The 115,343-nt window shown below is 65.8% G+C and carries 66 protein-coding genes (1 of these 66 running past the window's edge); 35 read left to right on the forward strand and 31 right to left on the reverse strand.

The window, feature by feature from the left end; genetic code table 11:
• Positions 1 to 234 precede the first annotated feature (234 nt).
• Genes A5785_RS18090 through A5785_RS18100 form a run of 3 tightly spaced genes read left to right on the forward strand, consistent with a single transcriptional unit; the run spans position 235 to position 3,117 of the window.
• Positions 235 to 762: a hypothetical protein gene (locus tag A5785_RS18090; protein WP_141630949.1), complete on the forward strand. Its 528-nt coding sequence runs from the start codon at positions 235 to 237 to the stop codon at positions 760 to 762.
• Positions 759 to 1,403 carry a SipW-dependent-type signal peptide-containing protein gene (locus A5785_RS18095; RefSeq protein WP_005208406.1) on the forward strand — a complete coding sequence of 215 codons (645 nt, stop codon included), beginning with the start codon at positions 759 to 761 and terminating at the stop codon, positions 1,401 to 1,403. Before A5785_RS18090 ends, A5785_RS18095 begins: the two co-directional genes overlap by 4 nt.
• Positions 1,404 to 1,428: 25 nt before the next feature.
• Complete coding sequence (locus A5785_RS18100; RefSeq protein ID WP_051994089.1) at positions 1,429 to 3,117, forward strand: signal peptidase I; 1,689 nt, start codon at positions 1,429 to 1,431, stop codon at positions 3,115 to 3,117.
• 210 nt (positions 3,118 to 3,327) lie between these two features.
• Here the strand turns inward: A5785_RS18100 and A5785_RS18105 are convergent, their stop codons facing one another.
• Genes A5785_RS18105 through rplN form a run of 4 tightly spaced genes read right to left on the reverse strand, consistent with a single transcriptional unit; the run spans position 3,328 to position 4,780 of the window.
• Positions 3,328 to 3,513, reverse strand: coding sequence for a type Z 30S ribosomal protein S14 (locus A5785_RS18105; RefSeq protein ID WP_005170384.1), 186 nt, complete (start codon positions 3,511 to 3,513; stop codon positions 3,328 to 3,330).
• Positions 3,513 to 4,091, reverse strand: coding sequence for a 50S ribosomal protein L5 (gene rplE, locus A5785_RS18110; protein WP_005208408.1), 579 nt, complete (start codon positions 4,089 to 4,091; stop codon positions 3,513 to 3,515). The genes A5785_RS18105 and rplE overlap by 1 nt, the downstream gene beginning before the upstream one ends.
• Before the next feature lies 1 nt (position 4,092).
• Complete coding sequence (gene rplX, locus A5785_RS18115; protein ID WP_005208409.1) at positions 4,093 to 4,410, reverse strand: 50S ribosomal protein L24; 318 nt, start codon at positions 4,408 to 4,410, stop codon at positions 4,093 to 4,095.
• A 1-nt stretch (position 4,411) separates the two neighbouring features.
• Positions 4,412 to 4,780: a 50S ribosomal protein L14 gene (rplN, locus tag A5785_RS18120; RefSeq protein ID WP_005208410.1), complete on the reverse strand. Its 369-nt coding sequence runs from the start codon at positions 4,778 to 4,780 to the stop codon at positions 4,412 to 4,414.
• Between the two features lie 442 nt (positions 4,781 to 5,222).
• On the opposite strand from rplN, the gene A5785_RS18125 reads away from it, so the two are divergent.
• The 7 genes from A5785_RS18125 to A5785_RS18155 all read left to right on the forward strand — a co-directional run bounded on the left by A5785_RS18125 (position 5,223) and on the right by A5785_RS18155 (position 23,696).
• Positions 5,223 to 18,971 (forward strand): non-ribosomal peptide synthetase, encoded by a 13,749-nt coding sequence (locus A5785_RS18125; protein ID WP_064868187.1) that lies wholly within the window; start codon positions 5,223 to 5,225, stop codon positions 18,969 to 18,971.
• 13 nt (positions 18,972 to 18,984) lie between these two features.
• Positions 18,985 to 19,230 (forward strand): MbtH family protein, encoded by a 246-nt coding sequence (locus A5785_RS18130; protein WP_005208412.1) that lies wholly within the window; start codon positions 18,985 to 18,987, stop codon positions 19,228 to 19,230.
• On the forward strand, positions 19,223 to 20,326 hold the full coding sequence (locus A5785_RS18135; RefSeq protein WP_064868189.1) for an ABC transporter ATP-binding protein: 1,104 nt from the start codon (positions 19,223 to 19,225) through the stop codon (positions 20,324 to 20,326). Before A5785_RS18130 ends, A5785_RS18135 begins: the two co-directional genes overlap by 8 nt.
• Positions 20,316 to 21,098 carry an ABC transporter permease gene (locus A5785_RS18140; protein ID WP_005208414.1) on the forward strand — a complete coding sequence of 261 codons (783 nt, stop codon included), beginning with the start codon at positions 20,316 to 20,318 and terminating at the stop codon, positions 21,096 to 21,098. Before A5785_RS18135 ends, A5785_RS18140 begins: the two co-directional genes overlap by 11 nt.
• A gap of 47 nt (positions 21,099 to 21,145) precedes the next feature.
• On the forward strand, positions 21,146 to 21,805 hold the full coding sequence (gene sigK, locus A5785_RS18145) for an ECF RNA polymerase sigma factor SigK (protein ID WP_197500840.1): 660 nt from the start codon (positions 21,146 to 21,148) through the stop codon (positions 21,803 to 21,805).
• Positions 21,798 to 22,625 carry an anti-sigma factor gene (locus A5785_RS18150; RefSeq protein WP_064868191.1) on the forward strand — a complete coding sequence of 276 codons (828 nt, stop codon included), beginning with the start codon at positions 21,798 to 21,800 and terminating at the stop codon, positions 22,623 to 22,625. Before sigK ends, A5785_RS18150 begins: the two co-directional genes overlap by 8 nt.
• Before the next feature lie 78 nt (positions 22,626 to 22,703).
• Positions 22,704 to 23,696 carry an alpha/beta hydrolase gene (locus A5785_RS18155; RefSeq protein WP_064868193.1) on the forward strand — a complete coding sequence of 331 codons (993 nt, stop codon included), beginning with the start codon at positions 22,704 to 22,706 and terminating at the stop codon, positions 23,694 to 23,696.
• A 4-nt stretch (positions 23,697 to 23,700) separates the two neighbouring features.
• Here the strand turns inward: A5785_RS18155 and A5785_RS18160 are convergent, their stop codons facing one another.
• The gene (locus A5785_RS18160) at positions 23,701 to 24,033 is read right to left on the reverse strand and encodes a LuxR C-terminal-related transcriptional regulator (RefSeq protein WP_064868276.1); all 333 of its coding nucleotides are present in this window, start codon (positions 24,031 to 24,033) and stop codon (positions 23,701 to 23,703) included.
• Positions 24,034 to 24,447: 414 nt separating this feature from the next.
• On the opposite strand from A5785_RS18160, the gene A5785_RS18165 reads away from it, so the two are divergent.
• Together A5785_RS18165 and A5785_RS18170 are read left to right on the forward strand one after the other, a co-directional pair.
• On the forward strand, positions 24,448 to 25,194 hold the full coding sequence (locus tag A5785_RS18165; RefSeq protein WP_064868195.1) for an acetoacetate decarboxylase family protein: 747 nt from the start codon (positions 24,448 to 24,450) through the stop codon (positions 25,192 to 25,194).
• A gap of 135 nt (positions 25,195 to 25,329) precedes the next feature.
• The gene (locus tag A5785_RS18170) at positions 25,330 to 26,343 is read left to right on the forward strand and encodes a pirin family protein (protein ID WP_064868197.1); all 1,014 of its coding nucleotides are present in this window, start codon (positions 25,330 to 25,332) and stop codon (positions 26,341 to 26,343) included.
• A 44-nt stretch (positions 26,344 to 26,387) separates the two neighbouring features.
• Here the strand turns inward: A5785_RS18170 and A5785_RS18175 are convergent, their stop codons facing one another.
• Together A5785_RS18175 and A5785_RS18180 are read right to left on the reverse strand one after the other, a co-directional pair.
• Entirely contained in the window at positions 26,388 to 27,053 is a 666-nt protein-coding gene (locus A5785_RS18175; RefSeq protein ID WP_064868199.1) for a CE1759 family FMN reductase, read from the reverse strand.
• On the reverse strand, positions 27,050 to 28,153 hold the full coding sequence (locus tag A5785_RS18180) for an LLM class flavin-dependent oxidoreductase (RefSeq protein WP_064868201.1): 1,104 nt from the start codon (positions 28,151 to 28,153) through the stop codon (positions 27,050 to 27,052). The genes A5785_RS18175 and A5785_RS18180 overlap by 4 nt, the downstream gene beginning before the upstream one ends.
• 189 nt (positions 28,154 to 28,342) lie before the next feature.
• On the opposite strand from A5785_RS18180, the gene A5785_RS18185 reads away from it, so the two are divergent.
• Both A5785_RS18185 and A5785_RS18190 read left to right on the forward strand, forming a co-directional pair.
• Positions 28,343 to 28,849 (forward strand): hypothetical protein, encoded by a 507-nt coding sequence (locus A5785_RS18185; RefSeq protein ID WP_064868203.1) that lies wholly within the window; start codon positions 28,343 to 28,345, stop codon positions 28,847 to 28,849.
• A 177-nt stretch (positions 28,850 to 29,026) separates the two neighbouring features.
• Positions 29,027 to 29,659, forward strand: a complete 633-nt coding sequence (locus A5785_RS18190) for a DUF4190 domain-containing protein (protein WP_064868205.1) — start codon at positions 29,027 to 29,029, stop codon at positions 29,657 to 29,659.
• 98 nt (positions 29,660 to 29,757) lie between these two features.
• Here A5785_RS18190 and A5785_RS18195 read toward each other — a convergent pair whose 3' ends face one another.
• The 4 genes from A5785_RS18195 to A5785_RS18210 form a co-directional block, all read right to left on the reverse strand.
• Positions 29,758 to 30,063 (reverse strand): hypothetical protein, encoded by a 306-nt coding sequence (locus A5785_RS18195; RefSeq protein ID WP_064868206.1) that lies wholly within the window; start codon positions 30,061 to 30,063, stop codon positions 29,758 to 29,760.
• Positions 30,064 to 30,305: 242 nt separating this feature from the next.
• On the reverse strand, positions 30,306 to 30,563 hold the full coding sequence (locus A5785_RS18200; protein ID WP_064868209.1) for an MbtH family protein: 258 nt from the start codon (positions 30,561 to 30,563) through the stop codon (positions 30,306 to 30,308).
• A gap of 276 nt (positions 30,564 to 30,839) precedes the next feature.
• Positions 30,840 to 65,885, reverse strand: coding sequence for a non-ribosomal peptide synthase/polyketide synthase (locus A5785_RS18205; protein ID WP_064868212.1), 35,046 nt, complete (start codon positions 65,883 to 65,885; stop codon positions 30,840 to 30,842).
• Entirely contained in the window at positions 65,882 to 73,996 is an 8,115-nt protein-coding gene (locus A5785_RS18210; protein WP_082946608.1) for an amino acid adenylation domain-containing protein, read from the reverse strand. Before A5785_RS18210 ends, A5785_RS18205 begins: the two co-directional genes overlap by 4 nt.
• 379 nt (positions 73,997 to 74,375) lie before the next feature.
• On the opposite strand from A5785_RS18210, the gene A5785_RS18215 reads away from it, so the two are divergent.
• From A5785_RS18215 to A5785_RS18230, 4 genes are all read left to right on the forward strand, one after another.
• Positions 74,376 to 75,836 carry an ATP-binding cassette domain-containing protein gene (locus A5785_RS18215; protein WP_156528139.1) on the forward strand — a complete coding sequence of 487 codons (1,461 nt, stop codon included), beginning with the start codon at positions 74,376 to 74,378 and terminating at the stop codon, positions 75,834 to 75,836.
• An 86-nt stretch (positions 75,837 to 75,922) separates the two neighbouring features.
• Positions 75,923 to 76,702, forward strand: a complete 780-nt coding sequence (locus tag A5785_RS18220; protein ID WP_156528141.1) for an ABC transporter permease — start codon at positions 75,923 to 75,925, stop codon at positions 76,700 to 76,702.
• The gene (locus A5785_RS18225) at positions 76,699 to 77,550 is read left to right on the forward strand and encodes an ABC transporter permease (protein ID WP_156528143.1); all 852 of its coding nucleotides are present in this window, start codon (positions 76,699 to 76,701) and stop codon (positions 77,548 to 77,550) included. Before A5785_RS18220 ends, A5785_RS18225 begins: the two co-directional genes overlap by 4 nt.
• A 41-nt stretch (positions 77,551 to 77,591) precedes the next feature.
• Complete coding sequence (locus A5785_RS18230) at positions 77,592 to 77,948, forward strand: GNAT family N-acetyltransferase (protein ID WP_064868218.1); 357 nt, start codon at positions 77,592 to 77,594, stop codon at positions 77,946 to 77,948.
• A gap of 360 nt (positions 77,949 to 78,308) precedes the next feature.
• Here the strand turns inward: A5785_RS18230 and rpsQ are convergent, their stop codons facing one another.
• Genes rpsQ through rpsJ form a run of 11 tightly spaced genes read right to left on the reverse strand, consistent with a single transcriptional unit; the run spans position 78,309 to position 83,615 of the window.
• Positions 78,309 to 78,599 (reverse strand): 30S ribosomal protein S17, encoded by a 291-nt coding sequence (gene rpsQ, locus A5785_RS18235; RefSeq protein WP_005170322.1) that lies wholly within the window; start codon positions 78,597 to 78,599, stop codon positions 78,309 to 78,311.
• Positions 78,596 to 78,829: a 50S ribosomal protein L29 gene (gene rpmC / locus A5785_RS18240; protein ID WP_005170321.1), complete on the reverse strand. Its 234-nt coding sequence runs from the start codon at positions 78,827 to 78,829 to the stop codon at positions 78,596 to 78,598. Before rpmC ends, rpsQ begins: the two co-directional genes overlap by 4 nt.
• The gene (gene rplP, locus A5785_RS18245; RefSeq protein ID WP_005170319.1) at positions 78,829 to 79,245 is read right to left on the reverse strand and encodes a 50S ribosomal protein L16; all 417 of its coding nucleotides are present in this window, start codon (positions 79,243 to 79,245) and stop codon (positions 78,829 to 78,831) included. The genes rpmC and rplP overlap by 1 nt, the downstream gene beginning before the upstream one ends.
• A gap of 3 nt (positions 79,246 to 79,248) precedes the next feature.
• A complete protein-coding gene (gene rpsC, locus A5785_RS18250) occupies positions 79,249 to 80,061 on the reverse strand; it encodes a 30S ribosomal protein S3 (RefSeq protein ID WP_005170317.1) in 813 nt (270 codons plus the stop codon).
• A gap of 2 nt (positions 80,062 to 80,063) precedes the next feature.
• On the reverse strand, positions 80,064 to 80,474 hold the full coding sequence (gene rplV, locus A5785_RS18255; RefSeq protein WP_005170314.1) for a 50S ribosomal protein L22: 411 nt from the start codon (positions 80,472 to 80,474) through the stop codon (positions 80,064 to 80,066).
• Entirely contained in the window at positions 80,474 to 80,755 is a 282-nt protein-coding gene (gene rpsS / locus A5785_RS18260) for a 30S ribosomal protein S19 (RefSeq protein ID WP_005203946.1), read from the reverse strand. The genes rplV and rpsS overlap by 1 nt, the downstream gene beginning before the upstream one ends.
• A gap of 18 nt (positions 80,756 to 80,773) precedes the next feature.
• Positions 80,774 to 81,610, reverse strand: a complete 837-nt coding sequence (rplB, locus tag A5785_RS18265; RefSeq protein ID WP_064868221.1) for a 50S ribosomal protein L2 — start codon at positions 81,608 to 81,610, stop codon at positions 80,774 to 80,776.
• 29 nt (positions 81,611 to 81,639) lie between these two features.
• Positions 81,640 to 81,945 (reverse strand): 50S ribosomal protein L23, encoded by a 306-nt coding sequence (rplW, locus tag A5785_RS18270; RefSeq protein ID WP_005170305.1) that lies wholly within the window; start codon positions 81,943 to 81,945, stop codon positions 81,640 to 81,642.
• 2 nt (positions 81,946 to 81,947) lie between these two features.
• Positions 81,948 to 82,634, reverse strand: coding sequence for a 50S ribosomal protein L4 (gene rplD / locus A5785_RS18275; protein ID WP_064868224.1), 687 nt, complete (start codon positions 82,632 to 82,634; stop codon positions 81,948 to 81,950).
• Positions 82,631 to 83,290: a 50S ribosomal protein L3 gene (gene rplC / locus A5785_RS18280; RefSeq protein WP_064868227.1), complete on the reverse strand. Its 660-nt coding sequence runs from the start codon at positions 83,288 to 83,290 to the stop codon at positions 82,631 to 82,633. Before rplC ends, rplD begins: the two co-directional genes overlap by 4 nt.
• A 19-nt stretch (positions 83,291 to 83,309) precedes the next feature.
• Positions 83,310 to 83,615: a 30S ribosomal protein S10 gene (gene rpsJ / locus A5785_RS18285; protein ID WP_003938093.1), complete on the reverse strand. Its 306-nt coding sequence runs from the start codon at positions 83,613 to 83,615 to the stop codon at positions 83,310 to 83,312.
• Positions 83,616 to 84,107: 492 nt separating this feature from the next.
• Between rpsJ and A5785_RS18290 the strand changes: the two genes are divergently transcribed.
• From A5785_RS18290 to A5785_RS18300, 3 genes are read left to right on the forward strand one after another with little or no spacing between them, the layout of a single operon-like run.
• Entirely contained in the window at positions 84,108 to 84,875 is a 768-nt protein-coding gene (locus tag A5785_RS18290) for a succinate dehydrogenase cytochrome b subunit (RefSeq protein ID WP_064868230.1), read from the forward strand.
• Position 84,876: 1 nt separating this feature from the next.
• A complete protein-coding gene (locus A5785_RS18295) occupies positions 84,877 to 86,892 on the forward strand; it encodes a fumarate reductase/succinate dehydrogenase flavoprotein subunit (protein WP_387316304.1) in 2,016 nt (671 codons plus the stop codon).
• A gap of 18 nt (positions 86,893 to 86,910) precedes the next feature.
• Entirely contained in the window at positions 86,911 to 87,660 is a 750-nt protein-coding gene (locus tag A5785_RS18300) for a succinate dehydrogenase/fumarate reductase iron-sulfur subunit (RefSeq protein WP_007236688.1), read from the forward strand.
• A gap of 96 nt (positions 87,661 to 87,756) precedes the next feature.
• Here the strand turns inward: A5785_RS18300 and A5785_RS18305 are convergent, their stop codons facing one another.
• Positions 87,757 to 89,295: an anion permease gene (locus A5785_RS18305; protein WP_064868233.1), complete on the reverse strand. Its 1,539-nt coding sequence runs from the start codon at positions 89,293 to 89,295 to the stop codon at positions 87,757 to 87,759.
• A 36-nt stretch (positions 89,296 to 89,331) separates the two neighbouring features.
• On the opposite strand from A5785_RS18305, the gene A5785_RS18310 reads away from it, so the two are divergent.
• The 4 genes from A5785_RS18310 to A5785_RS18325 all read left to right on the forward strand — a co-directional run bounded on the left by A5785_RS18310 (position 89,332) and on the right by A5785_RS18325 (position 94,497).
• Positions 89,332 to 89,841 carry a hotdog fold domain-containing protein gene (locus A5785_RS18310; protein WP_064868236.1) on the forward strand — a complete coding sequence of 170 codons (510 nt, stop codon included), beginning with the start codon at positions 89,332 to 89,334 and terminating at the stop codon, positions 89,839 to 89,841.
• 81 nt (positions 89,842 to 89,922) lie between these two features.
• Entirely contained in the window at positions 89,923 to 91,725 is a 1,803-nt protein-coding gene (locus A5785_RS18315; protein WP_064868240.1) for an N-acetylglutaminylglutamine amidotransferase, read from the forward strand.
• An 11-nt stretch (positions 91,726 to 91,736) separates the two neighbouring features.
• Positions 91,737 to 93,794 (forward strand): S9 family peptidase, encoded by a 2,058-nt coding sequence (locus tag A5785_RS18320; RefSeq protein WP_064868294.1) that lies wholly within the window; start codon positions 91,737 to 91,739, stop codon positions 93,792 to 93,794.
• Positions 93,787 to 94,497, forward strand: a complete 711-nt coding sequence (locus tag A5785_RS18325) for a GntR family transcriptional regulator (protein WP_197500842.1) — start codon at positions 93,787 to 93,789, stop codon at positions 94,495 to 94,497. Before A5785_RS18320 ends, A5785_RS18325 begins: the two co-directional genes overlap by 8 nt.
• Here the strand turns inward: A5785_RS18325 and A5785_RS18330 are convergent.
• Together A5785_RS18330 and A5785_RS18335 are read right to left on the reverse strand one after the other, a co-directional pair.
• Positions 94,468 to 95,100: a DUF1097 domain-containing protein gene (locus A5785_RS18330; protein ID WP_005203917.1), complete on the reverse strand. Its 633-nt coding sequence runs from the start codon at positions 95,098 to 95,100 to the stop codon at positions 94,468 to 94,470. The two genes, A5785_RS18325 and A5785_RS18330, sit on opposite strands and share 30 nt — an antisense overlap.
• Positions 95,093 to 96,349: an amidohydrolase family protein gene (locus A5785_RS18335; RefSeq protein WP_005203915.1), complete on the reverse strand. Its 1,257-nt coding sequence runs from the start codon at positions 96,347 to 96,349 to the stop codon at positions 95,093 to 95,095. The genes A5785_RS18330 and A5785_RS18335 overlap by 8 nt, the downstream gene beginning before the upstream one ends.
• Before the next feature lie 158 nt (positions 96,350 to 96,507).
• Between A5785_RS18335 and A5785_RS18340 the strand changes: the two genes are divergently transcribed.
• The 10 genes from A5785_RS18340 (at position 96,508) to A5785_RS18385 (ending at position 107,926) form a co-directional block, all read left to right on the forward strand.
• Entirely contained in the window at positions 96,508 to 97,179 is a 672-nt protein-coding gene (locus A5785_RS18340) for a FadR/GntR family transcriptional regulator (protein ID WP_064868243.1), read from the forward strand.
• Complete coding sequence (locus tag A5785_RS18345) at positions 97,176 to 98,315, forward strand: acetamidase/formamidase family protein (protein ID WP_082946609.1); 1,140 nt, start codon at positions 97,176 to 97,178, stop codon at positions 98,313 to 98,315. Before A5785_RS18340 ends, A5785_RS18345 begins: the two co-directional genes overlap by 4 nt.
• The gene (locus A5785_RS18350; protein ID WP_064868246.1) at positions 98,312 to 99,775 is read left to right on the forward strand and encodes an amidase family protein; all 1,464 of its coding nucleotides are present in this window, start codon (positions 98,312 to 98,314) and stop codon (positions 99,773 to 99,775) included. The genes A5785_RS18345 and A5785_RS18350 overlap by 4 nt, the downstream gene beginning before the upstream one ends.
• Positions 99,769 to 100,497, forward strand: coding sequence for a DUF1275 family protein (locus A5785_RS18355; protein WP_005203911.1), 729 nt, complete (start codon positions 99,769 to 99,771; stop codon positions 100,495 to 100,497). Before A5785_RS18350 ends, A5785_RS18355 begins: the two co-directional genes overlap by 7 nt.
• A gap of 126 nt (positions 100,498 to 100,623) precedes the next feature.
• On the forward strand, positions 100,624 to 102,294 hold the full coding sequence (locus A5785_RS18360) for an NCS1 family nucleobase:cation symporter-1 (protein WP_005203910.1): 1,671 nt from the start codon (positions 100,624 to 100,626) through the stop codon (positions 102,292 to 102,294).
• Between the two features lie 138 nt (positions 102,295 to 102,432).
• Positions 102,433 to 103,161 (forward strand): aspartate/glutamate racemase family protein, encoded by a 729-nt coding sequence (locus A5785_RS18365; protein WP_005203908.1) that lies wholly within the window; start codon positions 102,433 to 102,435, stop codon positions 103,159 to 103,161.
• 24 nt (positions 103,162 to 103,185) lie between these two features.
• Positions 103,186 to 103,770, forward strand: a complete 585-nt coding sequence (locus tag A5785_RS18370; protein ID WP_039854871.1) for a sigma-70 family RNA polymerase sigma factor — start codon at positions 103,186 to 103,188, stop codon at positions 103,768 to 103,770.
• 170 nt (positions 103,771 to 103,940) lie between these two features.
• Positions 103,941 to 104,675 (forward strand): DsbA family protein, encoded by a 735-nt coding sequence (locus tag A5785_RS18375; RefSeq protein WP_005203903.1) that lies wholly within the window; start codon positions 103,941 to 103,943, stop codon positions 104,673 to 104,675.
• Between the two features lie 43 nt (positions 104,676 to 104,718).
• Complete coding sequence (locus A5785_RS18380; protein ID WP_005203902.1) at positions 104,719 to 105,420, forward strand: vitamin K epoxide reductase family protein; 702 nt, start codon at positions 104,719 to 104,721, stop codon at positions 105,418 to 105,420.
• Between the two features lie 190 nt (positions 105,421 to 105,610).
• Entirely contained in the window at positions 105,611 to 107,926 is a 2,316-nt protein-coding gene (locus A5785_RS18385) for a heavy metal translocating P-type ATPase (protein WP_064868300.1), read from the forward strand.
• Between the two features lie 23 nt (positions 107,927 to 107,949).
• Here the strand turns inward: A5785_RS18385 and A5785_RS18390 are convergent, their stop codons facing one another.
• The 6 genes from A5785_RS18390 to mftF form a co-directional block, all read right to left on the reverse strand.
• Positions 107,950 to 108,495, reverse strand: a complete 546-nt coding sequence (locus A5785_RS18390) for a zf-HC2 domain-containing protein (protein WP_005203900.1) — start codon at positions 108,493 to 108,495, stop codon at positions 107,950 to 107,952.
• 66 nt (positions 108,496 to 108,561) lie between these two features.
• The gene (locus tag A5785_RS18395; protein ID WP_005203899.1) at positions 108,562 to 110,634 is read right to left on the reverse strand and encodes a cytochrome c oxidase assembly protein; all 2,073 of its coding nucleotides are present in this window, start codon (positions 110,632 to 110,634) and stop codon (positions 108,562 to 108,564) included.
• Between the two features lie 166 nt (positions 110,635 to 110,800).
• Positions 110,801 to 112,048: a CynX/NimT family MFS transporter gene (locus A5785_RS18400; protein ID WP_082946610.1), complete on the reverse strand. Its 1,248-nt coding sequence runs from the start codon at positions 112,046 to 112,048 to the stop codon at positions 110,801 to 110,803.
• Positions 112,045 to 112,722, reverse strand: a complete 678-nt coding sequence (locus A5785_RS18405) for a FadR/GntR family transcriptional regulator (RefSeq protein ID WP_064868306.1) — start codon at positions 112,720 to 112,722, stop codon at positions 112,045 to 112,047. Before A5785_RS18405 ends, A5785_RS18400 begins: the two co-directional genes overlap by 4 nt.
• Positions 112,723 to 112,752: 30 nt before the next feature.
• The gene (gene mftG, locus A5785_RS18410; protein WP_064868249.1) at positions 112,753 to 114,060 is read right to left on the reverse strand and encodes a mycofactocin system GMC family oxidoreductase MftG; all 1,308 of its coding nucleotides are present in this window, start codon (positions 114,058 to 114,060) and stop codon (positions 112,753 to 112,755) included.
• A 22-nt stretch (positions 114,061 to 114,082) separates the two neighbouring features.
• Positions 114,083 to 115,343: the 3' portion of a mycofactocin biosynthesis glycosyltransferase MftF gene (mftF, locus tag A5785_RS18415; protein WP_064868252.1), read on the reverse strand. 188 nt of this gene lie beyond the right edge of the window; 1,261 of the gene's 1,449 nt are visible here — the last part of the coding sequence; the start codon falls outside the window, past its right edge; its stop codon occupies positions 114,083 to 114,085.

Below are 115,343 nucleotides of genomic sequence, written 5' to 3' on the forward strand. Positions count from 1 at the left end.
CCCGCCTACTCTGGCGGTGCCACACGGGTGGGGAATTCAGATGAGCATCACTGGGGAATTTCGATGAGCGCCGTCAGTCTACGTGGTGGCAGGGCTGCTGTTCGCCTATGCGGCACTAATGATGCTATCGGCGGCACGTGACCGGCGACGGTCTCGCAGACATCTCGGGTGTGAGACATCTTGACACACAGTGCAACCCGGGCCTCGGCGCGCCCCACACACAGACGCACTAGCGTGTCCACGCAGCGTCGGCTGCTGTGTGGATGTCTCGTCACGATGATCGTGCTCGCGTTGATGTCACTCTCGATCCGAGAATCCGGCGCCTACTGGACCACGGGCGCCGCAGCATCGGCGTCGACCATCTCTTCGGGAGCCCTGGTCCTGACCGCGGGCGGCAGCCACAACCTCGCACTGGCGGCGCTCGGCGGAACATCGCTGAGCCCCGGGAGCATGAAGACCGTCAGCGTCACCGTCGCCAACGGCGGCGACACCGCGCTGGGCTACAAACTCACCAACGTCGCGACCTCCGATGGTCATCTGACGCTGACCGCGTCCGTGATGCCCGGAACCGACGCGACGAGCTGCGACGGCTCGACCGCGACGACGCTGCCGGGTACCGCACTCACCACGGCGGGAAGCTACGTGACACTGTCAAGCGGACAGACTCAAGTGCTCTGTCTTCGTGGCACTTTGGATGCCACTGCGGTCGCGGGTTCCACCTATACCGGCTCCTACACGTTCGGGGCGATCCAACAGCAATGATCAGGACTCTTCTCTTCTCGCGTCTGCGCGCACTGTGTTCACTGGGCATGGTGCTCGGCATCTGCTCGATCTCGACGATGGCGTCGTGGAGCGATTCGGCAAGCGTGACGACCGCGGCGTTCACCGTGGGTTCCGTCGATCTTAAACTCAATGGACAGGACTCGCTGACGTGGACCGCGATGAACCAGTCCGACATGCAGCCGGGTAGTTCACGAGCTGCGAACCTCACTGTCAAGAATGCGGGAGGGTACAACCTCACCTACAGCGCCATCATTGGCCCCGTGCCCACCGGCGCAATGTACGACCACGGCGTCTTCCGTGTCTACTCGGGGGCGACCCCTGTCAATGGAAACGGCGTCGGAAAGTGTTCGGGCGGAACAGCAATCGGCACTCTCGAACCAGGCTTGAGTTCTACCGTATCGAGCACGATCCCCACGCTGCCGACACACACGGGCTACGTTCCGTGGCCGAACTGGGTGACCGGAAAGACATACCCCTGGATCGGTACGCGTGCGCTTGCCGCAGGCCAGTCGGAGACGCTGTGCGTCTGGTTCGCCGTCGACCCGGATGTGCTCTACACGGCCGACGAGAACGAAGGTGTCACCTCCACCTTCACGTTCACAGCGACGCAGGCGAACTGAGATGCGCACAATAGCAAGAGAACTCGTGCTTACCATCGGTGCAGCCCTCGGCCTCCTGTGCATCGGGTTCGCAATCGCAGCGCACGCGTTCGGGATTACACCACTGATCGTCCGCTCGGGGTCGATGGCTCCGACCCTGCCGGTCGGTTCACTGGCACTCGCCGCTCCCGTACACGGCACCGACGTGCGTCCGGGCGACGTCGTATCGATCTCTCGGCCGGACGGAAGCCGGATCACACACCGCGTGATCAGCACCGCCGCAGCGTCGCAGGTAGCGGTGACCGCCTATCTGAAGGGCGACGCCAATCAGTTCCCCGACCCGGCACCCTATGTCATCGGAGATGCACATCGGGTCGTCGTGACGATTCCGCTCGCCGGCTACGCTGCGTCGTGGATGCAGACACCTGCGGGCCGCATTCTGCTCGGCACAGCCTCGATCGCTTTGGTGTATCTGACTTTTCGACGCCGCCGGGGGTCCAGGACGGATGACCGTGGAACTACGAGAGACGGGGCCGAACCCGCGCCCGGGAACCGGGGTCCAGAGCCGCGCGTACCAGCAGCGGGTCATCGCGCACGACACACCACCGCCACGGCAGGTGTCGCGACCGCGGTGACACTGGCGCTTGCCACGCAGCAGGTCGGAGCCGCACACGCGGCGTCGCTCACCGACGTTGCGGTGATGTCCAGTTCGATCAGCATGGGCACGTTCGGCAACTCGATCCCGAATGATCGCGGCGCTGTCATCATCGCCACCGCGGGGAGCGCGTCTGGCTGCAAGATCAGTTGGACCGCACCGTCATCCGGCTTCTCGGTGCGGGTGTCGTTCCTACCGAAAGGTGTTGCAGTCCCGGCCGATCACGACCCGACACCGACGACCTACCAATCGGAATACACGCTGACCGCAGGCACCCTCAGCTACGTCGCGACCGCGCCGACAGATGTGGTCGGCACCGACACGACGGCCGCCAGCGGGCAGATCTTCACCGTCCGCACGGTGCGCACGGCGGATCAGATGGTCTCGGCGAACTTCGCGTACGGTTACGTGTACCGCGCCTCGTCAACGAGCAACTACAACTGCGGAGTGCGCTCGGTCGACGGCAACGTGAACTACACCTGGCCCGCAACGTCGTCGGGCGTGCAGAGTCTCGCGCTCAAAGCCGATGTCGCAGCGTCGACCTCGAGCACGACCAGCAGCTCCGCCGCGAGTTCGACGTCCAGCAGCGCGGCATCGAGTTCGTCGGCCGCACAGTCGAGTTCGTCGACGGCAGCACAGTCGAGCAGCAGTGGGACGTCGAGCTCGACGTCGGCTGCAGGCTCGTCGACTTCACCGTCGAGCTCATCCCTTTCGACCACCACGGTCACTTCGACGGCCATCGCCACCGGGCCAGGCGCCACGTCACCGTCGAAATCTGTGAGCGCATCGCTCACCGGAACGACACTCACTCTGACCGATACAGCCTCGGGCGCAACTGTATTCACCGACACGGTGCAGTCGGGTTCGACACTCACCTGGGACGCCACCGACGACATCCTGACCGTCCACCAGCCCGACGGCAGCAGCGTCCTGGTCAAGAAGGCCGGCGACGCGTGGCAGTCCTACGACATCGCCACCACAACTGTCGCGCCAACCACGACGCCCCCGGTCGCCACGACGTCGAGCAACCAGCCCAGCGCCGCATCGTCGACCGGAGTCACAGCTCCGTCAGCGGGCTGACTGGACGATCCGTGCGGGTTTTGTGTCGGAAACCGGCTCAAAACCCATACGGATCGCTGACACCTCTACGACGACGACCCCGTCTCCCATGGAGGGAGACGGGGTCGTGGTTTCGACCAGCTCAACCAGCGGTCACAGCTCGACGAGCGCTCACAGCTCAACCTGCAGTCTCAGCTCGACCAGCGGTCACAGCTCGTCAGCGGAGCTGGGTCACCAGCTCGACTTCTGCACGCCCGGGAGTTCGCCGGCGTGTGCCATCTCGCGCAGGCACACACGGCACAGGCCGAACTTGCGGAACACCGAGTGCGGACGACCGCAACGGTTGCACCGGGTGTAGGCCCGCACGGCGAACTTGGGCTTCTTGTTGGCCTTGTTGACCAGAGCCTTCTTTGCCATCAGTTGTCCTTCACGGAGTTGTCTTTGAACGGGAAGCCCAGCTGGCGCAGCAGCGCGCGGCCTTCCTCGTCGGTGGTGGCCGAGGTGACGACGGTGATGTCCATACCGCGCGGCCGGTCGATGTTGTCGATGTTGATCTCGTGGAACATCGACTGCTCGTTCAGGCCGAAGGTGTAGTTACCGTTGCCGTCGAACTGGCGGTCCGAGAGTCCGCGGAAGTCGCGGATACGGGGAAGCGCGATGGACACGAGGCGGTCCAGGAACTCCCACATACGGTCGCCACGAAGCGTGACGCGTGCGCCGATCGGCATGCCCTCGCGCAGCTTGAACTGGGCGATCGACTTGCGTGCGCGACGAATTTCCGGCTTCTGGCCGGTGATCAGTGCGAGGTCGGTGACCGCGCCGTTGATCAGCTTCGAGTCGCGTGCGGCGTCGCCGACACCCATGTTCACGACGACCTTGACGACGCCCGGGATCTGCATCACGTTGGCGTAGTCGAACTCGGTGTTCAGCGCGTCCTTGATCTCGGCGCGGTAGCGCTGCTTGAGACGCGGCTGGGTCTTTTCGGTGGTGGTCATATCAGATGTCCTTCCCGGTCTTGCGGGAAATCCGGACCTTCTTGCCGGTCTCCTCGTCGACGCGGTAGCCGACGCGGGTGGGATTGCCCTCGGAGTCGACGACCATCACGTTCGACACGTGGATCTTCGCTTCCTGGGTCACGATGCCGCCCGACGCCGCGCCACGCTCGTTGGCCGACGCAGCGGTGTGCTTCTTGATGCGATTGACGCCCTCGACCAGAACACGCTCTTCCTTCGGGAAGGCCTGAATGACCTTGCCCTTGGCGCCCTTGTCCTTGCCCGAGACGACGATCACGGTGTCACCCTTGTGCACCTTCATGTCAGATCACCTCCGGTGCCAGCGACACGATCTTCATGAACTTCTTCTCACGCAGCTCTCGGCCGACCGGGCCGAAGATGCGGGTACCGCGGGGGTCGCTCTCACCCTTGAGGATGACGGCGGCGTTCTCGTCGAAACGGATGTAGCTTCCGTCCTGACGACGGCGCTCCTTGGTGGTGCGCACGATGACAGCCTTGACGACCTCTCCCCGCTTGACGTTGCCGCCGGGGATGGCGTCCTTGACAGTGGCGACGATGACGTCACCAATGCCTGCGTAGCGCCGAGACGAGCCGCCCAGCACGCGGATGCACAAGATTTCCTTGGCTCCGGTGTTGTCGGCGACCCGCAGGCGAGATTCCTGCTGAATCACTCGTTAGTCTCCTTGACCTGGATGTCGTCGACGCGGCGGATCCACCGAGGTGGGCCACCGCATCTGTACGCCGGATTTCCGACCCGACGCACACGGTCTGTTACCACCGGACACACGCCTGCCTGGGGTTTTGTCCCGATCTTGCGATCGCAACGCACCACCGGGTGGGTTCGCGAGCCGATTCGCGACGCGTGGCGCGCCGCAGGCAACCCCACAAGTGTAGGCGAACGCGCAGGTCCGGGCCAAATCGCTGCCGATAGGCATGACCACGACGACCCCTTCGCCATTCTCCACAACCGTCCACGCTTTCGATACTTCTTCAATCCGCACCCATCTGCGGCGCTCAGTCACGCGAAGCACGGTCAGATCCACCGGGCACAGGGCCACCACCACCGACCGATCGCCGCGCTCGACCGCGACGGTCACCTCATGAGGAGGCACAGTGAGCACCGAGGTGAGCACGACTCATTTCACAAGCGGACACGTCACAGGCGGGCAGCCCATGTCTGCCGACGCCCAGAGCCGACCGCTCTCTCTGACCGCGGCGCAGCGCGGCATCTTCTTCGCGCAGCAACTCGACCCCGACACCCCGATGTCGGTCGCGGCCTTCGCCGAGTTCTTCGACGACGTCGACGCCGAGGTGATGGACCGGGCGGTGCAACTGACCGCGAACGAAACCGAATCGGGGCTGCTGCGCGTCGTCGACGACGAGGACGGCGAACCACGCATCGTCGTCGATCGTGACAGGGACATCAGGCTCGGGCTCGTCGACTTCTCCGACGACGATGACCCGCGTGCGCGGGCTCTCGAATGGATCGACGATCACCGGTCGCGCAACGTCGATGTCTACACCGATCCGCTCCTCGAGACGTACCTGCTGCGGATGGGTCCGACACACGCGCTCTGGTACTGCTGGGGCCACCACATCGCGTTCGACGGGTATGCCGCGATGTTCATGATGGTCCGGGTCGCCGCCCACTACACCGCGATCACCGAGGGTCACGCCGCGCCCGCGTCGACCAGCGCGACGATGGCGCAGATCGCCGAGATCGACCGCGCGTACCACTCTTCTGACGCATACGCCCGCGCACACGACCATTGGCAGCAGCGCCTGCGCCCCGATGGAGCCGACGCTCCCGAGCCGACCTCCCTGTCGCCGGCGAGCGCACCGGCTGCGCCGGTTGCCGTCGTCAAGAGCACCGAACTCGACGCCGACCTCGTCGCACGCATCCGTTCACGCGCTGCCGATCACGGGGTGCGGGCCGCGTCGGTGATCACCGCGGCGGTCGCCCTCTGCCTGGCACGCCTCAACGATCGCGACGACGCCCTGCTGAGCCTCCCGGTGGCGTGCCGCGACACCGACCTGCTGCGCACCTCTGCCGGCCTCACGTCGAACGTCCTACCCGTCGGCATCGAATTCGACGCCGCGACGACCATCGCCGACGCGCTGCGAAGCATGAACTCCGACATCAAAACAGCTGTGCGACATCAGCGTTTCCGCCACGAAGAGATCACCTCCGACATCCTCGACGACTCCGACGGTAGGCGCGGATTCTTCGGCCCGATGGTCAACGTCATGCTGTTCTTCGAGCACATCGACTTCGGGTCGCTGCGCGCCGAACTCAACGTGTTGTCCACCGGCCCGGTCGAGGACGCGTCGATCAACGTCTACGACGGCTTCACCGGCGGCATGCGACTCGACCTCGAGGCGAACCCGAACGTCTACACCGCAGACGACGTCTCGCTGCACCACAACCGGATCGTCGACTTCCTGCGACGATTCGTCGACGCCCCCACCGATACGCCCGTCGTCGACATCTCTGCCGCAACGGCGTCGGAGTTGTCGGCCATCGACGACGTGACGCACGGTCGCAGCGTGGCGACAACAGACGCGACGCTCATCTCGCTGCTCGACGCCGCGCTCGAGCAGAGCACCGCCACGCACACCGCGCTGATCGAACCCGGCGTCGAAACACTGGACACCGCGACCTTCACCGCACGCGCACGCAGCGCGGCGGCCGGACTTACCGCGCGTGGGATCGGCCCCGAATCGGTTGTCGGCGTTGCTCTCCCGCGAAGTGCCGACCAGGTGGTCGCACTGCACGCCGTCATCCGTGCGGGCGCGGCGTTCCTGCCCATCGATCCCGCGGAACCCGCGCAGCGCCTCGCGCACATCCTCGACACCGCCAAGCCCGCGGTGATCATCGCAGCACCCGGCTGGGTCGGCGCCGACATCCCGGTGGTCACCGTCGATGAGCTGATCGAGCCATCACCGTCGACAGTGCAGTTCCGCGCCCCCCGCCCCGACAATCCGGCCTACGTGCTGTTCACCTCCGGCTCGACGGGCAGGCCCAAGGGCGTCGTGATCGACCACCGCGCCATCGTGAACCGTCTGCGATGGATGCAGGATCGCTACCAACTCACTTCCGACGACCGGGTGCTGCAGAAGACACCGGCGACCTTCGACGTCTCGGTGTGGGAGTTCTTTTGGCCGTTCGTCGCGGGCGCCACACTCGTCGTTGCGCGACCCGACGGCCACCGCGATCCGTGGTATCTGCGCGACGTGATCGCCGAAGAGTCCATCACGACACTGCATTTCGTGCCGTCGATGCTGTCGGCATTCGCCGACGCGCTCGCCCTCGACGAGTCGTCGAACCCGGATGCACTGACGTCGCTGCGACGCATCTTCACCAGCGGCGAGGCACTCACACCCGCGACGGTTGGTGCGATCGACGAGCTCACCACCGCGCCGGTGCACAATCTCTACGGGCCGACAGAGGCCGCCGTCGACGTGACCTATCACGACGAATGCCGCAGCGACGCAGGCGATATCCCAATCGGCCGACCCGTCGACAACACGTCGACCCACGTGCTCGACCATCACCTCATGCCGCAAGCCATCGGCGCGATCGGTGAGCTCTACCTCGGCGGCATTCAACTCGCCCGCGGTTACGCGAGCCGTCCCGACCTGACAGCAGCACGGTTTGTGTCCGATCCGCGTCAGCCCGGCGCGCGCCTGTATCGCACCGGTGACCTCGTACGCCGACGCGCCGACGGCGAGATCGAATACCTCGGTCGCGCCGACTCACAGATCAAGATTCGCGGCCAGCGCGTCGAGTTGGGAGAGATCGAGTCGGCACTGGCGGCGTTGTCCGGCGTCCGTAGCGCGGCCGTCATCACGTTCGACGACGCGGCCACCGGCAGTACCGAACTGGCTGGCTACGTCGCGGGCACAGATGACCTGGACTCCCGCGACCTCCGCGCCGAGCTCACCGATCAGCTTCCCCCCCATATGATCCCGTCGACGATCACGGTGCTCGCGGATCTTCCGACGACAAGCAACGGCAAGCTCGATCGCTCCGCACTCCCGGCACCCACGCGCACGTCGTCGCAGAGCGAACGCGTCGAGCCGGTGACAGCACTCGAGGTCGCCGTCGTCGAGACGGTCACCGCGGTACTAGGCCTGCCGACTCGGGTGTCGTTGTCCGACAATCTCTTCGATCTGGGTGGCAACTCGCTCTCGGCCACCCGGGTGAGCGCACGCCTCGCGCGCCGAACCGGACACCGACTACCGCTACGCACCGTGTTCGACGCACCCGACCTGGCCGCGCTCAGTGCCGCACTGCGCGCAGCAGGAGTCGACGACGAGCTCACAGCCACCCAGCCCGTCGATGAAATCCCAGCGTCGACCGACGGACAGGTCGCACTGTCGCCCGCGCAGCAGCGGCTCTGGTTGACTGCCCGCCTCGACCCGGATTCTGCTGTCGCCTACCACATTCCGTTCAGCGTCCATCTTGTCGGAACTCTCGACGTCGACGCTCTGCGTGCCGCGGTGAACGACGTCGTCGCGCGGCACGAGCCGCTGCGCAGCACGGTGTCGGAGCACGACGGACAGGCATTCCTCGACATCCACGCCCCCGACGACGCCGCGATAGACATGCCTCACGACGAGGTCGCCGAGGTCAGCGAGATGCAGCAACGCGCCACCGACCTCGCCTCACAGCCGTTCGACCTCACACGCGACTTCCCCATCCGCACACGGCTCCTGCGCACGTCGTCCGGCGATCACACGCTGGTCGTCGTCATTCACCATCTCGCAGCGGACGGGTGGTCGCTGGCGCCCTTCGCCGCCGACCTCGCCACCGCCTACCGCGCACGCGTCGACGCGCATACACCCGAGTGGGCGCCACTACCCGTCGAGTACTCGACGGTTGCCGCAGCCCACCGCGCCGCGTTGACCACCACCGACGGCACAGAACTCGACTTCTGGCGCAGTCGTCTCGCCGATGCTCCCGCCGAAACCGAACTGCCACTTGATCGTCCGCGCTCCGACCGCCCAGGTGTTGCCGGCGGCGTCGTGACGATTACCGTGCCCCGCGAGCGTCACCGGGCATTGACGACGCTGGCCGCCGACAACGACGCGACCCTCTTCATGGTGGTCCACGCCGCGGTCGCCACGCTGCTACGCGGCTTCGCTCGCGCCGACGAGATCGTCGTCGGCACACCGGTATCCGGACGGGGCGACGCCGACCTCGACGCGCTGGTCGGAATGTTCGTCAATACCCTCGCACTGCCGACGCGCGTCGACAAGAACTCGTCGTTCCTCGCTGTGCTCGACAAGATCCGCGACGCCGACCTCGACGCCTTCGACCACGCAGACATACCCTTCGATCACCTTGTGACCGAACTGAATCCGCAGCGGTCAGCCCAGGTGCATCCGTTCTTCCAGGTCTCGCTCGCGGTGGACAACCGCGACGACATCACCATCGACCTACCCGGCGTGACAGCAACGGCCTCGCCGATCGACATCGCGTCAACCAAGTTCGACCTCTCGTTCACCTTCGTCGAACACACCGACGAGCACGGGCAACCGTCCGGCATCGACATCGAGATCGGCTACACCACCGACCTCTTTGACGCCGCCACCGTGAGCGGTATCGGTTCACGACTGAGCAGGATCATCACCACGGTGACCGACGACCCGACACTGGCGGTCGGCGACATCGCCGTCCTCGACCCGAGCGAGCGACTCGGACTGGTGCCGGCCGTCGGCGTGGGAACCCGTCCCGTCGAACACTTCTCGTCGATCCTCGCGGCTGCGGTTCGCTCGGAGCCCGACCGGATCGCCGTGACGGACGGCGACACCTCACTCACCTACCGCGAACTCGACTCCGCCGCCGAGACTCTCGCGCAGTGCCTGCGCGACAACGGAGTCGGGCCAGAGGACTTCGTCGCAATTGCGCTACCCAGGAGCGCGCAGTGGGTGCGCGCGGTCTGGGCGGTCACCCGATGCGGAGCCGCATGGGTACCGATCGATCCCGCCTATCCGCATGCACGTATCGAGTTCATGCTGACCGATTCCCGTGCGCGCCTGCTGCTGACCGACGTCGACTCTCACCCGAAACTCGGCACCGCGGCCGACGGCATCACGACCATCACGCTCGACGAGATCCACCGTTCGGGCGGCGACGCCCCAGCGCCACAACGCGACAACGCACCCGACCTCTCCGTCGACCAACCCGCGTACATGATCTACACCTCGGGTACCACCGGCACACCCAAGGGCGTCGTCGTCAGCCATCGCGGCCTAGCCGACTTTGCCGCACAACAGGTGTCGCAGTTCGGCCTCACCGCCGACAGCCGCACGATGCACATGGCGTCGCCCAGCTTCGACGCCTCGGTCCTCGAACTCCTCATGGCGTTCTCCGGCGCATCGACGATGCGCATCGTCGGACCTGATCCCGTCGCCGGTCGCGAACTGACCGATCTGATGCGGTCCGCAGGCATCACCCACGCATTCCTCACGCCCTCGCTGCTGACCACCATGAATCCCGACGCCGTGCCGGATCTCGAGGTGCTGGTGATCGGCGGCGAGCATCCGAATGCCGAAGCCGTCCGTCGGTGGGCGCAGACCACGACGATCTTCAACGCCTACGGGCCGACGGAGACGACGGTCGTGGCGACGGTCTCGGATCCGATCGTCGAACACCCGACGACGTCGTACTCGCCGCGCGTCACGATCGGCAGACCCATCCGCGGCGTCTCGACCGTCGTCCTCGACGAGCGGCTCCTCCCCGTCGCACCCGGGACCACCGGCGAACTCTACGTCGCAGGCACACACCTGGCACGCGGCTACCACGGAGTGCACGGACTGACGTCGAAACGCTTCGTCGCCAATCCCTTTGGCGATCCCGGCGAGCGGATGTACCGTACCGGCGACCTGGTGCGCTGGACCGCCGATCATCGCCTCGAGTTCCGCGGCCGCGCCGACGACCAGGCCAAGGTACGTGGCCACCGCATCGAACTCGGCGAAGTCGACGCTGCGCTCACCGCACTCGACGACGTACAGGCCTCGGTGAGCATCGTCGACGGCGACGGCGCGACGGCGCGCTTGATCTCGTTCGTCGCGTTCGACGGGGTCGATGCCGACCACCACGCGCGTTCGGCGCTGCTCACCAAGCTGCGAGAACGTCTGCCGCGGCACATGATTCCCTCGGCCATCATCACAGTTCCCGAGATCCCGAGGACCCCCGCGGGCAAGATCGACCTGCGCGCGCTACCCGCCCCCGGCGACGCCGACACCGCACGCGAGTCCGTGCCCGTGGCACCGCGTTCCGACGCCGAGCGGATGATCTGCTCCGTCATCGCCGGGGTACTCGACCGACCAATCACCGACGTCGGCGTCGACGACGACTTCTTCGACCTCGGCGGCAACTCACTTCTGGCGACACAGCTGGTGGATGCACTCGCGCAGCACACCGGCTCACGCCTGGCCGTGCGCGACGTCTTCGATCATCCGACCGCTGCGGAGCTCGCGCCCCTGTGCGCAGAGGCGACACCTGCGCAACACGCTCTCCTGCACCATGATCCGACCACCGAGCTGGTCTGCGGACCTGCTCAGCGGCAGCTCTGGTTCCTCAACACGCTCGGCGCCGACGACGACGCACCCGATGCGTCGTACTCGATCGCCTTCGCACTCGACATGCGCGGCGCACTCGACGTCGACGCGCTCGCGGGTGCGCTCCGGTGGGTGATCGACCGCCACGAGCCACTGCACACCGTCTATCCCGAGCAAGACGGACTGCCGACCATGGTGGCGGCCACGAGCAGCGATCTCACGCTCGACGTGCAGGATATCTCGGCGTCGGACTGGCGTGTGACCGCAGAATCGTTGGCGCAGCGTCCGTTCGACCTCACCCGCGATCTGCCCATCCGCGTTGCGCTGCACCAGCTCAACGACGCCGCGGACCACCACAAGCTGACCGTCGTCGTGCACCACATCGCCGCCGACGGCGCGTCGATGGCGCCACTCGCGCGTGACCTCGCGGGCGCCTACGCGGATCTGTCCGACGGTCGATCACCGTCGGCAGATCCGCTCCCCCTCGACTATCGCGACTACCTGCGGTGGCAGCGTGACACGCTAGATGCCCGCCTACCGGAGCTGACCGCGTGGTGGCACGCAGAACTCGACGGTCTCGATTCCGCCCCGGTTCTGCTACCCGATGTCGCCGCGAAAGATGGAGCGGCACAACGCGGCGCCGATGTCGTCGAGGTGACCCTCGACAGCGCCGTCCGTGCGCGCCTCACCGAACTCGGTAGCTCGACGACCACCGAGTTCATGGCAATGCACGCGGTGCTCGCCGCTCTACTGCGCCACCACAGCGCCGACCAGGACGTGCACACCCGCGGCTCCGACGCCGACATCGTCATCGGAACTCCCGTCGCGGGCCGCGCCGATCCCCGTCTCGCGCAACTTGTCGGAATGTTCGTCAACTCTGTCGCACTCCGCACCCGCGTCGACGGGGCGTGGTCGGCGACCGAACTCGTCGACGAGGTGCGCCGAACTGACCTCGACGCCCTCTCGCACGCGGACATGCCGTTCGACGCCGTCGTGGCAGATCTACGTCCGTCACGGACGGGTCGTCACCCCATCTTCACCATCTCGCTGACCGTCGACGATGATCCGCTCGCCACAACGGATTCCGCGTTGCGCGGAGTGCGCACCGAGATCGAAGAAGTCGACACCGGCGCAGCACGTTTCGATCTGGAGGTGCAGTCGCGCGGCGACACGCTTCGTCTGACGTATGCGACCGACCTGTTCAGCCGTGCCCGAATCGAGGCGCTGGCAGACGATTTCGTCGAACTCGCCCACGCACTGATCGCGCACCCCGACCGCAGCGTCGACGAGCATCTCGTCGCAACCCATCAACTCGCACCACAGGCTGAGCCTGCCATCACGTCACCCGACCCGGTTCATCTCGGCGACCTACTCGAGCTCACGGCCACCCGTCACCGTGATCTCATCGCCGTTGAGGACGGCGACGTCGCGCTGACGTACGCGCGCCTCGACGAGATCTCGGCACGCTGGGCGAACGCTCTCCGGGCCGAGGGTGTCGGTCCGGAAGACGTTGTCGCCGTGGCACTCCCCCGGTCGTGGCGGTTCGTCGCCGCGCTCTGGGCAGTGCTGCGCTCGGGCGGCGTGGTGCTCCCCATCGATCCGCGATACCCCCTCGAACGCATCGAGCACATGCTCCGCGACTCCGACGTGGCAGTCGGAATCACCGACACCGACGGGGTAATCGGAAGCGCTCAGCTCGACGCGTCGTCCGACCTGCACTGGTTCGACACCGGAGCACTCGATCGCGGCAGCGCGGCACCGCCGGCCCCCGCGCCGCGTCGACCCGACGCCGCGGCCTACGTGATCTACACCTCCGGCTCGACCGGCGTGCCCAAGGGCGTCACGGTGACTCACCGGGGCATCGGCGCGTTCAGCCAGAGCCAGCGGGACCGCTACGACGTTCAGTCTGGCGATCGCACACTGCATTTCGCGTCACCCGGCTTCGACGCGACGTTCCTCGAGTTCCTCCTCGCCTTCGATGCGGGTGCGACGATGGTCATCGCGCCGCCGACCATCTTCGGCGGAGACGAACTCGTCGAGTTCCTCGACGAGCACGCCGTGTCGCACGCATTCATCACACCGGCCGCGCTCATGGCCGCGGCACCCAGCCCCCTGCCACTGCTCCGGACCCTCGGCGTCGGCGGTGAGGCGTCGCCCGCGGAACTCGTCGCCGCCTGGGCACCCGGGAGGCGTTACGTCAACTGCTACGGACCCACCGAGACCACAATCGTGGCGACGATGTCGCAGCCATTGAGTCCCGGTGAGGCGATCACAATCGGCGAGCCGGTGATCGGTTGCACTGCACAGATTCTCGACCATCGTCTCAATCCCGTGCGCGACAACGTACCGGGCGAGCTGTACCTCGCGGGGCCGGGAGTCGCGCGCGGCTACCTCGGCCGCCCGGACCTGACCGCCGCACGATTCGTCGCCGATCCACGAGCGCGTGGCGCGATCATGTATCGCACCGGCGACGTGGTGCACCGCACCACAGCTGGGTCGTTGGTGTTCGACGGACGCAGCGACAACCAGGTCAAGGTGCGCGGCTTCCGCATCGAACCGGACGAGGTGAGCAACGCCCTCACGTCACATCCTGACGTCGACGCCGCGCTGACACTCGTGCGCGGCGAAGGCGCGGACGCACGCCTGGTCGCCTACGTCACCTCGACCCCGCCCGACTCACTGTCCGACCGCGAACTCATCGCACATGTTGCTGCGAGCCTCCCGCGACAGATGGTCCCGTCGAGCGTCGTCGTTCTCGATCGATTCCCGTTGACGCCCAACGGAAAGATCGATCGTCGGGCGCTACCTGCGCCGACCGCACCGGCGACGACCGTTGCGCGAGAAGTCGGTTCGACAGCCGAGCAGCGGGTCGCCGACGCGATGGCCGACGTCCTCGGCATCGGTCGCGACAGCGTCGGCGCAGACACCGACTTGTTCGCGGCAGGCGGAACCTCGTTGCAGGCCACCGCTCTCGCGGCGAAACTGCGGACCGACGACCGAACCAGGCTTCGTGTGCGGGAAATCTTCGATCACCCGACTGTCGCCGCGCTGGCAGCACTCGTCAGCCAGGACGAGCACACAAGTGACACAAACGATTCCACCCACCATCCGCTGATTCCACAGCGCGGCAGCGTCGTTCCGGTCGCGCCGATGCAGCGTCGACTACTCTCACTTGCCCGAACGCATCCGGCGTCGACCGACTACCTGATGCCCTTCACACTGCATCTGACGGGAACCCTTGACCGTCAGATGCTCCGCGACGCACTGGTCGATCTCGTGTCGCGGCACGCCGGCCTGCGTACCGTCTACCCCTCCGAAACAGGCGGTACGCAGGTCGGAGGTGTGCTGATCGGAGCAGACCGCGCGATCGGACATATGCAACCGCTCGGCTACAGCGACAACGACGACGCGTCGGCGTTGATCGAGCACCTGTGCACCACCCCGATCGACATCTCGGCGCAGCCGGGGATACGCGCACACCTCCTGACGCGGATCTCGCAGGGCACCACGGGTGAGCACATCCTCGTCCTCCTCATCCACCATGCCGCGGCCGACGGGGCGTCGCTGCCGATTCTGATCGACGACCTCGCCACGGCCTACTCCGAGAGGCTGGGCGGCCGTGACACCATCTGGGAGGCTTCGGCTTTCGACTATCGCGACTATGCGGCGATCGTCACCGGGGCCGACCGTCGAACTGACGCGGAGGACAATCTCGCCTACTGGACAAACCTGCTCGCCGGCGCACCCGCCGACTGCGCACCCAAGCCGACCCGAACCGCACCAACTCGGGCCGACGCACCCGAGGGTTCACCGTCACTGGCCGGTTCGGTATCGATCCCACTCGACGACGCGCTGCGCAACGCTGTGATCGACTGCGCACGAACCTATTCGACCACCCCGTTCACCCTGCTCCACGCCGGGCTCGCCACCCTCCTGCACCGACTCGGAGTGGGCGACGACGTGGTGATCGGCACGCCAGTGGCGAATCGGGACGTCCCCGAACTCGCCGATACCTCCGACACCGACCTCACCCGCGTCGTCGGAATGTTCGTCAACACCCTCGCTCTGCGCACACGGCTCGACGGCACCGAGCCCGTTCGCGATCTTCTCGCGCGGGTACGAGACGACGATCTCGATGCGCTCGACCATCGCGACGTGCCCTTCGACGACGTCGTTGCCGCGGTCAACCCCGACCGGTCGGTCGGCGGGCATCCACTCTTCGAGGTCGCACTCTCTGTCCACGACTACGGGGCAGACGTCGCGCACAGCCAGGTCGAGCTGGCGCCGGGATTACATGGGGAGATCGACGAGATCGGCTCCGCACAGGCAAAATTCGGTCTCCAGTTCACGGTGGCGCACCTGCACTCCCCCGACGCCACCCTCGAGGTGACATTCGCCGCCGACCGGTACGACGACCGCGACGCCCACGATCTCGCTGTCAGATTCCTGCGGGTGGTTCGTGCGATCACCACCGACACCAAGCGGGCTGTCGGCGATATCCGCATCACCGATCCCCTCGAGGTGGCCGACGTCGCCCCCGCGCGCGGACCGCGCAGCGGCGAACCGATGACGTTCGGCGAGATTCTCGATGACGCCGTGTCACGCAACCCCGACGGCATCGCCGCCACCGACGGCGACACCTACATCACCTACCGCGAGCTCGACGCACGAGCGCACCGACTCGCACGACTGCTTCTGGCGAGCGGCGTCAGGGACTCTGATTCCGTGGCAGAACCTGTCGTGGCCATGGCCATTCCGCGGTCGATCGAAGCGCTGGTCGCCATCTGGGCGATCGTGCGAACCGGCGCCGCCTACGTTCCCGTCGATCCGACGTATCCGCCCGAGCGGATCGCGCACATGCTCACCGACAGTGGTGCGCAGCTCGTGGTGACCGACTCGGCAACCCGTGAGCGCATCCCGTCGTCGACCACACCGGTGATCGTCGTCGACGAGCAGCCCGTACTCGACCGGCTCACACAGACGTCGGCAGCGCCGCTCACCGATGCCGAGGCGACCCCCGCAGGCATCGATCAGTTGGCCTACATCATCTACACCTCTGGCTCGACCGGACGCCCGAAAGGCGTTCTGGTACCACACTCCGGGTTGCGCGCGGTGCGAGATGAGTTGCAAGCGCGGATGACACCACACGTAGGCTCACGGGTTCTGCATTTCGCGTCACCGAGCTTCGACGCCTCGGTGCTCGAATTCCTGCTCGCCGCAGCGGGATCGGCGTGCCTGGTCATTGCTCCCACTGATGTCTTCGGCGGTAAACCGTTGGCGCAGTTCCTCACTCGAACCGGGGTCACCCACGCATTCATCACGCCCGCCGCGGTGGCGAGCATGTCGCCGACCGACGCCCCGACGCTGAAGTGCCTGGCAATCGGCGGCGAGGCCTATGGAGCAGATCTCGCGCGACGGTGGTCGGCGGGGCGTCGGATCATGAATGTCTACGGCCCCACCGAGACCACGGTGATCACCACCTCCAGCGACCCGCTGCGCGCACACGACGAATTGACCATGGGCACACCGAACAACGGTGTGAGCGCACTCGTCCTCGATGCGCGGCTGCATCCGGTACCCGCAGGTGTTGTGGGCGAGTTGTATCTGATCGGATCGCAGGTGACTCGCGGCTACCACCGTCGCCCCGCCCTCACGGCCACCCGGTACCTGCCGGTCCCGATGGTCGCAGGCGACGAGTTCGCGGGTCACCGCATGTACCGCACGGGAGACCTCGTCCGGTGGACGCGCGACGGGCGACTGTCCTACGTCGCACGGAGCGACGGTCAGGTACAGATCCGGGGCTTCCGCGTCGAACTCGGCGAAATCGACGACGCCCTGACCGCCGACCCGCGTGTCGATTTCGCGGTCACCGTGGTCGTTGGCCCCGACCAGCGCGACTCCACGTCGACGCAGGGCGGTTCCACGCTGCACAGCTACGTGACGCTCACCGAACGAGCCGCCTTCGTCGACAACTCGCAACGAAGCGCTCTCGGCGACGACCTGCGGGGTCTTCTGCGACAACGTCTTCCGCGCCACATGGTGCCCGCGACGGTCACGATCCTCGACGAGATCCCGCTGACCCCGGTCGGCAAGCTCGACCGCGCGGCACTCCCTGCGCCGGAGATCACACGACGCGGCCGCGCCCCGCTCCCCGGCACCGAGAAGACCATCGCGGCCATCTTCGTCGAGGTGCTCGGATTGCCGGACGATGAGATCGCGGCAGACGCAAGCTTCTTCGACCTCGGCGGAAACTCGCTACAGGCAACGACTCTCACCGATCGTCTGTCGAGCGCTCTCGGAGTCGAAATCCGCGCACATCAGGTGTTCGCGGCACCCACCGTCGCAGAACTCGCGGCCCAGATCGACCCCGCGTCACACGAGCTGGACAGCACCGAAGGCTCCCGCTCCGCCTGGGAGGTACTCATCCCGCTGCGGTCGACACCGCGCGAGTCCGCATCGGCGACTGCGCCGCTGTTCGTCGTACATCCGGCGATCGGACTCTCGTGGGCATTCGCGTCGCTTCTCCCCCACCTGGAACCCGACCGTCCCGTCTACGGACTCCAACACCCCTCGCTGTCCGGGCAACCTGCCCCGTCGTCCCTTGGCGAGCTCGCCGCCTACTACGCGGAGCAGATCCAGTCGGTTGCGCCCACCGGGCCGTACCACCTGCTCGGTTGGTCACTCGGCGGGATCATCGCCCAGGAGATCGCGGTGATCCTCCAGGGAAGCGGAGAAGAGGTCGGCGATCTGACGATCCTCGACTCGTACGTCCTCTCCGACCGCCCCGACCTCGTCACCGAACCCTCCATCGGTGAGCTCATGATCGAATTCGGCATCACCGCAACCGATTCCGTCACCGCCGATCCCACCGCATCGCCCGATGTCGACGACGCCTGGCACGCGGTGCGGGCGGCGGGCGGGATGCTCGCGGGGCTGTCGAGAGCCGAATTCGGCACGGTGCACCGCGTTTTCGAGCAGGCAGGCTCCCTCGCCAATCCGTGGCGCCCGCGAGTGTTCCACGGAGACATCACCTTCGTCTCCGCCACCAGGGCATCACAGCCGGGAGCGCGAGCCGTCGACGGATGGCGTCCCTACGTCGACGGGTACATCCGCAACATCGACGTCGACTGCACGCACGCACGAATGCTGCTGCCGGACAACGTGGCCGATTTCGCTTACGCCCTCTCGCCACCACCGCGTCGATCAGCGCGGCATCGCAGAGACGACGCCGCAACGACGTCCCATCGATGGCGCTACACCAGTCGCGTCACGCCAACCGAAGACATCAACTGAGGAGGAATCACTCATGACCAATCCGTTCGACGACGTCAATGGCGTCTTCCTGGTGCTGGTCAACCACGAGAACCAACACTCGCTGTGGCCCCAGTTCGCGCCTGTCCCCGCAGGCTGGCGTCGGGTGCACGGGCCGTCCGACCACGACGACTGCCTGCGCTACGTCGACGAGAACTGGACCGACCTACGGCCGAAGAGCCTCATCGAAGCAATGGAAGGGAGTACGCGTGCCGACCACAGGACGACACAGGATGACTGAACCCATCAACATGGCTGAACCCATCAACATGACTGGGCCCATCGACGCGGATACGCCAGACACGGCCACACGCAACGCACTCGAGATCCGCGGTGTACGAAAGGTATTCACCTCCGGCCTGCTGCGCCGCGGGCGCGCCGTGATCGCCGTGGAGGATCTCGACCTCACCATCCCGGCAGGCACCGTGCACGCGCTGCTCGGGCCCAACGGTGCGGGCAAGACCACCACCGTTCGCATGGTGGCGACCCTGCTGCGCCCCGATGCCGGCACGGTGACCGTCTCCGGGATCGACGCGCTGCGCGAACCCGACCGGGCGCGTGAAATCATCGGTGTCTCAGGGCAGTACGCCGCCGTGGACGGCACGCTCACCGGCTTCGAGAACCTGCGCATGGTGGCCCAGCTCTACGGCCATCGTCGACGCGACGCGTCGGCCCTTGCGCGCGACATGATCGCCGAACTCGGACTCGACGATGCCGCCGACCGACCGATGCGCACCTACTCGGGCGGCATGCGGCGGCGACTCGACCTCGCGGGAGCACTCATCAACCACCCGCGACTCGTCATCCTCGACGAACCGACCACCGGACTCGACCCACGCGGTCGACGCCAGATCTGGGACCTGATCGCCGCGCAGGTGGATGCGGGAACCACCGTCTTGCTGACCACCCAGTACCTCGAGGAAGCCGACACGCTTGCCGACGAGATCACCGTCATCGACCACGGACGAATCCGCGCGCAGGGTAGTGCAGACGAGCTCAAGAACTCGATCACCCCGGAAATCCTCAGTGTCGAGTTCGAAGGTGAGCACACCGTCTCCGAATCCGCTGTCGTCGCACGAACATTGGCGGCGATCGGCGTCGGAAACCCGCATCGGTCGGAAACAGGGACATGGACGGTGCCGGTCGCCGACGGCGCCGCCGACATCCCGGATGCCATCCGCGCGCTCGACGCGGGAGGCACACCTGCACGCAGCGTCTCCGTCGCCGGACCGACACTCGACGACGTGTTCCTTCAGCTGACCGAGCACGCAGTCGACGACGACACGAGCGCTACGACGACGCGCCTCGACACACGGGAGCCCGCCGATGTTCACTGACACCGCAGTCCTCGTCGAGCGCAATCTGCTCACTGTGCGACGTATCCCCACCCTGCTCGTCAGCGCGACCATTCAGCCGCTGATGTTCGTGTTCCTCTTCGCCTATGTCTTCGGCGCGACCTTCGGAGGACACTCCTACCGCGAGTACCTGATGGCCGGGATCTTCACGCAGACTGTTGTTTTCAACGCGGCGTTCACCACCGTGGGACTCGCCAACGACATGTCCGACGGAATCATCGACCGGCTGCGCTCGCTGCCCATGTCACGACTGGCAGTCATCGCAGGCCGAGTGGGCTCCGACATGCTGCTCGGCCTCGTCGGACTCACGGTCATGGTAATCAGCGGCCTCGTCATCGGCTGGCGGGTCCACGGCTCGCTCGCCGACGCGGCAATCGCATTCGGGGTGATCATCGTGTTCGCGCTCGCGATGGCATGGGTCGGTGCGGTCACCGGACTGATCGCACCCAATGTCGAAGTGGCGCAAAGCATCGGATTCTTGTGGATGTTTCCGGTGACCTTCCTGTCGTCGGCCTTCATCTCCGCGGCAAGCCTGCCGGGGCCGCTTCGGACGATCGCCGAGTGGAATCCGGTGACAGCCGTCGCCACCACGAGTCGCGATCACCTCGGCAACGGCGCGCCGTCGAACTTCGTGCCACCGTCCGGGTGGGTCGCCGACCACGCGCTCGCCTACTCGATCGGCTGGAGCGTGGCGATCCTGGCGGTGTGCATGCCGTTGTCGCTGATGCTCTATCGGCGCGCGGCAAGCAGATGAGTCATCGGCCCGATGGGCGCGCCGATGTCGATCCGACACGACGCCGTATGGACCGAACCGCCACACCCGAGCTCGGGCGTGGCTACGGTGGTGGAGTGACATCGGGCCACGCAGCGACGGGAGACGACGACCGCCCCGCAGGCTCGACGTCGGAAGCCAGCACCCTTCGTGATCTGTTGACCGCCTCTTCCGGCGGCGACCGCGCTGCATTTTCTCAGCTCTACGACCTCACCAGCGCGCGCATCTACGGCCTCGCCCTGCGGGTGATCCGTGACGTGCACTACGCCGAGGAGATCGTACAGGAGTCGTACCTGCAGTACTGGCAGAAGGCCGACCAGTATCAGCCGTCGCGCGGCTCGGTGATCACGTGGATGATGACGATCGCGCACCGGCGCGCCGTCGACCGTGTCCGCACCGAAGAACTCCAGCAGCGCAAAGCCGCCGAGTACGGCGCAGGCAACGCGAGCACCCCGCACCCGATCCCGCTCGAGGTGGTCGTCGACCGCGAGGAGACCCGCACCCTGCACACGTGCCTCGATCGGCTGACAGAGCTTCAGCGCGCCAGCATCGAGATGTCGTACTTCAACGGCATGACCTACCCCGAGGTCGCCGCGGTCATGTCCACTCCGCTGCCGACCATCAAATCCCGCATCCGCGACGGCCTCCGACGGCTCAAGAAATGTCTGCACGGAGAAGCCGATGGCTGACACCGACTGGCTCGACGACCACGTCGAGCTGTACGCCATCGACGCGCTGACGCCCGCCGAGACCGAACGCGTGCGCCGCGAACTCGACGACCTCAGCGCCGTCGAACTCCGGATCTACCTCGCACGCATCACCGACATCCAGTCGGCCATCACCGACCTCGCGAGTGGATTCGCGCTCGCCGCGCCCGCCGAACTGCGCGCGACGGTCCTCGACCGCGCATTCAGCGCCGACACCGAAACCACAGGCGTCTCCGACACAGATCAGCGGGGCGTCTCCGACACCGAACAACAGCGCGCCTCCGAGAGTGACTCAGAGCCGTCGACCGTCGTCCCGATCGACCGTGCGCGCAGCAGGCGCGGGCGCGTGGCGCTCGCGGTCGGCGCCGCGGCGGTCGCGCTGGCCGTCGCACTGGGTGCGGGTGTACTCATCGGGCGCACCACAGCGCCGGAGCAGACACCGTCGTCGACCACCGCCCAACAGGTGTCCGACATTCTCGCCGCACCGGACGCGCGGTCGACGGTGTCGTCGCTCGCCGACAATCGCGGCACCATCACCGTCGTGAGTTCGAAGTCGGCGAACCGCGCCGTCGCCGTGGTGCGTGACCAGCGCAATCCCATCGCCGCGGACCAGACGTTCCAGTTGTGGCTGATCGGCAAAGCAGCCACGCCGGTGTCGGCGGGCCTCGTCGCGGGTACCGGCTCCGCTGCCCCGCACGTGATCGATTCGCTCGACGACTCGAGCGTGCTCGCGGTGACCATCGAGCCACAGGGTGGATCGCCTCAACCGACGACAGATATCCTGACGCAGGTCGCGCTGTAGCCGCGACGCACGGCTACGGGGTCGAGATCGCCGAGAGGGCGGCCTCGCAGAAGTCCCGAGTGATCGCAGGAGTGAACAATGCGTCGACAACACCTGATCTGGCTGACCCTTGGGCTCATGCTGGCCGCGTTCCTCGGGGCGACAGCACCCGCACAGGCGGCGCCGACGTCGAGCATCGTCAGTTCCACCGACGATTCACCCCAGCAGGTGACGCTGATGGTGCACTCGGCGTCGATGGATCGCATCGTCCCGGTCACGGTGTTGACACCGAAAAACCGCATCCGTCCCGCACCGACGCTGTACCTGCTCAACGGAGCAGGCGGTGGCGAGGATTCGGCCACCTGGGACGCCCGCACCGACTACAAGAAGTTCTTCGCCGACAAGAACGTGTACGTCGTGACCCCGATCGGCGGAGCCTTCTCGTACTACACCGATTGGCAACGCGACGACCCGGTCCTCGGCCGCAACAAGTGGCAGACATTCCTCACCAAGGAGCTGCCACCACTGATCGACAAGCGCTTCCCGACCACGGGAAAGGTTGCCGCAGCGGGCATCTCGATGGCCGGGACAACGGTGTTCAACCTCGCGCTCGCGGCCCCCGGTCTGTACCGCTCGATTGCCGCGTTCAGCGGCTGTGCGCGCACCAGCGACCCGGTCGGGCAGCAATACATCCGCTTCGTCGTCGAGAACCGCGGCGGAGGCAACATGGTCAATATGTGGGGACCGCTGAATGGACCCGGCTGGCGGGCCAACGATCCCTATCTCAACGCGGCGAAGCTGCGCGGCACCAAGGTCTATATGACCGCAGGCACCGGGCTTCCCGGCAAGCACGAACAACTGTCCGACCCGTCGATCGACGGCGACGGGCTGGTGCTGGCGAACCAGGCTCTGCTCGGCGGCGCGATCGAGTTCGGCATCGATCAGTGCACACGCCAGATGGCGACGCGCCTCGCTCAGCTCGGCATTCCCGCCAAGGTCAATCTGCGTCCCACCGGAAGCCACTCATGGGGCTACTGGCAGGACGACCTGCACCAGACCTGGCCGTCTCTCGCCCGCGACATCGGGGCGTGAGACCTCACCAGCGGTCGAGGCTGGTGTAGCCGTCCTGCAGAGCGCGAGCCAGCAGGTGCGTCTTCGTCGGGGCGGGGCGACCCGCGGCCGTGTACTTCGTGCGGATGCGCGCGAGGTGGGTGCTCACGGTCGACGCTGAAATGAACAGCGTCGCCGCGGCGTCCTCTTTTGACTCTGCACGCAGCCAGGTCAACAACACCTCGACTTCGCGGCGCGACAGCATCGGCCGACGTGCCACGGCGGCGTCGTGGCCGTGGCGGTAGTCGTCCATCCGGGTGATCTCGGCGGAGGCGAATGAATTCGACGCCGCGCCGCGATCTGCGACAACAGGGGACACAGGCACGCGCGATGGCACCCCGAGGGCACCCCCGGTCTCTGTTACTACGGTCACCGTTACGTCCTTACATCATGTCGTTTCGACAGCGATCCCCAACACTCAGCAAATAGTAAGGATTGGGTCTGACATGTCGGTAGTCCCCTAAATGGGGCCTTTGTTGCATTCGCAAGAATCGGCGCCGGAAAGCCGCACGCTAAATGTGTGTCCAATCGAAAGATATGGGTGCTGCAGCAACCACATCTATCGATAAGACACACATTCAGGCCGGGAGAGCAGACGGTATGCCAAACTAGAACACGTTCTTGTTTGTCCGTCCCGGCACGCTCGGGCGGCCACGTCACCAGAAGGCCGTCGCCGAGTGTCGCCGCCCGAATACGTCGCCGCCCGAATACATCACTGTCAGAAAGGGGCCTCATGCCCTCCCCGTCGACCCACACCGTCGCAGGTACCACGCTCACGATGCCCGTCGAGGTCAGAGATGCGCGGTGCATCGCTGCGGGATTCACCGCCGACGCCGACGCGATGGCGAGAACCATAGCGGCGTCGGGTGCCTCTCCGCTTCGTCCGCTGCGGATACGCCCGGGCCGCGGCATGGTGATGCTGGTGTTCGTCGACTACGTCGACGGAGATCTCGGCCCGTACAACGAGTTCGGGGTATGCCTGCTCGTCGAGAATCCGGCTGCGCCCGCGTCGCCGCTCAGCGCGCTCGGCTCTGTGGTGCGCGGCGATGCGCACGCGCTGATCCATCGACTCCCCGTCGACGGTGAGTTCACCCGACAGGCTGGACGTGGGATTTGGGGCTTTCCCAAGTTTCTCGCCGATTTCGACGTCGACCACGATGGCTCGCGTAAGCGCGGCAGTGTGTCGGAGGACGGACGGCTCATCGCTGCCCTCGAGACCGCACCGGGCCTGCCGGTCCCCGCGGCTCCGGGAGATGCGGGACTCACCGCCTACTCGTGCCTCGACGGAAAGCTGCGCTCGATACCGTGGCGACTCGGATCGCTGAGCGGCGTCCGGGCCCGGATCGGCGGCGCAACCCTCACGCTCGGCGGACACCCGATCGCGGACGAACTACGCGGCCTGAAGTTGGCCCGGCACGCCGCCATGACGATGTCGGTGGGACACCTGGCCATGACGTTCGACGACGCCACCGATCTCTGAGATCGCGCCGCGGACCGCTCGCCGATCGCACCGCGCACGCGTCGTCGACCCGACTGTTCCTAGACTGGCGTCATCAGCCCCAGAAGCCGAATAGCACAAGAGCCGATTAGCACAGAAGCCGAAAGGCGTGACGCCATGAGCAACCTCGAAGCACATCCGGCCGAAATCGACTGTCAGACCGAGGTCGAGAACGCCGACCCCGATCACAACGGATCGCTGCGGGTCGAGGTGCTCACCGCGCGCGACGTACCGCTCGGCGGCCCGCGTGCCATGACCGTGCACCGCACCCTGCCGCAGCGGGAGCGATCGCTGATCGGAGCGTGGTGTTTCGCCGACCATTACGGACCCGACGACGTCTCGGCCACCGGCGGCATGGATGTGCCTCCGCATCCGCACATCGGATTGCAAACGGTCAGTTGGCTTTTCACCGGTGAGATCGAGCATCGGGACACGATGGGCAATCATGCGATGGTGCGTCCGGGCGAACTGAACCTGATGACCTCGGGCCATGGCATCGCCCATACCGAGGTCTCCACCCCCGACACCTCGGTCCTACACGGCGTGCAGCTGTGGGTCGCGCTCCCTGCAGACGCGGCGAACACCGCGCGCGACTTCGCCCATTACGCACCACCGGCGATCACCGTCGGCGACGTGACGGCACTCGTCTTTCTCGGAACGTTGCTCGGCAGCACGTCGCCGGTCGAGACGTTCACGCCGCTGCTGGGCGCTGAACTGCGCATCCCGCCGGGAGCCGACGGCACCCTCGACGTCAACCCCGGATTCGAACACGGATTCCTCGTCGACTCGGGGCGGGTGGAGATCGTCGATTCGACGGCCGCCGCGCTCGAACGAACCGAACTCGGCTACGTCGGGATCGGCACCGACTCGATCACCCTGGCCAACCGCGGAGACGACGACGCCCGCGTCATCGTGCTCGGAGGCGCCCCGTTCGACGACGACATCATCATGTGGTGGAACTTCGTCGGCCGTAGCCACGAGGAGATCGTCGCCGCGCGCGAGGAGTGGATGGCGCACAGCGAGCGTTTCGGCCAGGTGCAGGGCTATACCGGCGAGGTACAGCACCTGCCCGCCCCCACCCTCCCCGGCACACGACTGCGCGCCCGGGAGAACACTCCCGGGCGCGCATAGGTACTCGTCGCGTCGGATATCGCAACGTCCGACGCACCTACCGGTCAGTCGCCGGCCAGCAGGCGTGCGAAGTTGGCGATCCCCGCCTCCTCGCCCGCATGGGCGCGCCGGTCACCATGATCGGAGTCCGGCGCCTGCGACGTGACCGCCGCCAGACCCGACCCACTCGACAGCAGGGCCGCCAATTGTGTCGCCGCGCGGCGGATTCGGTCGGAGAGCGACGTCGTGTCGCCCGAGGTCGACGCCCAGTCCTCCGACGCCGCGTACACGCCTGTCGGTACCACGACGGTGCGCAGGTAGCCGAACAGCGGGCGCAGCGCGTGGTCGAGGACCATCGAGTGCCGGGGGCTGCCGCCGGTCGCTGCGATGAGTACCGGCTTGCCCTCCATCGCATCGACATCGACAAGATCGAAGAACGACTTGAACAGACCCGAGTACGAGGCGTTGAACACCGGGGTCCCGACAATCAGCGCGTCGGCGTCCTCTACCGACCTGATGGCATCTGCCGCCGATCCCGTCGCGAATCCCGTTGCCAGCGAACGACCGATGTCCACAGCGAGATCGCGCAGATCGATGACCAGGACATCGACATCACGGCCATGCGCCCGCACGGTCGATGCGGTGTCGTCGACGAGCCGGTCGACGAGCATCCTCGTCGACGACGGCTCACTGAGCCCGGCGTTGACGGCGACCAGCTTCACCGCTGTCATACGTTCACCTGAGCTTCCTGCTCGGCGTCGGCGAGCTTGCGCGCAACGAGCGACTGGTGCGTCGGGGCGTCGGGAACATCTGCTGGACGGCCTTCCGCGAATCCCTTGCGGAGTTCGGGAAGTACTGCTCCGAGCTCGTCGAGTTGTTCGAGGACCGTCTTGAGCGGCAGACCCGCGTGGTCGACGAGGAACAACTGGCGCTGGTAGTCGCCGAAGGTCTCCCGGAACGAGAGCGTGCGGTCGACGAACTCCTGCGGGCTGCCAACGGTCAGCGGCGTCTCGCGGGTGAAGTCCTCCAAGGAGGGGCCGTGTCCGTACACGGGCGCGTTGTCGAAGTAGGGGCGGAACTCGTTGACGGCGTCCTGCGAGTTCTTCCGGATGAAGAACTGACCACCGAGTCCGACGATCGCCTGGCTCGCCTTTCCGTGACCGTAGTGCTCATAGCGCTGCCGGTAGATGTCGATCAGTCGCTTGGAGTGCTCGGCGGGCCAGAAGATGTGGTTGGCAAAGAAGCCGTCACCGTAGTACGCGGCCTGCTCGGCGATCTCCGGGCTGCGGATCGACCCGTGCCATACGAAGGGCGCGACGTCGTCGAGCGGACGCGGTGTCGAGGTGAACGACTGCAGCGGGGTACGGAACTTGCCCTCCCAGTCGACGACGTCCTCGGTCCAGAGGCGGTGCAGGAGGTGGTAGTTCTCGATCGCCAGCGGGATGCCCTGGCGGATGTCCTTGCCGAACCACGGATACACCGGGCCGGTGTTGCCGCGACCGAGCATCAGGTCGACGCGACCGTCGGCGAGGTGCTGCAGCATCGCGAAGTCCTCGGCGATCTTGACCGGATCATTGGTGGTGATCAGCGTCGTCGCGGTCGACAGCTGCAACGTGCTGGTCTGGGCTGCGATGTAGGCCAGCGTCGTCGTCGGCGACGACGAGAAGAACGGCGGATTGTGATGCTCACCGAGGGCATAGACGTCGAGGCCGATGTCCTCGGCCTTCTTGGCGATCGCCACCGATGCCTTGATGCGCTCGTGCTCGCTCGGCTCGACTCCCGTCGTCGGGTCGGCCGTGATGTCGCTGACGGAAAACAGTCCGAACTGCATTGTCATGCCTCCTGGGATGACGGATACGAAACCTTTCACTGGCCATAACCGGACCAAGGTCCGCTTAATTCCCTTGCCGACGGTACCGCACGAATCCTCCCGATGCAGTCCGGAGACCGTGGGTTAGTGTGTCCTTACCAACTACGTCACGAACTACGTCGTCAACCATTCACGTCGTCAGGAGTAGCAATGAAGCTTCGGAAATCTCTCGCAGCAGCCATGATCGCGGGCGCTGCACTCGTCGCCGTCGCGGGCTGTTCGGATTCGGACAGCGCCGGCGACACCGTGGCCAGCGCCACGAGCAAGGTCACCGAGGCGACCAGCCAGGCAGCGGCGGCCATCGCAGGCCTGACCAACTCCGACGCCCAGGACATCCTGCGTAAGGCAGTCGACTCGAACACCTCCTCGGAAGATCTCGAGAAGGTCGTGGACACCACCAATCCGGTCACCAAGACCGCAATCCAGGCGTACGCCAAGGGCGCGTCGGCTGCGGGATACGGACCCGATGTCTACACCGTCACAGAGGTCAAGAAGACCGGCGACGACAAGGCCGACGCCAGCGTCGAGGTGAAGAGCCCGCACTCCCCGAACCCGGCCAACATCACGCTCTCGTACGTGAAGGTCGACGGCGACTGGAAACTGTCCGGCGATGCCGTGACCCAGCTCAGCTCGATGATGGGCCAGCACGGGGGCTGATCCCCGACCGCCGGCGAAGCCCGGCCACACGCATGAAACTGCGCCGTCCCACGTACCACCGGGGCGGCGCAGTTGGCATCTGCGGGGCGGTGAGAGTCACCGGCCGGCACCGCCGAGCGGATTCGAGCAGCTGAGATCACCGTGTGGACCTCGGTACACTCGTCGCGAGGAGGGCCGATGCGTACCGAACACCAGACCGCGCCGATTGAACCGACGCTCACGCAGCGCTACGAGCGCTGGCCGTCGTCGAATGATCTCGAGTCGATGACGCTACCTCCGTCATCCGACGCCACCGCATACGACACGGTCACGGGATACGACACGGTCACGGGATACGACACGGTCACGGGATACGACGCCTCCGCATACGGCAACGCCCTCGCGACACACACACCCGGACGCCCACACCGCTCTCCGGTGCCCATGGCGCGAGTACGCGACACGACCAGGGATTCGCCGCTTCCGGAGGTGGGCGACTACTGGGACCTCACGCACCCCGACCGCGTCGCACTCACTCCCGTGCCCCTCGCGCCGGTACGTCCACTGCCGCAGCGGACCCGACCCGCACCCCTGTCGACCGCGTCGCTGGTGACCGCACTGGCCGCGCTGCCGCTCGTCCCGGTACTCGGGATCGGCGGCGTTCTAGGCGTCTTGTCGGTCGCGCTCGGAGCCGCAGGCGTTCGCCAGATCAACCGGAAGCCCGGCTACCACGGCAGCGCACGTGCCATCACCGGGATCGTCCTCGGCACGATCGCCGCATTGATCGGCGTGCCGATTCTGCTCCTGGTGCTGGTGGTTGTCGGCGTCTGAACACGACGCCCGCGCGATTCGCACCGCGATACTCACACCGAACTCGACAGTCGAGCACACCGTAGGCGAGGCTGCCCCGGCCGACGAAGCGGCGTCAGTCACATGGCGACGCGGAGATCGCCCGTCGACGGCGGTAGATGCCTACTCAGCCAGCCGACGATCTGATCGATGATCACACCTTGCCGATCAGGATTTCCCACCGACGACAACGACGGCAAGGTGTGCATGATGGCCGCGTAGAACGCCGAGTCACGCGACATTCCGTGCTTGCCCACCACAGCCGCGTACGCCGTGATCGCCTCCCCGAGCGAACCGTAGGTGACGACGTCTCCCGCCACTCGTACAGCCGGTAGCCAGGGCGTCACCTGCGCCCTCGTCTGAATATCACTCAACAATTGGTCCATTTGCCGCTCCCCCACGGAACTCTGTTGTCGCACCATACGGCATCACTTCACCGATCGACTGACTGTGATCAAGCATTCCCTGCTGGTTACGGGTTGAAAACCCGGGAGCCACAACTGTGACGTACAACACACATGGACGTTTGTCCATCGTCCACTCGAATTTAACGTGAGATACGCATGGGATTCTTGAGTGTTGCTGATGCTGCAGTGAAAGCGATGCTCGGACGTTACCTAGTCCACGGTCAGGGCTGATCTCCGGCATCTGCTCCCGACCCATCGGCAGCGGCCTTGTCGGCCTCCATCGCCTCGATCAGACTCTTGGGACGCAGGTCGGTCCAGTTCTTCTCGACGTACTCCAGGCACGCAGCCCTGCTGTCCTCGCCGAACACCTTTGTCCACCCGGCGGGCACATCGGCGAAGGTCGGCCACAGCGAGTGCTGATTCTCGTCGTTGACCAGTACGTAGAAACGGCCGTTCTCATCATCGAATGGATTGGTCATCTCGCATCATCTCCCGGTGTTCTGTCCAACTCGTCTTCTGTGTCTGAAAACGTGTTCTGTGTCTTGGCTCGTTGGTGTCTGGCTCGTTGGTGGTGTCTGGCTCGTTGGTTACGTCGTACGACGGCACTGCCGTCTTGTCGCAGCGAATCCGGCAGCGCCGCATTCGCTGTGGTTGTCACTTGCCCGCCTTACACCCATGGCGTGAAGCGACAGTCGCCCTGAGAACGGGTGGCATCACACTCCCGCGATATTAGGCGACCCTGAGTTACCGGCCGATCACGGGTACTCTCCGTTCTCTCGCGTCGTGTCGTCGGGCACATGTGTACCCAGAGCACTGTCGGGCCTCGGGCCCAGAGCACTGCGCTCGTCCTCATCACGCAGTCGGGCTTCCAACACGGGACCGATCAACGACAGTGCGTGGCGGTCGGTCATCCCCAGGTGAGGAACGTCGACGTCATGATTGTCGATGCCGCCGGTCGCGAATGGCCTCCAGGCTCGGCTGATCGATGCCGGATCCGACTTGCCCTGCAACGCGGTGAACACCGTCATCGGGCCGTCGAATATCCCGGCGTCGTGCTGCGGCGACACTTCTTCGGCGCTCGCGAAACTCTCCATCACCCGATCGATCTGCGCATCGTCGAAGAGCCCGGTGGCCGACAGCTGGGACCTGATCAGTGCGATGACGTCCTCTGGCGCTGCGGCGCCCTGTGCGGGCTCCAGGTCGAAGAGTTCTCGCCATGCTCCCAGCAATTCTGCGACATCGGGAGTCGCCGTCGATCCCTCGCCGGCGGACCCGCTGCCGCCGGCGGACGACTCGTCGTCAACGCTTGCTTCCGGTCGTGCCAAACCGACCGCGGCGTCCATCACAGCCAGGACCCCGACATGCTCCCCGGCTGCGTCCAGCTGGACGGCCATCTCGTGCGCCACGACGCCGCCCAGAGACCAGCCCAGCAGGTGGTAGGGGCCCGACGGCTGGATTCGACGAATCTCGGCAACATACCGGCGAGCCATCGACGTCACGGAGTCTGCCAGCGGTTCGTCGGCGACCACGTGCGGATCCTGAACACCGTAGATCGGACGATCGGTGAGATAGGGAGCCAATCCGCCATAGAACCAGGCAAGTCCGCCTGCGGGGTGGATACAGAACAGCGGGGCTCGCGCGCCCTGTGAACGCAATGCGATGACCACATCGCTGAGCATGCCCACGTCGCCGGGCTCGGCGTCGAGCCTGGCGGCAATGCCCCGCACGGTGGGATCGGCGAACACCCACGACAACTCGACTCGCTGAGCAGTCCGTTCCCGAAGCGCTGCCACCAGACGTGCCGCCGACAGCGAGTTCCCGCCGAGATCGAAGAAATTCTGATCCGCTCCTACACGGTCGACTCCCAGAATCCTGGCGAACACCTCGGCAACGTTGACCTCGCCGATCCCGACCGGGCTCACGAATTCCTGTGCGCTCGAGCCGAAATCGGGCACCGGAAGCCGACTCCGGTCGAGTTTCCCGGAGTTGTTCGTCGGCCACTCGTCGAGGACGACCCACGTCGTCGGGACCATGTAGTTCGGTAGTTCTCGCTCGACCTCAGAGCGGATCGACGCCGTTTCCGGTTGTGCGTCTCCATTACCGGCGAGATAGGCCACCAGATGTGCGTTACCGCGCTCGTCGTCGACGACGGTCACCATCACCTGGGTGATACCGTCGACGGCAGCGATTCTGGCCTCTATCTCGCCCGGTTCGAGGCGTTGACCACGCAACTTCATCTGATGATCGTTGCGACCCAGATACTCCAGCGATCCGTCGCGCCGCCAGCGCACGATGTCGCCGGTACGGTACATCCGCTCACCCCCGCCGAACGGGCTTGCGACATAGCGACTTGAGGTCAGTGCCGGTTGGCTTGCGTACCCCCGCGTCACCGGCCGGCCCGCGACATAGAGTTCACCCGGTACACCCACCGGGCACCGCTGCATACGTTCACCGAGTACGAGCAGACGCGAGTTCCACACGGGTTCACCGATCGGAACACTCATGCCCTCGAGCCGATCTGCCGTCACGATCGCGTCGGTGGCGTTCACCGTCGTCTCGGCCGGGCCATAGCCGTTGACCAGCTTCGCCCCACCACCGATGATGCGTCGAGCGAGATCGGGAGAAATCGCCTCGCCCCCGGTGTCCACGAGTCGCAGGCTCGACAACTGAGAGGGCGCGGCGATCTCGAAGAGCGTCGACAGCAACGCGGGAACAGCCGACACCGACGTGATCCGGTAGCGCTCGATCTGTTCGGCAAGCGCTCCGACGTCGCGGAGTGCTTCGTCGGCGACTACCAGCGCGCACCCGCCGGCCATCGGCGCGACGATGTCGTCGAGGGACCCGTCGAAGACGAAGTCCAACAACCGGAGTCGACGATGCGTGGCGTCATGCCCGACGCGTGATTGCCACCATTGCGCAAAGTTGACGAGATTGCGCTGGGTGACCACCACTCCCTTCGGCGTCCCGGTGGACCCCGAGGTGAACATGACATATGCGGCATTGTCGGGCCGCAGCGTCGACGCGCGGTCGGCGTCGATGATCGGCCCCAGATCAGTGGCTGTGGCGTCGGGCGACGGTTCGTCGAGCACGATGATGTTGTCGAATCCCGCGGCCGCGAACACATCTCGGTCCTCGGCCAAGGTCACCAGGGCGCTCGCGCCGGTCACGGTACGCATGGTCGTCAGTCGTTCGACCGGGAGGTGTGGATCAGCCGGAGAGTAGGCTCCGCCGGACAGTCCGATGGCATACACCGCGATCATCTGGTGCACGCTGTGCCGGATTCCGAGCGAGACGACCTCATCCGGCCCGACCCCCAGACCGATGAGGCGTCGAGCCAACCTACGTGCGTCAACCGCGAGGTCTGCAAAAGTCCACGTGCGTTCGGGCGTGATGATCGCAGGCTCGTCGGCAGAGGCAACGCAACGCCTGTCGATGAGCTCCGCCCAGGTCGACACCCCGGTGTCGACAACCTCTCCCGATTCGGCCGCGGTCACGGCCGACAGGTCTGCCCCCGACAACGCCGCCACGGCGCCAACCGATGTCGTGCTCAGTGCGTCGGCGTTGTCGGCGCTGAGGATCGCACGGACGATGCGCATCCATCGCCTGCCCATGCTCTCCACGGTCGGCCTGTCGAACAGATCGGTCGCGTAATGGAACACTGCGGCAGCGCCGTCGGTGCGTCCATCCGCATCGACAACATCGGCCAGCGTCAGGCCCAGGTCGTGGCGCGTGTACTCCGTTTCGGGTGCCACCGCCTCGATTTGGAGGTCTGCATCGGCACCGGCGGCGGCCTGCGTCGCCGCGCCGCGCGTCGGCCCGCCATGAACTCGGGCCCCGCCGACCGGGTCGAAGTTCTGGTAGGTGAACCCGACCTGGAACAGGGACTCGAACGCCTGTGTGCGCGTCGCGACGAGCTCATCGACCAATACCTCGAACGGAACGTCGCTGTGCGCGAACGCTTCGACGTCGACGCTCCTGACCTGCTCGACAAGGTGTGCGACGTCGTCACTGCTGCGGATGGGCGTCCGCAATACGACGTTGTTGACGAACATACCGACCATGTCGTCGAGCGCCCGGTCACCACGTCCGGCTACCGGGCTACCGATCACCACGTCCACACCGTCGTCATCTCTCGGGCTCGACTGGGCGACGAGGATCGCAAGGCTCAGGTGCCACACCATGAACGGTGTCATCCGATGGCGGCGTGCGAACCGCGTCACGGCCGCTCGCGTCGCCTCGTCGACCTCGACCGCAACGGCGTCGCCGCGTTTACTCGCGATCGGTGGCCTGGGCCTGTCCGTCGCGAGGGGCGTGACCTCGGGTGCGCTGGCGAGTACTCGCGTCCAGTAGTCGAGTTGTCGGGTGAGCAACGAGTCCTGGTCGTCGCGATTTCCGAGCACATTGCGTTGCCAGATCGCGAAATCGGCGTAATCGACGGGCAGCGCCTCGAGGATCGATTCTGCTTGTCCGCTGCGCCGTGCGGCGTACGCCGTGACGAGGTCTCGTTGCAGCGGACCAAGCGAGAACCCATCCGCCGCAATGTGGTGCAGCACGACGACGAGAGTGCACTCGCCAGGCGCGGCCTGCAGGACGGTTACCCGGATCGGTAGATCGGTCGTCACATCGAAACCGCCGCTGATGATCTCAGCACTACGTCGTGACAACTCATCGGGTGAAGCTGCAACGACATCGAACTCCAGGCGCTGCGCTGCGGCTTCCTGGTCGATGACCTGTTGCCGCACAACTTCGTCGACCTGCGGATAGACAGTCCGAAGGGTTGTATGCCGGGCGAGGACGTCGACGAATGCGGCGCGCAGTGCGTCTACATCGAGATGTCCCTTCATCTCCAGCACGAACGGAATGTTGTAGCCGGCGGAGGTCGGATCGATCTGGTTCACCAGCCACATTCGCTGCTGGGCGAACGACAGCGGAATCGTCTCGCCCCGCGCCTGCGGCACGAGCGACGATGCCTCCGCCGAACCCGGTGTCGACCCCGACCACGATGTCGGTACCACGGCGCCAAGTCCGGCGACAGTGGGGTTCTCGAACAGCACCCGCACTCCGACGTGTTCGCCCATCAGTGCCGACAACCGGCCCGCCACGCGCGTCGCCGAGAGTGAGTTACCGCCCATGTCGAAGAACGACTCGGTGACCGACACCTCGTCCGCGCCGAGCACATCCGCGAATACGGCTGCGATCGCTTCTTCCTTCTCGTCGCGCGGCGCAACGACGTCACGATCGGGTCCGAAGTCGGGTTCAGGGAGTGCGCGCCGGTCGACCTTGCCGATCGGAGTACGCGGCAGGGAGTCGAGCACTGTGACCGACGCCGGAACCATGTAGGCGGGCAGCAACGCCGACAGTGCGGTACGAATCCGCGTGGCGATGGCTCGGTCATCGCTGCCGTCGGCAGTGCTCCGCTGGAACACGTCGGGGTCGACCGTGACGTATCCGGCGAGCTGAGGGCCGTCGGGGCGCGCGACGTCGATCACACAGGCACCTGTCACACCGTCGATCCGGCTGAATGCCGCCTCGATCTCGCCCAGTTCGATCCGCAGGCCTCGGATCTTGACCTGGAAGTCGGTGCGTCCCAAGTACTCCAGAGCGGTCGACGAGGCCCAGCGAACCCGGTCGCCGGTGCGGTACATACGTGCCCCTGGAGCATCGTAGGGATTGGGCACGAAGCGTTCGGAGGTCTGCGCGGCCCGCTCGACGTATCCGCGCGCGAGACCGTTACCCGCGATGTAGAGCTCGCCCGCGACACCGATCGGGACCGGCCGCAGGTGATCGTCGAGCACCAGAGCGTGAACACCGTCGAGTGGCCCACCGATGGTGATGGGCTCACCGGCGGTCAGCGGGCCGGTGCCCGTGCAGATGATGGTGGTCTCGGTGGGCCCGTACACGTTGTGGAAGCGGGGCGCGGAGTCAGCGGCCGTCCAGCGTCCGACCTCGCCCGGCGCCAATGCCTCGCCGCCGACGAGGATGTCTCGCAACGCCAATCCCTCGGTCACCGGTACCGACGCGGCAACGCTGTTGACCATGAACGCTCCGGTGACCTGCTCACCACGCATCAGATCGCCGAGCGCGGGGCCACCGTAGACGTCGCTCGGGGCGATCACCAGGGTCCCGCCGTGCGGATAGGTTGCGAGCACTTCCATGAACGCGGCGTCGAACGCTGGTGAACTCACACCGAGCCAGCGAGTTGCGTTGTCGGCACCGAACTTCTCGCGCAGCGCGGTCGCAACGTTACCCACGCCGCGGTGGGTGACCAGCACGCCCTTGGGACGGCCGGTCGAACCGGACGTGAAGATCATGTACGCACCGTTGTCGACGTCGAGCCTCGCCCGCCGGTCGGCATCGGTGACCGGAGCCGATGAGTGGTCGCGGAGCGTGGCCGCGAGCGACTCGTCGTCTATACCAATCCATTCCGGAACGATCCAGTTCTCGCCGTCGGGTAGGCCATCGACGACATCCGGTTGCGCCAGACCGATGGTGGCGCCGCTGTCCTCGACAACCATGCGAACGCGATCGCTGGGATACCTCGGGTCGATCGGACAGAACACCGCGCCTGCCTTGGCCACTGCCCACAGCACCACCTGCAGCACCGCGGAGCGGTCGAATGCACACAGGACAACCGTTTCCGGACCGACGCCTGTGGCGATCAGTTGGCGCGCCAACGCAGAACTCGCCGAGTCGAGCTCGGCGTAGGACATGGCCGCGCCGCGGAAGGTGAGCGCATCACTACCGGGCGTCCGGGCTGCGGTGGCGGTGAACATCTCGGGCAGCGTCTGCGGCGTCAGGCCCTGGTCTCCCCACGCCCGGGCCATGCGATCGGTATCTGCCCGGTCAAGGAGTGTCACGTCGCGCACCGGGGTCGTCGGCGCCTCAGCGATCTGACGCAGAACCTGCAACACAGAGGTCGCGAGTGCGTCGACCTGGGTGTCGGTGAACGCCGAGGGCAAGTACTTCAACGTCAGGCGCATGCCCTCGGAATGCGGCGCCACCGCGAGATTGAGAGGGTAGTGAGTTGCGTCCCGCCCACTCGCCGCAGTCACCGCCAAGCCGGTCGACGCTGCCTGCGCGGCTGCCGAGGTGTCCACCGGATAGGACTCGTACACGGTCAGTGTGTCGAACAGCGTCGACTCTCCGACCGATGCCGCGATGTCGGCCAGGCCGACCTGATGGTGGTCGAGGACAGCCGTTTTCGCGTGCTGGAGTTCGACTGCGAGTGCTGCGAGAGCCTTGTCGTCGGACACCGTCACCACCACGGGCACGGTGTTGATGAACAAACCGACCATCCGCTCGACACCATCGACCTCTGCGGGTCTACCCGACACCGTTTCACCGAACACCACGGTCTGCTGATCCACCATGCGTGACAGCAGAATCGACCAGGCCACCTGGACGATCACCGACATCGTGACATCGTGTTCCCGGGCAACAGCGGTGAGCCCCGCCATGAGTTCGGCGTCGACCTCGACCACGTGATCGGTCGGCTCGGTGCTGTCGGCCGATGGGTTCGGCGCGACCAACGTCGGTCCCTCGATCGGTGCGAGAACACGTTGCCAGGCAGAGAGGGCCGCAGCGTCGTCGCTCCGCCTGAGCCATGCGAGGAACTTCTCGTATCCGGGAGCATCCGGGTCGGTCGCAGGGCGTCCGGTGTGGTAGGCGTGCAGGAGATCGGTGACGACGATCGGACCCGACCACCCATCGAGCAGGATGTGGTGGTTGGTGATGATGAGAACATGCTCGTCAATGCCGGTGCGCACGAGCAGGAAACGCATCAGACCAGGGGTCGACATGTCGAACGGAACGCGGAGCTCTCGTGTCGCCAACTCCTCCACACGGTCGTCGGCATTCCCGGCAACTCGGTCGTCGAGATGGACCTCGGTCCACGCCGGACGGACCACCGACGGCACTGCTGCGACGACCGAACCCGCGGCGGTCCGCACATATGCGCTGCGCAGGATCGCATGCGTCGCGAGCAGTTGGTCGGCCGCGGCGTGTAGTCGATCCACGTCGATCGGACCGTCGAGTTTCAGCATGGCCTGTGTCACGTACACATCCGCCGATTCCGCCGATGACGGCGTGCCTCCATCACCCTCGGCCATCAACTCGGCTTGGAAGTACAAACCGCGCTGAAGCGGTGACAACGGCCAGATCTGGCACTCGCCGTAGCGGGCGATGATTTCGTCGATTTCCCGCTGGGTGAGGTCTGAGGCGAGGAAGTCCGACGGGCTCCGACCGGGATCGCCACCGGCTGCCACGAACTCGACGAGGTCGTCGAGTATCTCGATCCAGCGGTGTGCGAGGTCGGTGACCATTGTCTCGTCGAGCACTGCCTCAGGGAAAGTGAAGCGCGCCTGCAGTTTTCGGACACCGTCTACGACATTGACCGCGGCATTCACCGACAGTTCGGCGGGTGAGACCATTCGGCCGGTGAGGGTCGGCGGCAGCTCGTATGTCTCGGGAGCAGTGCCGAATGCCGGGGCCGCCCCTGCTTCGGAACCGTCTGCTGCGGCGCTGCCGAAGTAGTTGAAATTGACCGCTGGCAGGGTGAGCTTCGACGCTGTCACCGGGGCGAACTGCTCGAGCACACCGAACGACAGCCCACGGTCGGGGGCTTGGACTCGGAACTCCTTGACCGCCTTGATTGCTCGTATGACGGCCGCACGATCTACGCCGTCGACAGGAACGTGCACCGGCGCAAGGCTGGTGAACCAGCCGACCGTGCGAGTCAGGTCTGCTCCCGGCGCCACCGACTCCTCACGACCATGGCTCTCCAGCATGATCGGCACACCGTTGTCCGATGACGCATCGCCCTCGGAGCGACGGACCGAATCGATGGCAACCGCGAGCGCACCGACCAGCACATCGTCCACGCGCGAACCGAATGCGGCGACCACATCAGCCACCAGCGACGCGGTGGTATCGGCCGCTACGTCGATGCGAACGGCACGCTCGGTGGACATCCTGTCGCGGTCACGGTCGAACAGCGCACCGAGTGCGGGGCCGTCCGCGCTGAGTTGCCTCGCCCAGAACTCCAGCGCTCGATCGGTGACCGGCAGATCGGCGAGCACATGTGCCCAACGTCGATACGAGGTGCCCTCGCCGAGGGTGTCGTTCGACGCGGGTTCACCCGCGGCGACGCGCGCCCACGCAGCGGAGAGATCACTGATCAACGGTTGCCACGACACCGCATCGACCGCGAGGTGATGTATTGCGAGCACGAGACGCCCGTCGGACTGTGCTCGCCCCGTGGCCTGCGGGCGCAGCGCCACCGCGGCCAGCATCGCTCCGCGAGCCGGATCGAGTGCGTCGAGCGCGTCACGGTGCGCACGTGTGACGGCGTCGTCGAATTCGACGGTTCCCGGCTCCGCGGCCACCTCGCGAGTGATGATCGCTCCCCGTGGATCGAACTCGAGGCCTGCGTCCCAACGGAATTCGCCCCTGTCGAAGCCGCCCGGCCCCATCGCGGTGAACCTCGATGCGAGAAGCGGATGACGTGTCACCACCGCGCCGAGAACGTCGGCGAGGTGGTCGTCGGTCACCTCCGCCGGTAGTACCAACACCACCGACTGGGAGAAGTCGGCGAAATCGGCGGGATCGTCGGCATGGTCGATGAGCCAACGCGCCATCGGTGTGAGCGTTACCTCGCCGGTCCCTCCTCCCGGCAGTTCGTCGAGGGTATCGACGATCTCCGAGGTGGCGACCGCCGCCAGGGCACGCACGGTGCGGTGCTCGAAGATGTCGCGCGGGGTGATCGTGTACCCGGCGGCACGCAGCAGAGACGACAACTGAATCGACGAGATGCTGTCGCCGCCGAGCTCGAAGAACGAGCGGGTCACCGAGATCTCGGGCTCGCCGACCACGGCCGCAACGATGTCTGCGATCGTGCGTTCGACACCATTGGCCGGGAACACAATCCCCTCGACCTCGATGCCCGGATCGGGCAGCGCGGCTCGGTCGAGTTTGCCCGTCGGTGTCAGCGGCAGTTCGTCGATCGCCACAATCGTGGCGGGAACCATGTACTCGGCGAGGCGGGCCGCGATCCGACTCCGCAGAGCGGCAACGTCAATGGAGCCGGGCTGCGTTCCGACGACGTAGGACACCAATCTCGTGGCACCGGTGGGTGATGCCACTCCGAGTGTGACCGCCTGCAGCACGGCATCGTCAGCGGTCAGCGCCGCGTCGATCTCCCCGAGTTCGACACGCTGACCGTTGATCTTCACCTGGAAGTCCGACCGCCCGATGTACTCGAGTTCGTGGTCGGCAGTCCACCGGACGAGGTCACCGGTTCGATACATGCGCTCGCCCGGCGCACCGAACGGCGCGGCGACGAATCGCGTTGCCGACAGTCCCGCGCGCGCTAGGTAGCCGCGCGCGAGACCCTCAGCACACAGATACAACTCACCGACGACACCAACCGGAACCGGGTGCAGTCGAGCGTCGAGGACGGCAGCAGAAAAGCCGTGGATCGGACGACCGATGGTCACGTCGACGGTCTCGTACCCTCGCGCATCCGCACCGGGTATCTGCCCGTTCGCCCACACCGTCGACCACACCGTGGTCTCCGAGGGGCCGTACAGGTTGAACACCGATGTCGTTGGCGCCCACCGTTGGACGAGCTCCGGTGAGCACGCCTCTCCGGCGGTCGCGAGATGGCGGAGTGACGTGGCCTGTGCGGGATCGAGTGTGGAGAGGACCGACGGAGTGATGACCATGTCGGTGACCTGTCCGCGAGTGAGGACCGCGGCGAGATCGTCGCCTCCGTAGATATCCGACGGTGAGATCACCAACGTCACTCCGAGCCCGTACGCCCAGAACATCTCGAAGAACGCCGCGTCGAAACTCGGGGATGCGACGTGCAGGATTCTGGTGTCGTCACCGCGTCCGCTGATGTGCTCCTGTTCTGCGAGCAGGTCAGCGATGCCGCGGTGCGACACTGCAACCGCCTTGGGGGTGCCGGTCGAGCCAGAGGTGTAGATCAGGTAGGCCAGCGAGTCGAGATGTACGGGCGCGTTGAGATCGTCGGCAGTCGGGAACGAGGCCGCCTCCCCGCTGTCGGAGTCGCAGTCAGCGAGCTCTGCGACGTCCACAGGCAGCCAGTCGATCGCACGGGCGTTCATCTGCGCTGCGTCGAAGACCGACTGGTCTCGGTCGACGCCGAGTCCGAGTCGGGCACCCGAATCGATGAGCATGTGGGCGATTCTGTCCGCCGGGTGGCGCGGGTCGACAGGTAGCGGGGCTCCGCCGGCCTTGATGGTCGCCCACACTGCGATCACCGACTCGATCGAACGCGAAATCCCAATGGCGACGGGAACATCCGGGCCGACGCCGTGGGCGATGAGGCGGTGCGCCAAGCGATTGGTCGCGGCGTCGAACTCGCGATAGTCCAGGACCACGTCGCCTTCGATGACGGCTGCTCTCTCCGAGGGCACCTCGCGTCCGGAAATGATCTCGCGGAGTGTCGCCGGGCCGACGCCCGGGTAACGCGGCGTGCGCATCGGCACGAGATCGGCTGCCGTGGCCTCGTCGAGGACCCCGATGTCGCCGACCGCTCGGCTGCTCTCGGACACCATTGCGGCGAGCACGCGCCGGAAGACCGCTCCACACCGTTCGATGGTCTGCTCGTCGAACAGGGCAGTCGCGTAGGTGATCTCGGCGCGAAGCGAGCGCGTACCGTCGCTTCCGGGTTCTTCGACGAACCCGAATGCGAGATCGAATTTCGTTGCGGGCGTTTCTGGCTCGAGGAAGTCGACGCGCAATCCCGACTGCCCGAGCCGGGCGTCGTCGTGCGCGGCGCCCGGTTCCACGAGGTAGTTGAAACCCACCTGGAATAGCGGGGCATACGCTGTCGAGCGATCCGGGGCCAGCGCGTCGACGAGTTGCTCGAACGGGATGTCAGCGTGAGCGAACGCTTCGAGATCGGAGTCACGTACCCGGAGGATGAGGTTGTCGACGGTCTCGTCCGGATCGACATGGGTGCGGAGAACGACCGTGTTGACGAACATGCCGACGAGATCGTCGAGTGCCGCCTGACCGCGGCCGGCGGTGGCCGAGCCGAGCGCAATATCGGTGCTGCCGGTCAATCGCTGCAGCGTCACAGCCAATGCGGCGTGTACCACCATGAACGGTGTCGCACCGTGTGCGCGAGCGAGGTCGAGAACGCCTGCCAATTCCTCGTGCTCGATCCGCATGCCGAAGGTGTTGCCCGTCGGGTCGAACACGGGCGGGCGCGCACGATCGGTCGGCAGCGCCAACACTGCCGGCAGATCGGCCAGTTGGGCGCGCCAGAACGCGAGCTGACGGGCCGACACCGAATCGACGTCGTCGACCGACCCGAGCACTCTGTGCTGCCACAGGGCGAAGTCGGCGTACTGCACGGCCAACGGCGTCCACCGCGGGGACCGGCCCAGCGAGCGTGCGCCGTAGGCCGCGATCAGGTCGTTGGCCAGAACTGGAGACGACTGCGCATCCGAGGCGATGTGGTGGGTCACCAACACCACGACGTGTTCATCGGCGCCCACCGTCGCCACCCGACAGCGGATCGGCGGCTCGTGTACGACGTCGAATCCCTCGACAGCACAGTGCATCGCTTCGTCGAGGGCGCTACCGCCGGTCCCGGACACGACCGACCAGTCGAGCCACTCGTCGACCTCGTCTGCAGAAAGGATGCGCTGATAAGGCACGCCGTTGTCGTCGGCGGGGAACACCGTGCGCAACACCTCGTGGCGGGTGATGGTGTCGACGAACGCGAGCTGAAGAGCCGAGAGGTCGAGCGGCCCCCTGATTCGAAGCGCCACCGGCACGTTGTACGCGGCAGATGTCACGTCGAACTGGTTGATGAACCACATGCGGGTTTGGGCGAAGGACAGCGGGATACGCTCCGGACGCGCTGCGGCTGTCAGCGGTTCACGCCCCGGGCCTCCGTCGAGGGCGAGCCGGGCGCTCATCTCACGTGGTGTCGGCCCCTGGAAAACCACTCGGACCGGCACGTCGATGTCGAGCGCTTCGCCGATCCGTGCACACAACCGCGTCGCCGAGAGCGAGTTGCCGCCGAGATCGAAGAACGACGACGACGTCGACACCCGTTCGACGCCGAGGACGTCGGCCATGATCGCCGCGACGGTCTCCTCGATCGAGTCCTCGGGTGCCGTGTACTCGTTGTCGAAGACGTCTGCGTCCGGCTCTGGCAGTGCCGCCTTGTCGAGCTTTCCGACCGGGGTCAGCGGGAGCTCGTCGAGCAACGTGATCGACGAAGGAATCATGTACTGCGGCAACGTTCTGGCCAGATGTGCGCGCAGGTCGGCCGGAGCGACCGGGACACCGGCAACCACGTAGGCGGCCAGCGCGGTCGCCACCGATCCGCCCACACCGAGCACCACCGCGGCATCCACAGCGGGGTGTGCCGTGAGCGTCGTCTCGACCTCTCCGAGCTCGACGCGCAGGCCGCGCAGCTTCACCTGGTCGTCGGTTCGACCCGAATACAACAGGGAGAGAACACCATCGGAATCGATGACCCAGCGCACGAGGTCGCCGGTCCGATACATCCGAGAGCCCGATTCGCCATACGGATTCGCGACGAAACGATCGGCGGTCAGGCCCGGGCGGTCGAGATATCCGCGCGAGAGACAGACGCCGGAAACGTACAGTTCGCCGACCATCCCGACAGGCACCGGATGCAACCGCGCGTCGAGCACCTGCAGTCCGACGCCGTCGAGCGGGCCGCCGAGCAGAACCGGTTCTCCGGCCCGCAGCGGCGTCGAGATGGTGATACCGATCGTCGTCTCGGTGGGCCCGTAGAGATTGTGGATCTCCACATGCGGTGCCCATGCCTCGACCAGACCGCCGGGAACGGCCTCGCCACCCGCGGCCAGCGAGCGCAGATCGGGCAGTTGTTCGGGGTCGAGTGTGGCCAGGACCGACGGCGTCAGGAAGGTATGGGTGACCCGCTGGTCGCGCATGAAGCGTTGCAACGCAGCACCACCGACAGCATCGGTCGGGCGATAGACGAGGGTCGAGCGGGTGACGATCGCCATCAAGTACTCGAGGACGGACGCGTCGAAGCTCGGCGAGGCGAACCCGAGCACGCGCGAGTCCGCGTCTGCGCCGAGGCGCGCGATCTCCTCGACGGCGAAGTTGTGCAGTCCGCGATGCGTGACCGAGACACCCTTGGGACGCCCCGTCGACCCCGAAGTGTAGATGACGTATGCGGTGTTGTCGATCGCGGTCTGCGGGCGCTCCCGTGCCCCCAGCGGAGCGGTCGGGCGCCGTCGGATATCCGCCCGGGCGGGTTCGACGTCGAGCACCATCCAGTCCACGTCATCGGCGGAAGCAGCCATATCCGTTGCGGCAACGGTGAGCCCGATGCGTGCACCGGAATCCGCGATCATGTTCGCGACGCGCTCCGGCGGATAGTCGGGATCGATGGGTACGTAGGCGGCTCCGGTCTTCGCGACCGCCGAGATCGCCGTCAGCAACTCCACCGAGCGCCCCAGCGCCAATGCCACATGGTCTTCGACGCCGATGCCGCGATCGATGAGGACGCGGGCGAGCTGGGTGGATCGCTCGTCGAGTTCGCGGTAGGTCAGTGTGGCCCCGTCACCGTCGATGACCGCCAGGTGGTCGGGTCGGGCGGCGCTTGCTGCAGCGAAGAGGTCGGCGAGCAGCGTCGGTTGGGCCGGCTCGCGGCCCCCGACCGGCGTCAACTCGTCGCGTTCGGATGGGTCGAGAAGCTCGACGTCGCCCAGCGGCGTCGAGGGCGACCGCGTCACTGCGTCGAGGAAGCGTATGCACCGTTCCATCAACGTGGCCACCGACTGCTCGTCGTAGAGGTCGGTTGCGTAGATCACCGACCCGAGCCAGTCGTCTCCGGACACGTCGACGCCGATGGTGAGGTCGACCTTGGCAGAGGTGTCCCCCGCATCGAGCGCTGTGAGTGTGAGTCCCTCCACCGACAACTGTGTCGGCTGTTCCTGCTCGACCGACAGCAGCACTTGGGTCAACGGCGCGAACGCTTCCGACCGCACCGGCGCCAGTTCGTCGACGAGGTATTCGAAAGGGACGTCAGCGTTGGCGTACGCGTCGAGATCGACGGCGCGTGCCTGATCGAGCAGCGCATCGAATCCGACGCTGGAGTCGACGTCGAGGCGCAGGACCAGTGTGTTGACGAACATACCGATGAGGTCGTCGAGCTCTGGCCGCCCACGTCCGGCGACAGGGGTGCCGACCGCCACGTCGTTGGTGGCCGCCATACGCCCGAGGACTGCGCTCAGGGCAGCATGCAGCACCATGAACGGCGTTGCTGAATGCTGTTGCGCCAGTGCGACGACACGCCGGGCGATGGTGTGGTCGATGACGAACGGGACCTGCGCACCGCCACTCGTCCGGACCGCAGGTCGCGGCCGATCGGTCGGCAACTCGAGCAGGTCGGGTAGACCCGCGAGATGCTCACCCCAGTAACGCAACTGGCGGCCGAGTGATGAGTTCTCGTCGTCGACCGCACCGAGCTGGGCACGCTGCCACAGCGCGAAATCGGCCAGCTGGATGGGCAAGGGCACCAGACCGGGGGCACGACCATCCCGGCGCGCCAGGTAGGCACCCACCACATCGCGAACGAACGGACCGACCGAGCCCCCGTCACCTGCGATGTGATGCAGGACCACCACGAGCAGGTGGTCGTCTGGGCCCCTCCGATGCAGGCGCACGCGTAGCGGCATCTCATGCGTGAGGTCGAAGCCCGCACCCGTCGCCGCTATGGCCTCGTCGTCGGAATCCACTACTGCCCAATCGAGTTCGCGATCGCTCGACTCAGCGGAGTGGATCAACTGATACGGCTCGCCCGCGGCGACGGGGAATGTGGTGCGCAGGCTCTCGTGGCGAATCACCACATCGACGAGTGCCTCGCGCAGCGCTGCGACGTCGAGTGCACCGGACAACTCCAGGACGACAGGGATGTTGTACGACGGATCACTGGTGTCGAAGCTATTGATGAACCAGATGCGTTGCTGCGCAAGCGATAATGGAATCCTGCCAGGCCGCTGCATCGGTGCCAACCCGACGGCGTCGACCGTGCCCGGCTCGACGATCGCGGCGAGTTCGCGCACCGTCGGAGACTCGAAGACGTCGCGGACCGGGACGTCGGTGTCGAACTCTATGCCAAGCCGCGCCGCGAGGCGTGCAGCTGACAACGAGTTACCACCGAGATCGAAGAAACTCTCTGTCGCCGAAGCGGTGTCCATCCCGAGCACGTCGGCCATCACCGCCGCGATACGGACCTCGATATCCGATTCAGGCGCAACGAAGGCGCCGGATTCCACAACCGGCTCTGGTAGGGCGCGCCGGTCGAGCTTTCCCGCGCTGTTCAACGGAGCGTCGTCGAGCACCACCCAGACCGTCGGGCACATGTACTCCGGCAGTTCGTCGGAGATCGCCTGCCGCACCTCGTCGAGATCGATGTCGGGGCCGGCGAGGTAGCCCACGAGATGCTCACCCCCACCTGCGACAGTGACGGTGGCCGCCGCGTGCACGACTCCGGGTGCAGCGGCCAGGACGGTCTCGATCTCACCGAGTTCGATTCGCTGGCCGCGGAGTTTGACCTGGAAGTCGGTCCGCCCCAGATACTCGAGTTGTCCGTCGGCATTCCATCGCACGAGGTCACCGGTCCGGTACAGCCGTTCCCCCGGTGCACCGAAGGGATCTGCGACGAAACGTTCCGCGGTCAGATCGGGACGGTTGGCGTAGCCGCGTGCCAATTGCACGCCACCCAGGTACAACTCGCCTGCAACGCCCGTCGGCACCTTGCGTAACCGGGCGTCGAGGACGTGGGCGCTCGAGTTCCAGACCGGCACACCGATCGGCACGCTCGAACGATCGAGATCGTCTGCGAGCACCGGCGCATAGGTGATCTCGACGGCAGCCTCGGTGGGACCGTAGAGGTTGTAGAACTCGACATCCCCGAACACGCGAAGCGCGTCACCTGCCACTGCCGGTGGCAGTGCCTCGCCCGTTGCAGAGAGCAGCCGCACCGTCGAGAGTTGCTGTGTACCAGAGCGACCGACGATCTCGAGGAACACCGCGAGCATCGAGGGCACGAAGTGGACCATTGTCGCACCGGTGGTCTCGATGAACTGCGCGAGATAACGCGGATCTGCGTGGCCACCGGGACGGGGCAGTGCCATCCGCGCACCGACCATCAAGGGCGCGAAGAGCTCGGGCACCGAGCAGTCAAAGGTGAACGGCGTCTTCTGGACCACCGTGTCGCGCGAGTCGATGGGCAATTGATGCAGACCCCAGTAGAGGCGGTTGACCACGGCTGCGTGCGTGACCGTCACACCCTTGGGTCGTCCCGTCGAACCCGACGTGAAGAACGTGTAGGCCGGGTGGTCTGCCCGGAGCGGACTGCGCCGGTCGGCATCAGAGACCGCAGGCGTCGGCTGCACCGGCGTGGTCGCGTCGACCGCCATACACCTCACCGGTGCCGACCCGACCGAGTCGGGGACGTCCGTACCGACCAGTGCGAGCTCGACCTGTGCGGTCTCGAACATGTAGAGCACCCGCTCGGCGGGCGTGGACACGTCGACGGGAACATACTGACCACCCGCTGCGAGCACGGCGTGGATGGCGACCATCATCTCAACCGAACGCGGGATACACACGGCGACAGCCACTTCCGGACCAACACCGGCATCGATGAGCCGTCGAGCGAGATCGTTGACCCGAGTGGAGAACTCCGCATAGCCAACTTCGCGCTCGTCAGTCACCAGCGCGGTCGCATCGTCACTCATGTGTTCGGCCAGCGCATCGGGCAGGGTGGCGGTCGCGATAGACGCAACATCACCCGCCTCGAGCGCGCGCTGCGCAGCACGCTCTGTGTCGGAGCGAAGATCGATATCGAGAACTGCAACAGACGGATCGTCGACGACCGCGCGCAACACGTCGAGGAACCGCTGCACCATGCTGCGAGCGGTGGCCGGCTCGAAGAGATCGGTGGCGTAGTTGAGCCACCCCCCGATCGCCGCGTCGGGGTCGTCGGTGACCGTGAGATCGAAGGTGAGATCGACCTGCGCAACGGTTCGGTCAACCGCCAGGGGCTCGACGGTGAGACCCGGCAACTCCACCGGAGTCGAGTCACGGTGATGTACCGCGAGCATGATCTGACTCAGCGGAGCGAAACTCTCTGAGCGAACCGGGTTCAGGCGTTCGACCAGATACTCGAAGGGCACGTCGGCATGTGCGAAAGCCTCGATATCGGCGTCACGTACTCGGCCGAGAACGTCGTGGAACGTGTCGTCCCCCTCGATCTCCGACCTGAGCACGAGCGTATTGACGAACATTCCGACGAGTGGATCGATCTGCTCGTCACCGCGGCCGGCGACCGGGGTACTGATGGCCTGGACCCGCTCGTCGGACAGTCGCCGGACGAACACACTCAGTGCGGCATGCAACACCATGAACGTGGTCGCACTGTGGTCGGCCGCGACCCGCCGCAGCGCGGCGGCCAGGTCTGCGGATATCTGCACCTCGGTGGTGTCTCCGTGCAGGGAGGCCACCGGTGGACGCGGCCGATCGGCCGGGAGCGTGGTCACCTCCGGAATATCGGCGAGGGTGTCGAGCCAGTACTGAACCTGCGCACCCAATGGCGACGTGGCGTCGTCGACATCGCCGAGTGCATCTCGCTGCCACAGCGCGAAATCCGCGTACTGCACCGGCAGAGGTCCGAATGCGGGCGCACGACCCGACGTTCTGGCGGCGTAAGCGGTGATCAGATCACCCAGGAACGGCCCCATCGACTCACCGTCCGCGACGATGTGATGCAGCACGACAACCAGCAGGTGCGTCGACTCGTCTTCACGTAGCAACCGCACGCGGATCGGGAGTTGCGCGGCGAGGTCGAAACCCTCGGCGATCGCGGCATCAAGCGCTGCGCGATCGGCGACCTCCGCGATGTCGATGCGCCATTGCTCTGTGAGCTCGTGGATGTCCTGGTAGGGCACGCCCTCGACCGCGGGGAAGGTGGTCCTGAGCACCTCGTGCCGATTCACCACGTCAGCGAATGCCAGGCGCAACGCCGTCACGTCCAGACCGCCGGTGATCCGGAGAGTCATCGGGACGTTGTACGCCGCAGCAGCCGCGTCGAATGAGTTGATGAACCAGATCCGTTGCTGCGCATTCGACAGCGGAATCCGCTCGGGACGCGGCATGACGCGCAGCGGGGTAATCGACGCCGATGGCCCCGCCGAATCGAGGCGTGCAACCAACTCGCGAATCGTCGGAGCCTCGAACACGGTCCGAACCGACACGTCGACACCGAGTGTCGAGGACGCCCGAGCCGCCAATCGTGTTGCCGACAGTGAGTTTCCACCCAGGTCGAAGAAGTCACCGGTCACCGACACGTTCTCGACACCGAGGACGTCTCCGAAGACGTCGGCGAGCACACACTCGACATCTGTCACCGGCGCGACATACTCGTCGACGTCGATGGTCGGTTCGGGCAGCGCTTTCCGGTCAATCTTTCCCGTGATCGTGGTGGGCAACTCGTCGAGAACCACCCACGCCGTCGGTTGCATGTACTTGACGAGCTTGTGTGCGACGTGTGCGCGCACCTCATCGAGGTCGAGCTCCGAGTCAGACGCCGGACTGATGTAGGCGACGAGGCGATCGCCTCCCCCGCCGCTTCGTACCGCAACCGCACACTCCCCCACACCGGGGGCCGCAGACATCACCGCTTCGATCTCGCCCAGTTCGATCCGCTGACCGCGAAGTTTGACCTGGAAGTCCTTGCGCCCCAGATACTGGAGCGCTCCTCCCGCCATGCGGCAGACCATGTCACCCGTGCGGTAAAGACGTTCACCCGCGTCGAACGGACTCGCGACGAACGAGGCTGCGGTGAGGCTGGGACGACGAGTGTATCCCCGCGCCAACTGGATTCCGCCGAGATACAGCTCTCCGGCCATACCCGTGGGAACCGGCCTCAATCGGTCGTCCAGGACGAACGCGTCGGTGTTCCAGACCGGTTGCCCGATCGGCGTCGACGACGTTCTGGTGACGTCGAATACAGTCACGTAGAAGGTCGCCTCAGCCGGACCGTAGATGTTGCCGATCGCAACATGTGGGAGTAGCTCTCGCGTACGTTGGCGCAACGCGGGACGCAACGCCTCGCCTCCGGTCGCCAGCGAACGCAGACTGTTGAGTTGGCGGATCTCCTCGTCGGGCACCACGTCGAGGAACGTGGCCAGAACCGAGGGCACCAGAATCGCTGCAGTGACACCGTGGCGGCGAATTGCCGAGGACATCAGAAGTGGATCGCGCGCAACGTCTCCCGCAATGACCAGCGATGCTCCTGATGGCAGCGGTCGGATGAGCTCGAGCACCGACAGGTCGAACGCAGGCGAGGCAGCCATCAGGAACACATCGCCATCGCCGACCTCGCACACCTCCGCGTCGTAGCGACGGTGCGAGAGCACAGAACGGTGAGAGAGCTCAGCCCCCTTCGGCCTGCCCGTCGATCCGGAGGTGAAGATCATGCACAACCCGTTGTCCGGCCGAAGCTCCGCATGGCGATCCGCATTCACTGGCAGCGCAGTCGACGGCTCGTCTCCACCTGCGACCTCCGCTGTGAGGTCAACTTCGAGCACCGGAACGTCGGCATCGATACACCCGGCAGGAACCCGCGGACCAGACGAATCGATCACAACGGCCCGTATCGACGCGGTTCGCGCAATGTAGGTGAGCCGATCCCCTGGGGTCGCGACATCGACCGGAAGATAGACGGCGCCTGCCGCGACGATGCCGTGGAATGCAACAACGGTGGCCGCTGAACGCGGCATGTAGACCAGGACAACGTCATCGGGACCGGAACCTGCGCTGATCAGCCCACGTGCAAGCAACGCCGCTCGTGCACCGAGTTCGGTGTAGTCGATGACCCGATCGTCCGATACCACCGCGGGCGAAGATCCCTTGGTCGCGACGACCTGAGCAAAGAGATCTGCGATTGTCTCCGAGCCGATGTCAACCCGACGTCCACGCGACGCCGCGACAACCTCATCGCTCTCCGAATCGGTGAGCATCCCGATGTCGGCGACCGGCATCGACGGCCGTTGCGCCACCTGCCCGAGGACGTGGACGAATGCGCGCGATAACGCCTCGACCTGGGCCTGTCCGAGGTGATCGGGCGAATACGCGAGTCGGATCTCGAGATCGGGCCCGGCACCCGCATCAGCCGCTGCGACCGGCGACACGCTGCATGTCAGCGGATAGTGGCTGGCGTCGGACATCTCGACGTCATCGACACGGAGTGCGCCGAGGTCGCCGGCGTGGGCGATGGCCTCTCGATCCACCGGGTACGACTCGAAGACGAACAGCGTGTCGAACAGCGCCGCATGGCCGCTCATGGCGGCAATCTCGGCGAGATCGACGTCGTGGTGATCGAGGGTCGAGAGCTTCATCTCGTGAACCGCATTCACCGCGTCGGCAAAGGTGCCTGCCGATGAGACGTTTGCGACGACCGGGATGGTGTTGATGAACAAGCCGACAGCCGACTCGACACCGTCGAGCGTCGACGGACGCCCCGAGACCGTCTCACCGAAGCAGACGACGTCTTGTCCGGTCATCCGCGCCAACAACAACGCCCAGACCGTCTCGACCACCTCGGTCAGGGTGATCTCGTTCTCCCTGGCCACCTCCGCCAGTCGGGTGCACAGCGCCGTACCGGTTCGCGCCGTCACCGAGATCTGCGTCGTGACCTCCACGGTCAAGCCACTCGCAACAACGGTTGGCCCCTCCAACACAGACATCGCCGACTTCCATGCGGCCAGCGCCCTGTCGTGATCCTGTGCGAATAGCCACCCGAGGTAGTCGTGGAACCCGCGGTGCTCGTCACCGGCGCGGCCATCGGACTGCTGCCCGTCATCGACGTGATAGGCGGCGAGAAGGTCGCCGAGCACGATCGGCGACGACCAGCCGTCGAGAATGATGTGATGGTTGGTCACGATCAGCCGATGGCGCCCGTCGGGCATCAACACCACTGCGAACCGGATCAGCGGCGGCGACCCGAGATCGAACGGTTCGATCCGGTCCCGGTGTGCAACCCCTCCTGCGTGCTGCTCAGCATCGCCGAGCTCATGGTCACGGAGATCGATTGTGCGCCAGGGAACCTCGACGTCTGCAGGGATCACAGAGACGACGGCCCCCGAGTCGGTGCGGACAAATCCGGCACGCAGCGCCGGGTGTCGGTGAACCACCGAGTCGACCGCCCGGTGCAGTCTCGACAGATCGATGTCACCCCGCAGGTACACCACCGATTGCGCCACATAGGGATCGACGAACTCCGAGGACGACTTCGCCATCTCCGAGTGGAAGTACAGGCCCTTCTGGAGCACGGCAAGCGGCCAGATCTCAGCACCGGGGTAACGGCGGTCGAGCCCGTCGATCGCTTCCTGGTCGAGCCCGGTGGCGGGGATGTCGGAGGGCGAGTACCCCACCAGTCCCCCACGCGCGTCGACGCTATCGGCGATCTCGGCGAGGATGTCTGCGAAATGCGATGCGAGTTCGGCAAGCGCGGTGTCGTCGAGCGCCGTGGGCAGGTACCGCCAGGACACCTCGAACTCTCGTCCGGACGGTCCGGTGACGGTTCCGACATTCACGTCGAGCGCGCCCGCCGACACCATGCCGCCGGAGACTGTCGAATCGAGCCGATACTGCTCGGGGGCGGGTGCCAGCGCGATCAGGTTCTCTTCGGCGTGGTCTCCCGTCCCGTTTCCGCCGGTGTTCCCGAGGAAGTTCACGGTGACGTCTGGCAGCTCACGGTTACGCACCGGCGATCCCGGCAGCAGATATCGATGCAGCCCGAATCCGAATCCGTTGTCGGGCAGGGCACGAGACGCTTCCTTCACCCGCTTGACGAGAGCGATGAGCGACTTCTCGTCAGCGCAGTCGCCGAGAGCGAACGTGAGTGGCGCGAGTGTGGTGAACCACCCCACGGTCCTCGTCAGATCGGCTCCGCCGATCACCGACTCCTCGCGGCCATGAGCTTCGAGCAGTGCGGTGAACGATTCCAGGACCGCCCCGTCGGCTCCGACGCCGTGCCACCGCGACGTTGCAGCGGCGAGCGCGGCAACCAGCAGATCGTTGACACGGACGTCGAAAGCCGTGGCAACCGTGGCGAGAAGCCGTTCGGTGGGGTCGGACGCAATGTGGGTGATCGCATGACGCAGGGTGTACTCGCGGTCGCGGACCCGATCACGGATACCGAACGGCTCCGTCCGCTGTTGCGGCAGCATGCGGTCCCACAGCGCAGCCTCCGCCTCACGTGTGGGGGCCAACTCGTGCACCCCGACCGCCCACCGTCGCATGGAGGTCGCCTCGGGTGTCACCGAGGGACGTTCGCCGGACACGCAGGACTGTCCCGCGGCGACCAGATCGGCAACGATGGTCTGCCACGAGACGGCGTCCACCGCGAGGTGATGGATCGCGAGAACGAGGCGCCCTGAACCGGTGCGCTCGCTGCGGATCGCGGCGAGTCGCAGCATGGTGCCCGCCGTCGGATCGAGCAGACGCAGAGCATTCGCGTGGGCTTCGGTCACACGGGAGGCGAACTCATCCGTACCCGGCTCGGCGTCCACTGTCGCACTGGTCAGCACCGCACCGACGTCGATCGATTCTGCGGCATGGAGATAACGTTCGCCTGAATCGTCGATCCTCAACGTCGAGGCGAGCATCGGATGGGCTCGCACCACGGCGTCGACCGCGGTGATGATGCACGGATCGTCGAAGTCCGCGGGAAGAGCGAGCACCAACGACTGCGAGAAGTCGGCGAAATCCGCAGGGGTGTCCGACCTCTCGAACATCCACTGTGCTGCCGGCAACAACGGCACGCGGCCGTGGCCGCCACCGGCGAGTTCGGGCAGCGTGGTCTGCTCGGGCGCAGCGACAAGCGCCGCCATGGACCTGACGGTCTTGTGCTCGAAGATGTCACGCGGACGGATGTCGAATCCGGCCGACCGGAGCAGGGACGACAACTGAATCGACATGATCGAGTCGCCGCCGAGCGCGAAGAAGGACTCGGTCACGCTGACCTCGTCGCGGCCGAGGAGGCCGGCCACCATCCCGCCGATCAACCGCTCCGTGTCCGACCTCGGCGCCTCGTGCGCCCCGTCATCGGCGAACACCGCCGGAGGTAGTGCGGCCCGATCGAGTTTGCCGGTTGGCGCGAGCGGCAGCCTCTCGAGCGCAACCACCGCCGACGGCACCATGAACTCCGCCAACTGCGTCGCGACAGCATCGATTGCGCGCGCACTGTCGAAAGAACCCGGATCGGCGGTTACCACATAGCTCACCAGGCGCGTGCCGCCGCCCGGCCCCTCGACGCCGATCGTGTGGGCGGTCTCGACACTGTCCAGAGATGCCAGGGCCGCGTCGATCTCGCCGAGTTCGATTCGCTGGCCGTTGATCTTCACCTGGAAGTCCGACCGGCCCACGTACTCGAGTCGAGGCTCCGCCGATCCATCGCCCGACAACCACCGCACCACGTCGCCGGTGCGGTACATCCGACTACCCGCGCCCCCGTAGGGATTCGCGACGAATCGCTCAGCGGTCAATCCCGGCCTGTTGAGATATCCGCGCGCGACTCCGTCGGCGATCACATACAACTCACCCGCGACGCCGACCGGTACCGGATTGAGGTAATCGTCGAGCACCACGACGGAAATACCGCTGATCGGACGCCCGATCGGCACGACCTCTGCCGGGAGCAGGCGGCTCATCGTCGATACGACGGTGACCTCGGCCGGCCCGTACAGGTTGTGCATCTCGACGCGAGACCCCCACCGCGATACCAGTTCCGGCGGACACGCCTCTCCGGCCACGATCAGATGCCGAACATCCGGTAGCCCCTCGGGGTCGACGGTGGCCAGCACCGACGGAGTGATGATCAGGTCGGTCACTCGACCCTCGCGGATCACCTCGGCGAGATCGTCACCTCCGTAGACGTCAGCCGGGGACACCACCGACGTCGCACCCACCGAATACGCCCAGATCAACTCGAAGAACGAGACGTCAAAGCTCGGCGACGCCACCAGAAGTACCCGGATGTCCGGCTGGTCGCCCGAGACCCTGCGTTGCTCAGACACCATGTCCGCCAGGCCGCGATGAGTGACCGCAACAGCTTTCGGCAGACCGGTAGAACCCGATGTGTAGATCAGGTAGGCCAGTGAATCCAGGTGAACAGGAGCGCGCAGTTCATCGTCATCGACAACGGCGTCGGACCGTTGCGCCAGTCGCTTCGCGGTGGCGGGGTCGTCGAGCACGATCACCTCGATGCCGTCGATGCCGTCGCACGCGCTGCGGTCGGCGGAGACGGTGACCGCGACCGACACCCCGGAGTCACGCAGCATGTACCGGATGCGCTCGGCGGGATGGCGCGGGTCGACCGGGAGGTAAGCCCCGCCCGCCTTGACCACCGACCACACCGCGATCGGCAGCTCGGCAGAACGCGAGATCACCACGGCGACCGGCATATCCGGCCCAACCCCGGCAGCGATCAGTTCTCGCGCCATACGATTCGTCGTCGATTCGAACTCTGCATAGGTGATGACCCGGTCGCCTGCGATCAGCGCTGGATGGTCATCCGGCACGTCGAGCGCACCACCCGAACCCTGATGCTGCTCCGTCTCACGTGCGCGGAGAATCTGACGGATCGTCCGCGGAGCGGTCGCACCGTCACGCGGGGTTCTCGCCGGGACGAGCGTTCGCTGCTCGTCGGTGAGCAGAAGACCGAGTTCACAGACCTGCCGTTGCTGCCGCTGAGTCAGCCAGTCCAGTGCCAGAAGATACCGATCCGCAATCGCGGCAACGGTCGACTCGTCGAAAATATCGGTGGCGTAGACGATCTGGCCCGACATCGAACCGTCGCCGGCGGGGGTGAGCGAGAACAGCAGGTCGACCTTGGCGAAATGCGTATGCGCCGGCTGCGGTTGAACGTGCATCCCGGCGATATCGAATCCGTCGTCGCCCGTGACGTCTGGTTCGACGGTCAGATAGACCTGTGCCAATGGTTCGAATGCCTCGGACCGGACCGGCGACACCGCATCGACTATCTCCTCGAACGGAATATCGGCATGCGCGAAGGCGGCGACATCGGTCGCACGGATATCGCCTAGCAGAGCGTCGACATCCCACTGGGGGTCGACCGTGGTTCGCAACACGAGTGTGTTGACGAACATGCCCACGAGCGGCTCGGTCACCGACTGCGTCCTACCGGCAATCGGTGCGCCGATGGTGATGTCGTCGATGCCCGATAGCCTGCGGAGCACGATGACCAGCGCGGCCTGCGCCACCATGAAGAGTGTGGACTGGCGGGACGTGGCCAGGTCCCGTGCACGCTCGACGAGGTCGGCCGGGATCGTGAAATCGACCACGTCGCCTGCCGACGATGCCACTCGAGGTCGCCGCCGATCGAGCGGCAGGGGAAGAACATCCGGTACACCGTCGAGAGCCGTTACCCAATAGCGTTCCTGTGCAGCGAGTTCCGATTCGACGTTGTCGGCGTCGCCGAGTGCTGCGCGCTGCCAGAGCGCGAAGTCGGCGTACTGCACCGGTAACGGCTCGAACTGCGGCGCCCGCCCATTCTTTCGCGCTTCGTACGCGCCTGCCAGATCCGCCATGAGCGGAGCGATGGAGCCACCGTCGCCGGCGATGTGGTGGATGACGACCATCATCTGCCAACCATCGCCGACGGCGAGAAGCCGGACCCGCACCGGTAGTTCGCGGGTGACATCGAACCCGTCGACCGCGGCGGCCTCCAGTTCTGCGACGTTGTCGACCCTCTTCCAGTCGACGGCGTCGTAGCCTGCCTCAATGATCTGCTGCGTGGGCACCGCGGCCGGGTCGATTCGTTGCGACGTGAGCGGTGACGGGTTCGTGGAGTCGACAGTGTTCGACCCTGCCAGCGCGGGGAACAGCGTGCGCAGCACCTCGTGACGTTCCACCACGTCGACGAAGGCCGCGTGCAGTGCGTCGATGTCGACGGCGCCGGTCAGGTGAAGCAGGCTCGGGATGTTGTAGACGCCAGACCCGGGGTCGAGCTGGTTGAGGATCCAGATTCGCTGCTGTGCGAAGGACAGCGGTATTCGTGTCGGGCGGGGGCCCGCGACGAGCGAAAGCCGCTCCGGGCGGGAACGGTCGATGCCTCGGGCGAGTTCACGAATCGTCGGCGCGGCGAAGACATCGGCTACCTGAAGCGGGACACCGAGCGCATCCGAGCCGAGCGCCACGACACGCATGGCGGTCAGCGAGGACCCCCCGAGTTCGAAGAAGCTGTCCGATACCGAGACGCGGTCGATGTCGAGCACCTGTGAGACCACCTCGGCGAGCAGTCGTTCGGTCTCGGTCGCCGGCTCGACGAACTCGTCGCTGCCGAATTCCGGTGCAGGCAGCGCTTTTCGGTCGAGCTTGCCCGCCGCGTTGCGTGGTAGGTCGTGATCGAGGACAGTCCACACCGTCGGCCGCATGTACTCGGGAAGACGTCGAGCAGCGAAGTCGGCCACCGCTTCCACATCGAGCGCGTGTCCAGCTGCCACCAGGTAAGCGGCAAGGTGATCCGCGCCCGAGGGTGCGGTCACCACGATGACCGCTGCTGCGGCTACGCCGTCAGCCTGCTCCAGCACCGCGACGACCTCGCCGGGTTCGAGTCGCTGGCCGCGTAGCTTCACCTGGAAGTCCGTGCGCCCCAGATACTCCAGCAACCCGTCGCTGCGCCAGCGCGCCATGTCGCCCGTCCGGTACATGCGCTCGCCGTCGCCGTACGGCGATGCGACGAAGCGCTCGGCGGTACGCCCCGGCTGCCCGACGTACTCGCGAGCGACACCTGCGCCCGCGATGTACAACTCGCCCGGAACACCGACAGCCACGCGCTGAAGCCGGTCACCGAGCACATAGACCCTCGTGTTGTCCACGGGTCGACCGATCGGCACAGCGCCACCGACGGTCCCGTCGAGGAGGCCGGTGGTCACCTCGGCGAGCGCAGCCCCGACCGTTGCCTCCGTCGGACCGTACGAGTTGAGCAGCCTGCCGGGCAGCACCGACAGCAATCGTCGAGCCAGCTCCGGCGTGAGTGCCTCACCGCCCGAATCGACGACGCGCAGTGAGTCGAGCTGACCGTGATCGGCGATGTCGAGCATCGCCGACAGCAGTGAAGGAACCGCGAACAGCGAAGTGACACCGAAACGGTCGATCGTCTGTACCAGCCGGGCGACGTCCGCACGCGGTTGATCGGCAATGACGATCGGTGCTCCCGACACGATCGGGGCTACGATGTCGTCGAGCGATCCGTCAAATGTGTAGGGCGCAAGGCGGAGTCGACGGTCGCGCGTCGTGAGGCGCGCCGTCGACTGCCACCACAGGGCGTAGTTGCCGAGATTGGCGAAGGTGACGACGACGCCCTTGGGTACGCCGGTCGACCCCGACGTGAAGAGCACGTATGCGGGATCGTCGGGATGACGTGGGCGGGTGCGCTCCTCATCGGTGACCGGCGAGGCATCGTAGGCATCGAGATCGAGCAGATCGAGCGAGATGACGTCGGTGACCCCGTCGATGCGGCCGAACCGAATACGCGTTGAATTCATCACGCGGTCTTCGGAATTCGATGACTCGGTGCTATTCAACGCTGACGCAGTGCCGTCCGACGCTTCGGTCGTCACGACGATGTGTGCGTGCGCCTGGCGCAGGAGATCAGACAATCTGTCATCCGGCAGGACCGGATCGACCGGGACGTACGCGCCGCCCGCCAGGGCGACAGCATAGATTGCGACAAGCTGCTCGACGCCGTGTCCGATACCGATACCGACGGTCACCGATGGACCGACACCGGCCTCGATCAGAGCTCGAGCGAGCCTGCGAGCGCGACCGGCCAGTTCATCGAAAGTGAACTCCGTCGTCGGGGTCACGATCGCGAGATCATCACCCGACACGGCAAACCGGTCCTCGACGAGTTCTGGCCACGTCGCGTCCTCGGTCTCGCGGACCCGACCGGCTTCGATATCGAGGACTCGTGAGAGCGAGTCGCCGGTCAGTTCCATGAGGTCACCGACCGTGGCAGTCGAGTGCGCTGCAGCCACCAGGGACTCGAGGGTCGAAACGAAACGGCGACAGAGGTCGACAGCGGTGTCTTCGTCGAACAGTGCTGTGGCGTAGGTCAGTTGGCCGTTCAGCGACGCTTGTGCGTCAGTGGAGTCGGACTCGGAGAAGAAGAAGTCCAGTTCGGACTTGGCGACCGTCGTGGCCGGTTCCATACGCTCGAATCGCACATCCGGCAGCGTCAGTTCATGCGGTTCGGCGAAATTCTGATAAGTGAGCGCGATCTGGAAGAGAGGATCGAACGACTGCGTGCGAACCGGCGCGATATCGTCGACGAGAATCTCGAACGGAACCTCCGAGTGCGAGAAGGCATCCACATCCGCTGCGCGAACCGCGGCGAGGAACTCGGCGACACGCACTCCCGAGATCACCTCGGTTCGCAGCACGACGCTGTTGACGAACATACCGACCATGTCGTCGAGGACCGCGACCCCGCGACCAGCGATCGGTGCTCCGATGACCACGTCGTGGCGTCCCGCATCCTCGGGAGCCGACGACGAGGCGACGAGGATGGCCAGCGCGGCGTGTAGGAGCATGAACGTCGTCACGCCCGCTTGAGCCTCGAGTTCGGTCAGGCGCGCACGCAGATCGGCGGGAATCTCGAACTCGACCGACGCGCCGCGCTTGTCCGCGATCGCCCCGCGCGGACGGTCGGTAGCGATGGCCGTGACCGGAGGAACGTCGGCGAGGATCGCTCGCCAGTAGTCCAGCTGCGTGGACAGCCTCGACGACTCGTCGTCACGGTTGCCGAGTCGCTCCCGCTGCCACAGGGCGAAATCGGCGTACTGCACCGCCAGCGGCGCGAGGGTCGGGAGGGCCCGTCCCGGCGATCCGTGCCGTTCTTCATAAGCGCGCGCGAGATCCGATACCAGTGGTGTCATCGAGAATCCGTCGGCGGCCACGTGATGGATGACTGCGACGAGCACCCACTGCCGGTCACCGGTTGCCCGATCGCGCACGCGCAGAAGGCGCACGCGTACCGGGATCTCCACAGCGAGGTCGAACCCCCGCCACGTGAGTGCCTCGACCTCGCCCACCACGCCATCGGCTGACTGTGTCGCATCGCCGCCGGGCGCCTCCACCACGGCCACATCGAGGTGCGCCAGTGCCGCCTCCGGGTCGAGGACCTCTTGGAACGGGTCACCGTCCACCGATGGGTAACGAGTGCGGAGAACCTCGTGGCGGGTCACCACGTCGTGGACCGCGTGAACCAGAGCGTCTTCGTCGAGATCACCCGTGAGGCGCAGCACGATCGGAATGTTGTACTCCGACGACGTCGGGTCTATGCGATTGATGAACCACATGCGCGTCTGCGCGAACGACAGGGGCGGGCGTTCACCTCGCTCGGTGGCAACCAGCCGAGCACCGGCGCCCGTGGCTACCGTCACCCGTGCAGACAGGTCGCGAACCGATGGTGCGTCGAACAGCATGCGCACGGGGACGTCGGCGTCGAGCACCTCACCGACGCGAGCGGCCACCTGAGTAGCCGACAACGAGTTGCCGCCGAGATCGAAGAACGAGGCCGTCGCACTCACCCGTCCGGTGCCCAGGACGTCCGCGAACACCGCCGCGATCGCTGTTTCCGTGTCCCCGACGGGTTCCACGTACTCTTCTGGCGTCCCGAAATCCGCCTCTGGCAACGCATTCCGATCGACTTTCCCGATCGGGGTGAGTGGGATCGCGTCGACGACCACAATGGCGTCTGGCACCATGTACGACGCCAGGCGTCCACTGACCTCCGAGCGCACCGCGACCGGGTCGAGAGTCGCGCCCTGAGTGGGCGCGACGTATGCGGCCAGGCGAGTACCCGTTGGGGTGTCGACGCCGACTGCGACCGCGCCGCCGATACCCTCCACAGCCCGCAGCGCGGACTCGATCTCGCCGAGTTCGATACGCAGACCGCGGATCTTGACCTGGAAGTCCGAACGTCCGATGTACTCCAGCAACCCCGCGGATGTCCACCGGACCAGATCACCTGTCCGGTACATCCGGGCACCGGCACCCGGGCAATCCCGCAGTTCGAAGGGCGCAGCGACAAACCGCTCGGCGGTCAGCGCAGGTCGACCAGCGTAACCGCGCGCGAGGGCAGGACCCGCCAGATACAACTCCCCGACCACACCGGCGGGTACCGGTCGCAGCCGCTCGTCGAGCACCGCGACGGTGATGCCCGCAACCGGATCACCGATCGTGACCGGCTCATCTCGCCTCAATGGCCCCGCAGACGTTGCGATGATCGTCGATTCCGACGGCCCGTACAGGTTGCTCATCCGTCGTGCGGAATCGCCGGATACCCAGCGGGCCATCTCGGCGTGGGGCAGCGCTTCTCCTGCGGTCATCAGCACCGGCAGTGCATCGTCGGGCAGACCCGGTATGGTCGCCAGCACGCTCGGGACGATCACGGCATGCGAGACCTGTTGACGCACAATGACATCGGCGAGCTCGGCGCCGCCATACACCTGCGGCGGGGAAAGCACGAGAGTAGCACCGTTGCCATAGGTGACCAGAGACTCGAAAACCGCGGCGTCGAAGCTGGGAGAGCTCACCGCGAGCATCCGCGACGACGAGGACAGTCCGAAGCGTTCAGCGGCGAGCGCCGCGACGGTGGTCGTCGCGCGGTGCGTGACGGCGGAGCCCTTCGGCCGGCCGGTCGAACCGGACGTGAAAATGATGTAGGCGGCATTGTCCACGCGCACCGGCGCGATCAGTTCGTCGGCTGACAGCGGTGCTACGGAGAATGTATCGAGTTGTGCCCAGAGATCGTCGTCCACGACCACCCAGTGGGCTCCGTAGGGCATCGCGGACACCGATTCCGGTTCGACCACGCCGAGTGGCGCACCCGAGTCCGCGACCACCATCGCGATGCGGTCGGTCGGATAGGCGGGATCGACCTGGCACAGTGCGCCACCGGCTTTCGCGATGGCCCAGAAGGCCAACTGCCCCGAGATGCCGCGTCGGCACGCTGAGACGACCGATGTCTCGGGCCCCACTCCCCGAGTTATCAGGAAACGGGCGAACTGGTTGCTTCGGGCATCCAGTTCGCCGTAGGTCATCGACTCATCGCCCGAGACGAGCGCGAGGGCATCAGAATTCGACGCTGCCCTGGCCAGCATCTGCGGCAGGGTCAGTTCAGGCGACGGCAGAGCACCGGCGACCACGAGGTCGTCGCGATGTTCGGATTCGAGGATCTCGACGTCGCAGATGCGCATGTCGGGTTCTGCGACCACCTGGCGCGCGATGCGTTCGAAGAACTCGATGAATCTGGCCACCGAGCGCGGGTCGAAGAGGTCAGCGGCGTAGTCGACGTTCCCGCGTAGATAGTGCCCGGACCGATCTCCCGCCGGCCAGGATTCGATGAAGGTGACCGAGAGGTCGTAGTCGGTGAGGGTTCGCGGATGATCCTCGAACTCGATTGCCACACCAGGCAATTCGAAGGATGAGTCGGTGTGGTCCTGCAGGGCGAGTGCCACCTGGAACACCGGCGCGTGCGAGTCTGTACGCGGGAGATCGAGTTGCTCGACGACCATCTCGAAGGGCACGTCGGCATTCGATATCGCTGCCAGGTCGGTCTCTTTGACGACAGCGAGCAGGTCGGTGAAGGCGTCCTCGACCCCGAAACGTGTGCGCAGCGCGAGACTGTTGACGAACATTCCGACCAGGTCGTCGAGGGCTCGCTCACCGCGGCCTGCGTATGGCGTGCCAATCGTGATGTCGGCACTGCCCGAAAGCCTGTTGAGCAGCACCAGCCACATGGCATGCAGCAGCATGAACAGCGACACACCGTGCTCGAGGGCGAACTCATCGAGTTCGGCCGCGAGTCCCGCACCGATCGAGAACTGATGGTTGCGCGACACTTTGCTCTGCGTCGCAGGCCGCAGGTGATCCAACGGGAGATCGATGAGATCGGCCGCGCCATCGAGTGTTTCACGCCAGAACGCGAGCTGCCGACCGGCGATCGAGTCGCGCGAGCGCGGGTCGCCGAGCACCGCGCGCTGCCACAGCGTGTAGTCGGCGTACTGCACCGCGAGCTTGCCGAAGTCGGCACTCTCGCCCTCACTGCGCGCACGATAACCCGCGATCACGTCACGTGCCAGCGGCCCCATCGATGCGCCGTCTGCGATGACGTGGTGGACGACGAGCACCAGGATGTAGTCGGCACGGCCGGTCTGGAGCAGTCGGGCGCGTAGTGGCGGGGCGTCTGCCAACCGGAACGGCTCCCAGGCGATCTCGGCGATCTTCTCCTCGACATCGGACGGGTCGGTGGTGATCGGATCGGCGACGATGATATCGGGCGCGTCGTCGCCGATCTCCTGTTCGGCGACTCCGTCTCGCACCGGGAATCGGGTGCGGAGCACCTCGTGGCGACGCACCACATCGTCGAGTGCACCTGCCAGCGCATGGGTGTCCAGCGCACCGGAGAAGTGCAGCACGAGCGGAATGTTGTAAACGGCGTTGTCGGGTTCGAGTTGCGCGAGGAACCAGAGGCGTTGCTGGGCATACGACAGCGGAATGGCGCCCTGTCGGTCGACGGCGGCCAGCTCGGGTCGGTCGACGGCGACTCGGCCCGCGACCTGTTGCGCCAGATCCGCTACGGCAGGCGAGGTGAATACGTCGCGCACACTGACCGGTAGTTGGAGGACTTCACTCGCGCGCGCCGCCACCTGAGCCGCAACCAGAGAGTTGCCGCCCAGATCGAACAGCGACTCGATCACACTGACCGAATCGAGGCCGAGTACCTCGGCGTAGACATCTGCCAGTCGATGCTCGTACTCGCTTCGCGGGGCGACGAATTCTGCTGTCGATTCGATGCGGGGCAACGGTAATGCCGCACGATCGAGCTTTCCATTGACGTTGAGCGGGAGCTGCTCGAGCTCCATGATCACGTCAGGAACCATGTAGTCGGGAACTCGCTGAGCCACTTCTGCGCGGATCGCCGAGACGTCGAGACCCCGGCCCACCACGTACCCGACGAGGTGGGTGGGGCCGTCGTCGCGGGTTTTGATAGCCGCAGCGGCGGCGTCGACACCTACCGCCGCCAACAGCGCAGCCTCCACCTCGCCCAGCTCGATGCGGAAGCCGCGCAACTTGACCTGCGCATCGCTACGGCCGAGATACTCGATACTCCCGGCACGGGGAATGGCGACGTCACCGGTCCGATACATACGATCGCCGGGCGCGCCGAAGGGGTCGGCCACGAACCGGGTCGCGTTGAGCTCGAACCTACCCAGATAGCCTCGGGCGACCTGTGGACCCGCGATATAGAGCTCACCGGGTATACCGTCGGGAACCGACGCCAGGCGTCGGTCGAGGATGTAGGTCCGTGTCCCCGGGATAGGGCCACCGATATCGGATGCCGATGTGGCGCTGACGAAGTCGACCGTCAGCTCACGGCGCGTCATGTAGACCGTGGCCTCGGTGGGGCCGTACATGTTGTTCAGTTGCGGCCCCGGGTCGCCTTCACTGTCCAAGCGATCTGTATGCCAGCGTCGAACCTGCTCGAAATCGAGCGCCTCACCCACGAAGATCATGCTGCGCACCGAGGACGGCATACGCGCGCCGGACGGTGGGCGCACGGCCGCAGCGAGTTGATAAAAGGCCGACGGCGTCAGATTGACGATCGTCACCTGCTCGCGGTCAAGAACCTTCACGAAATCAGCAGGGGAACGGGTGGTTTCGTAGTCGAGGACCACCAACCTGCCGCCGAAGGCCAGCGACACCCAGATCTCCCCGACCGACACGTCGAACGCGTACGACTGGAACATCGTCCACACATCGTGCTCGGTGTAGTCATACATCCGCGACATGGCATCGAGGAGCGACACAACGTCCTCATGGGTGACCGCGACGCCTTTCGGCTTTCCGGTCGACCCCGACGTGTACATGACGTAGGCGGGGTGCGCCGGATCGACACGAGCAGGCAGTGTCGTCGCCCTCGGCGCGACGTCGAGGAGGTCGTCGACCGTGGACACCATGTCGCCGAACGCCGTGGCCGACCACGCATGCGCCGTTTCGGAATCGGCGACGATGACCGCAGGCGCGGCGTCGTCGACGATCGTGGACAGCCGCTCGATCGGATGCGAACGGTCGAGCGGCAGGTAGGCCGCCCCCGTCCGCGCGATGGCTACCAGGACCACGATCAGTTCAGCCGTCCGCGGAAGCGCAACTCCCACCAGTGTTTCCGGGCCGGCTCCACGGTCGACAAGGCGAAGCGCGATGTCGTGTGAGCGGCGATCGAGTTCCCGGTATGTCAACGACGCACCGGCGAGGTCGGTGATCGCAACCCTGTCGGGGAACCGATGAACGGACGACCGGACGAGACCCGGCAGTGAGCTGCGATCACTGCTCCCGAACAGTTCGTCGACCGCTCTTCGCACACTCTCGATCGCTGCCGCCGATGCCTCAGCGACCTCCGTCGGCGATAGACCTGGTCGCGCGACGAGTCCTGTGACCGTGGCCCTGACCGCGGCATCGGCGTCGAGCCCCTGGGCCGCGAGTGCCCTCGCAGTCACCGACGCCTGAGCAGCCAGGCGCGAGAACGGGACCGGCCCTCCTGCACCTGTGAACGCCACCGCGTCCGGATACGCGTCGGCCGTTGCGCCGATCAGATCAATCAGCGACGGTGTCCGCCCCCACCCGCGCGCCTGTATACCGTGTCCCCCAGTCGGGCCGGTCACTGGTCGTATGACTCTCGGCTCATGGTCACTCTCCCGACGCGTACCGCATTGGCGCGCAACTGTTCCAACACATCATCCAGCGCATCTGAACCACCGGCGGCCAGCGCCGGAAGCGCTCCCATGACCGCCATGGTCAACGCCGAGTCGATATCCCCCGTGGGCATCGCCGCCGTCATCACGCTGACCATCGACCACAGATCCGCGAAGGTGACAACCATCCCGTCGTAGGTCATGGCCGTCTCCGCGGGCCCGACCTCAGCCGCCGACGCGACCAGATCGGAGAGCGGCAACGGCGAGTCGACTTCATCGTCGGCGACCGCTGCCTCGACGATGGAGGTACGCGCCACGATATCCCCTACTGCACGTTGCGGATCGCCACCGACCTCTCGGAGCAGACTCAGGAACAGTTCGCTCAGTTTCTCGACGCTCTGTGCTTCGAAAAGGTCTGTTGCGTAGTCGAAACGGCCCTGCATCGCACCCGAGGCGTTATTCGAACCGTCGAGTGAGTATGGAAACACGGTGAGCTGGAGGTCGACCTTCGCAGTGACGAGCTCTTCGGAGATCGGTTCGACCTCGAGTGAATCCATCCGCAGTGCCGGGAAATCCAGGTTTTGGTAAGCGAACATCACCTGATACACGGGGTTGTACGCGGTTGGGGGCTTGGCGAGCAGCTCGGAGGCAATCCGTTCGAACGAGATGTCGGCGTTGGCCATGTCGGACAGATCATCTCGTCTCACTCGTTCCAGAAGTCTGGTGAAGTCTTCATGCGGATCGAGCTCTGTGCGCAGCGCCAAGGTGTTGACGAACATCCCGACGATGTCGTCGAGAGCACGGTCCGCGCGCCCAGCATAGGGCGTGCCGATCACGATATCGTCGTCGCCACTCATTCTGTGCAGCAGCACCGCGAAGACGGTGTGCAACACCATGAACATGGTCGTATTACTCTGCCGGGCAACCGATTCCAGAGACCTCCGCAGCTCGGTGGGAATCTCGAACTCGACGCGCCCGCCGGCAAAGCTCGGCGACTTCGGGCGTGGACGATCGGTCGGCAACTGAATACGTTCCGGCGAGCCGTGCAAGCGCCTCAGCCAATAGTCGAGCTGCGCTTGCTCTTCACTCGTGCCGCTCGGGTCAACGGCTGCGAGCTTCTCCTGCTGCCACAGGGTGAAATCGGCATACTGCAGCTCAAGCGGGTCCCACCCCGGAGCCTCACCTCGCGCCCTGGCCGCGTAGGCGGCCATGAGATCACGGGCCAGTGGGGCCAACGACGCCCCATCGCAACCGATGTGATGCACCACGAAGACGAGCACACTCTCGCCGGCGACGTCGGGAGCGGCAGTGCGAGCAGCATCGTCCTGCTTCGACCGCCGCGTCAGCAGTACCCACCGAACCGGGACTCCACTGGTCACGTCGAAGCCCCGACCGGTGACCTCCGCGATCGCCTGTTCGACGTCTCCGTCGTAGGCGACCACTCGCAGATCGGCGTGCGCGTCCGTTGCCCCGGCAGGCATGATCAGCTGCATCGGCTGCCCGTTGATCATCGGGTACGTCGTACGTAGCGTCTCGTGTCGTTCTACGACGTCGCGCACCGCTAGCCGCAAGGCGATCTCATCGAGTTCACCGCGGATTCTCAACGCCAGCGCGATGTTGTAGGCAGCCGATTCGGGTGAAGCGTTGTTCACCACCCAGAGTCCGCGCTGGACAGTTGAGACCGCAACCATCTCCGCGCGCGCACGCGGGCCGAGCGGCGGCGCCCACGAGCCCGAGGGTGAGGTCCCGAGCGACTCGGCGAGCTCGGCGACGGTGGGCGCAGCGAACAGTTCACGGACCGAGACGTCCCGACCGATCACTTCCGACACCCGTGAGGTGACCTTGACCGCTGACAACGAGGTACCACCGAGTCCGAAGAAATCGTCTCGTGCCCCAACTCGTTCCGCGCCGGTGACGTCGCCGAAGACGCCCGCGATCACTGTTTCCATCTCGGTCCGAGGCGGGAGGTACTCCTCGGCGGACGACAGGTCGACACTCGGCAGCGCCCTGCGATCGATCTTTCCCACCGGGGTCAGTTCGAACCGGTCGACGATGACGATGGTGTGCGGGATCATATGTCGCGGAAGGCGACTCGCGGCAAAGTCGAGAATGTTGTCCGGGCTCACGGTTGCGCCTGGGGCGATGCTGACATAGCTCACCAGTAATGTCTCACGTGCTGGCCCGGGAATACCTGCGCTCAGAGCCGTCACGACGCTCGGGTGCTCCTCGATGACGGCGTCGACCTCCCCCGGCTCAATTCGCAGGCCTCGGATCTTGATCTGGAAGTCGTTACGCCCGTGGTAGACGATGCGGCCGTCTCCACGCCGCGTCACACGATCACCGGTGCGGTAGAGCCGGCCCGGACCATACGGGTTGGCCACGAATCGCGTCGAGGTGAGTGCTGGTTGATGCAGATATCCGATGGCGACCTGGTCACCTCCGAGATACAACTCTCCGGTCACGCCAGCAGGCGCGTGCCGGAGGGCATCGTCGAGAACGAATGCGCCGACTCCGGACAATGCGGTACCGATCGTGACTTGATCGTCCTGGGTCATCGGGCCGTCGACGGTGACGATGACCGTGGCCTCGGTCGGCCCGTACGCGTTGAAGAACGATCGACTCGACCAGCGGCGAACGAGTTCGGCGCTACACGCCTCCCCCGCCGCCATCACGGTCTGCAGCATCGGTACCTCGGACGGCTCGATCGTCGAGAGCACCGATGGCGTCATCATCGCGTGGGTAACCCCGTTCTTCGCGATGACGTTGGTCAGTGCTGATCCGGCATACTCGTCTACCCCTGCGACCACGAGTTCACCGCCGCTGTGCAGCGCCAGCAACAACTCGAGCACGGACACATCGAAACTCGGCGACGCGACGTGCAGCACCCGGCTCTGTGGTCCGACGCCGAACCGACGGGTGGCCGCCTCGGCCAGGTTCGCGACCTGGCGGTTGGAAACCAGCGTCGCCTTCGGTTTTCCGGTCGAACCCGAGGTGAAGATGAGGTAAGCGTCATCGTCGAGTGATGGCTGCCGCGCGAGTTCGTCGTCCCGCAGTGGAGCACCGCTGTGCCCTGCAATCTGCATCTCGAGGTTCGGGTCGTCGAGTGCCAGCCAGCGCATACCGACCTGGTGGGTTGCACGATGCCCTGAGCGCGTCACGCCTACTGCCGCGCCGATCGTTTCAAGCATCATCTGCCGACGCTCGGCAGGATAGGTCGGGTCGATCAGGACGAAGGCGGCACCCGACTTGATCACGGCGACCGTGGCCACGACTGACAGGGTCGATCGACCGATCTCGATCGCCACGGCGTCACCGGGACCCACTCCGAGCCCGGCCAGTTCGCGAGCTATCTGATTGGTGCGAGCTTCGAACAATTCACGCGTGACGGTGGTGTCTCCGCGTAGTGCCACCGACGAGGATCGTCGATCGGTCGCTGCGCCGGCAAGGAGCTCGCGGAACGAACGTGGCTGCGCTGCAGCACTTATCGTTCCCAACTCGGTCACAACCTCGGTGTCGAGCAGATCGATCGCTCCGACCGCGTTGTCTGGTTGCCGCACCATCGCGGTCAGCACACGCGCGAACTCGTCGGCGAACATCTCGATGGTCGACGCGTCGAAGATGTCTGTCGCATAGCCGAACTCGACGTCGACGGCAGGACCCTCTGCGTGTTCGGACTGCGTGAACGCCACCTGGAGTTCGTATTTGGCTGCGGGGATACGCACCGCGCGGACGGACGTGCCGAGATTCTGCTCGGCATCGGGTCCGAGCCAATCATGCTGCCAGGTGAGCATCACCTGGAACAACGGCGAATGCGACAGTGCCCGGTCGGGTGCGATTTCTTCTACGACCTGCTCGAACGGCACATGCGAGTGCGCAATCGCGCGCGCAGACACGCTCTTCGAATCCTCGACGATTTCTCGAGCCGTCTTGTATGGCGTGATCCGGGTTCGAAGCGGCACCGTGTTGACAAACATTCCGACAAGGTCGGCCAATGCGCGATCGTCGCGGCCGGCGACGGCGGTGCCGACGGTGACATCTGAGCCTCCCCACAGCCTCGAGAGCAGCACACTCAGCGCGGCGTGCATCACGTGGAATGGCGTCGCGTTCACAGAGGCGGCGAGGTCGGTCACCGCGTCGAAGGTCGTCGAAGTGATCAGCCTGTCAACGAATGCCCCTCTGCCCGAGGGAATGTCGGGGCGCGCCCGATCTGCGGGCAGCTCCATCACCTCGTCGGCCCCTGCGAATTCCCGACGCCAGAAGTCGAGCTCGGCCCGCGCCAGGGAGTTGCCATCGTCGGGGTCGCCGAGAATCTGGCGTTGCCAGATCGTGTGGTCGATGTACTGCAGCGGCAGTGGAGCGAATGCGACATCCCTGCCTGTGCGGAGCGCATCGTATGCCGTCAGGAGATCTCGCACCAACGGCGACAACGACATTCCATCACCGGTGATGTGATGTAACACGATCAACGCCAGGAAACCCGACGGCTTCGCCAGAACCGTGAAGCGCACCGGCACCTCGGCCGCGAGGTCGAAACCCCTCGCAGCCAGCTCCGTGACCACGTCATCGACGTCGGCGTCTGACACCTGGCGGATCGGAGCCGTCACCGAATGCACAACAGTGTCCGCCGACAGGATCTCCTGAACCGGCTCGCCGTCCACGGACGGGTACCGGGTGCGCAATGTCTCATGCCGGTCGACCACTGCGGCGAATGCCTGCACCAGCACGCTCGGGTCGTGTTCTGGCCCCAACTCGACGTACCCGGCCATGTTGTAGGCAGCCGATGACTGGTCAAGACGATTGGTGAACCAGAGCCGGGTCTGTGCGGTGGATAGCGGAATGGTCTCCGGACGTTCGTCGAGCGTCGTGGGGGTAGAGGGAGCGGGCTGCGATACCTGCTCGATTCTGCGCGCGAAGTCGGCGAGGTCCTCACTGTCGAAGAGGTCGGTCAGCCCGATCGCCTTACCCGTGGTGGTCCGCAGATGTGCGACGATCCGAGCGGCGTCGAGTGAATCACCCCCGACCCCGAACAGGTTGTCCCGCATGCCGATCCGCTCGGTACCGAGCACGTCGGCGACAGCATCGACGACGATGCGCTCGGTGTCGGTGGTCGGCAGCACGACGTCATGTCCGGGACGGTCGAAGACCGGGGCCGGCAAGATGGCGCGGTCGAGCTTGCCGTTGATCGTCCGCGGCAGACCGTCGATGACATTCACGAGGTCGGGAACCATGTAGCCGGGCAGGAGTTGACGAACCTCCGCACGAACCCGTGCGACGTCGAGGTCAGAACCCGACGCCTCGTCGGGCACCACGTAGGCAACCAGTTTGGGGCCGCTGTCAGCGACATTCGAGCACACCTTGGCGGCCGCGCCGGCGACACCGTGGCACGCACGAAGCGCCGCCTCGACCTCACCGAGTTCGATGCGATAGCCGCGCAACTGCACCTGAAGATCGGACCGACCGAGATACTCGATGTCGGTTCCGACCCTTCGTCCGAGGTCACCCGAGCGGTACAGCCGATCACCGTCTCCGAAGGGGTTCGCGATGAACCGCTGCGAGGTCAGCCCCGGTCGTCCGCGGTACCCGCGCGCGACTTGCTCTCCGGCAACATAGATCTCGCCGACCGCGCCCTCTGCCACCGGCTGAAGCCTTCGGTCGAGCAGGTGTATGGCCATCGACGGCAGCGGAGCACCGATCATGCTGCCCGACTCGGTACGCACCAGTCCGGGATCGAGCGCCCGCGATGTCACGTGGACGGTGGTCTCGGTGATGCCGTACATGTTCGTCAGCTTCACGGAGTCACCGAAGGTGCGGTACCACCGATCCACTTCGTCGAACGGCAGCGCTTCACCGCCGAACACGATGTGCCGCAGCGACGACGGCAATCCCGACAGCCGGCAGGCATCGGCCAACACCGCGAATGCAGAGGGCGTCAAGGAGACGAAAGTGATGCATTCACGCTCGATCAGGGCACGCATCTCGTGGGGTGACCTTGCGGTGTCCCGGTCGACGATCACCACCCGCGCCCCTGACGACAGGGGCCCGAAAATCTCCCACACAGAGAAATCGAACGCATACGAATGGAAGAACGACCAGACGTCTGCCGGAGCGAAATCGACCTCGGCACCCGCCGCATCCAGCAGGGCAATGAGGTTGCGATGCGTGACAGCAACGGGTTTCGGGCGCCCAGTCGATCCAGAGGTGTAAATGATGTATGCGAGCGAATCGAGCGGTTGCGCGTCCGGGAGCGGGACCGCGCCCGCTTCGCTCAGCAGCGTGGACAGGCTCACCGCAGGAATCCCCGCCATGGCGTCGGCGCCGGCCTCCGCCTCATCGTCGAGAATGACGCAGGCCGGAGCCGCGTCCTCGACGATGAACGCCAGTCGATCCGCCGGACTCGCCGTGTCCACCGGCAGATATGCCGCACCGGCACTCAGAACGCCCAAGATCACGCTGATCAGATCCGCGCGTCGGGGCGTGGCGATGCCGACGACGGAGCGGGGTCCGACACCGCGCTTGGTGAGTGCACGCGCGACGCGGTCGACGCGGTCCGCGAGTTCCCCATAGGTCAGTCGGTGACCGTACTGATCGACGACAGCTACGGACTCGGGGTGTTCGTCGACGATCCGTCGGAATCGTCCGATGATCGATGGGTCGGCGTGCCCGGACGCGGTCGGCGCTGTCGGGTGCGGCGCGGGAAGACCGGCCAAAAGCTCTCTGTCCCGGTCGGTGAGCATCGGCAGGTCCGCCACCAGACGATCGAGCGAACCGGCAGCGAGGAACTCATGCAGGAATGCGATGAATCTGCTGTGCAGGACGTCGAGTTCATGTTGCTCGTAGAGGCCCGGATTGGCATGTAGATCCACACCGAGCGGAGCGCCCGGGCTGGCCTGGTAGAGGTTGACCAGCAGATCCTCGAGGATTCCCGACGACAGAATGTGATACTCGACGCGCGCCCCGATGAGCTCGATCGGCTTGTCGAAGAACATCATGTTGACGACAGGACCGAATGTGGTGGCGCCTGTCTCGTGGAGCCCCGCGTCACGGCGGATGTCCTCGACCCTGTAACGCTGGTGGCGTAGCGCCCCGGTCAGGGTCACTTGCATCGACTCGATGAGTTCGCGCACCGACTTGTCGGTCACGTCCGTTGCCCGGAAGGGAAGCAGATTCGCGAGCATTCCACCCGCACGTTTGATCTTGGCTGTCGCACGGCCGGTGACCGGGAGTGTGAGGGTCACATCGTCGAGGCCGGTCCGACGGGCAGTGAATGCGCTGAAGGCCGCGGTGAGAATGACAGCAGCCGACGAATGGAGGTCGGTGGCGACCTGTTCGAGCCGATCCTGCACGGTGCTCTCGAGGATCGTCGACGACACGAGGTTGACCGGGTCGAGTGGTGCCGTGACCCCCCGCCGCGACAGGGTCACGCGCTCACCGGACCCGCTGACCTGCTCGAGCCAGTGGGCGCGGTCGGCGGCGTACCGTGAACCCTCGCGATAGGCCTGCTCGTCGGCCACAACCTCGGCCATCGTGGCCAGGGGCTTCTCGACCAGCTCGGTCTCGGTCACTCGCGCGTTGTACCGTTCGACGGCCATACGGGTGAGCGTGAGTGCCGAGTAACCGTCGATCACGATGTGGTGACCGCGCATGTACCACAGTGTCCGCTCGTCCGAAACACGTAAAAGAGCACTGATCACGAGTTTGTCGTGAGCCAGGTCGACCGGACGACGGTATTCGTCCAGCATCCATTCATAAGCCGCCGCGAAGGGGTCGACGCCACCACGGAAGTCGATGATGTCGACCTCGTGGTTGATCGTTTGGTCAACAACCTGACGGACCTCGCCGCCGGATTCGACCATTCGCAGGTAAGGAGATTCGAGCACCCGGCAGGCATCAATCAGACATTCAGCAAGAATCCGCAGGTCAAGCGATTCCTGGGTGTGCTCTATATCCAAGAATTGCGCAATATTGACCGAGTAACGATCCGAGAGTCGCTCGGCGAACCACATGCCCCGCTGCGCTGCGGTCAGTTCGAACAAGTCAGACTCCTCGATGATCGTCCACGAATGCGGCCGGTTGTCGGCCATGGTCGAGTACAACCGGGAAGGGGCTGTCCGTCCCGGATCGTGCAATTCACCTGTTGATCAACTGCTGCCCTCGGCTCGGCGGGTTCGTAATCGCACGCTCCTGAAGTATGTTCGTTGGGAACCAGCGCAACGTTACTTCGGAATCCTCAGGCTAGGTTGAGTAACACTCATTGTTAGCTCTAACGATTACATTAACGAATCCTCAGCATGATGCCCGGGGAGGGATTTCGAATCCCATCAGCCCTGATCCACCTGGCACACGACCACACGCCAGGTGCACGACGGAAGCCGTGACAGGAAACCTCTCGCCTGAGACGCTGGGGCTGGGTAGTTTGGGATACGAGCTGCGACCAGCACAAACCCATGCGGAAGGGAAGACATGACCGACCTGTCGACTGGTCGCGCTGCGATGTCGACCCCGTCTGTGCTCGGAGCTGAGCGTCCGCACGCCCCGGACCGAGCCGTTGCCGTCCCCGACGACACCCGCCAGCGAGCCGGACGGCACGCCAGTAGCGACGGCAGAGGTTCGGAGTGGTTGATCGCAGCGACACACGAACGTGCGCGAAGGCTTCGTCCCGGGAACGACGCGACAGCGGACGCCGACCGTCGCGACGGACCCGGCACGGCGTCGTCGCGCTTTGTAGGCCTGGCGACGTCCGGCGATCTCAGGGATACGCGTATCACCACTCCGGAGACCGAAGGTCTCCGACGGCAACAGCAGTCAGTGGTAACCACCCCGTGGGAGAGGTACGCAGAGCCGAAGACCCGTGACCACTCGGCGGTCAAGACTCAGAACTTCTCGACGCCGGAGACTCAGAACGCCATAGAGGCCAGAGACCTGCGGAAGTCGTTCGGGGAGATGACGGCCGTCGAAAGCGTCAGTTTCAGCGTCAAGAAGGGGTCGATCCTGGCGCTCCTCGGCCCCAACGGTGCTGGCAAGACGACGACGGTCAACATGCTCTGCACCTTGCTCAGACCCGACGGCGGCACCGCCTCGGTCGCGGGCCACGACGTCGTCGATGATGCACCCGCTGTCCGACGCTCGATCATGCTCACCGGGCAGTTCGCTGCACTGGACGAGTCGTTGACAGGCAAAGAGAACCTTGTCCTGTTCGGGAGACTGCTGGGACTGTCCCGAGCAACCGCTCGGAAGCGTGCTGCCGATCTGCTCGACCAGTTCGGACTCGGTGCAGCCGCCGACCGCAGGGTCAGCCAGTACTCCGGTGGCATGCGGCGGCGGATCGACATCGCGTGCGGGCTCGTACGTAAACCCGAGGTCGTCTTTCTCGACGAACCGACCACAGGCCTCGACCCACGCAGCCGCCAGGAGGTGTGGAGACTGGTCGAGACGCTCCGGGATTCCGGCGTCACGACCCTGTTGACGACCCAGTATCTCGAGGAAGCCGACGCTCTCAGCGACCACATCGTGGTCATCGATCACGGCCGGGTGATCGCATCGGGCACCGCTGACGAACTAAAGACACAGACGGGTGACTCCTACTGCGAGGTGACCCCGCTACACGCCGCCGATATTCCGCGGCTCAAAGACTTACTCGCCCCGCACTCGGCCGGCAGCGGTACGAGGACCACGTCGGAGATCCGGGGCCGGACGCGTGTCGACGCCTCAGAGGCCGACGACACCGTCTCGGAGGTCTCGCTTGCTGTACCAGCACCCGAGGGTCCGCGGACACTCATGAAGATTCTGAACACCACCGACGCCGCGGGGATCCAACTCTCCGACATCTCCTTGCGACGGCCTTCGCTCGACGAGGTCTTTCTCGCACTGACCGAACCCGACCGCGCCGACGACGCCGGGTCAGACGGGAACAGTGCGCGATGACGGAACGCGCAGTCGCGCAGCACAACGATGTCGGCACGTCACCGATACACCGAGCTGAGTCACAGACGCACGACACCGAATCACCGATGCACAGAGCTGACGACAAGATCCCAGCGCGCGGGCAGCTCAGGGCACTGACCGCGCGCGGGGTCATCGCGATGATCCGCAACGGCGAGGTGGTTTTCGCATTCCTCGCGCCGGCGTTTCTCGCCACATGCTTCTATCTCCCACTGCGCTCTGTGATGGATCGATACCCGGGGATGGACTACGCGCAGTATCTGATGCCCATCATCACGCTTCAATCGCTCGCGTTCGTCGGTGCAACGGCAGCAATGCGGTCGTCGTTCGATCGGGTCAAGGGCATCAACACGCGGTTTCGCACGTTGCCGATGTCGGCGTCCGTACCGGTACTCGCACGTGCCGGGACCAACGCGGTGTTGCTGATCATCGCGCTGGCCTGCGCGACGATTGCAAGTCTGATCATCGGGTGGCGTCCGCAGGGCAGCGTCGTCGAGACGGTGGGCCTGTACGCGATTGCGATCGTCATCGGTTTGTTCTTCACGCTCGTCACAGATGCGGTCGGACTGCTCGCGGGTAGCCCGGAAGCGACCAGTCAGGCACTGGCACTACCGGTTCTGGTTCTCGGCATGCTCTCCACCGGATTCGCGCCCGTCGACCAGTTCCCCGACTGGATAGCCCCGTTTGTGCGCAATCAGCCGATCTCCCAGTTCGCCAACGCATTGCGAAGTCTCACTGACGGCACATCGTCGTGGGCAGTCGTGGCGCCCGCTCTCTGGTGGTGCGTGGGGCTCGGTCTGCTCGGCGTCGCACTGACTGCGCTTGCAGTGCGGAGGACACGCGGATGAGCGCCGGCACCATGCACACGAGCGGGACAGTTCCCACGGCCGAAGCGGCGACCGCAGCTGAACCCGCCGAGGGCTCACCGCGGTCGTGGTATCGGCAGAGTCTGCTGCTCACCGGACGACAGTTGTCGGTGCTACTGCGCGACCGCGCGACAGTCATCCAGATCGTGTTGGTTCCGGCATTGACGATGATCATGTTCAAAGTCGTTCTGGGCACCGCTGTCGGTGATGCGACAGGCCAGGACAGCGCGTTTGGAACGGTCCCGCTCGTCATTCTGGTGAGTGCGATGTTCGGCGCCGTTGCCAGTGCCATCCGTCTGAACCTCGAACGAGGCACGGGTCTCCTCGGCCGACTCTACGTACTGCCGATCAACAGGTCGGCCGACCTGACATCACGACTGATGTGCGAAGTCTGCAGAATCCTCGTCACCACGCTCCTGCTTCTCATCGTGGGATTCGGTATCGGATTCCGATTCACCGCTGGATGGCTTGGAGTGTTCGGCGTCGTCGGGGTGTCTCTCATGTTCGGAATCGCCTACGCCATCTTCGTGTTGGCGTTGGCGATCAACTTCAGCCCCGGCGCTCCGCTCGTTCCGCTGTTGTCGTTGCTGTCGAGTGTTCTCATGTTCTTCAATTCCGGCTTCAGTCCAGTCGACGCGTACCCGGGATGGCTGCAGCCGATCGTCGCACACCAGCCGATGACTCCTGCGATCGAGCTCATGCGATCGTTCGCATCGGGAGGTCCGATCACGTCGTCGCTGATCCAGGTGACCCTGTGGACGGTCGTGGTGACCGTCCTGTGTATCTATCCGGCTCTCCGCGGCTACCGGAAAGCGGCCACCTCACGCTGAGGCATCCCACGAGGTCGGCCCCGCGGCCTACCCTCGAACCCATGACAACCGACAAAACCGGAGCCGAGACCAACGTCAGCCATCTCGCCGACGAGAACCGCTATCAAATCAGCGTCGACGGCCGCGTCGCAGGACTCACCGCCTACCGCGACCGCGATCACGACGGCACGGCCGAACGCGTGTTCTACCACACTGAGGTTGGCCCGGACTTCGGCGGGCGCGGCCTGGCGACGATCCTCGTGCGCGAGGCTCTCGACGACTCCATCGCCGCCGGGAAGCTGATCGTTCCCGTGTGCCCGATGGTGCGCCACTTCCTGTCCGAGCACGCCGACTATGCGGCCAAGTCCCGCAAGGTCACACCCGATGACATCAATTGGATCGAGTCGGTTACGTCGTAGCCGCAATCGGGTCGAAAGTCCCTGTTCCGCCACCGGTCATCGCCCATATTCTTGTCCTGTGAGCGGGGGTGGACGACCGCTCACCACGACGGTCGAGCAGCTCACCGGCCACCTCTCCGGGTGAGCAGCGGCGCACCGGTCACCGACCCGCTCGACTTTCCAGTCGGGCGGGTCGAGTCGTTTCTGGGGAGGCGTCGCGGATCTCTGTCGAGCGGGCGACACAGATCCGCCAACTGCACGACCGGGCCCGTCAATGACATTTGCGCTCCGTAGCAGTCAACGACAGCACCGCAACAAAACGACTGTGGCCCGCCCCCTTTCCGGGGGCGGGCCACAGTCGCTGTCTTGTAGAGACGGCTCTTACTTGGCCTTCTCCAGCACCTCGACGAGACGCCAGTGCTTGGTCGCGGACAACGGGCGGGTCTCCATGATCCGCACGCGGTCGCCGACGCCGGCATCGCCCTTCTCGTCGTGGGCCTTGACCTTGCTCGTGGTGCGGATGATCTTGCCGTACAGCGGGTGGCGCGTACGATCTTCCAGCTCGACCACGATGGTCTTCTGCATCTTGTCGCTGACGACGTAACCGATGCGCTCCTTGCGACGGTTACGCTCCTGCGTCTGGGTTTCGGTCACCTTCTGGTCCTCACTCATGCGTCATCACCATCCGGTCCCGACGCCAGACCCAGCTCACGCTCGCGCATCACGGTGTAGATGCGCGCGATCTCGCGACGCACGGTTCGCAGACGACGGTTGTTGTCGAGCTGGCCGGTGGCCATCTGGAACCGAAGGTTGAACAGCTCTTCCTTCGACTCTTTGAGCCGGTCGACCAGGTCGGTATCGGTGAGCTCACGAAGCTCAGCCGCTGCAACTCCGAGTGCCATCAGAACTGCTCCTCTCTGGTCACGATCCGGGTCTTGATGGGCAGCTTGTGCTGCGCGCGGCGCAGGGCCTCGCGAGCGGTGTGCTCATCCGGGTAGGTCATCTCGAACAGCACGCGACCCGGCTTGACCGGGGCAACCCACCACTCGGGCGAACCCTTACCGGAACCCATGCGGGTCTCGGCGGGCTTCTTGGTCAGCGGACGGTCGGGGAAGATGTTGATCCACACCTTGCCGCCACGCTTGATGTGCCGGTTGATGGCGATACGAGCGGACTCGATCTGACGGTTGGTGATGTAGGCGCTCTCCAGAGCCTGGATGCCGTAGTCACCGAACGTCACCTTGGTGCCGCCCTTGGCCTGGCCCTTGAGGCTCGGGTGATGCTGCTTGCGGTGCTTGACCCGACGAGGGATCAACATGCCTCAGCCCTCCTGCTTTTCTGCTCCGGCGCCGGCGCCAGCAGTTGCCTCGGCAGGAGCCTCCGCTGCCCGACCTGCGTCGGTGCTGGTGGCCGTGGTGCCCGAGGCACCGCTGCGGCGAGGACGGCTGGGACGACGCGGACGACGATCCTCGGCGGCCGGCGCGGCTGCGGACAGCTCACGCTTGCCACCGACGATGTCACCCTTGTAGATCCAGACCTTCACGCCGATGCGGCCGAAGGTCGTCTTGGCTTCGTAGAGTCCGTAGTCGATGTCGGCGCGCAGCGTGTGCAGCGGCACGCGACCCTCGCGGTAGAACTCACTGCGGCTCATTTCTGCTCCGCCGAGGCGACCCGAGCACTGGACCCGGATGCCCTTCACGTTCGGCTGACGCATCGCCGACTGGATCGCCTTGCGCATCGCACGACGGAACGCCACGCGGTTGCTCAACTGCTCGGCGACACCCTGGGCGACGAGCTGTGCCTCCGACTCCGGGTTCTTGACCTCGAGGATGTTCAGCTGGACCTGCTTACCGGTCAGCTTCTCCAGGTCACCGCGGATGCGGTCGGCCTCGGCGCCACGGCGGCCGATGACGATGCCGGGACGAGCCGTGTGGATGTCGACGCGGACGCGGTCACGCGTGCGCTCGATCTCCACCTTGGCGATGCCTGCGCGCTCGAGCCCCGTCGAGAGGAGCTTGCGGATGGCGACATCTTCTTTCACGTACTCCGCGTACTGCTTGTCGGCGTACCACCGCGAACTCCAGTCGGTGGTGATGCCCAGACGGAAGCCGTGCGGGTTGATTTTCTGGCCCACTGTCAGGCTCCCTTCTTCTTCGGCTGACGCGACCGGCCGCGTGCGGACGATGCCTTCTCGGGAAGACTCTCGACCACAACAGTGATGTGGCTGGTGCGCTTGCGGATTCGGAACGCGCGACCCTGAGCACGCGGCTGGAACCGCTTGAGCGTCGGGCCCTCGTCGGCGAACGCGGTCGCCACGACCAGGGTCCGGCGATCCAGATCCAGGTTGTTCTCGGCGTTCGCGACAGCGCTGGCGAGAACCTTGTAGACGGGCTCCGACGCCGACTGCGGTGCGAACCGCAGGATGTCGAGCGCCTCGTCGACGTTCTTGCCGCGGACCAGGTCGAGTACACGACGGGCCTTCATCGGCGTCACGCGAACGAACTTGGCGGTCGCCTTCGCGGTGGGATTATCGGTCTGCGTAGTCATTACCGGCGCTTCGCTTTCCGGTCATCCTTGATGTGACCCTTGAAGGTACGGGTGGGGGCGAACTCGCCCAGCTTGTGCCCGACCATGTTGTCCGAGACGAACACCGGGACATGCTTGCGACCGTCGTGGACGGCGAAGGTGTGACCGATGAAGTCGGGAATGATGGTCGAACGGCGCGACCAGGTCTTGATGACCTGCTTGGTGCCTTTTTCGTTCTGCGTGTCCACCTTGGCGAGCAGGTGGTCGTCGACGAACGGGCCCTTCTTGAGGCTGCGTGGCATTCTCTAACTCCTCCCTGCTTATCGCTTGTTCTTGCCGGTGCGACGGCGCCGGACGATCAGCTTGTCGCTGGCCTTGTTCTTACGGGTACGGCCCTCGGGCTGACCCCACGGGCTGACCGGGTGGCGACCACCGGAGGTCTTGCCCTCGCCGCCACCGTGCGGGTGGTCGACCGGGTTCATCACGACACCGCGGACGGTCGGGCGCTTGCCCTTCCAGCGCATGCGGCCGGCCTTGCCCCAGTTGATGTTGCTCTGCTCGGCGTTGCCGACCTCGCCGACGGTTGCGCGGCAGCGCACGTCGACGCGACGGATCTCACCGGACGGCATACGCAGGGTCGCGTATGCGCCCTCCTTGCCGAGGAGCTGGATCGACGCGCCCGCGCTGCGGGCCATCTTCGCGCCGCCACCGGGGCGCAGCTCGACGGCGTGCACCTGGGTACCGGTCGGGATGTTGCGCAGCGGCAGGTTGTTGCCGGGCTTGATGTCGGCGCCGGGACCGCTCTCCACCACGTCGCCCTGCGACAGACCGCGGGGTGCGATGATGTAGCGCTTCTCGCCGTCCACGTAGTGGAGCAGCGCGATACGTGCGGTGCGGTTCGGGTCGTACTCGATGTGAGCGACCTTGGCGTTGACGCCGTCCTTGTCGTTGCGACGGAAGTCGATCAAGCGGTATGCGCGCTTGTGACCGCCGCCCTTGTGCCGGGTGGTGATCCGGCCGTGTGCGTTACGTCCACCGCGACCGTGCAGCGGACGAACCAGCGACTTCTCGGGGTGGTCGCGGGTGACCTCGGCGAAATCTGCGCCGCTCGATCCGCGACGACCCGGGGTCGTCGGCTTGTACTTACGAATAGCCATGAGTTCTCAGTCCTTCTCTGGAGTCCCGGTCAGCCGACCGGTCCTCCGAAGATCTCGATGGGCTTGCTGTCAGCGGTCAACGTGACGATCGCGCGCTTGGTGGACTTGCGCTGGCCGTAGCCGAAGCGGGTGCGCTTGCGCTTGCCCTGGCGGTTCGCGGTGTTGACGTTCGAGACGGTCACATCGAAGATCTGCTCGACGGCGATCTTGATCTGTGTCTTGTTCGAGTCCGGGTGCACCAGGAAGGTGTAGACGTTGTCCTCGATGAGTCCGTAGGACTTCTCCGAGATCACCGGCGCCAGGATGATGTCACGCGGGTCAGCCTGCGTAGCCATGCTCAGGCCTCCTCTGTCTCAGTGGCGACGGACGTGGCCGTCGACGTGTTCTGTGCGATGAACGCGTTGAGCGTCTCGACGCTGAACACCACTTCGTCCGACTCGAGGACGTCGTAGGTGTTGAGCTGATCGGGAGCGATCGGCAGAACGTTCTGCAGGTTCGCGACGCTCTTCCACGCGGTCAGGTCCTCACGACCGAGCACGACGAGGAACTTCCGTCGGTCACTCAGTGCCTCGAGGAACTGCCGAGCGCTCTTGGTCGACGGCGCCTGGCCTGCGACGAGCTCGGTGATGACGTGGATGCGCTCGTTGCGAGCACGATCGCTCAGCGCGCCGCGCAGTGCGGCAGCCTTCATCTTCTTGGGGGTGCGCTGGGTGTAGTCGCGCGGCTGTGGGCCGTGCACGGTGCCACCACCGGTGAACTGCGGTGCGCGGGTCGAACCCTGGCGGGCGCGACCGGTGCCCTTCTGGCGGTACGGCTTGGCGCCGCCACCGCTGACCTGTCCACGGGTCTTGGTTGCGTGTGTGCCCTGGCGTGCCGCGGCCTGCTGGGCCACGACGACCTGGTGCATCAGCGCGATGTTCGCGGGCGCGTCGAAGATCTCGGCGGGCAGGTCAACGGTTCCGTTGGTCTTGCCGTCGGCGGTCTTGACGTCCAGCGTCAACTTCGTTGTGGTTTCGGTGCTCACTTGGTCGCACCACCCTTCACAGCGTCACGGACGACCACGATTCCGCCCTTGCGGCCGGGGATGGCGCCCTTGATCAACAGCAGACCGGCCTCGGCGTCCACCTTGTGGACGGTGAGGTTCTGCGTGGTCACGGTGTCGTTACCCATGCGACCGGCCATACGCATGCCCTTGAAGACACGACCCGGGGTGGCGCAGCCACCGATCGAGCCGGGGGCACGGTGCACGCGGTGCGCGCCGTGGCTGGCACCCAGGCCTGCGAATCCGTGGCGCTTCATGACGCCTGCGAATCCCTTGCCCTTGGAGGTGCCGGTGACGTCGACCAGTGCACCGTCGGCGAAGATCTCGGCGGTCAGTTCCTGACCGATCTCGAACTCGCTGGTGTCGGAGACGCGGATCTCTGCCAGGTGGCGACGCGGCGTGACGCCTACCTTCGCGAACTGGCCCGCGACCGGCTTGGTCACCTTGCGGGGGTCGATCGCGCCGTAGGCGAGCTGCACCGCGGTGTAGCCATCGCGGTCCTCGCTACGGAGCTGGGTGATGACGTTCGGGCCCGCCTGGATGACGGTGACCGGAACGACACGGTTGTTCTCGTCGAAGACCTGGGTCATGCCGAGCTTGGTGCCCAGGATTCCCTTGGTCGCTTTCTGATTGCTCATGATTCTCTTCGCCCCCCGCCTACTGGATGTTGACGTCGACGCTCGCCGGAAGGTCGATGCGCATCAGCGCGTCGACGGTCTTCGGCGTCGGGTCGAGGATGTCGATGAGTCGCTTGTGAGTGCGCATCTCGAAGTGCTCGCGGCTGTCCTTGTACTTGTGCGGCGAGCGGATGACGCAGTACACGTTCTTTTCGGTGGGCAACGGCACCGGGCCGACGACGCGTGCACCCGTACGGGTCACGGTCTCCACGATCTTGCGCGCCGAAGCGTCGATCGCCTCGTGGTCGTAGGCCTTGAGCCTGATGCGGATCTTCTGTCCCGCCACGCTGTGTCCTCTTCCGTCAGTTGTTCTCGACAGACAAACACCGCGCACCTGGGGCCGACACGGGTCGGCGGGCACATAGATCTCCGCGTGAGAGTCGGGGATCGACGCTGTTCATCTGTCGTTGTACGTTGGCTCGTCGCTGGTACGAACCGTTTTGCTCCGGCACCCGCGGTCGGGCGTGTCGAGGCCGTGAACCGGATTCGGCGCACGCGTTACACGCCCTCGGTCCGTTGGATCGGGAACCTTGGGAGTCATTCACCCGATCGGGGCCGCAGAAAACCACGTCCACCGGTCAAGGCAACACGACAAGTATGCACCAGGTCGGGGGCGAGATTCAAATTGCGTTTGCACGCGGTCGGAACGAGATCATCCAATCCCGGTTACGCAACGATCGCCACGTCGCCGAGCAGTGCGCGTCGCAACCTCATACGCTCGGCGTCAGGGACCCCGACACTCGGCCTGCCAGCCCCGGGCCTACGACTAGGTCTACCCATGAGCACGCTCAATCCTCCACGTCCGGACAAGCCGACGACGGTCGGCACACCCCGAGCGGTCACACCGATGCCGACAGCACGTCGCCCGCGTCCGAGCAACGTCACCCTCAAGGTCACGATGGCTCTGACGGGGACGGTGTTCGCGCTGTTCGTGCTGGTTCACATGATCGGCAACCTCAAGGTCTACACCGGCGCGACCCACTTCGACGACTACGCGCACTGGCTGCGCACGCTCCTCGAACCACTGCTCCCCTACGAGGGAATGCTCTGGATCTTTCGTGCGGTCCTGGTGGGCTGCCTCGTGCTTCACGTAGGTGCGTCGACTGTCCTGATCGGGCGTTCCCACAGGGCGAAGGGCCGATTTCGGCGCACCGGCATGAGCATCAAGCGGCTGCCCGCGACGCTGATGCCCTACACGGGCCTGGTGCTACTCGTCTTCATCGTCTTCCACATCCTCGACCTGACAACCGGAACGAGGCCCGCGGCCAGTGACCACTTCGTCAGGACGACCGAGAACAGCTCACACGCCTATCACAATCTCGTCGAGAGTCTGCAGCGCTGGCCGGTGGCGACCTTCTACATCCTTGTGATGGTGCTGCTCGGCATCCATCTCGTGCACGGACTGTGGAGTGTGGTCAACGATCTCGGTGCGACGGGCCACCGGACACGACAAATCGGTGCGGTCATCGCGCTCGTGGTCGCCGGCGCGGTCATGATCGGCAACATCTCGATCCCGATCGCGGTCCTCGCGGGTCTGGTGAGCTGACGTGACACACACGGCACCCGACACCACAACACCCGACGTGAGGCCGGCCGAGTCCGATGGGCGCAGCGCGTCCCCCGACATCGACGCACTGCGCGGCATCGGCACCGACCTCGCCTCCGGTGTCCCTGACGGCGATCCCGCGACGGCTTGGCAGCGTCGGCGCGACGCCTACAAGCTCGTCGGACCACTCAACCGGCGCAAGTTCACCGTGATCGTGGTCGGGACCGGACTGGCCGGCGCCGGGTGCGCCGCGGCACTCGGCGAGCTCGGCTACAACGTGTCGTCCTACACCTTCCACGACGCCCCGCGCCGCGCACACAGCGTCGCCGCGCAGGGCGGCATCAACGCCGCGAGGGCACGCAAGGTCGACAACGATTCGCTGCACCGCTTCGTCGTCGACACCGTCAAAGGCGGCGACTTCCGTGGCCGCGAGGCGGACGCCTTCCGTCTCGCAGAGGAGTCGGTGCGCGTCATCGACCATCTCAACGCGATCGGTGCCCCGTTCGCCCGCGAGTACGGCGGGTCGCTGGCCACCCGCAGCTTCGGCGGCGTGCAGGTCTCGCGCACCTATTACACGCGCGGCCAGACGGGCCAACAGTTGCAGGTCGCGGCGTCGCAGGCACTTCTGCGTCAGGTTTCCGCCGGGACCGTCACGCTGCACACGCGGCAGGAGATGCTCGACCTCATCGTCGCCGACGGCCGGGCGCAGGGCGTCGTCGTCCGCGATCTGATCACCGGGGAGATCACCGCGGAGACCGCACACGCCGTCGTGCTCGCCACGGGCGGCTACGGGACCGTGTACTTCCAGTCGACGCTCGCGCGCAATTGCAACGCGACGGCGTCGTGGCGGGCACATCGTCGCGGAGCGCTCCTGGCCTCGCCGTCGTTCATCCAGTTCCACCCGACCGCGCTGCCGGTCAGTGCCGAGTGGCAGTCCAAGACGACGCTCATGAGTGAATCCCTGCGCAACGACGGCCGTATCTGGGTGCCGAAGAAGGAACACGACGACCGCGCTCCCGGTGACATTCCCGAGGCCGAGCGCGACTACTACCTCGAGCGTCGCTACCCCGCCTACGGCAACCTCACCCCGCGCGACGTCGCGTCGCGGGCAGCTGTCACCGAGATCAACAGTGGGCATGGCGTCGGACCGCTACACAACAGCGTCTACCTCGATTTCGCCGACGCCCTCGCCCGCCTCGGCAGAGCGACCATCGCCGAGCGCTACGGCAACCTCTTCTCGATGTACCACGACGCGACCGGCGAAGACCCATATCAGGTTCCGATGCGCATCGCGCCTGCAGCGCACTTCACCATGGGCGGGTTGTGGTCGGATTTCGACCAGATGTCCTCGATCCCCGGACTGTTCGTCGGCGGGGAGGTCGGCTGGGGCTATCACGGCGCCAATCGTCTCGGCGCGAACTCCCTGTTGTCGGCCTGTGTCGACGGCTGGTTCACGCTCCCCTATTCGGTACCGAATTACCTTGCGCCGCTCCTCGGTGAGGCGCCACTGCCGCTTGATCACGAGGCTGTCGGGGAGGCCGTGACATCGGTGCGCGACCGCATCTCCCGGCTGATCGCCGTCGACGGCACCACCGGGCCCGACCGCTTCCACCGCAGGCTCGGTGAAATCCTTTATCGCGGATGCGGGGTCATGCGCAGCGCGGAGTCGTTGACCACCGCGCTCGGCGAGGTCCGCGAACTGCGGGACGAATTCTGGTCGGACGTGCGGGTCGTCGGGAGCGGCGCACAGTTCAACCAGGAACTCGAACGCGCCGGCCGGGTCGCCGACTTCATGGAACTCGCCGAGGTGATGTGCCTCGACGCCCTCGACCGCGACGAATCGTGCGGGGCCCACTTCCGCGTCGAACACCAGACCGCGCAGGGCGAGGCCTTACGCGACGACGAACACTGGACATTCGCATCGGCGTGGGAAACGACGCCGAGCGGTGAGCAGATTCGCCACCGTGAAGCGCTCACGTTCAGCGCGGTGCCGTTGCAGACACGAAACTACAAGTGACAGCCGAGGAGTGACGCCATGAAGCTCACCATCGAAGCCTGGCGACAGGCCGACGCCGACGACGACGGCCGCTTCGAGACCTACGTGATCGACGATGCCACCGCCGAGATGTCGCTTCTCGACGTCCTCGATCGCCTCAACGACCACCTCGTCGACCAGGGCGAATCGCCGATCGCGTTCGACTCCGACTGCCGCGAGGGTGTCTGCGGCGCGTGCGGGATGATGGTGAACGGCCGCCCGCACGGCCCGACACCGAACACGCCGTCGTGCAGACAACACCTGCGACACTTCGACGGAGTCTCACACCTCAAGCTCGAACCGTTGCGCGCCAACAGCTTTCCCGTGGTGCGCGATCTGGTCGTCGATCGTTCCGCGCTCGACAGGGTCATCGAGGCAGGTGGTCACGTCGCCGTCGCCGCAGGCCAGGCCCCCGACGCCGATGCCGAGCTGGTCGACAAGGACACGAGCGAGAAGGCCCTCGACTACGCGGCGTGCATCGGGTGTGGGGCGTGCGTCGCCGCCTGCCCGAACGGCGCAGCGCACCTGTTCGCGGGCGCCAAGCTGCTCCACCTAGCGGCCCTCACGCAGAGCAAGAAGGAACGCGGTCGCCGCGCCCATGCCATCACCGGACAGATGGAGCAGGACTTCGGCCCGTGCTCCACCTACGGCGAATGTGCCGAGGTGTGCCCCGCGGGTATCCCACTCGACGCGGTGGCAGGCGTCAACCGTGAGGCCCTACGATTCGGCTTCCGCCGCAAGGCGGACTGAGTACTTGAGTCGCAAGGCGGACTGAATACTCGAGCCGCAAGGCGGACTGAACATCCGAGCCGCAAGGCGGACTGAACAGCCTGCGTCGAATCCGCCTCACCAGATCCCGATCAGCTTCATCCACGGCGCGCCGATGGCGGTCCAGATGATGATGTTGACCACCGACATCAGGAAGCCGACACGGAACCACTCGCTGGTCTTGATGTATCCCGACCCGTACATGACGCCCGCGGGTCCCGACGAGTAGTGGGCGAGGCCGCCGAAGAGGCTGCCGATGAAACCGAACACCAACGCACTGAACAGCGGTGGAGCACCGGTCGCCACGGCGGCGCCGAGGAACACCGCGTACATCGCGACGATCTGCGCGGTGTTCGACGCGAACAGATAGTGCACGTAGAAGTAGACGAGCGTGAGAATCGCGAACGCCACGATCCATGGCAGGCCGTCGACGCTGGAGGCCACCTTGTCGCCCACCCAGTCGATGACCTTGAGTTTGCGTAGTTCGTCGGCCATCGCGACGAGCACACCGAAGAAGATCAGCGTCTGCCACGCACCGGTGTCGGTGACGAGGTCCTTCCACGTCAGCACCCCGGTGACGAGCAGTATCGCGATGCCGGCGAAGGCGGTGGTCGTGGCGTCGACATTGAGCTGTTTGCCCAGACACCACAGGACGAGGAGCAGGACGAACGTCGCCGCGAGAATCCACTCGTTGCGCGTCATCGAACCGCTCTTCTTCAGTTCGTCGCGGGCGAGGGCAGGCGCCTCGGGGGTCTTCTTGAGTGTGGGCGCGTAGATCTTCGACATCACCCACGGAGTCGCGACGAGACTGACCAGTCCGGGGACGATCGCGGCGAGTGCCCAGTTGCCCCAGGTGATCTCGATGCGCATCTTCTCCGCGGCCTCCTGCGCCAGCGGATTGCCTGCCATCGCGGTGAGGAACATGGCCGACGTGACGACGTTGACCTGCAGGGCGGTCAGCATCAGGTAGGCGCCCAGTTTCCGCCGCGAGGCGTCGGTTTTCGGTGTCGAGTCGACGAGTTCGGCGAGTGATCGCACGATCGGGTAGATCACGCCGCCTGCGCGTGCGGTGTTCGACGGCGTCGCGGGCGCGAGGATGAGGTCGGCGAGGCCCATCCCGTAGGCCAGGCCGAGACTCGATTTGCCGATGGCACGCACGAAGATCAGCGCGACCCGGCGCCCGAGACCTGTCACGATGAACGCCTCGGCGATGAAGAACGATGCCACGATCAGCCAGATCGTCGTGTTCGAGAAGCCGGCGAGCGCCTCTTTGGGTGACATGGTTTTCGTGACCATCGCCAGCGCGAGCCCGATGATCGCCACCGATCCCGTCGGCAGGGGCTGCAGGATCAACCCGAGGATCGTCGCGACGAAGATACCCAGCATGTGCATGCCGTTGGCGTCGACGCCGTCGGGAGCCGGGATGAAATAGATGATCACGCCGACGATGAGGGGAATACCGCCGCGCCACCACATCGGGCTGAAGTGGACATGGTGCGGGTGGTCGTGGTGATCGCTGTCGGTGCCGGTAGGCGAGGCGTCGGGCGTGTCGCTGTTGTCGGTGGGGGCCGGTGGGTCGTCGGCGGGCTGTGGGTCCTTCTCCGAAGGAGGTGTCACCTCACCAAGGTTGCTCGTCCGGGTAGCATCCGGGCAATGTCCGACGCCAAATCGTCACCTTTGCCGACCAGCTCGTCCTCTCCGACCTACGCCCTGCGACGCAGGCTGCCCGACAACGTGCTCGGCAAGGCACTCTTCTCCCTGGGGATGTCGGTGCGTGTGCCGTACTTCGGCACCATCCTCCCCTACGTCGAACAGATGCGGCCCGGCCTGTGCCGGGTGAGCGCCCCCAAGTGGTTCGGCGTCTACAACCACATCCACACCTTTCACGCGATTGCGGCCTGCAACCTCGCCGAGGTCGCGATGGGCATGTTGATGGAGGCGACGACACCATCGACGCACCGCTGGATCCCCAAGGGCATGACGGCGTCGTATCTGACGAAGGCGACGACGCGACTGACCGCCGTCGCGACGCTCGCCGAACCCGTGGACTTCGCCGCCATCGACAGTGGCCGCGACGTGGTGGTCTCGATCGCCATCACCGACACGCGCGGCGTCGAGGTCGTGCACTGCGAGATCACGACGTGGGTGACACCGACCTCGTGACCTGCACCACCGCTCGCCCTGCCGGGCCGTTGCGAAACTCATAGGCTTGGACACGTCAAGCAACCGAGAGGACTGACCTACATGTGTGGCATCTGCGGTGAAATCCGGTTCGATGGTTCGGCGCCCGACGCCTCGGCCGTCGACACCATGACCTGCTCGATGACCCGTCGTGGTCCCGACGGTTCCGGACTGTTCGTCAAGGGCTCAGTGGCCCTCGGCCATCGACGGCTCAAGATCATCGACCTCTCCGAACGCGGCGCACAGCCGATGGTCGATTCCGAACTGGGCCTCGCGATGGTGTTTAACGGCTGCATCTACAACTACAAGGAGTTGCGCAGCGAACTCGAGGGCCGTGGCTACCGCTTCTTCTCCCACGCCGACAGCGAGGTGATCATCAAGGCCTTCCATGCGTGGGGTACCGACTGTGTGGACCATCTGATCGGGATGTTCGCCTTCGCCGTCGTCGACACCGACTCGGGTTTGGTCACGCTCGCGCGCGACCGGCTCGGCATCAAGCCGCTCTACCTGTCGGAAACCCCGGGACGTCTGCGCTTCGCATCGTCGCTGCAGGCGCTGCTGCGTGCCGGTGACGTCGACACCTCCCTCGATCGCGTTGCGCTGCACCATTACTTCAGCTTTCACGCGGTTGTTCCGGCACCGCACACCATCTACAACGGCGTCCGCAAGCTACCGCCTGCCACGGTCCGCGTGATCCATCCCGACGGCCGCAGCACCGAACGTCGTTACTGGGAGCCGGTGTTCGCGCCAGACCCCGGCCGCGCGGACTGGGATGCGGTGCGCTGGCAAGAAGAACTGATGGACTCGCTTCGCACCTCTGTCCGACGCCGCATGGTCGCCGACGTCCCGGTCGGCGTGCTGCTCTCGGGCGGTATCGACTCGTCGTTGGTCGTCGCGTTGCTCGCCGAGCAGGGCCAGCAGGATCTCGCGACGTTCAGCATCGGATTCGATTCCGCCGGTGGCGAATCAGGTGACGAGTACGCCTACTCCGACCTGGTCGCCGACACCTTCGCCACCGACCATCACAAGATCCACATCGGCACCGATCGACTCCTGCCCGCCGTGCCGGACACGATCGCCGCGATGAGCGAGCCGATGATCAGCCACGACTGCGTCGCCTTCTACCTGCTCTCGCAGGAGGTCAGCAAATCGATCAAGGTCGTGCAATCCGGGCAGGGCGCCGACGAGATCCTCGGCGGTTACTCGTGGTATCCGCCGTTGCAGGGCATTGCGCGCGAGGAGACCACCAAGGCCTACCGCGAGGTGTTCTTCGACCGCTCGCATGCCGCCATCACGGCACTGCTCAACGATCCGTACCTTCTCGCCGACAGTGACTACGACCCCAGTTGGGAATTCGCCCTCGCACACCAGTCCGCACCCGGCGCCGATTCGGCGGTCGACGCCGCGCTGCGACTCGACACCACGGTCATGCTGGTCGACGATCCGGTCAAACGTGTCGACACCATGACGATGGCGTGGGGGCTCGAAGCCCGCGTACCGTTCCTCGATCACCAGTTCGTCGAACTCGCGGCCACCTGTCCGCCCGACCTGAAGCTGAATCCGAGCGGCAAGGGCGTACTCAAGGAAGCTTCGCGGAAGCTGTTGCCCGCGGCGGTGATCGACCGGACCAAGGGATACTTCCCTGTCCCGGGTATCCGACACCTCGAGGGTGGCGTGCTCGATCTGGTCACCGACACCCTGCGCGCACAGTCGGCGAAAGACCGTGCCCTGTATCGACCCGAGACCCTCGACCGCCTCTTCGCCGATCCCAACGGCACCCGCACCACCCTGGATTCCAACGAGTTGTGGCAGCTCGCAGTGCTCGAGATGTGGTTACAGACAATGGAAGACATCACGGCACGGTGAGCGCGGACGACATCACCGACACAGCCCTGTCGAGCAATGAGGTAACCGAGGAGACCCCGCTCGTCAATTTCGACGACCGTGGCTGGCACACGTACGGTCCGTCGGTCTCCCCGGACGGCAGGGCATTCGCCTACATCGTCGACGACGGCGCCGGTTATCCTCGTGCAGCGCAACGGGTGCTGTCGCCTGAGGGTGTCGGTGAGCTGCGCTGGGTGACCGTGCCCGCCACCGGCCCGGTGCGCAGGCTCGTCCATTCCATGGACGGCGAGTGGCTCGCCGTCGAGTTGGCACCGAGTGGCGGTGAGCACCACCAGGTCTGGGTCGTCACCACCGATCCCGATGACAACAGGTCGCACCGCATCGGCAGCAACCGACAGGAGACCGAGTCCGACTGGTCCAATCGGGCGACGCTCGGTTCGCGACGCTCGTTCGGTACGGTCTCACTTGTCGGTTGGGACACCGACTGGGTGCTGATCACCGCGACGACGCCTGACGGCACGGCGTACTCGGTGCGCGCACATCCCGGCACTGGCGCCACCGAGATCCTCGACGTCCGCGTCGGCGGGGCATTGATCGACTCCTGGAAGGGCGCCGCACTGCTGCGCGTCGGTCCGCGCGGGTACCGCGACATGCTGCTGCTGCGGCGACCGGACCAACGCCAGGACGCCGATCTCGAAGCGACGGAGTCCGACGAGATGGAGATGTCGACGATCCTGCCCAACGATCCGGGTTCGGTGACCGATCAGGGCTACATCCTCGACCAGGGTTTCGATCATCCGTCACTGGTGTTCGTCGGTCCCCCACAGGATTCCCAGCGCGACCTCGACAGCGTGCAGGCCCTGGTGACGAGTGACTTCGACGCCAAGTTCCCACGTCTGCTCGGCGTCGAGGTCTCCAGAACCGGAAAGCGTTTCCGCGTCCTCGCGCAGCGCGCGGGAGCAGGGCTCGACGAGTTCGCGGTCAGTAACGACCAGTCGACGGTCGCGATGCTCTGGAACGTCGATGGGCGCAGCGAACTGCAGATCCTCACCCTTCCGGATCAAACGCTGCACGAACCAATCCCGCTGCCCGGCGACGTAGCGTCGGATCTGTCGATCAGCGCGGCGGGCACCATTGTGGCGCTGACGGTCTCGTGTCCTCAGCACTCGCCGCTCGTGCACCTCGTGCACACCCCGTCGAGCACCGTGACGCCCATCCGCGACGACGTCATCACCGGCAGCGGACCCTCGGCCGCGCTGCGCCCCGAATATCGTGAATTCTCGGCCCGTGACGGAATGCCGTTGTCGGGCTGGCTGTATCGCGCAACGAACCCCGATCCCGACTCCGGCCCGCCGCCGTGTCTGCTGTACTTCCACGGCGGCCCGGAGGCGCAGACCCGCCCCGACTACCAGTTCCTGTTCGGACCGCTCGTCGACGCCGGGATCTCGGTCTTCGCACCCAACGTCCGCGGATCGTCGGGATACGGGCGTCTGTTCTCGCACGCCGACGACCGTTACGGGCGCTACGCGGGTATCGACGACGCCGCGGACTGCGCCGCCCACGTGGTGTCGTCGCAGATCGCCGACAAGGACAGGCTCTACGTGTCGGGCCGCTCCTACGGCGGTTATCTCACGCTGGCGGCGTTGACCTTCCACCCCGAGGTGTTCGCGGCCGGTATCGCGATCTGCGGCATGAGCGACCTCGAGTCGTTCTTCCGCAACACCGAACCGTGGATCGCCGTGGCCGCGTACACCAAGTACGGACACCCCGAATCCGATCGCGAACTACTCCGCGATCTCTCTCCGATCCACCGCATCGACGACATCACCGCGCCGCTGCTGGTGGTCCACGGCGCACACGACACCAACGTGCCGGTCAGCGAATCCCAGCAGATGGTCGACGAGTTGCGTGCCCGCGGCGGGATCGCCGAACTTCTGATGTTCGACGACGAGGGCCACGAGATCGTCAAGCGCCACAATCAGCAGCGACTCACCGAGGCTGTGGCGCAATGGATCACACGTCACCCCTCTGCTGCGTCGGCACATCGGGAAGTTCGAGACCGCAAGCAGGGGCACGTGCACCATGAGTAGCAAGATGACCAACCGCCTGCTCGTCCAGCTCGCCGAGACCCGGTCGGGCAACGATCGCGCCAACGTGCTCGAGGAACTGCGTCGACTGATTCTCTCCGGCGGCGCGCCTCCCGGAACTCAGATCATGCTCGCCGACATCGCCGACGCGTTTGGTGTCAGCGCGATCCCTGTCCGCGAAGCACTGAAAACCCTTGTCGGCGAAGGTCTCGTCGACCACCAGCGCAATTCCGGTTATCACGTCAGCCAACTGTCCCTTGCCGAACTCAAGGAGATCTACTTCGTTCGCGGTGTGCTCGAGCAGGCCGCTCTCGCCCGATCCGTCTCGAACATCACTGACGCGCAGATCGCTGCGGCCACCGAGTTTCACCAGGAACTCCTGACCGCAACGAAGTTCAACGACGGCAAGGCCTTTCACGATGTGTCGCGGCGGTTCCACACCACGCTGACCGCCCCGTGCGCGATGCCGCGTCTACTCAACATGTTCGACGCGACCTGGAACCTCACCGAACCATTCCAGGTGATGCGGTCCGTCGACTTCCCGACCCAGGCGAAGCTGAACTCCGACCACGCCGACCTGCTCGACGCCTTCACCGCCCGCGACACGTCGGCCGTCCTCGCCGCCGCGGGTGTTCATCACGCCCGGCTCGAGGAAGCGATCATCGAGACCAGCGAATCACTCGGTGTGCGACCGGATCTCGGCTGACGGAACATTCCGGGACGTCGGCTCGGCATCCGGGTTCGCCTCATGATCGGATGCCGCGACGGAGATGTCGGAGGTTGCCGACGCGGCTTCGCCGGAAGAGGCTGCGCGCGGAAAGGCAAGGCGTACCGAGAGATACGCGAACACCGGTCCCAGGAAGTTCATCGCGACCACGGACACCCACGCGGCCCAGGGATTTCCCGCGTCGAACCCGAATCCGCCGAAGAAGGTCGCGAAGTACGAGGCGAAGCCGAGGAACATGCCCGGGATCAACGCGAGCGCCCCGATCCTCCCGGAGAACATCAACGCCGAGTTGACCACGAAGATGATCACCGCAAGCACGAGGTTCTGCGCAAACCGCCCCTCCCCGGCGATCGTGCCGATGTGCGTATCGATGAGCACGATGACGAGCGCGAACGTCGACCCAACCGGCATGGTCAGCCACAAGCGCCTGGCGTTCGCCCAGGACGGACCGCCGAGCAAAAACGTTCCGGCCCAACCGATGAAGATCGCCCAGGGCGGTAGGTTGAGCGCGGTCCCGCCGATGAACGCGGTCAGACCCGCGAGGATGGACGCGACGATCTCGTGGGGAATGCGGTCACGCATGGACAACCTCCAACAATTCGGTGGATCGGGTGGTACGGGCGACGACGCGCCCGTCTTTGATGACAAAGCAGCGGTCAGGCCGATCAAGTAGGGCGTCGGCGACATTGTGTGTCGACAGCACAACGAGATCCGCTCGTCGGCCCGGCGCGATTCCGTACCGGTCGGCGATACCGACGATGTCGGCGGCGGAGTAGGTGGCCATGTTCAGCACCTTGGCGAGATCGTCGGGACCCGACAGATGCGAGATCTGCGCGAGAAACAGGCCGATGTCGAGTAGGTCGGCATTCCCGTAGGGCGTGAAGGCGTTGCGCACGTTGTTCGACGAGAAGGCGCATTGCACACCCGCGTCCCACAGATCGCGCACCGGAACCACACCTCGTCGAATGTTGTGGGTGTCGGTGCGCCCGCCGAGGTGAATGTCGGTGGCAGGCAGGGGAACCACCGCGACGCCCGACGCCGCGAGGTCGGCGAGCACGGCGCGACGCTCACCGACGGGCAGGCCCGCCAACGACGTCATGTGCCCCACCGCGACCCGCCCAGCCATACCGCGGTCTGCGGTGACCTCGGCGATCCGTGCGGCCAGACCGAAACGCGGATCGGACGCGTCGTCGGCGAAGTCGGCGTGCATGTCGACTCTTACCCCGAACTCCTCGGCGAGGTCGAAGACCATGTCGATGTGGCGGTGGCAGTCGGCGACGTCGGCTTCGTTGTAGGTACACCCGCCCACCACGTCGACGCCGCGACGCAGCGCCTCACGCATCAGGTCGATGGTGCCGGGCGCCTTGAGAATTCCCTCTTGTGGAAAGGCGACGATCTGCAGATCGATGCGCCCGCGATACTCGTCGCGCAGCTCGAGCAGTACCTCGACGCCGAGCAACCCGATGATCGGGTCCACATCGGGATGAGCCCGAATCAGGCTGGTGCCGTTGATGATCGCCTGATCGATCACCTGCCGTGCACGGTCGGCGACAGCATCCGGGGTGAAGCGACGTTTGAGCGCGCCGGTCACCGAGATCGCGCCCGCGAGCGTGCCGTCGCGGTTGGGTTCCTCCTTGTTGAGGAGCGCCTTGTCGAGGTGCATGTGCGATTCGATCAGGCCCGGAATCACCACGCGGCCCGCACATTCGATCGTCTCGACCGCCACAGCCGTGCTCTGCGAACAGATGTCGCGGATGTGCCCGTCGTCGATCTCGATGTCGACGACTGGGCCATCGTCAGACAACCGTGCGTCGCGCAGAACCAGGTCCATGTGGTCGCTCCTTCGGTGGTTCGACGCCGCGTCACACGGCGTCGAGATCTGTCTTCACCTTCGGTCGGAGTTGTTTCCTCGCACTGCACGAGCCGTAACGCATCGGTTAAAGTTGGTCATACCAAGAGACCAAGATTCGCCAAGTACGAGGAGAGAGCATGCTGCGTCGCGGACACACACTCAGTGCCAGCACTGCCGCCTACCTGGAGAAAGTGGTGGTCGACGACCTCTCCCCCGGCGACAAGCTGCCGCCCGAGCGCGTACTCGCCGAGAACCTCCAGGTCTCCCGCACCACGATCCGCGAAGCACTCAGCGACCTCGAGCAACGCAGACTCGTCACCCGCACACCCGGACGCGGCACCGTCGTCGCACCCCGCTCGGCCAACGCCACAGCACTGTTGGAGACGATGAGCGCCGACGCCGAAGAAGATCACGTCGCCGAACTACGCATGCTGATCGAACCGCAGGTCGCCGGCCTCGCAGCCGACCGGGCAACGGCATCGGATCTCGTTGCGCTCGAATCCATCCTGGCGTCGACCCACACCGGCCTCAATCCCACCGAATCGCTGGCCCAGGATGTCGCCTTCCACATGCAGCTCGCGCGTGCCGCACGCAACCCACTGCTGGTGTCGCTGTGCCAACTCAGTGCGGGGTGGGTCCAGACGGTTCGCGCGCGCTCACACGCCACCCGCGAAGGTCGACGCAACTCCTACAACGGCCACCGGGACATCCTCGAGGCCGTACGCGCCAACGACCATGACCAAGCGGTCGCCGCCATGACCGCACACCTCGAAGAAGTCGTCCGACTCGTCGAACGGAGCAATCAGTGACAATCCAGAACTTCGGGACCGCTCAGCCTTCCGGAACCACCCGCACCGCAAGTGACAACGTCATCCTCCCAGCGGGTTCCGGCCCGATCATCGGCGATGACTACCTGGCCTGCCGGCACGACGACGTCTTCTGGGGCGATCTGCCCTGCGCGACCGACACCGCCATCATGTCGATCGACCCGGGAACCAGCGTCACCATCGACACCCTCAGCCACGAAGGCATTCTCGCCGACCAGGGGCGCGATCCCCGTGGCTTCTTCAGCGGGCACGGCGTCGATCCCGACATGGTGCTCGACGAGGCAGTCGCCCTGTGCGCCTCCGACCGCACGCATGTCCAGGGCGTCGACGGACCGCATGTCGTGACCGGACCCATCGAGGTGCGTGGTGCGCAGCCCGGCGACCTTCTCGCGATGACCGTCGTGGAGACCAGGCGTCGGGTCCCCTACGGCGTCGTGTCGAATCGTCACGGTCGCGGTTCGCTGCCGGGCGAGTACCCGATCGGCGGTGCGACGTACAGCGCATTCGTCTCGGTGGAAGGCGAGGGCGACGAGGCCCGCGGAGTTCTGCCCCTATCGTCCTCGAACCCGCAACTGGCCGCACGCTTTCCGCTTGCCCCGTTCCTGGGCATCATGGGCGTTGCCACTGCAGGCGCCGTGCGGCGCAACTCGATTCAGCCCGGCCCGCACGGCGGCAACCTCGACCTCACGCTCCTGACCGAGGGCGCGACCCTCTATCTGCCGGTGCAGGTTCCCGGTGCGCTCGCGTATGTCGGTGACCCCCACTTCGCGCAGGGCGACGGCGAGGTCGCCCTGACGGCGCTGGAAGCGTCGCTACGGGCAACCATCCGATTCGACGTCATCAGCGCCCCCGACGTCGCCACACGCTTTGGCGACCTCGTCGCGCCGATCGCCGAGACCCGGGAGTTCTTGATCCCGACCGGCCTCGACCCCGACCTCGATGTGGCCGTGCAGAATTGCGTCCGGTCCGCGATCTCGCTACTGGGAGTGCGATACGGCATGGAACCGGCGCAGGCTCTCGCCTATCTCAGCGCCGCAACGGATTTCAACATCTCCCAGGTCGTCGACCTCGTGAAGGGCGTGCACGCGCGGATTCGACGATCGGATTTCGCGCAGTGACCGCACCCGACGACCTCGGCGCCGTCGTACGTCGTTTCTGGGCAGCGGCGGCAGGAGACGACCGCACCGCACTGCACCGGTTTCTGTGCGCCGACGTCACCTGTGTCGCAGGCCCCGGGGTACTCCACGGTGTCGCCGACACCCTGCGTTCGGGCGCGCTCACCTACGCTATCGGCAGCCTGATCGACGTCCATACCCGCAGTTGCGCAATCGATCTCGGTAGCGCGCTCGTCGTCTACGACGTACCCAACGGAGGCCGGGCGGTGCAGTCACAGCTGTGGCGACGCGACGATACAACTTGGCGGCTCGCCTCGGTCCACGCGAGCACGCCGCGTCGCGGATTCGATTCGACGGTGTGGCGAGTCGTCGGCGATCCCCTCGTCGCGTCGAGCGCACCGGGACCGCTGACCGGGACGACAGTCGCCGTCAAAGACGTTTTCGCGGTGGCCGGTTTCGCCACCGGCGGCGGGGTACCCGCCTACGAACAATCGGCCCCGATCGCCACTGAGCACGCCACAGCCGTTGCGCGGCTGCTGAACTCGGGTGCACACATTCGCGGCATCGCCCGCACCGACCAGTTCGCCTACTCGATGGCGGGCGACAACCCGCACCACGGCACACCCCCCAACGCCGCGGTCCCGGCAGCGCTTCCCGGTGGCTCGTCGAGCGGCCCCGCAAGCGCCGTCGCACACGGCGACGCCGACCTCGGGCTCGCGACCGACACCGCCGGGTCGATCCGCACCCCCGCGTCGTATCAGGGTCTGTGGGGCCTGCGTTCGACGCACGGGTCCGTCTCCACGCGCGGGTTGTTACCGCTGGCACCGGATTTCGACGCCATCGGACTCCTGAGTCGCGACCCGGACATCCTGGCACTGGCGACCACGACACTGCTCGACGACCCGTCGACGACCGCCATCGGTTCCGGTGTGGCAACACTCGACGACATCCACGTCGACGACGTCGAACTCGCCCGTCTTGCCGAGGCATTCCGCGTACACCAGGCGTTCCAGGCATGGTCTGTCCACGGCGACTGGATCACCGCGCATCCCGGTGCACTCGAGGGATCGGCAGCTGCGCGGTTCGCCGCAGCGGCAGCCATCGACGCCGACGACGACGCCCGAGCACGTGACGACCTGGCTGCCCTCGCGGCGCAGATCGACAAGCGACTCGGCGATGACCTCCTCGACATTCCCGCGGCCGCAACGGCCGCACCTCGCCGGTGGGCATCCGACGCAGAGGTCGAGAAGACCCGAACGGCCACACTGCAACTGACGGCGATCGCGGCCGCGACAGGTCGACCCGCGGTGACGTTCCCGCACCGCGAGACGTCGGATGGCCCGATCGGACGCAGCCTCGTCGGCCCGCGCGGCAGCGACACCGCACTCATCGCCCGGGCGATCGACTTCGCGACCGCGCGTCCGGTTGCCACCCCAGAACCAGGAGGATTCCCGCGTTGCTGACCCGCATCTACGCGATTCCCACCGAACGTATGCACCTGGCACTGATGCTGGCTCTGACGTTCACCACCGGCATCAACGACGCCGTCGGCTACCTCGGTCTCGACAAGGTCTTCACCGGCAACATGACCGGCAACGTCGTGATCCTCGGCATGGCGCTCGCGGGCGGTTCGGGTCTGCCGATCCTCGGACCCGCAATGGCACTCGCGGGCTTCATGGTGGGTGCCGCGATCGGCGGTCGCACACTACGGCGCGCCGACCGGCGCTGGACGCTGGGCTCCACGATCCTGTTCGCAGTGGTCTCGGCAACGATGGTCGCCCTGGCCATCACCCTGTTCATCTCGGGCGACGACCCGGAACATGCGGTGATGATCACGGTGACGACGATCGCGGCCACCGCGATGGGCATTCAGGCCGCCGCGGCCCGCGCTGTGGCCGTCAAAGACGTGACGACCGTCGTCGTGACCTCGACCATCACAGGCCTCGCCGCCGACTCCTTCTTCGGGTCGGGCCGCGGCGGCGGAACAGGTCGACGCACCGCCGCGGTCGTCTCGTTGATCGCGGGCGCGGCACTCGGTGTGGTGTTGATGCGCATCCACATGGGCACCGCGCTACTCGTCGCGGGTGTGGTGATCGCGGCGGTCGCCGTCGTCGGCGCCGTTCACGATTCGCGCACCGGTCGCAGGTACCGATCCGCGACGCACTCCGGGACCATCGCGGACTGATCCGCGAATATATTCGGTGTGACGCGGAATATATTTGCGCGTTAATTGTCGGGTAACAAATCGTTCTTAGTTTCGACTCAGGCACTTCGGAGACCACTCCGATGTCACCAAGGCCCGAGGAGAATCATGAGCGCTTCACCCGACGCGCAAATCGCCACCGAGCACCATAGTGCGGCGGGCGAGAGCATCATCAAGGTCGGCTACGACCAGCAATTGACGAACGAGGATCTCGCTCCGCTGAAAGAGCAGAGCTGGACCTGGTACAACATCTTCGCGTTCTGGATGTCGGACGTGCACAGCGTCGGCGGCTACGTGTTCGCCGGAAGCCTTTTCGCACTGGGCATCTCGTCGTGGCAGGTCCTCGTGGCACTGTTGGTGGGCATCGTCGCCGTCAACCTGTTGTGCAACCTGGTGGCAAAGCCCTCCCAGCAGGCCGGTGTGCCCTACCCGGTCACCACGCGAATCTGCTTCGGCGTCAAGGGCGCCAACATCCCGGCGATCATCCGCGGCTCCATTGCCGTTGTCTGGTACGGAATTCAGACATACCTGGCATCGACGGCATTCGGTTTGCTGGCATTGAAGTTCTGGCCGGCACTCGAGCCGTATGGCGAGAACGGTTCTCACTCCTTCCTCGGCCTGTCACTGCTCGGCTGGGCCGGTTTCGTCGTGATGTGGGTGCTGCAGGCGCTCGTCTTCTGGAACGGCATGGACACCATCCGCAAGTTCATCGACTTCTGCGGACCCGCCGTCTACGTCGTCATGATCGCCCTTGCGGCGTACCTGATCGCCAAGGCCGGGTGGAGCAATGTGCACTTCGACCTGTCGGAGGGCTCCGGCATCAGCGGCACGTGGCCGACCATCACCATGATGATCAGCGCCTTCGCCCTCGTGGTCTCCTACTTCTCGGGTCCGATGCTCAACTTCGGCGATTTCTCGCGCTACGGCAAGACCTTCGGCGAGGTCAAGAAGGGCAACTTCTGGGGCCTCCCGGTCAACTTCCTCTTCTTCTCGATCCTCGTCGTGTGCACCGTCTCGGCAGGCGTCACCGTGATCGGCCGCGATGCTGACGGCAAGATCGTCACCGACCCCGTGCACATCGTCGACAAGATCGACAACACCACCGCTGCTGTCCTCGGCGTGCTGACGTTCGCGATCGCCACGATCGGCATCAACATCGTCGCCAACTTCGTCTCCCCAGCATTCGACTTCTCGAATGTCGCGCCCACCAAGATCTCCTGGCGCATGGGCGGCATGATCGCAGCGATCGGGTCGGTCATCATCACGCCGTGGAATCTGTTCAACAACGCGAGCGCGATCCACTACACAATGGACACCCTCGGAGCCGTGATCGGACCGCTGTTCGGCATTCTCATCGCTGACTTCTACCTCGTGAAGAAGCAGAAGATCATCGTCGACGACCTGTTCACCATGAGCCCGGAGGGGGCCTACCACTATCGCGGCGGCTGGAACCCGGTCGCGGTCATCTCCGTGGTGCTCGCGTCGATCATCCCGATCTGCTTCGTCATCTGGGGCACGTCGTACGAGGCCAGCTTCACCTGGTTCATGGGCGCCGCAGCAGGTCTCGTCTTCTACTACGCCGGAATGAAGTTGGCCACGCCGTACTTCCTCCACGGCATGCACGTCCCTGCGGCAACCATCACCACCGACATGGAGGTCGCCGCCGACGGCACCATGCTTCCCGGTTCGCCGACGGCAAGCCCTGCCGCCGACGCCAAGGCCGGCACACAGGGCACAACGGATTCGACGTCGAGTCCCGAGGCCGAGCCCGCATCCTGACACCCGTCTCGTGGCGATACCGCTCCGACGCAACTGCGTGGGTCGCGATGTCGCCACGAGGCCGTGGTCTAACTCCTCGCAACGCACGAACCCACGAGAACACCCCTACACGAGAAGGCAAGGGAGACAACCACACCGATGAAGTTGTGCGTCATCAACCCCAACACGACCGCGGAGATGACCGCGGTGATCGCCTCGGCAGCACGGTCGGTGGCACGGCCCGACGCCGAGATCGTCGCGATCACCTCCGAGGCCGGACCCGCGTCGATCGAGAGCCACGTCGACGAGGCGCTGTCCGTTCCGGGACTACTCCGCGCGATCAGCGCCAACCCCGATGCCGACGGATACCTGGTTGCATGTTTCGGCGACCCCGGCCTCGACGCCGCTCGTGAACTCGCGGTCGCACCCGTTCTCGGAATCGCCGAGGCGGCAATGCATCTCGCCGCGCCGCTCGGCCGAGGGTTCTCGGTGGTCACCACATTGCACCGGACGATCGGACGAGCCGCAGATCTGGTGTCGCACTACGGATTCAGCACGCAGTGCCGCGGCATCCACGCATGTGAGATCGCCGTACTCGAACTCGAGACCAACCCCGACACCGCCGAGATCCTCGCGAAGGCGTGTCGTGAAGCACTCGCGACGGACGGTTCCGACGCGATCGTGCTCGGCTGCGCGGGCATGGCCGACCTCGCAGCCGAACTCTCCGCCGACCTCGGAGTCCCCGTCATCGACGGCGTCGCCGCCGGCGTCGGGATGCTCTCGGCGATGGCAGCGATGGGCCTGCACACGGGTACCGCGTCGGGTGAGTTCGCCTCGCCACCGGCCAAGGAGTACCGCGGCCTACCGCCCGAGCTCGATCCGCGATGACCCCGCAGGTTAGGGTTGATCCCCATGACCGCCCCCGCCGACCGCGCGGCGTCCGACCACGACGCTGAAGTCACCGAACTGGCCTTCGCGGCCGCTCGTGGCGACCGTCGGGCGCTCGAGCAGTTCGTGCGGGAGACGCAGCGCGACGTCTGGCGATTCGTCGCACATCTCGCCGACCCCCGCGTCGCCGACGACCTGACGCAGGAGACCTACCTCAGGGCGATCCGTTCACTCCCCCGCTTCGCAGGCAATTCGACGGCGCGCACCTGGCTGCTCGCGATCGCACGACGCGTCTGCGCCGACGACGTACGACGTGCGATGTCGCGCCCGCGTATCGCGGGAGGCGTCGACTGGATCGACGCCGCCGACACCCGGCAGCCGCGCACGACCGGTTGGGAAGACGTCGTCGACGTCAATCTTCTGCTCGACGATCTGCCTCCGGAACGACGTGAGGCCCTGGTATTGACGCAGGTCCTCGGGCTGTCGTATCAGGAAGCGGCCGAGGTCACGGGCTGCCCGGTCGGCACGGTGCGCTCGCGAGTCGCCCGTGCCCGCGAAGCGCTGATCGGAGCAGCCAACGCTCCTCGTCGGGGTGAACGCACCAGCTGACCTGCCCGTGACGCAGGTGGGGACCTAAGCCTTATGACTTTTCTCAGGCAGGCTTGCGTACCCTTGAGAACGGCGATGGACCGGTATCCCGCCGTGTCGGCGCATTCGTGTCGACGACGATGTGGTCGGTCCTCACCCCAGATGACGAGCGAAAGAGATGTGAGGGACCTGTGGCCGACAAGCGTCGCAAGCCGATCGTTGACCCGCGAGCGGCGGAGAAGCGCCGTTCCCTGCTGATAAAGATCGGTGCAGCCGTCGTGCTGGTCGCCCTGGCGGTCGGAATCGGCGTCTGGGTGCTGGTCTCCCACGAGTCGGCCACCGGATCGTCGAGCAACGTCACCGTCGCCACCGACAACGCTTATCGGATCACCACGGCACCCAAGGGCACCACCCCGCCCGTCACGGTGACGGTCGTCGAGGACTTCCAGTGCCCCGCCTGCCGCGCGTTCGAAACCCAGTTCGCCGGTGCCATGGATCAGATCCGCAACAACCCGAAGGTTGCCGTCGATTACATGCCGATCGCGTTCCTCGACCGCATGTCGACCACCAATTACTCCTCCCGCTCGGCCAACGCCTCGGCGTGCGTCGCGCAGTCGACCGCCGGTGACGGCAACTTCGACACCTGGCTCAAGTTCCACAACGCGCTCTACGCGCAGCAGCCCGAGGAGGGCGGCCCCGGCCTCACCAACGATGAGCTCAACTCGATCGCCAAGCAGGTAGGGGCGACGAACCTCAAGCAGTGCATCGGCGATGGGCAGTTCAGCGGCTTTGTGAAGGACACCACCCAGAAGGCGCTCAACTCCGGCGTCAATGCGACCCCGACGATCAAGATCAACGGGCAGCCGGTCCAGCTCAGCACGCCCGACGCATTGATCGCAGCGGTCAACGAGGCAGCGAACAAGTAGTAGCCGACCGACACCATCGCACCCGATACGCGAGGCAACAACGATGAGCACGACACACGCCGACGACAACGCGCACGTACCTGTCGATACCGAGAAGGAATCAACCGACGCGACGCGGACCGTCGACGACGCTGACGTCGCCGATACCGCTGAGCAGTCGGGTTCACGAGGTCTCACAGGCCTCGTGCACGTGAGTCGGCCCACCGCGCTGATGTTCCTGATCCTCGGGGTGATCGGTTTCGTCGCGGCGTCGACGCTCGCGATCGAGAAGATCCACCTCCTCCAGAACCCCAACTATGTGCCGAGTTGCTCGATCAACCCGGTTATCTCCTGCGGCTCGGTCATGAAGAGTTGGCAGGCGGGGCTGTTCGGGTTCCCCAACCCGTTGATCGGTATAGCGGCGTTTGCGGTGGTCATCGTCACAGGTGTGCTCGCGCTGGCCGGGATCTCCCTCCCCCGCTGGTACTGGCTCGGCATGGCACTCGGCAGCTTCGCGGGCTTCGTCTTCGTCAACTTCCTCGCCTACTCAGCGCTGTACAAGATCCACGCGTTGTGCCCATACTGCCTGGTCGTCTGGGTCGTCGTGCCCATCATCCTGGTGCTGAGCATCAACCGCGTGATCGGAGACAGCAGGCTTGGCCGCGAGATTCGCGGCTGGCTGTGGGTGCTGCTGCCCGTCTGGTACGCGATCGTGATCGTCGCCATCCTCGTCGAGTTCTGGGACTACTGGCAGACGCTGATCTGACGCGGTAGGCGCCGTCCGGAAAATCCCCGGGAACTGTCCGGCATCCCCGCACGACATACTTGTAGGAGTACGTGCGCGGCCAATGCCTGCGGATCGTCGTAGATCTCTTGTCGAGGATCGATCTGCTCGTGATCGGGGCATTCCCGAACGCCTGCGGCGCGCGCATACGGACGACGAGATCGAGGACGATGTGACCACGCTGGAATCCCGCACGAGCGCGACCGGAGAACCCGAGTCGACCCAAACCGGGATCGCCGACGCCGCGAACACACTGCAACGAATCCAGCTCGACGTGACCGGCATGACCTGCGGTGCGTGCGCGGCGAGGGTCGAACGGAAGCTGAACAAGGTCGACGGCGTCAAGGCGTCGGTGAACTATGCGACGCGCGTCGCGACCATCGACGCCGTTGCCGATGTGAACGCCGACTCGCTGTGCGAGGTCGTCGACGCGAGCGGTTACGGCGCGAGCGTCCGCAGCGACACTCCCACCCCCATTCCCGACACCGACGGCGACGAGGCAAAACGCCTGTTCCGTCGACTCGCCGTCGCGCTGATCCTCTTCATCCCGCTCGCAGATCTGTCGATCGTGTTCGCCGTCGTGCCGTCGACGAGGTTCACGGGATGGCAGTGGCTGCTGCTCGCGCTGGCGCTGCCGATCCTGACGTGGTGCGCGTGGCCGTTCTACCGCGTCGCCGCGAAGAATCTCCGCACCGGCAACGCGACCATGGAAACGCTTGTCACACTTGGTGTTCTCGCGGCGGCCGGGTGGTCGCTCTACTCGATGTTCTTCGCCACGGACACCGCTTCGACGAGTTCGCAGGGTGTGTGGGCTGCCATCTGGAGCGCCGACTCCATCTACCTCGAGGTGGCAACCGGCGTCACTGTCCTCGTGCTGGCCGGCCGCTATTTCGAGGCGCGCGCACGCTCCCGTGCGGGCGGCGCACTGCGGGCATTGGCCGCGCTCGGAGCCAAGGATGTCTCGGTCCTGCTGCGCGACGGCACCGAGATGCGCATCCCGGCGGGTGAACTGTCGGAAGGTCAGCGTTTCGTCGTCCGTCCGGGTGAGACCATCGGCACCGACGGCCTGGTCATCGAGGGATCGGCCGCCGTCGACATGAGCGCGATGACGGGCGAATCGAAGCCGGTCGACGTCGAGCCGGGTGAGCCGGTGATCGGCGGCACCACCGCGCTCAACGGGCGTCTGATCGTCGAGGCCGCGGCCGTCGGACCCGACACCGCATTCGCAGGGATGATGCGTCTGGTCGAAGAGGCTCAAACCGGCAAGGCCAATGCCCAGCGCCTCGCCGACCGCGTCGCCGGTGTCTTCGTACCGGTCGTCGTCGCGATCGCCGTGGTGACAGTCGGCGCGTGGCTACTCGCAGGCGGTCCCGTCGAACGTGCCGTTGCCGCGGGTCTTGCGGTGCTGGTGATCGCATGTCCGTGCGCGCTGGGTCTCGCCACGCCGATCGCCGTCATGGTCGCGACCGGCCGCGGTGCCCAGCTGGGCATCTTCCTCAAGGGCTATCAGGCTCTCGATACCTCCCGCTACATCGACACCGTCGTCTTCGACAAGACCGGAACCGTCACCGAGGGCGCGCTGTCGGTGACGCAGGTGTACAGCGACGACGAGGCGCAGCTCTCCGATGAGCGCCTGCTTGCGCTGGCGGGTGCCGTCGAATCCGCGTCCGAGCATGCCGTCGGTTCGGCGATCGTCGCGGCGGTCGACGAGGCGGACCGCCTCGAGGTCACCGACTTCCGCGCCGAACCCGGACGCGGCGTCGTCGGAACGGTCGACGGGCATCGGGTCACCGTCGGGTCGCCTCGCTGGGTGTCGCAGTCGGTCGACGACGCGGGCGGCGTGATTCCGGCGGCGACTGCTCGCCGTCGACGAGACGCAGAAGCCAAGGGCGAGACCGTGATCTACGTCGCTGTCGACGGCCGACTGAGCGGACTGATCTCCGTCGCCGACACCGTCAAGTCCAGTGCCGCACCCGCCATCGCCGCCCTACAGGCCGCAGGCATGCGCACCGTTCTGCTGACCGGCGACAACTCCGGCGCCGCACACGCGGTCGCCGATGAGGTGGGCATCACCGACGTCATCGCAGAAGTGCTTCCCGACGCCAAGGTCGACGCGATCCGGGAGCTGCAGGACGCTGGGCACTCGGTGGCCATGGTCGGCGACGGCATCAACGACGGTCCCGCACTGGCCACCGCGGAGCTCGGCGTTGCGATCGGTCGCGGTACCGACGTCGCGATCGGCGCCGCCGACGTCGTGCTGGTGCGCGACGACCTGCGTGCCGCCCCCGCCGCGCTGAGCCTCGCGCGTGCCACCCAGCGCACGATCCGGACCAACCTGATCTGGGCGTTCGGCTACAACGTCGCGGCCATCCCGATCGCTGCGGCCGGCGTGCTCAATCCGCTGATCGCGGGCGCCGCGATGGCCCTGTCGTCGTTGTTCGTCGTCTCCAACAGCCTGCGGCTGCAGCACTTCGGCGCACGCAAGTAGCGCCGGTCTACGGGTGGGGAGCGCTATCCCGCTTTGCGCTTCGCGCGCAGCGCGGCAAGGTCGGTGACGTCCGACGCGGCGTCGTCGTCACGAGCGTCGTCGTCGATACTTGTTGCGGCACTGGGTATCTGATGTGCCGCCCGGCCACGACGTCGTGATCTGACCCGCGCGGCCACGGCGAGCGCGATTGCCACGACGGCAAGCACGATTTGCACCACGGGGTACCAGAGCGGCGCGGAGCCGGTGAGATAACCGACGCTCAAGACGACTGCGGCGACAGCACATGCAACGGACGCGGCGTGCAGAGCCACCACCGCGCGACCAACACCGTCGGCGTTGTGACGACGCGTGATGCCGTCGGGTTCGGAGGTCTGCGATGCCTCTAGGATCGTCGCGCTGAGGTCTGGCGCAAGGTCGGCCGCTGCGAAGTTCATGCCCTGCGCGGTGCTGTACCAGCGCTGACATGCGGGGCACTGTGCGACGTGCTCGTCCACGCGCGCAGCGGGCACCGATTCACGCTCGCCGTCGATGCGCGCCGACAGCGACTCCCGTGCCACCTCACATCGCATGGTGCCATTGTCCTCGCGCGGTCAAGCCGTCGAAACTCTCTGCCCGACAGACCGGATAGAGCCTGCTCATCGACGCGACTTCGACAGCTCTTCGAGCATCGCGTTGTAGGAGTCGAGCTCGGTGTCCTCGTAGGTGTCGGCGTGGCGATCACCACGGTTGGCCTCGCGCCGATCGACCTTGGCCCACTGGGCCACGATGGCCACGACGACCAGAACGACGGGCACCTCGCTTGCGCCCCAGGCGATTGCGCCACCGAGCCACTGGTCGTGGAGGCGGTCGGTCACCCACGGCAACATCAGTTCGCTGTAGAACTTGTCGCCGACCACCGTCGACATCGTCATCAACGCGATGCCGAAGAACGCGTGAAATGGCATGACGGCGAACAACAATCCGATGCGGGCGAGGAACGGGATTCGACGCGGCCCCGGGTCGATGCCGATGATGACCCAGTAGAAGAGGTAGCCGACGATGATGAAGTGCACGGTCAGCAACACGTGGCCCCAGTGATACCGGGTGAGCGTGCCGAAGATGCCGGTGAAGTAGACGACGTAGAGCGACAGCACGAAAACCACCAGCGCCACGATCGGATTCGACAGCACCGCCGTCACCTTCGAATGCAGCACGCGCAGCAGCCATTCACGCGGGCCGGGAGGTTCGTCGCCGTGAGCCGCGGGTAGCGCACGCAGCGCAAGGGTCGCGGGCGCACCGAGCACCAGCAGCACCGGCGCGAACATGTTGAGCGCCATGTGTTCTGCCATGTGCACGCTGAACATCGCCGAGCCGTAGGCGCGCACGCCCGACCCGGTGACCACGACGACGACCAGGCAGCCGAGCACCCACGAGATGGTGCGGCCGACGGGCCACTCATCGCCACGACGCCGCAGACGGCGCACACCGAACAGGTAGAGAATGGCTGCGACCACGGCCGCGACACCGATCAACAGGTCGGGGCGCCAGAACGTCGCCAACGTCCATGTCGTCGGCGGGCCGGGCAGCTCGTACCCGAGAAAGACGTCCCATCCGGTGAACTTGTGCGCCAGCAGGCCGGGGGCGACGCGGGTGTCCATGACGGTCCAGCACGCGACCGCCGCCAGCATGAGCACAGCACCTAGGGTCACGATCCGACGCCCCGCGTCACCATCTGTATCAGCGTCGTCTGTACCGGCGTCGTCTGTATCGGTGCCGGCCTGTCGACATGCGCGATAAGCGGAAACACTCGTCGCGAGCGCCACGGCGACCAGCACGATCATGACGATCGCGGCGAGACCGAAGGCGGTGTCGAAGGCGTATCGCACTGGCAGCAGGAAGAGGGTCAGCGCCAAGCCGTATACGAGCGCGACGGCGTCGCTGATGACGAGGATGAGCGCGCTGCGCCGGGACACCACAGTGCGCGCGACGTCGGAGGTGATGCGCGGCGCGCCGGCCCACGCGACTCGGAACCCGAGTGACACTCCGACGGCAAGCGCGAACCCGATCCCGAGACTCGTGTTGTAGTCGTGGTTCGGCCCCTGCCCCGCGTTGCTCGCGAGTGGCAGCGCGACCATCGCGATCACGGCGGGTATGAGGAGAACGACGTGCATCATCCACGCGAGCGAGAACCTGATGAGCACCGCGATCACGGTGGCGCACACCGCCATCACGATCCAGGCGACGGCGGCCTCGCTGACCCCGATCCCCTCTCCGAGGAAGCCCTCACTCACCAGTCGCCACGGCGTCGTTCCGGAGGCGTCGGCAGCGGCGACGGCAACCATCAGCCACGACAGCACTGCCCAGCCGATCGAGAGTCTGCCCAGCATCAGATGCGCGCGGTATCCCGTCACGTCGATGCTGCCCTGATCATCCGGATTCGACGCGGTGATGATGAAGACGAGGCCACCGAGCGTCAGTGCGGCAGCGAGAAAACCGAGGAAGTAGCCGACGACGTCCGCGGCCGCGGTGAACGTACCGGGGAACGGGTCGCCGCTTTCGAGGTGGCGGGCGTCTCCACTGGCGAGCGCATAGATCGCGACACCCAGCAGAGCCACGGCGAAGGCCGCGCCGAGAATCATGGTTGGCCGGATGCGTGCCGCGTCGGCCCGCGTTGCACCTTCGCCCTGCGTTGCACCTTCGGCCTGTGTTCCACTGTCGGCGGCGGTCATCACTTCCTCCTTGCCCGCCGAGCACCAGCGAGTACGACGTTTCGCTGATCTGACGTCGTCGCCAGTCTACGGCCCCGCATCGTGGGTCCCGCTGCCCGGGCGAGCGCGGGAGGTCCGGGTCACACGCAGGTCAACCGAGGGCTCGCTGCACTGTCGGGCCGATCGATCACTCGAGATGAGATGGCATACGCACGTTCTTGGCGGCCAGAAGTGTCGCGAGTCCCTGCGGGATGACGGCCAGCGCGAGCACGCCGAAGGCGATCGACCACGACCCCGTCACGTCGTGAATCCATCCGATGGCGATCGGACCCACCGCGGCGAGGATGTAGCCGACGGACTGCGACATCCCCGACACCTGACCGGTCTGCGTGGCAGACGAACTGCGCAGCACCATGAACAGCAGCGCGAGGCTGATGGCAGCACCCGGACCCGCCATCACCATGCAGACCCAGAGCACCGTCGCATGATCGGTGAAGACCAGCCCGACGAAGCCCGCCGTACAGACCGCGAGAAATCCGAGGGTCACCAGACGTTGATCGGCGAACCGCCCAGCGACGATCGGAGCCACCAGCGACATGATCAGCGCGACCACCTGCCCGATCGCCAGCACGTTGCCCGCACTCGACGGCGTGCTCCCGTGGTCGATCAGGTACTGCGGCAACCACGCGCTGAACGTGTAGAAGATGAACGACTGCGCCGCCATGTAGCCCGTGATGGCCCATGCGATCGGATTGGTCCAGAGCCCGGGCGCGCGCGGTCCCACCGCGACCGTATGAACCCGACGCAGTTGCGGCGCCCACACGATCATCGCGACGATGGCCAGCAGAGCCCACATCGCCAACGACGCCCGCCAGTTCTCGTCGAGTGCGGTGTCCATCGGCACCATGACCGCTGCGGTCACCGCCGCCCCACCCGACAGGGTCATCGAGTACAAGCCGGTCATCAAACCGGAGCGATGCGCGAAATCACGCTTGATGAGGGCGGGCAACACGACGTTGCACACGCCTATCGCCGCGCCGAGGACGGCCGATCCCAGAAATAGCGTCGCCACAGAGGGTATGAGACGCAACAGGATTCCGACGATCAGTAGTGCGAGCGACGCGAAGATGGTCCGTTCGATTCCGAAGCGGGCTGCGATCCGTGGCGCGATGGGCGCGGTCAGTCCGAAGAACAGCACCGGCAGCGTGGTGAGCAGACCCGCTGTGGCACTGGAGAATCCGAGGTCTTCGCGGATCACATCGATCAGCGGCGCCACCGACACGACGGGCGGCCGCAGATTGGCCGCAACAAGCATGATCGCCACGGCCGCGAGAATCACTGCGCCGCCACGCAATTCACCGGGATTGAGTCTGACCGAGTGCTCCGAGGGCGTCTCGGACGCCGCCCTGGTCGGCGAGGTGGACGTCCGACTCATCGGCGCACACCACCTTCCGCCTCGGCCAGGTAATCGAGAACCGCTGCCCGCGCGGCCGGCTCGTCGCCCGCGTCGATCGCGGCGACCACGTCACGATGTCCCGCCGGGTGTGCGTTCGCTACCACCGACAACCCTGCGATGTCGGCATGTGCGCGGTGCATCACTTCCAGGACACCCGAGTAGATCTCGATGAGCAGCGGATTACCCGACGCCGCAACGAGTTCGGTGTGGAAGTCGATGTCGGCGCGCGCGTACGCGTCGATGTCGCCCGTCGCGAGGATGCCCTCCGCCGTGTCGAGCGCCTCGCGCAGTGCGCGCTTGGCATCTGCCGTGGCGTCGCGCGCGGCGCCTGCGGCTGCCTCCGACTCCAGCGCACGACGCACCTGTAGCAGGTCGAGCATCTCCGACGTCGCCGTGCGGGTCATCGCAGCGGCAAATGTGTTGGCACTGCGGACATAGGTGCCATCGCCGCGACGCGGCACGAGCATGCCCGAATGCTCCAACGCACGCACAGCCTCGCGAATCGTGTTGCGCCCCACTCCGAAATCGCGTACCAGCTCCGGCTCTGCCGGAATACACGTACCCACCGGCCAGACGCCGTCGCGGATGAGCCGCTCCATCCGCTCCACGACCAGTTCGCTGGTGCGCTTGGGACGCTCGATGACCTCAGACATGAGCACATCCTAACATCCCATGTTTGTGGCTCAGTCCGCGGCGAGCGCGTCCCCGATCACCGCCGCGACCATCATCGTCGTGGCATGGGGTCCGCTACGACCCGCGGACGGGAGGATGGAACCGTCGACGACCCGCAGGCGCCCCACGCCGCGCACTCCCCCGAGCCAGTCGGTGCGCCCACCCATGGGCATCGATCCCCAGGCGTGTTGCGACGTCCGCAACACAGGGTCGATGGCGATCGATTCGGCGACGACGAGCCCACCGAACTCCGACGACCTCAACATCTCGACCACCTCGCGCGCGGTTCGCGCCATATAGCGCAGTACTCGATCGTCCGGCCGGTCGAGCCGAACGCCGACGCCCCCGCCGTCGAGATACACCTCTCCCGACGCACTCGGCGTCATCGCCGCCACTCCGACGGCGGGCCCGGTCATCGCGAGACCTCTGATGTATCGCGCGAAATCGTCTCGGTAACAGCGGATCTCGAGACCGTCGTCGGTGTGCACGACCGTCGGCAGCAACGGTCCGGGTCCAGGTTGCTCGCGGAGGCGATATCCGACGAGTACCTCGCGGTGCTCGTGTACTCGCATGCGCTCGCCTGTGACGCCCGACCTCAGCAACACCGCGGCGCTGCCGAGGGTTCCGGCGCACAGGATCACCTCCCGTGCGCGGATGTCCTGGCCGTCGCACACCACGCCGACAGCGTTCCCCTCCGCGAGGAGAATTCTCTCGACCGTCGCTCCCGTGCGGACTCGCAGATTCGGCCGGTCGCGGTGCGGACGCAGGTAGGCGTCCGCGGCGGTCCGTCGAATCCCATCCATGCTGTTCGAGCGCACCCGATTGACCCCGACCAGCGGCCACGGGTCGTCGAGCGGTCGAGTCGGAAATGTTCCTCCCCAATACTTCTCGAACGCGAGCGCCGTGGGGGCGAGATCGGCGTCGGCAAACGGATGCGCACCCATCTTCTCGTCGACCTCGGCGTACGCCTCGTCGATGACGTCGGGTGTCCACGGACCCTGCCAGGAGTCGAAATCGCCGCGATGAAAGCGCATGAAGTAGCCGCCGTTCACCGTCGACGATCCGCCGAGCCCACGTCCACGGACCACCGGCAACCCGGACGACTCACGATGGTGGGTGACGTAGCGCTCGCCGTCGGAGATCGGCAACCTGCGTAGGGCGAGGACGTCGGCATCCGGCCACTCCGACGGCCCCTGCTCCAGCACGAGTACCGATCGCTTCTCGTGACGCGACAGTCGCTCGGCAAGCACGCACCCGGCGCTGCCCGCGCCGACGATCACGACGTCGACGCTGTGTGAGTCTGCGGTCGATGTGGGCACAGCACAGTCGAATTCGACGCCGCTACGGCGTCAGTACCGGACGCAACGCCGCGAAGTCGCGGTGCGAGAGCACCCCTTGCCAGAGCCCGGTGCCGTACGCGAGATCGTCGAGACGTCGGCACAGCAGATAACCGAACGGCCCCATGGTCGGCGCCACCGCGGGTTCCGCGGCGACGGAGCGAATCCACTCCACGACGCCTTCGGCGATCGCGATCTCGATCACGATCCGTCGGAATCTCGGTGAGATCAGCGCCAGCAGCAACGCGACGGGCCAATAGTGGCGACACACCGCGCCCGCTGCCTGCAGTAGTCCGAAGAAGGTTGCCCGCGAGGTCATCTGTGCGGATACCCGCGTGGCCTCCGGCAGTTCGCCCAGTCGTGTGCGGAGCCGATGCCCCACGCGGAGCAGAATGACCATCGCCACCGCGAGACCGATTCTGGTGTGCGTCAGCAACGCCGCGACCGCTGCGGCCATCGACATCGACATCACGACCGGAGCCACCGACTCCCCATGCCGTTCGGCGAGGAACGCCGCGCCGGTGCCGTAGAACCGTCGGCGTCCGAGCACGGTGCGCATGCTGGTGCGGTGATCGTGTGCGACCGTCGCGATCGGGTCGTAGCGAATACGCCAGCCGTTCTCGTGCGTCCGCCAGCACAGGTCGACGTCCTCGGCGACGCGCAGAGACTCGTCGAATCCGTCGAATGCGCTCGCGCGCACCAACATTGCCGCACTCGGCACGTATGCGATCGGAGTTCCGGGGACGACGCCCGCCTCGCTGGGCCCCATGTCGAGGGATGAATGGCCGTTCTCGTAGCGCTCGGCGAGTGACCGCTTGTGGTGGTCGCCTCGCTCGTCGTCGCGGTCGAGCCCGACGATGCGCGGCGCCGCGATTGCCACTGCCGGATCGGAGAAGTGGCCGAGCAGCATCATCAGCCAATCGCTGTTCGGCACCACGTCGGAGTCGACGAAGGCGATGAACTCGGTGTCGGCAGCTGCGGCGCCCGCATTTCGCGCGGCCGCCGGTCCCCGGTTCTCGTCGAAACGCAACACGCGAACCTGCGGACCCTGCGCAACGATGGGAGTGCGCGAACCGTCGTCGACGACGATCACCTTGACGCCGCGAGCGGCGTTGAGGAGACGGTCGACGCCGGATTGGTTGTCGCGCACCGGAACAACGATCGTGACGTCGTCGGTCGATGGTCCGTGCATGGGGCGGGGATTGGCCATTCCCGCGTCGAGGAGTCGGCGGGCCAGTGTTCGCGTCGGGCCGTCGCACACTTCG

This window comes from Gordonia sp. 852002-50395_SCH5434458 (assembly GCF_001665905.1).
Classification (GTDB): Bacteria; Actinomycetota; Actinomycetes; order Mycobacteriales; family Mycobacteriaceae; genus Gordonia; species Gordonia jacobaea.

Coding starts and splice junctions, on each gene's coding strand:
- A5785_RS18220 (WP_156528141.1), top strand. CDS start 75,923: ATGCACAGAGCTGACGACAAGATCCCAGCGCGCGGGCAGCTCAGGGCA.
- A5785_RS18380 (WP_005203902.1), top strand. CDS start 104,719: ATGAGCACGACACACGCCGACGACAACGCGCACGTACCTGTCGATACC.
- A5785_RS18360 (WP_005203910.1), top strand. CDS start 100,624: ATGAGCGCTTCACCCGACGCGCAAATCGCCACCGAGCACCATAGTGCG.
- A5785_RS18390 (WP_005203900.1), bottom strand. CDS start 108,495: ATGCGATGTGAGGTGGCACGGGAGTCGCTGTCGGCGCGCATCGACGGC.
- A5785_RS18315 (WP_064868240.1), top strand. CDS start 89,923: ATGTGTGGCATCTGCGGTGAAATCCGGTTCGATGGTTCGGCGCCCGAC.
- A5785_RS18330 (WP_005203917.1), bottom strand. CDS start 95,100: ATGCGTGACCGCATTCCCCACGAGATCGTCGCGTCCATCCTCGCGGGT.
- A5785_RS18105 (WP_005170384.1), bottom strand. CDS start 3,513: ATGGCAAAGAAGGCTCTGGTCAACAAGGCCAACAAGAAGCCCAAGTTC.
- A5785_RS18210 (WP_082946608.1), bottom strand. CDS start 73,996: ATGGCCGACAACCGGCCGCATTCGTGGACGATCATCGAGGAGTCTGAC.
- A5785_RS18175 (WP_064868199.1), bottom strand. CDS start 27,053: ATGACAGCGGTGAAGCTGGTCGCCGTCAACGCCGGGCTCAGTGAGCCG.
- A5785_RS18310 (WP_064868236.1), top strand. CDS start 89,332: ATGTCCGACGCCAAATCGTCACCTTTGCCGACCAGCTCGTCCTCTCCG.
- A5785_RS18335 (WP_005203915.1), bottom strand. CDS start 96,349: ATGGACCTGGTTCTGCGCGACGCACGGTTGTCTGACGATGGCCCAGTC.
- rpsQ (WP_005170322.1), bottom strand. CDS start 78,599: ATGAGTGAGGACCAGAAGGTGACCGAAACCCAGACGCAGGAGCGTAAC.
- rplW (WP_005170305.1), bottom strand. CDS start 81,945: ATGGCTACGCAGGCTGACCCGCGTGACATCATCCTGGCGCCGGTGATC.
- rplV (WP_005170314.1), bottom strand. CDS start 80,474: ATGACTACGCAGACCGATAATCCCACCGCGAAGGCGACCGCCAAGTTC.
- rplX (WP_005208409.1), bottom strand. CDS start 4,410: ATGAAGGTGCACAAGGGTGACACCGTGATCGTCGTCTCGGGCAAGGAC.
- A5785_RS18095 (WP_005208406.1), top strand. CDS start 759: ATGATCAGGACTCTTCTCTTCTCGCGTCTGCGCGCACTGTGTTCACTG.
- sigK (WP_197500840.1), top strand. CDS start 21,146: ATGGACCGAACCGCCACACCCGAGCTCGGGCGTGGCTACGGTGGTGGA.
- A5785_RS18405 (WP_064868306.1), bottom strand. CDS start 112,722: ATGTCTGAGGTCATCGAGCGTCCCAAGCGCACCAGCGAACTGGTCGTG.
- A5785_RS18165 (WP_064868195.1), top strand. CDS start 24,448: ATGCCCTCCCCGTCGACCCACACCGTCGCAGGTACCACGCTCACGATG.
- A5785_RS18135 (WP_064868189.1), top strand. CDS start 19,223: ATGACTGAACCCATCAACATGGCTGAACCCATCAACATGACTGGGCCC.
- A5785_RS18400 (WP_082946610.1), bottom strand. CDS start 112,048: ATGAGTCGGACGTCCACCTCGCCGACCAGGGCGGCGTCCGAGACGCCC.
- A5785_RS18185 (WP_064868203.1), top strand. CDS start 28,343: ATGAAGCTTCGGAAATCTCTCGCAGCAGCCATGATCGCGGGCGCTGCA.
- A5785_RS18130 (WP_005208412.1), top strand. CDS start 18,985: ATGACCAATCCGTTCGACGACGTCAATGGCGTCTTCCTGGTGCTGGTC.
- A5785_RS18140 (WP_005208414.1), top strand. CDS start 20,316: ATGTTCACTGACACCGCAGTCCTCGTCGAGCGCAATCTGCTCACTGTG.
- A5785_RS18180 (WP_064868201.1), bottom strand. CDS start 28,153: ATGCAGTTCGGACTGTTTTCCGTCAGCGACATCACGGCCGACCCGACG.
- A5785_RS18340 (WP_064868243.1), top strand. CDS start 96,508: ATGCTGCGTCGCGGACACACACTCAGTGCCAGCACTGCCGCCTACCTG.
- A5785_RS18395 (WP_005203899.1), bottom strand. CDS start 110,634: ATGACCGCCGCCGACAGTGGAACACAGGCCGAAGGTGCAACGCAGGGC.
- rplB (WP_064868221.1), bottom strand. CDS start 81,610: ATGGCTATTCGTAAGTACAAGCCGACGACCCCGGGTCGTCGCGGATCG.
- A5785_RS18230 (WP_064868218.1), top strand. CDS start 77,592: ATGACAACCGACAAAACCGGAGCCGAGACCAACGTCAGCCATCTCGCC.
- A5785_RS18370 (WP_039854871.1), top strand. CDS start 103,186: ATGACCGCCCCCGCCGACCGCGCGGCGTCCGACCACGACGCTGAAGTC.
- A5785_RS18200 (WP_064868209.1), bottom strand. CDS start 30,563: ATGACCAATCCATTCGATGATGAGAACGGCCGTTTCTACGTACTGGTC.
- A5785_RS18190 (WP_064868205.1), top strand. CDS start 29,027: ATGCGTACCGAACACCAGACCGCGCCGATTGAACCGACGCTCACGCAG.
- A5785_RS18225 (WP_156528143.1), top strand. CDS start 76,699: ATGAGCGCCGGCACCATGCACACGAGCGGGACAGTTCCCACGGCCGAA.
- A5785_RS18215 (WP_156528139.1), top strand. CDS start 74,376: ATGACCGACCTGTCGACTGGTCGCGCTGCGATGTCGACCCCGTCTGTG.
- rplC (WP_064868227.1), bottom strand. CDS start 83,290: ATGAGCAATCAGAAAGCGACCAAGGGAATCCTGGGCACCAAGCTCGGC.
- A5785_RS18195 (WP_064868206.1), bottom strand. CDS start 30,063: ATGGACCAATTGTTGAGTGATATTCAGACGAGGGCGCAGGTGACGCCC.
- rplP (WP_005170319.1), bottom strand. CDS start 79,245: ATGTTGATCCCTCGTCGGGTCAAGCACCGCAAGCAGCATCACCCGAGC.
- rpmC (WP_005170321.1), bottom strand. CDS start 78,829: ATGGCACTCGGAGTTGCAGCGGCTGAGCTTCGTGAGCTCACCGATACC.
- A5785_RS18155 (WP_064868193.1), top strand. CDS start 22,704: ATGCGTCGACAACACCTGATCTGGCTGACCCTTGGGCTCATGCTGGCC.
- rplE (WP_005208408.1), bottom strand. CDS start 4,091: ATGACCACCACCGAAAAGACCCAGCCGCGTCTCAAGCAGCGCTACCGC.
- A5785_RS18170 (WP_064868197.1), top strand. CDS start 25,330: ATGAGCAACCTCGAAGCACATCCGGCCGAAATCGACTGTCAGACCGAG.
- A5785_RS18300 (WP_007236688.1), top strand. CDS start 86,911: ATGAAGCTCACCATCGAAGCCTGGCGACAGGCCGACGCCGACGACGAC.
- A5785_RS18365 (WP_005203908.1), top strand. CDS start 102,433: ATGAAGTTGTGCGTCATCAACCCCAACACGACCGCGGAGATGACCGCG.
- A5785_RS18290 (WP_064868230.1), top strand. CDS start 84,108: ATGAGCACGCTCAATCCTCCACGTCCGGACAAGCCGACGACGGTCGGC.
- rpsS (WP_005203946.1), bottom strand. CDS start 80,755: ATGCCACGCAGCCTCAAGAAGGGCCCGTTCGTCGACGACCACCTGCTC.
- A5785_RS18325 (WP_197500842.1), top strand. CDS start 93,787: ATGAGTAGCAAGATGACCAACCGCCTGCTCGTCCAGCTCGCCGAGACC.
- A5785_RS18150 (WP_064868191.1), top strand. CDS start 21,798: ATGGCTGACACCGACTGGCTCGACGACCACGTCGAGCTGTACGCCATC.